The following is an 80,746-nucleotide window of genomic DNA, read 5'->3' as shown; positions in this document are numbered from 1 at the left end:
TCGGCGGAAAGTCTATCAGAACTTGCCTACAAGTAAGAGATATTTGAGCTGAACTAAGTTTCAGCAATGCCTGCAAATTTCTCACGCAATTTATCTAGAGCACGTTTGTAACGCATTTTTGTCGCACTCAAACCCATGTGCATTATGTCTGCGATCTCCTGAAATTCCAGTTCTGCGACAAATCGTAGCACCAGAATTTCACGGTCAATCGGGTTCACATACACCAGCCAGCGATCGAGTCCGCCCTTCTCCTCGGGTTTTGGCATCTTTTCTTCAGACGCTTCTTCCAGGGGGTCAAGACTCAGAGCATCCATCAAGCGACGCTTTCGCCGTTCCTTCCGATACTGCGTGATGCATTCGTTGTAAGTGATGCTATATAGCCATGTCTTGAACTTCGATTTCCCCTCGAAGTTCTTCAGGCCATACAGCACCTTCAGCATCACTTCCTGACAGACATCGTCTGCGTCGCGATCGTTCCCAAGATATCTCGCACAGACGTTAAATAATGTTCGCTGGTAACGCCGCATCAGTTCTTCATAAGCGCGCGTCACGTGAAAAAGCTCGGTGTGCGAGCGCGCGACCAACTCCTCATCAGAGAGCTCGCGGGGGTCGTAGCGCGTGGATAGCGTTTGGGCTTTATTCAAAACAAGTCGTGCCGACAGTCAGGTCAATGTCCGCCGCAGCCAGCATCAGCTGGCATTTAGCGGCGGCATACATTAGCAGGGTTTGCCGGATTAGCGGCTACTCACATGCTGTTCCAGCAGGATCCGATTGGAAAGAGAGACTAGCTCACCCTCATCGGTCAGCAATGTGGTTTTAACCGTGCCGATCTCTTCGATCTGCCCTTCGACCTCGCCAACACGCACTTGTTGCCCAACCTGATACAACTCACGCACATAGATTCCCGCAAGAATCTGACCGGCAATTTCCCGGCTTCCCAAACCCATGGCCAGCGCAACCGCCAGACCAACGGTAATCAACACAATGACAATCACATGGTTCAGCAGGTCGGTCTTGACCTCAAGCTGACTGATCGCCACCGAGATACTGATAATGATCACCAGCCCCTGCGCAATCCGCCCCAGCCCCGAAGCGTAGTCGAGGCCTACGCCTTCTGCCGCCCCGCGCACCAGGCCATTGGCCAATTGTGCGAGCAAAACACCGACCAGCAACACCAGCGCGGCACCGAAGACCTTTGGCAAATACAGCGCCAGCATGTCCAGCGTAGCTGAAACTCGCTCAAGTCCAAGGGATTCTGCTGCAGAAACCAAAAATATCAGCAGAACGAACCAGTAAACAATTTTTCCGATCAGGGTCGAGATCGGTACTTGCAGGCCGGCACGCGACATCAACTTGGTCAGACCGGTGCCGCCCATCAGGCGATCGAGGCCGAGTTTGGCCAGCAGTTTGGACAACAAGGTGTCGAGCAGTTTGGCCACGACGAAACCCAACAGCAGCACCACCAGTGCGCCGAACAGGTTCGGAATGAAGTTAGCGACTTTGGTCCACAACGCAGTCATTGCAGTGACGAGGCTCTGAGTCCAGAGATCAAGTTCCATATTCAATCAGCCTTATCAGCAGTGCGAGCGGTAGGTTTACGAAGACGGGAAACCGGCGAGACATGTGCCGATCCATTATTCAGGGCGATCATCAGCGCGGGCAGCCAGCGGCCCAGCAGGCTGAAAAGATCACCGGCACCGACCTGGCGGTTGGCGGTTTTGAGTACGCGGCCCAAGCACGCATCGTCGTCACGACCGGACGGTGAGGCGTTGAGCATGTCGCGCAATGACTGTTCAAACGGATCGTGCATACGCACCTCTCGTGATGTCTGTGAAAGACGCGGGCAGATTTGGTCGGGTCACATGTTGCATGGTCACACCCAGCGCAATCGGCGGAACAACCACCACTGACCGAAGGCCAGGGCGAGCACCGTCAAACAGGCAATCAGGAAGCCATAAGGGCTGCTGGAGAACGGAATTCCGCCGACATTGATACCCAGCAAACCGGTGATAAAACTCATCGGCAAAAAGATGCAGGTGATGATGCCGAAGCGGTACATCGTGCGATTCATGCGCTCGCTCAAACGCCGGTCTTCAGCCTCCAGCACCAGCCCCACGCGCTCCCGGGTCAATTCGAGCTCTTCGAGATATCGCGTCAGGCTGTTGTTCAATTCGTTCCAGTAGTCGGCATCATCTTCGACAAACCACGGCAGTTTTATCCGCGTGAGCTGTCCGAAAATATCCCGCTGCGGTGCAAGAAAACGCTTCAGTCCGGCAGCCCTGCGCCGGATGTGCAAAATCGCTCCGTGCTCGGGGGTATACCGTTCGTCGGCATCCATCTTTTCTTCTTCCTCATCGGCGATTTCCGAGAGGCAAGTGACCAGATCCTGCACCTTGTTGGTGAGGAATTGCGCCAGATAAAGGATGAGTTCAGAAGCGGTTTTCGGGCCTTTGCCGTCGGCTAATTGCGCCAGCAACTCATCCGTGGCGCGCAGTGGACGCAAACGCAGGGAAATCACGCGCTGAGCTGAGGCAAAAATCCGCACCGAAACCATGTCTTCCGGCTCGGCACCCGGATTGAGGTTGACCCCGCGCAAGAACAGCAGCAGCTCGGAATCCGGCAGTGGCAACAAACGCGGCCGGGTGTTTTCTTCCAGCAGCAGGTCGCAGGTGAATTCGTTGAGACCGCTGGATTTGCGCAACCAGGTCTGGGTTTGCGGATGGCTGCGATCCCAATGCAGCCACAGGCTTTCATGCGCCTGCAGCTGCAAATCGTCGAGCTCAGTCCGGGCTATCGAACGCGCGCCGCCTTTACCGTCCAGCACGAGGGCATGCACCAGCCCCCATTGCGCGTTTTCTTCCTCGAACATCCGCATCCCTTTGTCGAAGCCTTATTCAGGCATTTGCAGCGGGCTCGGCGAGATGATCACGCCGTTGTTGTCCGCATAAATGTAGTGGCCCGGGTGGAACGTCACACCGGCGAAAGTCACCGGGACGTTGAGGTCGCCGAGGCCACGTTTTTCGGTTTTCATCGGGTGGCTGGCCAGCGCCTGCACGCCCAGATCGGTCTGCGCAATGACGTCGACGTCACGGATGCAACCGTAGATCACCAGCCCTTCCCAACCGTTCTTCGCAGCTTTCTCGGCAATCATGTCACCGAGCAATGCACGGCGCAGCGAACCGCCGCCATCCACGACCAATACTTTACCGTTGCCCTTGAGTTCGGCTTGTTCCTTGACCAGCGAGTTGTCTTCGAAGCATTTGATGGTCACGATTTCGCCGCCGAACGAATCACGGCCACCGAAATTGCTGAACATCGGTTCCAGTACCTGCACCAGCTCCGGATAGGCGTCGCACAGGTCAGGCGTAAGGTAATGGTTCATCGAAAAACTCCTGTAAAAAGGAAGACGATCAAGGATGACGCACGCTATAGAGACGAGTTTCGGCGGCCGCTGTTTACCTTAGTCCATGCCATGGTCGCTGACTGAACCTGAACATACGCTGAAACGTAATAGCTAAACAGCCGCTAAAAATGACCAGAACCGCACAATGCGTCATATCTTAGCCGCAAGCCGATCCGAACGAAATGCCCTTTTCAGAGCCTCTGATTCAGACCGCAGCGGCCAGATCCGCCTTCTCGCCGAGCAACGGCGTCTGCTGATCCTTCAACCAACGCGCCACCAGCGGCCACACTTCAGCTTGCGCAGCTTTGCTCACCAACATTTCGACATGACCGAAATTGTCGTTGAAACCCTGCTCGCGACCGAGATTGATGAATTGCTTGTGCTCGGAGCCGAGCTGCTCGAACAGCTTGCGACACGCCCACGCCGGATCCTGATGGTCACCAGCGGCTGTCACGGCGAGCACCGGCACCTGAACCTCGGCCAATCCTGCCCACCAATCCTTGTCCTTGTCGCCAAAGCGGCCGAACAAGCCGTACCAGCGCATGCTTTCAATGGCCAGACCGATCGGCTCGTCTTCCGGGCCGCGCTTGAGGCGTGAGCCGGACAACTGCGCGAAACGCTTGAGAATAAAGCGCCCGCTCCATTCCACCGGCGGAATTTTCAACGGCCAATACGTGCGACTGACCTGCGTGCCGAAAAACGCTGCCGAAGCAACTGCTGGCTCGCCAAGGTATTCACCCCCGAGCGCAGCGGCCAAGGTGATGCCGCCGAGTGAATGGCCGATCCAGTGCGGAACCTGACCGCTCTGCTCACGCACGAACGCGGCAATCGCCGGCAGATCGTATTTGGCATAGTCGGAAACGCGATTGCGCCGGTATTCCTCATTGCGCTGCGACAGGCCGTGACCGCGCATCTCTGGAATCCACACATCAAAACCCAGCCGCGTCAGATACGCGCCGAGTCCCAGGCCCTTCGGTGAAAACCAGAAGCGCCGATTGGAAAAGCTGCCGTGCAACAGAATCACCGGCACGCCACGGGGCGCCGTGTCGTCGGCCATGCCCAAACGGGTAACGGCGATCTCCACGGACCAGTCCGGGCTGTTGCCGGGTTTCAAACGATAAACATCTTCGCTCAGATCGCCGCGCCGCTCGGCGCTGATCAGGGCGACAGGAAATAGGTTGCTGCTGCTTTGCATAATGCTCTTGCACAAAAAAGGGCGGCATCTACAGGAGCCCGCCCTACTTCAATCTCAAAGCCGTGCCCTTAGTAGGAGTGAGCCTGCTCGCGAAAGCGGTGTATCCGTCGACATCGTTGTTGAATGTCAGTCCGTCTTCGCGAGCAAGCTCGGCTCCTACAAGGGGAGCGGGCCGTTCACGTATTGATTAAGCCTGCGCCTGGCCTTCGGCCAGGAAGAACCAGGTTTCCAGCACGGAGTCCGGGTTCAGCGACACGCTTTCGATGCCCTGCTCCATCAGCCATTTGGCCAGATCCGGGTGGTCGGACGGGCCCTGACCGCAGATACCGATGTACTTGCCGGCCTTGTTGCACGCGGCAATCGCATTGGCCAGCAGCTTCTTGACCGCCGGATTACGCTCGTCGAACAGGTGCGCGATGATGCCCGAGTCGCGATCCAGACCCAGCGTCAGCTGAGTGAGGTCGTTGGAGCCGATCGAGAAGCCGTCGAAGAATTCGAGGAATTCTTCAGCGAGGATCGCGTTGGATGGCAGTTCGCACATCATGATGATGCGCAGACCATTTTCACCGCGCTTCAAGCCGTTTTCAGCCAGCAGATCGACGACCTGGCTCGCTTCACCGAGGGTACGGACGAACGGCACCATGATTTCGACGTTGGTCAGGCCCATCTCGTTGCGCACACGTTTCAGCGCACGGCATTCGAGTTCGAAGCAATCGCGGAACGATTCGCTGATGTAACGCGACGCGCCACGGAAGCCCAGCATCGGGTTTTCTTCTTCCGGCTCGTAGAGCTTGCCGCCGATCAGGTTGGCGTATTCGTTGGACTTGAAGTCCGACAGGCGCACGATGACTTTTTTCGGCGTGAACGCTGCAGCGAGGGTGCTGATGCCTTCGACCAGTTTGTCGACGTAGAAGCCAACCGGATCGTCGTAACCGGCGATGCGCTTGTCGACGCTGTCTTTGATTTCCTGCGGCAGACCGTCGTAGTTCAACAGCGCTTTCGGGTGCACGCCGATCATGCGGTTGATGATGAACTCCAGACGGGCCAGGCCCACACCGGCGTTCGGCAGTTGCGCGAAGTCGAAGGCGCGATCCGGGTTGCCGACGTTCATCATGATTTTGAACGGCAGCTCCGGCATGGCATCCACGGAGTTTTTCTTGATGTCGAAGCCCAGTTCGCCTTCGAAGATGTAACCGGTGTCGCCTTCGGCGCACGAAACGGTCACGCCCTGGCCATCCTTCAGCAGTTGGGTGGCGTTGCCGCAACCAACCACTGCCGGAATGCCCAGTTCACGGGCGATGATCGCCGCGTGGCAAGTACGGCCGCCACGGTTGGTGACGATGGCGCTGGCGCGCTTCATCACCGGTTCCCAGTCCGGGTCGGTCATGTCGGAAACCAGCACGTCGCCCGGCTGGACTTTGTCCATTTCGGAAACGTCTTTGATGATGCGCACTTTACCGGCGCCGATGCGCTGGCCGATGGCGCGACCTTCCACCAGCACGGTGCCGGTTTCTTTCAACAGGTAACGTTCCATGACGTTGGCCTGGGTGCGGCTTTTCACGGTTTCCGGACGGGCCTGCACGATGTACAGCTTGCCGTCGTCACCGTCCTTGGCCCACTCGATGTCCATCGGGCACTGGTAGTGCTTTTCGATGATCATCGCTTGCTTGGCCAGTTCGCTGACTTCAGCGTCGGACAGGCAGAAACGCGCGCGGTCAGCCTTGTCGACGTCGATGGTCTTGACCGAACGACCGGCCTTGGCCTCGTCGCCGTAGATCATCTTGATCGCTTTGCTGCCCAGGTTGCGGCGCAGGATCGCCGGACGACCGGCCTCCAGCGTGCCCTTGTGTACGTAGAATTCGTCCGGGTTCACCGCGCCTTGTACGACGGTTTCACCGAGGCCGTAGGCGCCGGTGATGAACACGACGTCACGGAAACCGGATTCGGTGTCGAGGGTGAACATCACGCCGGCAGTACCGGTTTCCGAACGCACCATGCGCTGCACGCCAGCCGACAGGGCGACCAGTTTGTGGTCGAAGCCCTGGTGCACGCGGTAGGAAATCGCACGGTCGTTGAACAGCGACGCGAACACCTCTTTGGCGGCGCGGATAACGTTTTCCACACCGCGGATGTTCAGGAAGGTTTCCTGCTGACCGGCGAACGAAGCGTCCGGCAAGTCTTCGGCGGTGGCGGAAGAACGCACGGCCACGGCCACATCAGGGTTACCGGCCGACAGCGCGGCGAACGCGGTGCGGATTTCGGCATTCAGTTTTTCAGGGAATTCGGCTTCCATGATCCATTGACGGATCTGTGCGCCGGTTTTGGCCAGGGCGTTGACGTCGTCGACGTCGAGCGCGTCGAGGGCCGCGTGGATCTGGTCGTTGAGGCCGCTCAGTTCGAGGAAATCACGATAGGCCTGAGCCGTCGTGGCGAAGCCGCCGGGGACCGAAACACCGGCGCCTGCCAGGTTACTGATCATCTCGCCCAGGGATGCGTTCTTGCCCCCCACATGCTCAACATCGTGTTTGCCGAGCTTAGCGAGGGAAACTACGTACTCTACCAAGGTGATCTCTCCACTAACTGTGTTGGAAAAGCTCAGAAACCGGCTGCTCGGGGGAGCGTTGGCCGGTTGTATGGCCTGGACCTGGAAAATAAGTGAGAATGCTGGCCACTGGCGGCCAACAAATCGCGCCTATCATATCCAGAAATGCTCATTAGCTTAAGGCCCAAGGTGCAAATGAAACGATCTGCTTTCTTTATCTCCGATGGCACCGGCATCACCGCCGAAACCCTGGGTCAAAGCCTTCTGGCGCAGTTCGAAAACATTACCTTCAGCAAATTCACGCGACCGTACATCGACAGCGTTGAAAAAGCGCGGGCCATGGTACAACAAATCAACAAAGCCGCTGACACCGACGGCTTTCGCCCGATCATCTTTGACACCATCGTCAATCAGGACATTCGTGAGATTCTCGCGACGTCCAATGGTTTCATGATCGATATTTTCTCGACCTTCCTCGCCCCGCTTGAGCAGGAACTGACCGAGCATTCTTCCTACACCGTCGGCAAGTCGCATTCGATTGGCCACAACTCCAATTACATGGAGCGTATCGAGGCGGTGAACTTCGCCCTCGACAACGACGACGGTGCGCGCACGCACTATTACGACAAAGCCGACCTGATACTAGTGGGCGTGTCGCGCTGCGGTAAAACACCGACGTGTCTGTACATGGCCATGCAGTTCGGCATCCGCGCGGCCAATTACCCGCTGACCGAAGACGACATGGAGCGCTTGACCCTGCCCGCCGCCCTGCGTGCGCACCAGCACAAGCTGTTTGGCCTGACCATCGACCCGGATCGCCTCACCGCGATCCGCAACGAGCGCAAACCCAACAGCCGCTACTCGAGTTATGCGCAGTGCGAATTTGAAGTGCGCGAAGTGGAGAACCTGTTCCGCCGCGAGAACATTCCGCACATCAATTCGACGCATTTTTCGGTGGAAGAGATTTCGGCGAAGATCCTCGTGGAGAAAGGCGTCGAACGACGCTTCAAGTAACCCCACACATCACCTGTAGGAGCTGCCGCAGGCTGCGATCTTTTGATCTTGTTTTTAAACATCAACGTCAAAAGATCGCAGCCTGCGGCAGCCCCTACAGTGGGATGTATTGTGTGAGAGATTGGGCAAGAGCCTCAAACCCACTGAGCAACAACCGATCATCCCCCACCGAATTACACACACTCACCCGAATACACTGCGGCACCGCCGCATGCCCGACCGCAAACGCCTCTGCGGTCGCCACCAGATAATTATTCTCCTTCAACTCCGCCGCAATCTGCGACGCCCGCCAGCCTTCCGGCACCTCGACCCAAAAATGCGGACTGTGGCTGTGCGTCTTGTAATCCAAGCCCTCCAGCGCCCCGACCACCAACGCCTTACGCCGGCCAATCTCGTCAATCTGCTCATCCAGCAAGCGCTCGGCCAAGCCGTTTTCGATCCACAGACTCGCCACCTCCATCGCCAGCGGATTGGCCATCCAGCATGTACCGCGAATGGCTGAACTCAAACGGCCGATCAACGCTTGCGGCGCATGCAGATAACCCACGCGCAATCCCGCCGAAACAGCCTTGCTCAAACTGCCGATCAACACCGAACGCTCCGGCGCGAAATAACTCAGCGGTAAAGGACGTTGGCGATCCAGCACGGCGTGGGCTTCGTCTTCGAGGATCAGCAGATTGTGCTGACGGCAGACCTCGGTAATCGCCTCGCGCCGTGGGACGGACATCACCGCCGCCGTAGGATTCTGGATCGTCGGCGTGCAATACAGCGCCGAAACGCGATGCTGACGGCAGATTTCCTCCAGCACTGACGGTAAAAGCCCTTCGTCATCCATCGCCGCGCCGATCAGCTTTATCCCGAGCTGGCGAGCGACACTGAGCAATCCTGGGTAGGACAAATGCTCGGTCACTACCGTGTCGCCGGCCTTGAGCAAACCCATCAACGCACACAACAAACCATGTTGGCCGCCGTTGACGCACAACACCTGATCGGCGTGCGGCACAAACGCGCCGTGCTGCAACCACACCGCTCCCGCCTGCCGATGCCGCGCCATTCCTGCTTCAGCGGTGTACCCGGTCAATTGCTGCAGCACTCGCGGATCATTCGCTAACGCTTGAAGGCTCTGACTCATAAACGCCGCTTCCTGCCCTGGAATCGGCTGATTGCGGCTCATGTCGAAACAGGCGGGCGGCTCATCGCTGACATTGCGAAAGCCTTTGTCCTGCGGCCGTTCCATCCCTCTCTGACGCACGTAAGTGCCATCGCCTACACGGGCGACGACCAATCCCACTCGCTCCAGCTCACCGTAGGCGCGGCTGATCGTACCGATGGTGACGCCGAGGCTATCAGCCAACAATCGGTGCGGCGGTAATTTGCAGCCAGCGTCAATCACGCCTTCAGCGATAGCCTTTTCCACTGCATCGGCGAGGCGCTGGTACTTCACGCCGACGCCATGAGTGAGGCCATCACGGAGGATTGACACCATGGCAATACTTACTTTGACAGTCATTCGCGCCCCGAATAGCGTGCTGAAAACAGGTTCAATCAGGGATAGACCTTTTCTGTGACCAGGTCAATTCAGCCGCTCGGAGCACACCGCATGTCGACCGCCGTCAGCACACCGATAAGCATCAGCAAACCCTGGCTTGCCGGGTTAATTACCAGCACGTTGTTTCTGATCGTCTGCCTGAGTTGGGGCACGACGTGGCTGGGGATCAAGATTGCTGTAGAAAGTGTGCCGCCACTGACTGCCGCCGGGTTGCGTTTTCTCATCGCGTTTCCGCTGTTTTTGAGTTTCGCGTTGCTGCGCAAAGAACCGTTGCTGTTCCCTCGGCAGAGCCGCTGGTTTTTTGTGTTCGTCACGCTGTCGTATTTCAGCCTGCCCTACTATTTGCTCAACTACGGCGAAATGCATGTCTCATCGGGCCTGACAGCGTTGCTGTTCAGCTGCATGCCGGTATTTATCCTGCTGTTTTCCGCGCTGTTTCTGCGCGAGAAAATCTACCCGTCGCAGATGCTCGGCATTGCCATCGGTTTTGGCAGTCTTTTCATGATTATTCGCAGCCAAGGTCTGCATCTGGATCAGGCGGAATGGCTGGGGGTGCTGGCGATTCTCTGCGCCGCCGTGATGCATGCGCTGTGCTACGTGGTGACGAAAAAACACGGCAGCGCGATCAGCGTGATCACCTACAACACGCTGCCGATCGGCATTGCCGGGGCGATGTTATTTATTGTCGGATTGAACGTCGAAACACCGGTATTCGAAAACATCACAGCACGCTCGTGGGGCGCGCTGTTCTACCTCGGGCTGGTGGCCTCGGTGGGCGGGTTTATCGTTTATTTTCTGCTGCTGAAACGCCTGAGCCCGATCATCCTGTCGTTCGTGTTTATCATTTTCCCGGTGTTCGCCGTGATCATCGGCGCCTGGTACGAGGGGCAAACCCTGTCCCGGGAGCTGATGATCTATTCGGCGATTTTGTTGAGCGGTTTTGCCATCACCAAATTGCCCATCGAAAAATGGCGAAAATCGTCCGTGTAGGAGCTGCCGCAGGCTGCGATCTTTTGATCTTGTTTTTAAACATCAACGTCAAAAGATCGCAGCCTGCGGCAGCTCCTACAGGGAGCGGGTTTGTACCTTCAGATCACGAACAGGTCGACGAAGCGGTTTACCGGGGTGGACTCGAGTCGGGTTTGATCCTTGCACAGTGCGAAGATCTCGCCGCTGCGCTGACCGGTAAAACGCGTGGCCAGATTGGCTTTGAATTTGTCCTCCAACAAAGGAATACCCTCAGCACGGCGGCGACGATGCCCGATCGGGTATTCCACCACGACGTTTTCGCTGCTGCTGCCATCCTTGAAAAATACCTGCACGGCGTTGGCAATCGAGCGTTTGTCAGGCTCCAAGTATTCGCGGGTGAAACGCGGGTCTTCGATGATGACCATTTTCTCGCGCAGCACATCGATGATCGAGTGCGCGTTGTGGAAATCGTCTTCGTATTGCTCGGCGACCAGATTGCCGAAGGCCAGCGGCACGGCGGTCATGTACTGGATGCAGTGGTCACGGTCAGCGGCGTTGGCCAGCGGCCCGACTTTGGAAATGATGCGGATCGCCGATTCGTGAGTGGTGATGACGATGCGGTCAATTTCGTGCAGACGATTGCGCACTTGCGGGTGCAAGGTCACCGCCGCTTCGCAGGCCGTTTGCGCATGGAATTCGGCGGGGAAGCTGATCTTGAACAGGACGTTTTCCATCACGTAACTGCCGAACGCGCGCGAGAAACTGAAAGCGCGTTTTTCTTCCGGTTTCAGCGCCAGATCGTTGTTGCTGTGGCTGAACAGCACGTCATAAAAGCCCCACTGTTTTGCCGTCAGCACGCCGGGAATGCCCATCTCGCCGCGCATGGCGATGTCGGCCAGGCGCACGCCACGACTCGACGCATCCCCCGCCGCCCAGGATTTTCGCGAGCCGGCGTTTGGCGCATGACGATAAGTGCGCAGCGCTTGGCCGTCGGCGAAAGCGTGGGACAACGCCGACAACAGTTGTTCGCGATTGGCGCCCATCAGTTTGGCGGTGACGGCGGTGGAGGCGACTTTCACCAGAATGACGTGATCAAGTCCTACGCGGTTGAAGGAGTTTTCCAGGGCGATCACGCCTTGAATCTCGTGGGCCATGATCATCGCTTCGAGCACATCGCGGATCGTCAGCGGCGCTTCAGCATTGGCCACGCGTTTTTGCGAGAGATGATCGGCCACCGCGAGAATCGCGCCGAGGTTGTCGGATGGATGGCCCCACTCGGCGGCGAGCCAGGTGTCGTTGTAGTCGAGCCAGCGAACGATGCAACCGATGTCCCACGCGGCTTTGACCGGGTCGAGACGATAGGAAGTGCCGGGGACGCGCGCGCCAAACGGCACAACGGTGCCTTCGACGATCGGGCCGAGGTGTTTGGTGCATTCAGGGAAACGCAGTGCGAGCAGGCCGCAGCCTAACGTGTCCATCAGGCAGTTGCGGGCGGTGTCGAGGGCTTCGGTGGATTCGGCTTTGAAGGTGAGGACGTAGTCGGCGATGTCCTGCAGGACACGGTCGTAGTCGGGGCGGTTGTTCAGGTCGACGTTGGCGCTCATGTTCGATTCACTCATTAAGTGGTTCGTTGATGGGACCTCGGTTCAGGGCTAACAATTTCTTATTGTTGAAATGCGATCCCTGTAGGAGCTGCCGAAGGCTGCGATCTTTTGATCTTGACCTTCAAAAACAAGATCAAAAGATCGCAGCCTTCGGCAGCTCCTACAGGGCGAAGCAATCCAGGGTGGCGTCCGGTGTTGGGTCAGAAGGAATCGCCCGGGACGCGGACGTAGCCTTCCATCAGCACCCGCGCACTGCGGCTCATGATGGCTTTTTTGACGATCCACTCGCCGTTTTCCAGACTGGCTTCAGCACCAACCCGCAACGTCCCGGACGGATGCCCGAAGCGCACGGCATTGCGTTCAACGCCACCCGCCGCAAGGTTCACCAAGGTGCCGGAAATAGCCGCCGCCGTACCAATCGCCACTGCCGCCGTGCCCATCATCGCGTGGTGCAACTTGCCCATCGACAACGCGCGCACCAGCAAATCGACATCTCCGGCGCCAATCGCTTTACCACTCGACGCCACATAATCTGCAGGCTTGGCAACAAACGCGACTTTCGGCGTGTGCTGCCGTTTCGCCGCTTCATCCAGATTGGCAATCAGGCCCATGCGCAGCGCGCCATACGCACGAATCGTCTCGAACATTTGCAGCGCTTTCGGATCGCTATTGATCGCGCCTTGTAGCTCGGTGCCGGTGTAACCGATGTCTTCGGCGTTGACGAAAATCGTCGGGATGCCGGCGTTGATCATCGTCGCTTTAAACGTGCCGACACCCGGCACTTCCAGCTCATCGATCAGGTTGCCGGTGGGGAACATCGAGCCACCACCGCCCTCTTCTTCCGCCGCCGGATCCATGAATTCGACTTGCACTTCAGCGGCCGGAAAGGTCACGCCGTCGAGTTCGAAATCACCGGTTTCCTGCACTTCGCCGTTGGTGATCGGCACGTGGGCAATAATGGTTTTGCCGATGTTGGCCTGCCACACGCGCACCACCGCAACACCGTTGTGCGGAATGCGGCTGGCGTCGACCAAGCCATTGCTGATGGCGAACGAACCGACCGCTGCCGAGAGGTTACCGCAGTTGCCGCTCCAGTCGACGAATGGCTTGTCGATGGAGACCTGGCCGAACAGGTAATCGACGTCGTGATCAGCCTTGAGGCTTTTCGACAGGATCACGGTTTTGCTGGTGCTTGAAGTGGCGCCGCCCATGCCGTCGATTTGCTTGTCGTACGGGTCGGGGCTGCCGATCACGCGCAGCAATAAAGCGTCGCGAACCGGCCCGGGAATCTGCGCTGCTTCGGGCAAATCCTTGAGGCTGAAAAACACGCCTTTGCTGGTGCCGCCGCGCATGTAGGTGGCGGGGATTTTGATCTGCGGTGCGAAAGTAGCTGCGTGAGCCATGGTGCTCCTTATCCACAGGCGTGAGACCGAGATCTCACGCCTGCATCAGTAGATTTAAACGGCAACCGCCGACTCTTCAAGGAAGTCCTGAGCGAAACGTTGCAACACGCCGCCGGCCTCGTAGATCGACACTTCTTCAGCGGTATCCAGACGGCAAGTCACCGGCACATCAACACGCTCGCCGTTCTTGCGATGGATCACCAGCGTCAGATCCGCGCGCGGCTTGCGCTCGCCGATCACGTCGTAGGTTTCGCTGCCGTCGATGGCCAGGGTGTGACGGTCGGTGCCTGCTTTGAACTCCAGCGGCAGCACGCCCATGCCCACCAGGTTAGTGCGGTGAATGCGTTCGAAACCTTCAGCGGCAATCGCCTCGACACCGGCCAGACGCACACCTTTCGCCGCCCAGTCGCGGGATGAACCCTGACCGTAATCGGCGCCGGCGATGATGATCAGTGGCTGTTTGCGCTCCATGTAAGTTTCGATGGCTTCCCACATGCGCATGACCTTGCCTTCCGGCTCGACCCGCGCCAGCGAACCCTGTTTGACCTTGCCGTTTTCCACGACCATTTCGTTGAACAGTTTCGGGTTGGCGAAGGTCGCGCGCTGCGCGGTCAGGTGGTCGCCACGGTGCGTTGCGTAGGAGTTGAAGTCCTCTTCCGGCAGGCCCATTTTCGCCAGGTATTCGCCAGCGGCGCTGTCGAGCATGATCGCGTTCGATGGCGACAGGTGATCGGTGGTGATGTTGTCCGGCAGCACCGCCAGCGGGCGCATGCCCTTCAGCGGACGTGCGCCGGCCAGCGCGCCTTCCCAGTACGGCGGACGGCGAATGTAGGTACTCATCTCGCGCCAGTCGTACAGCGGCGTGACTTTCGGGCCGGTGTCTTCGTGGACGGCGAACATCGGAATGTAGACCTGACGGAACTGCTCAGGCTTGACCGAAGACTTCACCACGGCGTCGATTTCTTCGTCGCTTGGCCAGATGTCTTTCAGGCGGATTTCCTTGCCGTCGACCACGCCCAACACATCTTTTTCGATGTCGAAACGGATGGTGCCGGCGATGGCGTACGCCACCACCAGCGGCGGCGACGCGAGGAACGCTTGCTTGGCGTACGGATGGATGCGGCCGTCGAAGTTGCGGTTGCCCGAGAGCACCGCAGTCGCATACAGATCGCGGTCGATAATCTCCTGCTGGATCACCGGATCGAGCGCGCCGGACATGCCATTGCACGTGGTGCAGGCGAAGGCGACGACGCCGAAACCGAGCTGCTCCAGTTCAGTGGTGAGCCCCGCTTCGTCGAGGTACAGCGCGACGGTTTTCGAACCCGGCGCCAGCGAAGATTTCACCCACGGTTTGCGGGTCAGGCCGAGCTTGTTGGCGTTGCGCGCGATCAGGCCAGCGGCGATGACGTTGCGCGGGTTGCTAGTGTTGGTGCAACTGGTGATGGCGGCGATGATCACCGCGCCGTCAGGCATTTGCCCGGGGACTTCTTCCCACTGACCGGAGATGCCTTTGGCCGCCAGATCCGAGGTCGCGACGCGGGCGTGCGGGTTGCTCGGGCCGGCCATGTTGCGCACCACCGAAGACAGATCGAAAGTCAGACCGCGCTCGTATTGCGCGCCTTTCAGGCTGTCTGCCCACAGGCCGGTCAGCTTGGCGTATTGCTCGACCAACTGCACTTGCTGGTCTTCACGACCGGTGAGTTTCAGGTAATCGATGGTCTGCTGATCGATGTAGAACATCGCTGCCGTGGCGCCGTATTCCGGGGCCATGTTGGAGATGGTTGCGCGGTCGCCGAGGGTCAGCGCAGCGGCGCCTTCGCCGAAGAACTCCAGCCAGGCGCCGACGACTTTCTGTTTGCGCAGGTATTCGGTCAGCGCCAGCACCATGTCGGTGGCGGTGATGCCCGGTTGCAGCTTGCCGGTCAGTTCAACACCGACGCTTTCCGGCAGGCGCATCCACGATGCGCGACCGAGCATCACGCTCTCGGCTTCGAGGCCGCCGACACCGATGGCGATCACGCCCAAGGCATCAACGTGCGGCGTGTGGCTGTCGGTGCCAACGCAAGTGTCGGGGAACGCCACGCCTTCACGCACCTGGATCACCGGAGACATTTTCTCCAGGTTGATCTGGTGCATGATGCCGTTGCCCGGCGGGATCACATCGACGTTCTTGAAGGCCTTTTTCGTCCAGTTGATGAAGTGGAAGCGGTCTTCGTTGCGCCGGTCTTCGATGGCGCGATTTTTCTCGAACGCCTGAGCGTCGAAACCACCGGCTTCGACAGCCAGCGAATGGTCAACGATCAGTTGCGTCGGCACTACCGGGTTGACTTGCGCCGGGTCGCCACCCTGCAACGCGATCGCGTCGCGCAGGCCAGCGAGGTCGACCAGCGCGGTCTGGCCGAGAATGTCGTGGCAGACCACACGCGCCGGAAACCACGGGAAATCGAGGTCGCGTTTGCGTTCGATCAGTTGCTTGAGGGAATCGGTGAGCGTGGCCGGGTCGCAGCGACGCACCAGGTTTTCCGCCAGCACGCGGGAGGTGTACGGCAGGGTGTCGTAACTGCCGGGCTGAATCGCTTCGACCGCCGCGCGGGCGTCGAAATAATCCAGAGGGCTGCCGGGCAGGGTTTTGCGGAATGCTGTGTTCATCGGGTCAGGACTCGGGTCACGGTGGTTGCAAAGGGTGATGCCTTCTCGCCGATCCCCCCTGTAGGAGCTGCCGAAGGCTGCGATCTTTTGATCTTTGTTTTCAAGATCAAGATCAACAGATCGCAGCCTTCGGCAGCTCCTACAGGGTTTGCGCTCAGGAGTTGGCACTCACCATTTCAGCGACGTTCGATTGGCACGAACTTGCGCTGTTCGACGCCGATGTATTCGGCGCTTGGGCGGATGATGCGGTTGTTGGCGCGCTGTTCGAAGACGTGCGCGGCCCAGCCGGTCAGGCGCGAGCAGACGAAGATCGGCGTGAACAGCTTGGTCGGAATACCCATGAAGTGGTACGCCGAGGCATGGTAGAAATCGGCGTTCGGGAAGAGTTTTTTCTGTTCCCACATGGTCTTGTCGATCGCTTCGGAAACCGGGAACAACACCTTGTCGCCGACTTCATCAGCCAGCTGTTTCGCCCAGCCTTTAATCACTTCGTTGCGCGGGTCGCTGTCCTTATAGATCGCATGGCCGAAGCCCATGATCTTGTCTTTGCGCTCGAGCATGCCGAGGGTGCCTTTGATCGCGTCTTCCGGCGACGAGAAGCGCTCGATCATTTCCATCGCCGCTTCGTTGGCGCCGCCATGCAACGGACCGCGCAGCGAACCGATGGCTGCAGTGACGCAGGAATACAGATCGGACAGCGTCGAGGCGCAAACGCGGGCGGTGAAGGTCGAGGCGTTGAATTCGTGCTCGGCGTAAAGGATCAGCGACACGTTCATCACTTTGACGTGCAGTTCGCTTGGCTTCTTGTCGTGCAGCAGGTGCAGGAAGTGGCCGCCGATGGTTGGCTCGCTGCTCACGCAGTTGATGCGCTTGCCGTCGTGGCTGAAGCGATACCAGTAGCACATGATCGCCGGGAATGCGGCGAGCAAACGGTCGGTCTTGTCGCGCTGCTCGGAGAAATCTTTCTCCGGTTCGAGGTTGCCAAGGAACGAGCAGCCGGTGCGCATCACGTCCATCGGGTGGGCGTCGGCGGGGATGCGTTCGAGCACTTCTTTCAGCGCTTGCGGCAGGTCGCGCAGCTTGCTCAGCTTGCCTTGGTATTCGTCGAGTTGCGCCTGGGTTGGCAGCTCGCCGTAGAGCAGCAGGTAGGCGACTTCTTCAAATTGCGCATCGGCGGCCAGTTCGCGCACGTCGTAGCCGCGATAGGTCAGCCCGGCACCGGCCTGGCCCACGGTGGACAGTGCGGTTTGCCCGGCAACCTGGCCACGGAGCCCGGCGCCACTGAGTACTTTTGCTTCGGCCATTTCTATCTCCAATCTTGAATTTGTTAGGGAGTGTGGCGAAAAGATCGCAGCCTCGTTGCACTCGTCAGCTCCTACAGGGATCTATGTAGGAGCTGCCGCAGGCTGCGATCTTTTGATCTTCATTTTTTCGCGGCAAACAACGCATCGAGCTTCTGCTCGAACGTGTGGTAATCAATACGATCGTAAAGCTCCATGCGAGTCTGCATGGTGTCGATGACATTCTGTTGCGTGCCGTCGCGGCGGATCGCCGTGTAGACGTTTTCCGCAGCCTTGTTCATTGCGCGGAACGCCGATAGCGGATACAGCACCAGCGACACATCGGCGCCGGCCAGTTGCTCGGTGGTGTACAGCGGCGTCGAGCCGAATTCGGTGATGTTGGCCAGGATCGGCGCTTTCACACGGTTGGCGAACAGCTTGTACATCTCCAGTTCAGTGATGGCTTCCGGGAAGATCATGTCAGCGCCAGCCTCGATGCACGCGGCGGCGCGATCGAGTGCCGATTCCAGACCTTCCACCGCCAGCGCATCGGTACGCGCCATGATCACAAAGCTGTCATCGGTGCGCGCATCGACGGCGGCTTTGATGCGGTCGACCATTTCCTGCTGACTGACGATCTCTTTATTAGGACGGTGGCCACAGCGCTTGGCGCCAACCTGATCTTCGATATGAATCGCCGCCGCGCCGAACTTGATCATCGACTTCACCGTGCGCGCCACGTTGAACGCCGATGAGCCGAAACCGGTGTCGACATCGACCAACAGCGGCAGATCGCAAACGTCGGTGATGCGGCGCACGTCGGTGAGCACGTCATCCAGACCGGTGATGCCCAGATCCGGCACGCCGAGCGAGCCGGCGGCCACCCCGCCACCGGACAGGTAGATCGCCTTGAAACCGGCGCGCTTGGCCAGCAGCGCGTGGTTGGCGTTGATCGCGCCGACCACTTGCAATGGATGCTCGCTGGCGACCGCATCGCGGAAACGCTGGCCTGGAGTGCTGTGCTTGGAACTCATGACTCACCTCGTTCAGTGGCTGTCTTATTGTGGGCGCCGTCCTGGTAATGACGGGCGATGTTGCGTTTCGAGGCGCCGATGTGGCGGCGCATCAACAATTCCGCGAGCTCGCCGTCACGGTCGGCGATGGCATCGAGAATCCGGTGGTGTTCGGCAAAGGCCTGGCGTGGGCGGTTCGGCGTGGTGGAAAACTGGATGCGGTACATGCGCACCAGTTGATACAGCTCGCCGCAGAGCATCTGCGTCAGCGTGCGGTTGCCGCTGCCCTGAATGATCCGGTAGTGAAAGTCGAAATCGCCTTCCTGCTGGTAGTAGCCGACGCCGGCCTGAAACGCGGCGTCGCGCTCGTGGGTTTCCAGCACCCGGCGCAGTTCGTCGATTTCTTCGACGCTCATGCGCTCGGCCGCCAGACGGCAGGCCATGCCTTCGAGGGATTCGCGGATTTCGTAGAGTTCGATCAGCTCGGCATGATTGAGCGAGACCACGCGCGCGCCGACGTGCGGGACGCGCACCAACAGGCGCTGGCCTTCGAGACGGTGAATCGCCTCACGTAACGGTCCACGGCTGATGCCGTAAGTGCGCGCCAGTTCCGGCTCGGAGATTTTGCTGCCCGGGGCGATCTCGCCTTTGACGATGGCCGCCTGAATACGCCGGAAGACGTTTTCCGAGAGCGTCTCGGAATCGTCACCGTTGATGACCGGGGGATCAAGTTGATCCAGCATGATTGTCGACACCTTTAAATCCAATGCGGCAAAAACTAGCTAATTCAGCCGAATCAGTCAAAGGATAAATGGGTATTGTCGACAATCGTCTAATAACCTTAAAAGATCGCAGCCTTCGGCAGCTCCTACAGGGATCAGTGTAGGAGCTGCCGAAGGCTGCGATCTTTGGATCTTGTATAGACCGCCCCCAGCGCTGGCGCCATAAAACCACCGTGCTAGAATGCCGCCCGCATTTGCTGGCCATTTGTACGGCTTGTCATAAAAAGCTGCCAGGCACACGCAGGCGCTTGCGCAAGTCTTGCCAGGCACCTGAACCGACCACGGAACGCTGCGCACCAGGATTTATGAGACTCAAGCCTTTTCCCACATTCTTTGCCCTGTTTTGCCTGCCCGGCCTCGCCGCCGCGGGGGAAAAAACCGTGTACGGCCTCAACGAATACGCTTCGCTTGACGGCATCAATCTCGAAGTCGCGGCCAAACTCGACACCGGCGCGAAAACCGCCTCGCTGAGCGCCCGCGACATCAAACGCTTTAAACGCAACGGTGAGTCCTGGGTACGTTTCTACCTGGCGATCGACGCGGCGCATTCGCACCCGATCGAACGGCCACTGGCCCGCGTCAGCAAAATCAAACGCCGCGCCGGCGACTACGACCCGGAAGAAGGCAAGAAGTACACCGCCCGTCCGGTAATCGAGCTGGATATCTGCATGGGCACGGCGATGCGCAGCATCGAAGTGAACCTGACCGACCGAAGTGCGTTCCAATATCCGCTTTTGATCGGCTCCGAAGCGTTGAAACGCTTCGACGCGCTGGTCGACCCCAGTCTTAAATACGCTGCCGGCAAACCCGCCTGCACCATCGCCGCTCATACCGCCGAGTAATTTCCATGCGTTCTCTAACCTTCCACCTGAAAATCCTGATCACCATTTTGGTGTTACTGGGCGTTTCGGTTACGGCCTATCAGATTTTCGTACTCGGCATCCCGGTGACCGAAGATGCGACCGACGACTTGTGGAACATCGACGCCAAAGTCGAGTTCGTCGCCAGCACCAAGGATCCGGTAAAGATCCAGATGTTCGTACCGCCGCTGAGCCGCGATTACGTCAGCCTCAATGAAAGTTTCATTTCCAATAACTACGGCGTCGCGGTGAACCGTGTCGACGGCAACCGCAAGGTCACCTGGTCGGCACGTCGCGCCAAGGGCAACCAGACCCTTTATTACCGTTTGGTGCTGACCAAGCGTTACACCGCGGAAAAATCCAAGGTCAAAGGCCCGACCTTCCGCGACAGCATCGCCATCGAAGGCCCGGAAAAAATCGCTGCCGAGGCCCTGCTCGCACCGATCCGCCAACACTCCGCCGACGTCGAGACCTTCATCGGCGAAGCGATCAAACGCGTCAACAACCTCAACGACGACAATGTGAAATTGCTGCTGGCCGGCGATCCGTCGACTGCGCACAAAGCCAAAATCGTCGAATTGCTGCTGTCCATCGCCCACGTACCGGTGGAAAAAGTCCACACCATCCGCCTCGTCGCCGATCAACCGCAAATGCCCGAACTGTGGCTGCGCAGCTTCAACGGCAACGATTGGCTGTATTTCAACCCGGAAACCGGCGAGCAAGGCCTGCCGACCGACCGCCTGCTGTGGTGGACCGGCGATGAAAACCTGATCACCGTCGACGGCGGCAAGAAAGCCAACGTGACCTTCAGCCTGAACAACAGCGAGATGAACGCGATTCGTCTGGCCAAGCTGACCGACGAGAATACCGACGCCAACTTCCTCGAATACTCGTTGTACGGCTTGCCGCTGCAGACCCAGCAGACCTTCATGATCATGGTGATGATCCCGATCGGCGTGCTGGTGATTCTGATCCTGCGCAACCTGATCGGCCTGCAGACCCTCGGTACGTTCACCCCGGTACTGATCGCCCTCGCCTTCCGCGAGACGCAACTGGGCTTCGGTATATTGCTGTTTACCGTGATCACGGCGCTGGGGCTGTCATTACGTTCCTATCTGGAACACCTGAAGCTGCAAATGCTGCCGCGACTGTCGGTGGTGCTGACCTTTGTCGTGGTGTTGATCGCGGCGATCAGTCTGTTCAGCCATAAGCTCGGCCTGGAGCGCGGCTTGTCCGTGGCGCTGTTCCCGATGGTGATTCTGACCATGACCATCGAACGTCTGTCGATCACCTGGGAAGAACGCGGCGCCAGCCATGCGATGAAAGTCGCCATTGGCACGCTGTTCGCGGCGTCCCTGGCGCACCTGATCATGACCGTGCCTGAGCTGGTGTACTTCGTGTTCACCTTCCCGGCGATCCTGCTGATTCTGGTCGGCTTCATGCTGGCGATGGGTCGTTATCGCGGCTACCGCCTGACCGAACTGGTGCGTTTCAAGGCTTTCCTGAAGAAGGCTGACGCCTGATGTTCGGTTTCTGGAAGACCTGGAAGGCGCTGGAAGCGCGGGGGATCATGGGCATCAATCGGCGTAACGCCGACTACGTGCTCAAGTACAACAAGCGCAGCCTGTACCCGATCGTCGATGACAAGATCATCACAAAGGAACGCGCGATCGAGGCCGGCATTCACGTGCCGGAATTGTATGGCGTGATTTCCACCGAGAAGGAAATCGACAAGCTCGGCGAGATCATCGGCGGGCGCAGCGACTTCGTGATCAAACCGGCGCAGGGCGCCGGCGGTGACGGCATCATCGTCGTCGCCGACCGTTTCGAGGGCCGCTATCGCACGGTCTCGGGCAAGATCGTTGACCACGAAGAACTTGAACACCACATCTCGAGCATTCTTACTGGCCTGTATTCGCTGGGTGGCCACCGCGACCGTGCGCTGATCGAATACCGCGTGACCCCGGATCAGATCTTCAAAAGCATCAGTTATGAAGGCGTGCCGGATATTCGCATCATCGTGTTGATGGGCTATCCAGTGATGGCGATGTTGCGTTTGCCGACCCGGCAATCCGGCGGTAAGGCCAACCTGCACCAGGGCGCGATTGGCGTCGGTGTCGATCTGGCGACTGGTCTGACCCTGCGCGGCACCTGGCTGAACAACATCATCACCAAACACCCCGACACCACCAACGCGGTGGACGGCGTGCAACTGCCCTACTGGGACGGTTTCATGAAACTCGCGGCGGGCTGTTATGAGCTGTGCGGGTTGGGGTATATCGGCGTTGATATGGTGCTGGATCAGGAGAAAGGTCCGCTGATTCTCGAGCTGAATGCGCGGCCGGGGTTGAATATTCAGATTGCTAACGACTGTGGGCTGACGTTGCGTACCCATGCGGTTGAGGCGCGGCTGGAAGAGCTGAAGGCGCGTGGGGTGGTCGAGACGGCTGAAGAGCGAGTGGCGTTTACTCAGGAAATGTTTGGGCATATTCCCGCCGTCGAAGGCTGATCTCCCCCGATGATCGTTCCCACGCTCTGCGTGGGAATGCATCCCGTGACGCTCCGCGTCACAGTGGACGCAGAGCGTCCATGGCGGCGTTACCACGCAGAGCGTGGAAACGATCAGTAAAACCCCAATCTGCTCCCTTTCCCCTCGCCCCCTTGGGGGCGGTCCGACGTTTCGGGAGGGCTGGGGTGAGGGGGTGGCTTTTGACTTTGATCTGGCATCGGAGAGGACTACAATCCCCACCCCGCCTCAACGGCCGATCTGCCCCGCCCATGTTGACCTGTTCCGTACACCCGCTGCCCTACCGTGCCAATCCTGCCGACTATTTCGCGGCCATCCGCCACGCGCCCGGCGCCGTGCTGCTCGACAGCGGCCGGCCGAGTGCCGACCGCGGTCGTTACGACCTGCTCAGCGCCTGGCCGCTGGAACAACTGGCGGTGTTGCCGGATGAGAGTGGCAGTCATTTCCTCCAGCGGTTGCGCGACAATTTGCAGCACTTGGGCGAGGCGGATTTACCGTTGGGTTTCGAGTTGCCATTCGCCGGCGGCTTGATCGGTTACCTCAGCTACGACTTCGGTCGGCATCTGGAAAACCTGCCAAGCCAGGCCCGCGATGATCTGCAATTGCCTGACGCACGTTTCGGCCTGTACGACTGGGCGCTGATCAGCGATCACCAGACGTCAACCAGCCAATTGGTCTTTCACCCGTCCGTGATTGACAGCGAGCAACAGCGGCTGATTTTGTTGTTCACGCAGCCGGTCGTTAGTGCTTTAACCCCGTTCAAGCTCAACAACCCGATGGCCGCCGATCTCTCGGCTGACGATTACCGTCAGGCTTTCGAACGCATTCAACATTACATCCAGGCCGGCGATTGCTATCAGGTCAACTTCGCTCAACGCTTCCGCGCTGAGTGCCAAGGCGATCCGTGGCTGGCCTATTGCGCATTGCGCGAAGCCTGCCCGACGCCGTTCTCCGGTTTCCAGAGCCTGCCTGACGGTGGCGCGGTGTTGAGCCTGTCGCCCGAGCGCTTCGTCAAAGTCAGCCAGCGCCAAGTGGAAACCCGGCCAATCAAAGGCACCCGCCCTCGCGGCCTGACCCCAGCCGAAGATGCCGCCAACGCCGCCGAACTGCTGGCCAGCCCCAAGGATCGCGCGGAAAACCTGATGATCGTTGACCTGCTGCGCAACGACCTCGGCCGCACTTGCCGCATCGGCTCGGTGCGGGTACCGGAGTTATTCAGTCTGGAAAGCTATCCGAACGTGCATCACCTGGTCAGCAGCATCACCGGCGAACTGGCGGATGATCGCGACGCACTGGATTTGATCGCCGGCAGCTTCCCCGGCGGCTCAATCACCGGCGCACCGAAGATTCGTGCGATGCAGATCATTGATGAGTTGGAACCGACCCGGCGCGGATTGTATTGCGGTTCGTTGCTGTACCTCGACGTGCGCGGCGAGATGGACAGCTCCATCGCGATTCGCAGTCTGTTGGTCAAGGATGGGCAGGTGTGCTGCTGGGGCGGTGGCGGGATTGTTGCCGATTCGGACTGGCAGGCTGAGTATCAGGAGTCGATCACCAAAGTCAGAATCCTCCTCGAAACCCTGCAAAATCTCTGAGTAATGATCGTTCCCACGCTCTGCGTGGGAATGCAGCCCGGGACGCTCGGCGTCCCATCCAAAGCCGAACGCGGAGCGTCCGTTGAGGTATTCCCACGCAGAGCGTGGGAACGATCATCAACCCTGTAGGAGCTGCCGAAGGCTGCGATCTTTTGATCTTTAAAAGCAAAGATCGCAGCCTTCGGCAGCTCCTACAGGGGTATTCATTACAAACTCAAATCCCGGTTGGAGGCTTTTAGGAATTCCTGCTTCAACTCAGCAAAGGTATGCACCGCCGGAAACTGCGGAAACTCGCGAATCACATTCTCCGGCGCATGAAACAGAATCCCCGCATCCGCCTCGCCCAGCATCGTCGTATCGTTATACGAATCCCCCGCCGCAATCACCTGGTAATACAGGCTCTTGAACGCCAGCACCGACTGACGCTTGGGATCTTTCTGACGCAACTGATAGCTGGTCACCCGCCCGGTTTCGTCAGTAATCAGACGATGGCACAGCAACGTCGGGAAGCCCAACTGACGCATCAGCGGCTGCGAGAACTCATAAAACGTGTCCGACAGAATCACCACCTGAAAGCGCTCGCGCAGCCAGTTGACGAACTCCACCGCGCCGTCCAGCGGCTTCAGCGTGGCGATCACTTCCTGAATGTCGGCGAGCTTCAAGCCGTGCTCGTCGAGGATGCGCAGACGCTGCTTCATCAGCACGTCGTAATCGGGAATGTCCCGGGTGGTGGCCTTGAGGGAGTCGATTCCGGTTTTTTCGGCGAAAGCGATCCAGATTTCCGGCACCAACACCCCTTCAAGATCCAGGCAAGCAATTTCCACAAGACACTCCCGTTTGTATTGATTATTTGAGTCGAGCGAGGCCGAACTCTAGCGACTCAAATCCACTCGCGCAACGCACAGCGCGCCCCGAGCCGCGCAGCTTTTTGTTACCATCGGCCCCATATAGAGCGCCCAGCGCCACCGACCTGTAGGAAGCCGCCCTGATGAGTGCAACGTTCGACGTCGTGGAACTCGCCACGACCTATGCCAACAAATCCGCGCAAGACATTCTCAAACTCGCCTTTGCCGAGTTCGGTGATGACCTGTGGATATCTTTCAGCGGCGCCGAGGATGTGGTGCTGGTGGACATGGCCTGGAAGCTCAACAAGAACGTCAAGGTGTTCAGCCTCGACACCGGCCGCCTGCACCCGGAGACCTACCGCTTCATCGATCAAGTGCGCGAGCACTACAAGATCGACATCGAACTGGTGTCGCCGGACTACACGAAACTGGAGCCGTTCGTGAAGGAAAAAGGCCTGTTCAGTTTCTACAAGGACGGCCACGGCGAATGCTGCGGCATCCGTAAGATCGAACCGCTGCGCCGCAAACTGTCCGGCGTCAAAGCCTGGGCCACCGGCCAGCGCCGCGACCAGAGCCCGGGCACGCGCAGTGCCGTGGCAGTGTTGGAAATCGACACCGCGTTCTCTACTCCGGAACGCACCCTGTACAAGTTCAACCCGCTGGCGCAGATGACCAGCGAAGAGATCTGGGGCTACATCCGCATGCTCGAGCTGCCGTACAACAGCCTGCATGAACGCGGTTTCATCAGCATCGGCTGCGAACCGTGCACCCGCCCTGTCCTGCCAAATCAGCACGAGCGCGAAGGCCGCTGGTGGTGGGAAGAAGCGACGCAGAAAGAATGCGGGCTGCATGCGGGGAATATCATCAGTAAGTCCAACAGCTAAAAGATCGCAGCCTGCGGCAGCTCCTACAGGTGACCGCATTCCCATGTAGGAGCTGCCGCAGGCTGCGATCTTTTGATCTTGAAAAAATGTGTACACACGAATGTCACCATCGGTGCCATTTGTGTGTGCACTTTTTTGTTTCCGCGCCCTGAAAGGTTACATCCCCTCCGAAATCTTCACGCTTTTGCTCCCCGCCCAAATCCCCCACCGAAAATAAATACCTGTTCAATCGGTCAATTTTTAATCACCACATTTCAGTCACTTAGCGCTCCTCGATAACTTTTCGAAATGAGCAACGCCGTCCATAGATCAGTAACTGGCACAAATCTGGCTTTAGTGCATACATGTTTTGTATACAAAACTGCAAAACATAAACACACTTTCGATCCGCAAGCCTGAAGCGCCCTATCCCGTACAGGCTGCAGATGCCCCGTAACCAGTGATGTTTCACTGCCACGACGAAGATTTGTCGAGCCTGACGGCTTAAGCACAGTCATCGCGGCGCTGAACATCAGGAGCCTGCCGGAATGCGTACAAGTCTCTCCAATAACATCGCGCTGAATCTGCCCGCCTCTGCCCTCGATCAACCATCGTCTTACGACGGTCTGGCCGAACCGTTACAACTGAGCCCCCGCTTGCACAACAGCGACCTCGCGCCGACCAAGGCCGAAGGTCGACGCTGGGGCAAATACAGCATCTTCGCTTTGTGGACGAACGACGTGCACAACATCGCCAACTATTCCTTCGCCATCGGCTTGTACGCGTTGGGCCTGGGTGGCTGGCAGATTTTGTTGTCACTGGGGATCGGCGCGGCGCTGGTGTACTTCTTCATGAACCTGTCCGGTTACATGGGGCAGAAAACCGGGGTGCCGTTTCCGGTGATCAGCCGGATCAGTTTCGGCATTCACGGTGCGCAAATTCCTGCATTGATCCGGGCGGTTATCGCCATCGCCTGGTTCGGGATTCAGACGTATCTGGCGTCAGTAGTCCTACGAGTGCTGCTCACGGCAGTGCATCCTGGTTTCGCCGAATACGACCACAACTCGATCCTCGGTCTGTCGACGCTGGGCTGGGCATCGTTCGTGGCGATTTGGTTCGTGCAACTGGCGATTCTCGCCTACGGCATGGAAATGGTGCGTCGTTACGAGGCGTTCGCCGGGCCGGTGATTCTGCTGACCGTTGCCGCGCTTGCCGCATGGATGTACTTCCAGGCCAACGCGACCATCGCCTGGTCGACCCGCGATCCGCTGACCGGTGGCGAGATGTGGCGCAACATCTTTGCTGGCGGCGCATTGTGGCTGGCGATCTACGGCACGTTGATCCTCAATTTCTGTGACTTCGCCCGCTCTTCGCCATGCCGCAAGACCATCAAGGTAGGAAACTTCTGGGGCTTGCCGGTGAATATTCTGGTGTTCGCCGCGATTACCGTCCTGCTCTGTGGCGCGCAATTTCAGATCAATGGCCGAATCATCGAAAGCCCGACTGAAATCATCGCGTCGATTCCCAATACGTTCTTTTTGGTACTGGGTTGCCTGGCCTTCCTGATCGTCACCGTGGCGGTGAACATCATGGCCAACTTCGTCGCCCCGGCTTTCGTGCTCAGTAACCTGGCGCCGAAATACCTGACCTTCCGCCGCGCCGGGCTGATCAGCGCAACCATCGCCGTGCTGATTCTGCCGTGGAATCTCTACAACAGCCCGCTGGTGATCGTGTATTTCCTGTCCGGCCTCGGCGCCCTGCTCGGCCCGTTGTACGGGGTGATCATGGTCGACTACTGGCTGATCCGCAAAGGCCGGATCAACGTGCCGCAACTCTACAGCGAAGACCCGAACGGCGCTTATTACTACAGCCGTGGCATCAACCTGCGCGCGGTTGCCGCGTTCATTCCAGCGGCGCTGATCGCCATCGTGCTGGCGCTGGTGCCGGGTTTCCACAGCGTCTCGCCGTTCTCCTGGCTGATCGGTGCCGGCATCGCCGGAATGCTCTACCTGATCATCGCCAAACGCGAAGCGCACTACGCCGACGTCAGCGGCGAGTCGATCGCGGTCGACAACGTCTGCCATTAATTTCCCTCGCGGCCCGGATGTCGGGCCGCAGAACTGCCCGCTATAAGGATTTCCCATGCGTATTCTCGTGGTCAACGTCAACACCACCGAGTCCATCACCCAAGCCATCGCCCGCTCGGCGCAGGCCGTCGCGTCACCGGGTACGGAGATCGTTGGCTTGACGCCGTTTTTCGGCGCCGACTCGATTGAAGGCAACTTCGAAAGCTACCTCGCCGCGATTGCCGTGATGGATCGGGTGATGGCCTACGACCAACCGTTCGACGCGGTGATTCAGGCCGGTTACGGCGAACATGGTCGCGAAGGTTTGCAGGAATTGCTCAACGTGCCGGTGGTGGACATCACCGATGCGGCGGCGAGTACGGCAATGTTTCTCGGCCACGCGTACTCGGTGGTGACGACGCTGGATCGCACCGTGCCGCTGATCGAGGATCGGCTGAAATTGTCGGGGCTGTGGGATCGTTGCGCTTCGGTGCGAGCCAGTGGTTTGGCGGTTCTGGAGCTGGAACACGAACCGCAGCGTGCGCTGGAAGCGATCGTGCATCAGGCCGAACTGGCGGTGACGCAGGATAAGGCCGAGGTGATTTGCCTGGGTTGCGGCGGCATGGCCGGGCTGGATGAGCAGATTCGTCGTCGTACCGGCGTGCCGGTGGTGGATGGCGTGACGGCGGCGGTGACGATTGCGGAATCGCTAGTGCGGTTGGGCTTATCGACGTCGAAGGTGCGGACTTACGCGACGCCGCGGCCGAAGAACATTATTGGCTGGCCGGGGCGGTTTGCCCGGTAGACCGCGTTATCGTTCATCGCGAGCAAGCTCGGCTCCTACAGGTTTTGTGTCGAATCACCATTTTGCATTCAACACAAAACCTGTAGGAGCCAAGCTTGCTCGCGAACGGGACAACTCGGTTTAATGCCTTACTCAAATAGCACTAAACCGCCGCACCAACCCCCGCTCCGCAAACTGCTCAATCAAAAAATCCACAAACGCCCGTGTCTTCCCCGGCAACAATTTATGCTCGGCGTAGTAGACCGAAATATTGCCATCATCAACAAACCACTCCGGCAACACCCGCTGCAACCTTCCCGACTCCAGATACCCCACCGCAAACGGCATGCTCACCAACGCGATCCCCAACCCTTGCGCCGCCGTTGCGCACGCGGCTTCGGAATCGCTCAGGGTCATGCGCGCCTTGAGCATCAATGGCCGACAGTTCTGCGGATCGCGTCCGGTCAGCTGCCAGGAACGCACGCGCCCGGTTTGCGGCGAACGGATCAGAATCCCGTCGTGATGGCTGAGATCGTCCGGCTCGGTGATTTCGGGATTGGCCTGTAGATAGTCGGCAGACGCCACCAAAATCCGGTGCGCCGGGCTCAACTTGCGTGCGATCACCCCCTGCGGCAGATCGAAGCCGCCACCAATGGCCGCATCAAACCCCTGCCCGATCAGATCGACCTGGCGATTATCGAAATGCCAGTCCGGACTGATCGCTGGATATCGCTGCAAAAACTCACCGAGCATCGGCACGATGTGCAAACAACCAAACGCGGCGCCCATGCTGACTTTCAGCGTTCCCGCCGGCAGCCCTTCGACACTGGACAGATTGGCCACGGCATTCTGAATGGTGGTCAGGCTGCCACTGACCTGATTCAAAAACAGCTGCCCGGCCTCGGTCAGCGTCAGGCTGCGTGTACTACGCTGGAACAGCCGCACACCGAGCCGCACCTCAAGTTTGGCAACACTTTTGCCAACGGCCGCCGGGGTCAGACTCAAGCGCCGTGCAGCCTCGGCAAAGCTGCCGACCTCGGCACTGCGCACGAAGCATTCGATGCTGCTGAAGGTTTCCATGATCACCACTATAAACTTCTGGTTTACACAGACTATAGCAATCATGGTCTACACAGTTGTCGATACCAAGTCGATACTCGCCACCAATAGCAAGGCATTCCCGCCTTGAACACTCTGGAGATCGAACATGACCATTCAACACCTCAGCGGTAAAGTCGCTCTGATTCAAGGCGGTTCCCGCGGTATCGGCGCTGCCATCGTCAAACGTCTGGCCGCTGAAGGCGCTGCAGTAGCCTTCACCTACGTCAGCTCCACCGCCAAAGCTGAAGAGTTGCAAAACAGCATCATCGCCAACGGTGGCAAAGCCTTGGCGATCAAGGCCGACAGCGCTGACGCCGCCGCCATCCGCCACGCCGTTAACGCCACCGTCGAAGCGTTTGGCCGAGTGGATATTCTGGTCAACAACGCTGGTGTGCTGGCGGTCGCACCGCTGGAAGACTTCAAACTGGAAGACTTCGACCAGACCGTGGCGATCAACATTCGCAGCGTGTTCATCGCTTCGCAAGAAGCCGCCAAACACATGGGCGAAGGTGCGCGCATTATCAACATCGGCAGCACCAACGCCGACCGCATGCCCTTCGCCGGTGGCGGCGTGTATGCAATGAGCAAATCGGCGCTGGTCGGCCTGACCAAAGGCCTGGCCCGCGATCTCGGCCCACGCGGCATCACCGTCAACAACGTGCAACCCGGCCCGGTCGACACCGACATGAACCCGGCGCACGGCGACTTCGCCGAAAGCCTGATCCCGCTGATGGCCGTCGGCCGCTACGGTAAAGCCGAAGAAATCGCCAGCTTCGTCGCCTACCTGGCAGGCCCGGAAGCCGGTTACATCACCGGTGCCAGCCTGACCATCGACGGTGGTTTTGGCGCCTGATATTTCCAAATCGCCGTAACGAAAAACGCCGCCGCTCTTTTCACAGAGCGGCGGCGTTTTTTTGTCTCAAGCGTTTACGCCCATTCCAGCGCCGGCAAACCGCAAGCACTCGGGGTGAAGGCTTTCAACGTACGAAGAATCCCGTCCGCGTGTGCGTATTTTTCATCAGCCATGGCGGCGTCCGGAATCGCAATCGCGGTCATGCCGGCGGCTTTCGCTGCGGTCACGCCAAACGGCGAATCCTCGAACACCAGACAATCCTCAGGCGCGACGCCCAGACGTCGCGCTGCGGTGAGGAAGATATCCGGCGCCGGTTTCGCCGCACCGACTTCCGGATCGTCGGCGGTAACAATGAAGTCGAACAGCGCAAACCAGTCTTGGTGCAGCGTGGTTTTCTGACCAAACGACTGACGCGACGAACTGGTGCCCACCGCGATCGGAATGTTGTGCGCCTTGAGGTGACGAATCAGCTCCTCGGCGCCCGGCATCGCCTGCGCTTTCGGGAAACGCTCACGCATCAACGGCTCGCGGATCTCCAAGAACTCATCGGCAGTGATCGGCAGATCCAGCGCCTGCACCACGTAATTGGCCAGATCGTTGGCACCGCGACCGATGATGTTCTGTTTGACGCTCCAGTCGAAGGTGCGCCCGTAGCGCTGGGCAATCAGCGAAGTGACCTCGGTGTAAATGCCTTCGGTGTCGAGCAACAAACCGTCCATATCGAAAATCACGGCCTTGATCGGGCCGAACGCCTTCAGCGGTGCATTCATCATCGGATCCGTTTTCAAAGACATCCCAGGCGGCATCGCGCCGCTGCTCGGATCTGATTAAAGGGTTCAGCAGCATAACGAGCGCGACAGACATTGAGCAACGGGCAATGTCTGTTGCGCCGATGAACTACTCGCGAATATTTAGCGAAACGTCCTACAGGCATCACCTACTTGGCCGACTTCTTTCCTCACTGATCCCCCGCAAAGTCCGTGCTCCTCCTTGATGTGCGCGAGCGACTGCGAATGTTTCAACCCGATCGGCTACTGGCCCTGAACAACAGCATTGGCCTGCTGATAGTTGCCGCACTGAATCCGGATCACCCGGATTTCGAAACCCTGATCGGCGAATTTCGCCTGTGCCTCAATAACTACGAAGCCTGGGCCGAACAATACTGGACGGGCACGGCGCTGGATGTCGAGCAGGTGTTTACCGTCGGCAACGACGTACGCCTCAGCGCCCCGATCAAGTCCCGCAAACCGATCAGCTCATCCGTAGTCATGTGCCCCGCCAGCGGATCTTTGACCCTGGTGCACATGTTCGAAGCCGCCCGCTTCGTACCGATCGGCAACACCCCGGTGACGCTCGAACCGGTGATTGGCGACGTCGGCGGTGTCCTGACCTTCGGCGAAGCGCTGCGCCATACGATCGGCCCGAGCGGGATATTGCAGGTGACCGATTGCGATCGGGGCCAGCGTTATCGCATCACCTTCTTTCCCGATGTTTCCACTGCGCATGTTCGTGAGTTGTATGACTCCTACGAAAGCATTCTCGGTGACCTCGAGCGCTGGTTGCGTGCCGAGTGGACAGGTTTTCAGCCGTTGTGGGCGGAGTTTTCCAACGCCGGATTTTCTGACCGTTACCGGCAGTTGCAACAGGCGGATTGGCGCGGTTTCGAGAAAGCGCTGAACGGTGTCTGGGATGACATCAAGCAACTGTTCGCCCTCCTCGCCGATCTGCAGGCCAACAGCGAAAAGCTCCTGGAATACCTCAGCGCCGCCGAGCTTGAAGCCCTGCTGCAAACCTCCAGCGACGCGATTGCCAATGCGTTGCTGATGCTCAGCGATGAGCCGCTGATGTTCATTCATCTGGCCGCGTTCACCAGTTGGCTGAAGATGCTGCCGCCGCAGTACCTGGCCGAAGTCGTGGCTGAGGTGCGCGTCGAACTGTTGATCAGTTTCCTGCTGATGCGGGTGTCGGGTGGCGTCGGCGTGCCGCTGCGCCTGAGCAGCAAAGTGCTGGCAAAGATCAAATCGCCACGGGCGCGGGAATGGCTGGCGGCCTCGGCGTTGCGCCTGGCTGAACTGACCTCTGCGCCGGAGCTGACCCAGCATGCGGGCGCGCTGAGACCGTTGATGTTGAGTGCGCGTGAAGTGCCGTTGAAACCGACGCCGTCGATTCCGCTGAACATTCGGCAGGCAGATGAAGTGGTGTTGACGGTGCCAAACCCGGCGCCGATTGCGCGGGACAAGTCGCAGGGCGCCACGCGAATGGAGCGTCATGAGCCTCACGATGACGCTTCGGATCAGGCGAAAAATCCAAATGGGGATAGCGCTGATTGTGTACCGCGTACCTGCACCAACGGCTGTCCGGTATCGATGGTCACTGGCGAGGAACTGCTGACGCTGACTGATGGCGTGCTTGATGGCGTGTTGCCGTTTGAGTTCACCCGGTTGTATCGCACCAGTGCGGTGGAAATCGATGTCGGCCTGGGGTTTGGCTGGAGCCATTCGCTGGCGCATCGGCTGGAATTTGATGGCGACTCGGTTGTTTGGGTCGATCACGAGAATAAGCGCACACGGTTTCCGCTGCCGAATGTTGAGCGGCCTTCTATTCACAACAGTTTGTCGCGGGCAGCAATTTTTCTCGGGGATGAGCCGGAGGAGCTGATTCTTGCGCTGGCCGGGGAAACGGCGCGATTTTATCACTTTCGCGCCGGGCGTCTGACGTCGATTAGCGATGCCTATGGCAATCGCCTGACCGTGCATCGCGATCGGTCTGACAGGGTTCAGCGACTGGATAACGGTGCCGGTCGCTCGTTGTTGCTGCGTTACGACCGCGCGCAATTGATCGCGATCGATTACCAAAGTTTGCAAAACGCTGAATGGGCGACGGAGCAAATCCTCGTTCGCTATTGCCACGACGCGCGCCAGCGCTTGTTGGCGGCAACCAATGCTTTAGATGAAAGCGAGCGCTACGACTACGACGACGCGCACGTCATCCTGCAGCGACAGCTGACCGGTGGTGCGAGTTTTTTCTGGGAGTGGGAACGGGCTGGCAAGGCTGCGCGTTGTGTACGGCACTGGGCGTCGTTTTCGCAGATGGACACGCGTTACGTCTGGAGCGACGACGGCAGTGTGGCGGTGCATTACGTCGATGGCACCGAAGAGGTTTACGTCCACGACGACCGCGCGCGACTGGTGCGCAAGGTTGAGGCCGATGGCGGTGAGCAACTCAAGGCGTACGACGATCAGGGACGGTTGATCGCTGAACAGGATGCGCTGGGTTCTATCACCGAGTACCGCTATGACGATGTCGGACGACTGATCGCGCTGATTCCTGCGGCGGATACGCCAACGTCCTACGAGTATCGCAACGGTTTCCTGCATCGGCGTTCGCGTGGCGATGCGGTGTGGATTTATCGGCGCAATGCCGAGGGCGACATCACCGAGGCTGTCGATCCTGACGGACAGGTCACTCATTACTACTACAGCGTTCGCGGGCAACTGGTGTCGATCCGGTATCCGGACACCAGTCGGCATTTGCTGGCCTGGAATGACCTGGGCCAACTGGTTGAAGAGACGTTGCCCCAGGGCGGCGTACGGCGTTTTTCCTACGATGCTTTGGGACGGCGGACGACCACGGTTGATCAACATGGCGCCGTTACGCGTCAGCAGTGGGACGACGTTGGACGACTGGTTCAGACGACTTTTCCTACGGGTGCCACGCGTGCATATAGCTACGGCGCTTACGGGCAAGTCACCGCCGAGCGTGATGAGCTGGGGCACGTCACCCGGTATGAATACGACGATGACCTGCATCTGGTCTCCCGTCGCATTAACCACGACGGAACGCGGATTCAATACCGCTACGACCATGCACAACTACTGCTCACGGAAATTGAGAACGAGTCGGGTGAGAAATATCGGCTGGACTACACGCCGACCGGATTAATCCGACAGGAAACTGGTTTCGATGGGCGCCGAACTGCTTACGTGTATGACCTCAACGGTCACCTGCTGGAAAAGACCGAGTTCGGTGATGACGACTCTCGGCTAGTCACCGCTTATAAGCGCGATGGCGCCGGACGCCTGCTGGTCAAAACCCTGCCCGACGGCGTCAAAGTCAGCTACCAGTACGACCCACTCGGTCGCCTGACCGGCGTCGATGACGGTCAGAACCATCCGCTGGCCTTCGAATACGACCGCCAGGATCGGCTGATCACCGAGCATCAGAGCTGGGGCACTCTGCGCTATGCCTACGACGCCTGCGGTCAGCTCAAAAGCATGCGTTTGCCGGACAACAGCAAACTCGACTATCAACACGCCAAGGGTGGCGCCCTCGCCGGCATCGACCTCAACGGCGCCCCACTCACCCGCCACGTCTACCAGTCCGGTCGCGAACAACAACGCGAGCAAGGCCTGCTGCTCAGCGAATACTCCTACGACGAACAGGGCCGACTGCTCGCCCATGCCGTAGGCCATAAACGCGATTCGATGTATCGCCGCGATTATGCCTACAGCGCCAACGGCAACCTTTCGTACATCGCCGACACTCGCCACGGCCAACGCACCTACGGCTACGACACCCTCGACCGCTTGATCCGCGTCCGCCACTCCCGCGACGAACTCCCGGAAACCTACGCCCACGACCCGGCTGGCAACCTGCTCATGCAGGATCGCCCCGGCCCGAGCCAGATCAAAGGCAACCGCCTGCTGATGCAGGGCGATCGCCACTACGACTACGACGCCTTCGGCAACCTGATCCGCGAGCGTCGCGGCACAGCGCACAAACTTGTCACCGAATACCTTTACGACTGCCAGCACCGACTGATCGGCCTGACCCGCCCTGACGGTAAAACCGCGTCTTACCGTTACGACGCCTTCGGCAGACGCATCAGCAAAACCGTCGACGGCACCACCACGGAATTCTTCTGGCAAGGCGACAACCTCGTCGCCGAAAGCAGCGATACCGAATACCGCAGCTACGTCTACGAACCCGGCACCTTCCGCCCGCTAGCGCTGCTCGATGGCAAAGGCCCGAAAAAGGCCTGCCCGTTTTACTACCAGAACGACCACCTCGGCACGCCGCTGGAACTGACCGATTACAGCGGGGAAATCGTCTGGTCGGCGCAGTACGACGCCTACGGGAAAGTCGCGGCGGTGACGTTGGCGGCTGAAGAGTATCTGGATCAGCCACTGCGATTTCAGGGGCAGTATTTCGATGCGGAAAGTGGGCTGCATTACAACCGGCATCGGTATTACGACCCGCGGCTGGGGCGGTATTTGACGCCGGATCCGGTGAAGCTGGCGGGTGGGATTAATCAGTACCAGTACACGCCGAACCCGATTGGGTGGGTGGATCCGTTGGGGTTGAACTCCAATTGTCCGCCGCCGAATAGGCCTGGGTGTGAGGTGCCGGGGGGGATTGGTGAGGCTAAGGTAGGCGAAGGCGACCCGCAATTACCAAGTTTGATCCATGGTGTTGACCCAAAACCATTGAAGCGTACACATGCAATCTCGGGAAAAGGATCAACTAAACGGGTCGAAGATTTAGGAAAAAAAATGCGAGCTGATGGATACGACAGTAGCTTTCCCATAGACGTAGCGGAATATCAAGGCACCCTTTATATTCTGGATGGACACCACCGTGCAGCAGCTGCAAGACAAACAGCAACGCCGATAACTATGCAATTGATCACCAACATCAGAGAACACAAGGGCACCCTTAACACTATCGAAGAAGTAATCGAATCTGCTGAAAATGTAGGGCACGACCGACTGGAGCATCACAGAAGAAGATGAAAAATACCGACACGTCGCTTGAAGAGCTAATTACCGACTTTCTTTCGAAAGTAGACTACGGCACGGAGCTATTACGTAAAAAATTTGGCACCCGCAATATTTTAAGACTTTGGCGGAGCAAACAAATCGAACGCTGTGGAGAAATAACAAATGGAGTTGAATACGAGCTCCACGGTATCGGATGCGCTATTCACTTCCCTTCGGAATCAGTGGATTTCGATTACGGATCAAATGATAGAATCGACGGCTTCGATGTGTGGCGGCTATACATTTACGCTAGTGATAGACCATTGAAATATAAAAAATACTGTGACCAAAAAATAGTTGAGAACGAATTTAACGAATACATCGCACTTGGTCGAATAGAGAAGATGTCAGCCTCGGACAATCTTTACATCCTCAGTAAATCTGAATCAACTGAGCACAGATAAAAATCTGTTCGTCAACGTCCATTCATCCTTCTACAAGCCTTAGCTGCTATCAACCTTATGGTCGTTAACTAGTTTCCAGAACCAAAGGGCCTAAAATCCTAGGCCCTATAGAGCTCAACGCAATATCAAGTTCGACTCGCAGAACAGTCACTGCTCATCCTCATCCTCTTCATACTCCATATCCGCCTCATCCGAATCATTCAGCGGCACCGTCGCATCATCCATCAGCGACCCCGGATCTTCGTTCCCCGGATCATTGATAAACGGCAGCCCGCTCGGGCCCTTCTCTTCCTTGCCTTCAGTTTCAGGAGTCATGGCGAACCTCATCATTTCCGGGGAGTGTAGACGTTCGAAAAGTCCTGCAGCCAATCGTTCCAGCGCCTGACCGGCAAATACGAAAAACCCGGCAAAACGCCGGGTTTCCGTTAAACCATTACATCAATCAATGATGGCGGTTCTTGTGTTTGTTCTTGTGCTTGTGACCCCCACCGGAGTGAGATCCGCCGTCGTCACCCAGGTTATTACCGACCGCACCACCCGCCGCGCCGCCCAATCCTGCGCCGACAGCCGAACCGGTTGATCCGCCGAGGCTATTGCCGACAACCGAACCACCCGCCGCGCCGAGGCCACCGCCGATGGCAGCTTCGGTGCGATTGTTTTTATTCGCCCCAACCGCACCGCCGGCCGCGCCGCCGACACCTGCGCCGACCGCTGCGCCAGTGCTGCCGCCGAGTTGTCCACCGACCACGTTGCCCAGCACGCCACCGAGCCCACCGCCCACGGCGGCTGAACCATCGCCGGCGGCCATTGCGCCTTGCGCCACGAGCAATCCGAAAAACAGTGCAGATAATGACAATCGCATGTGTACCTCACAGTTCCCGAATCGGGACAGTTCGCCCCAGCGGGGGCCTATGTGAGATTGGAGAGGTTTGCGGGAAAAACGTTCAGCCATGAAAAAGCCCGGCATCGAGCCGGGCTTTGTCTGCAAGCGATCAATCTCAGTGACGCTTGTGGCCTTTGGCCAAGTTGCTGCCGACGGCACCGCCCGCCGCGCCGCCCAGACCTGCACCGATGGTGGCGCCATTTCGGCCGCCCAGGCTGTTACCGATCACCGAACCGCCCGCCGCGCCAACACCGCCACCAATGGCCGCTTTCGTCCGGCTGCCTTTGCGTGCGGCCACTGCGCTACCGGCCGCGCCCGCTACACCTGCACCAATCGCTGCACCGGTGCTGCCGCCCATTTTCTGACCGACGACATTACCCAGCGCGCCACCCAGACCGCCGCCCAATGCAGCGGTGCCGTCGCCGGCAGCCATTGCTCCTTGAGCGAACAGAAGGCCGAGAACCAGAGCGGGCAGTGTTAAACGCATGACGAAAACCTCAAAGACAGAGAAACAAAAAAGGGGCGCGATTGAATGCCGTCACAGCGGCAAAGTCCAGACAAAAGCGGACGCATCCGCGCAATGGGCGCCGATTGGACAGTGATTCTGGAAAAGGTTTTATGACGGGCAAAAAAAAGCCCGCTGGGGAGACGGGCTGGAGACTTGCTTTCTAACGGATGGCTTCACCCTACTTAAGCGAACGTGAAAAGTTTGTGAAAGAAACACAGATCCTGACGACCGTCTGTAGGTCTAGTCCGAAATCAAATCTCAGAGCATAAAAAACCCCGTTCTTAGACGGGGTTGGTTGGCGGAGAATCATTTTCGGGCGCGTGCCGTGACCTTGGGTAAAAACTTCGCTTTCGGCCCTTTCGGCACCGTGGACTTGATCTTGCCGGTGTGAACCGGATCCTCGCCGAAACCAGACTGATACTCGGTCTGGCCACAACGAACGCAGTTGTTAAACGGAAACTCGGCGCCATCGTCTTCGATATACGGTTCTGTCATACCTTCGCCCCTGCGATGCGGATCGACACCGGCAAAACTTTTTTGCCTGAAAAAATATCGACCTCCAAGGCTTTTGAGACTAGCCGGTCATTACTGGACTTGTGGTTCAGATCGACCGATGCCCGACGAATGGCCTACCCCAATCAAACACGCTAATCTGGCACCCTCATCTCATTGCCAAGGATTGCGAGCATGACAATAAAAACCATCGCCTTGCTGCTTTCAACGCTAGCCGTTACTGGCTGCGGCACGATTAGCAGTGTCGTACAGGAAGACACCGTCGCCGGAAATGATCTAAAAAAACGCCAAACCTACTGTGATTCGATTTCCCGAATTTACAGCGGCGTCGGCTACGACTTCTGCATCCTGCACGCACCCGATCTGCCGATAAAATCCTGGAAGGGTCGCCCTTCAGCCCCGCTGGTTTTGATAGATCTGGCAGTCTCCGGTGTGACAGATACGTTGGTATTGCCATACACCGTGTATCAACAGGTCAAACACGGCAATATCGAAATCTACCAGGCACAAACGTCCGATCAGTGATCAGCGCAACTTCACGGCGGTGCCGGCCGGCCTACTGATCTCGAAATCAAAACCGCTGTCCGATAAATTCCAGACGCCAGAAACCACAAAACCCCTGACTTCTTTCGAAATCAGGGGTTTTGTGTACTGAATGTGGCGGTGAAGGAGAGATTCGAACTCTCGATACAGTTTCCTGTATACACACTTTCCAGGCGTGCTCCTTAAGCCACTCGGACACTTCACCGTATCTCTTCAAACATGTTCTGTCTGTCGAGGCGCGCTAATGTAGTCGAAAGCTTTTCCGATGGCAAACTTTTTTTTAAGATTTTCATGCGCTTAAGAGAAAAAGCCGTTTGCCCTGCCGACGGCCCATGGCAAACCGGCCAATCTTCGGTGGGCGCGGCCCTTCTATATAGAAGCAGAATGGCGTGCGGCGCTGGATCAGCCGGGATTCGGTGACCGGCGGGTCAGTCACGGCGCTTTACCTGGCCTGCGGTGGTGGGTAACGTCTGCTCATCTTTCTTACAAGGAATCGCGTCATGAGTGAGTTGATTGCCTACCACCTCGAAGACGGCATCGCGACCCTGACCTTGAGCAACGGCAAGGTCAATGCCATTTCCCCGGACGTGATTGCGGCGTTTAACGCGGCGCTGGATCAGGCGGTGACTGATCGTGCCATCGTGATCATTACCGGTCAGCCGGGGATTCTGTCGGGCGGCTACGATCTGAAAGTGATGACCGCCGGCCCTAAAGAAGCCGTGGCGCTGGTGACCGCTGGTTCCACCCTCGCCCGTCGTCTGCTTTCTCACCCGTTCCCGGTGATCGTCGCTTGCCCGGGTCACGCCGTGGCCAAGGGAGCATTCCTGCTGTTGTCGGCCGACTACCGCATCGGTGTCGACGGCCCGTTCAGCATTGGTCTGAACGAAGTGCAAATTGGCATGACCATGCATCACGCCGGTATCGAGCTGGCGCGTGATCGTCTGCGTCGCTCGGCATTCCACCGGTCGGTGATCAATGGCGAGATGTTCGACCCGAAAAGCGCGGTGGACGCCGGTTTTCTCGACAAGGTGGTTTCTGCCGAAGAGTTGCAAGGTGCCGCCCTCGCCGCCGCGCGCCAGTTGAAGAAGATCAACATGCTGGCGCACAAGAACACCAAACTGAAGGTGCGCAAAGCGCTGCTGGAAACCCTCGACAACGCGATTGTTCAGGATCAGGAGCATCTGGGTTAATCCCCGATTCCTGCGTCGAAGAAAAGCCCGACCCGCGTGTCGGGCTTTTTCTTGCGCGCTCGGTTGAAAACGCCGTGGCTGCTCTAGGACGGGTCTGACAAGCAATTCGGAAACATGCGCTTAAACATCGCCTATCTCCGGACTCTATAGTGGCAATTGCCGAAAACAGTGCACATCCGTACACTGCGCCACCTTTTGCGCCGGTGGGGCCTGAAAATGCTGTTCGTGTTTCGTATGTTATTGATGAGCCTGCACTTTATTCTGGCTGGCGTGCTTGGAGTGATCCTCGGCATATGCCGTCCGTTCAATCCGGACAACAGCCGTCTGTGCGCGCGCCTCTATGCATTGCCGGCCATGTGCATTCTGCGTCTGCGGGTGAAAACCGACGTCAGCGGTTTGATGAACAAACCTGCCAGTTGCGTGATCGTCGCCAACCATCAATCCAACTACGACTTGTTTGTGTTCGGTAACGTTGTGCCCTACCGCACGGTGTGCATTGGCAAGAAGAGCCTGAAGTGGGTGCCGCTGTTCGGGCAGTTGTTCTGGCTCGCCGGCAATGTGTTGATCGACCGTGGTAATGCGCACAAGGCGCGCCAGTCGATGCTCACCACCACCAACACGCTGCAAAACGAAAACACCTCGATCTGGGTATTCCCGGAAGGCACGCGCAACCTCGGCGAAGAGTTGCTGCCGTTCAAAAAAGGCGCGTTTCAGATGGCGATTGCCGCTGGTGTGCCGATCGTGCCGGTGTGTGTCAGCAGCTACATCAAGCACATGCGTCTGAACCGCTGGAACAGTGGGGAAATTCTCATACGCTCGCTGCCGGCGATTCCTACAGCCGGATTGACCATGGACGACATGCCTAAGCTCATAGAGCAATGCCGCGAGCAGATGCGCGAATGCATCGAATCAATGGATCGGCAGTTGCAAGCCGCCTGAAACCGAACCCGCCTTGTGCGGGTTTTCTTTTGCCGAATGAACGGTGCAGATTTCACTGACTCTCAAGTAGCGACACGGCTAAGCTGAAGCCTTGTATTCCTGCCACCTGCCAAGAAGAAGTGAATCACCACCATGGGTCGAGTTGTTGCTGCTGCTGTGTACAGCGCCGGTAAGAAAGTCACCAATATTTCCCTAGACGAAGGCGCCGCCTGGGCCGCGAAAACCGGCCACTTTGTCTGGATCGGTCTGGAAGAGCCGGACGCTCAGGAGCTGTCCAACCTGCAACGCCAGTTCAATCTGCACGAGCTGGCTATTGAAGATGCGCTGGAAAAACACAGCCGGCCGAAGCTGGAAACCTTTGGCGACGCTTTGTTTATCGTCACCTACTCGCCGATCCGTGAAAACGGCGTGCTGCAATTCATCGAAACGCACATCTTCGCCGGCAAGGGCTACATCATCACCGCGCGTAACGGTCACTCGGCGTCCTACGCACATGTGCGCCAACGCTGTGAGGCGCGTCCGCTGTTGCTGGAGCATGGGGAAGATTTCGTACTCTATGCGCTCCTCGATTTCGTCATCGAGAACTACCAGCCGGTCGGTGAAGCGATCCATGCCGAGATCGATGAGCTGGAGCGCAACGTGCTGTGCAGCGCATTGAATGAGCGTGATATCCAGAAGCTGCATGGCTTGCGTCGTGATGTCGTGCGTCTGCGTCGCTATGCGGCGCCGATGGTGGAGATCGGCGAGGAACTGCAGAAGCTCAGCTTCCCGTTTATCGACAAGAACATGCGCCCGTACTTCCGTGATGTGCAGATTCACGTGACGCGGCAGATGGAAGACCTCAGCACGCTGGCCGACATTGCCAGCCAGACCATCGAGATCGGTGTGTTGCTGGAGGCGTCACGGCAGAGCGTGGTGCAGCGCAAGTTCGCTGCGTGGGCGGCGATTCTGGCGTTCCCGACGGCGGTGGCGGGGATTTACGGGATGAACTTCCAGAACATGCCGGAGCTGAGCTGGCATTACGGTTACTTCGGGGTGCTGGGGTTTATTGCGGTGGGGTGTGTGAGTTTGTGGGCGAGTTTCAAGAAGTCTGGGTGGTTGTAAAAAAGCAAAAGATCGCAGCCTTCGGCAGCTCCTACAGGGATTCAGTGTAGGAGCTGCCGGAGGCTGCGATCTTTTGATCTGCTGTTAAGCGACCTCAGGCTTGTGCGCCACAAACCGCATCATCCATTCCGCAACCGTCGCGCCGTGGTGTTCTTGCTCCAGGCTCGCCACGCCTTTGCTATAGATCTGCGAACCCAGCGCTTCCTGACGCAAATCCAGCAGCGCCCGCGAGTAATCGTGGATGAACTCTGGATGGCCCTGGAAGCACAGCACTTGATCGTTGATGTGGTACGCGGCAAACGGGCAGAAATCGCTCGAGGCGATGACGGTGGCGTTTTCCGGTAGCGAGGTCACTTGATCCTGGTGGCTGATCAGCAACGTCAGTTCTTCACGCACCGGGCTCATCCACGGCGCCTTGGCCGCGAGTTTGTAGTTGTGGGTGCCAACGCCCCAGCCCTGCGTCGCACGCTCGCTCTTGCCGCCCAGCAGCAGCGCCAACAGTTGATGGCCGAAGCACACGCCGAGCAGTTTGTCGCCACGCTCGTAACGGCTCAGCAGGTATTCCCTCAGCGTTTCAATCCACGGGTCGGTACCGAATGAATCGGCCTTGCTGCCGGTGACCAGATACGCGTCAAAGGTCTGCTCGTCGCTTGGGTATTCGCCCTGCATCACGTTGTAGACGGTGAACTCGGCGGCAATCGGTTGCTGCGAGAACAGGCGCTGAAACATCTGCCCGTAACCCTGATATTGATCGACCAGTTCGGGACGCAGGATGTCGGTTTCCAGAATGCAGATGCGTAGCGACATAAAAAATACCTGACACGTGATGGGAATAATGAACACCCCAGAGCCTGCCTTGAAACACCCTGACAAGGCAAGCCCCGGAATGCTCGCCCCGTTAGAACATTTCACCTTTCGCCGCTTTATCCAGCAGCAACGCCGGCGGGGCGAAACGCTCGCCGTATTGCTCAGCGAGATACTGCGTGCGAGCGACGAAATCCTTCACCCCGTACTGATTGATGAACTGCAATGCGCCGCCCGTCCACGCCGCAAAACCGATGCCGAAGATCGAGCCGACGTTGGCGTCCGCCGTCGAGGTCAGCACGCCCTCCTCCACGCAACGCACGGTTTCAATGGCTTGCACGAACAGCAAGCGATCACGCACATCCTTCGGGGAAATCTGCCCGTCGGCTTTCTCGAAGCGCGTTTTCAGTTCCGACCACAAATGCTTCTGGCCACCGGCCGGGTATTCATAAAAACCACCGCCAGCAGCCTTGCCCGGACGTTTGTATTCGTTGAGCAGCAAGTCAATCACGGCGAAGGCCGGGTGCTCAATCAGCGGTTTCCCTTCTGCCTGTAGGTCTTTGGCCGTTTGCTTGCGGATATGGCTCATCAGGCTGAGGGAAACTTCGTCGGAGATTGCCAGAGGCCCGACCGGCATCCCGGCCTTGCGTGCTTCGGTCTCGATCATCGGCGCACTGACGCCCTCGCCGAGCATGGCGATGCCTTCGTTGGTGAAGGTGCCGAAAACCCGCGAGGTGAAGAAACCGCGACTGTCGTTGACCACGATCGGGGTTTTCTTGATTTGCAGCACGAAATCGAAGCCGCGCGCGAGGGTTTCATCGCTGGTTTGCGCGCCTTTGATGATTTCCACCAGGGGCATTTTTTCCACCGGACTGAAGAAATGCAGGCCGATGAATTTGCTTTGATCCGGTACGGCACTGGCAAGGCCAGTAATTGGCAAGGTCGACGTGTTGGAGGCAATAACCGCGTCGGCGCCCACGACCTTTTGCGCAGCCACAGAAACCTTGGCCTTGAGCTCACGATCCTCAAACACCGCTTCGATGATCAGGTCGCAACCGGCCAGATCAGCATCGCTTTCGGACGGTTTAATCCGCGCCAGCACTTCATCGCGCTGGGCTGCATTCATCTGGCCACGGGCAACTTTTTTGTCGAGCAACGCGGCCGAGTGCGCTTTGCCTTTCTCGGCAGCTGCGAGGTTGATGTCCTTGAGCACCACCTCGATACCCGCCGAAGCACTGACAAACGCGATCCCCGCGCCCATCATCCCGGCACCGAGCACGCCGACCTTTTGCGTCTTGTAAGGTGCAAAACCCTGCGGCCGCGAACCGCCGGCATTGATCTCGTTGAGCTGAAACCAGAACGTGCCGATCAGGTTTTTCGAAATCTGCCCGGTGGTGAGTTCGGTGAAGTAGCGGGTTTCGATCAGGTGCGCGGTGTCGAAATCGACCTGAGCGCCTTCCACCGCCGCACACAGAATCTTCTCCGGCGCCGGCAGTGTGCCTTGGGTTTTCGTGCGCAGGATCGACGGTGCAATCGCCAGCATCTGCGCGACTTTCGGGTTCGACGGCGTACCGCCGGGAATCTGATAACCCTTCACATCCCAACGCTGCACCGCCGTGGGATTAGCGACGATCCACGCGCGCGCCTTGGCCAACAGTTCATCGCGATCCGCCGCCAGCTCATCGATCAAACCGGCCTGCAACGCTTGTTGCGGACGTACTTTTTTGCCTTCGAGCAGATACGGCAGCGCCTTCTCGATCCCGAGCATGCGCACCATGCGCACCACCCCGCCGCCGCCCGGCAGCAGGCCCAGCGTCACTTCCGGCAGGCCGAGTTGCACCGAGGCGTCGTCCAGCGCCACGCGATGATGGCAGGCGAGACAGATTTCCCAGCCGCCGCCCAACGCCGCGCCGTTGATCGCTGCGACCACCGGTTTGCCGAGGGTTTCCAGGGTGCGCAATTGGCCTTTGAGGGTCAGTACCATGTCGTAGAAAGCTTTGGCTTCAGGCTTGCCGACTTTGATCAGTTCGTTGAGGTCGCCGCCGGCAAAGAAGGTTTTCTTCGCCGAGGTAATGATCACGCCGGCAAGGCTGTCTTTTTCTGCCACCAGACGGGCCACGCACGCGGCCATTGCCTCGCGGTACACGGCGTTCATGGTGTTGGCGCTCTGGCCCGGCATGTCGATGGTCAGCACGACGATGCCGTCCTGGCCTTTTTCGTAACGAATGGCTTCGCTCATAACAAGGTTCCTTGAATTCGGGGGCTCAGAGACGTTCGATGATGGTGGCAATGCCCATGCCGCCGCCGACGCACAGCGTCGCCAGGCCATAGCGCAGGTGCCGCGCTTCCAGTTCATCGAGCAAGGTGCCGAGGATCGCGCAACCGGTGGCGCCCAGCGGGTGGCCCATGGCGATGGAGCCGCCGTTGACGTTGACCTTGTCCGGGTCGACGGCCATGTCCTTGATGAACTTCAGCACCACCGAAGCAAACGCTTCGTTGACCTCGAACAGGTCGATGTCTTCCACGCGCAGTCCGGCCTTGGCCAGAGCCTTGCGCGTGGCCGGTGCCGGGCCGGTGAGCATGATGGTCGGGTCGGTGCTGGTGACCGCCGTGGCGACAATTCGCGCCCGCGGTTGCAGGCCCAACGCGCGGCCCTTGGCTTCGGAGCCAATGAGCATCAACGCCGCACCGTCGACGATCCCGGAACTGTTGCCGGGTGTGTGCACATGATTGATCCGTTCAACGTGGCTGTAGACCCGCAGCGCCGTCGCGTCGAAACCCATTTGCCCGATCATTTCAAAACTCGGCTTGAGCTTGCCGAGCCCTTCCAGCGTCGATTCAGCACGAATGAATTCATCGTGATCGAGCAGGATGATGCCGTTCTGATCCTGCACCGGCACCAGCGACTTGTTGAACGAGCCATCGGCCCGGGCCCGCGCGGCTTTCTGTTGCGAGTGCAGCGCGTAGGCATCGACGTCGTGACGGCTGAAACCTTCGAGCGTGGCGATCAAATCGGCACCGACGCCTTGGGGGGTGAAGTGGCTGTGCAAGTTGGTCTGCGGGTCGAGTGCCCAGGCGCCGCCATCGCTGCCCATCGGCACGCGCGACATCGACTCGACGCCACCGACCACCACCAGGTCTTCAAAACCCGAGCGCACTTTCATCGCGCCGAGGTTCACCGCCTCAAGCCCGGACGCGCAGAAGCGGTTGATCTGCACCCCCGCCACGCTGACGTCCCAATCAGCCACTTGCACCGCGGTTTTGGCGATGTCCGAGCCTTGATCGCCAATCGGCGTGACACAACCGAGCACCACGTCATCGACCTGGCTGGTGTCCAGCGCAGTGCGTTGTTGCAGCGCGGTCAGCAGCCCGGCCACCAGATTCACCGGTTTGACGCTGTGCAAAGCGCCGTCGGCCTTACCTTTGCCGCGTGGCGTGCGTAGCGCATCGAAAATCAAAGCTTGGGTCATGACGTCCTCGAACCTGTGCGGTGAGTGATTTCTTGTGCTTGCACTCTTGTCCCGGACGGCCACGGATTCAATGACCACAGTGCTCAATGCGGTTGACGCACACGCTCAGACGGACGGTCATTGGCCGTCGGGTGAACCGGTTCAGGTCACGGAGTTGTCTAGCAAGCGGGCGGCGCAGAAGCTGGCAATACGCCTCATGCCTTTTTAATCGCCGTTGGCAGCAACTCCATATGAAATGGATCTAAGCCAAGCGTGACGCGGGCCCTAAGGTAGTACATGTACGTCAGAGTCGTCGGGTTTTGCCGAGGCCGGCGTCCTTCAACAGGAAGTGCAGCGCTTGCCGTCATGGATATGCAGGCAGGCATCAGGAAATAACAATAAAGGCGGTCAAGCCATGTTCAAACAACCGAAAGTTCGTCAAGCAGGGCTCATTCTTTTCGCCACGACGCTGTTGTTGATTTTGCCGAATCTGACCAAGGTCATCGGCTGAATCGAGCGGCGGGTTTATCTATCGCCACTGAAAATGTGACTGGCCCGCTACCCGGGCCAGCGTGGCTGTGCCAACCTTTGCGCACTTCCACGACATGGACGGCGATCATTTGAAAACGCTCTTCGTACTCGGGGCCATGCTGCTGAGCATGCCTCTGTCTGCCGCCCAGTTGGATTTGCAACTGGGCGAGCACAGCCGCACCTGGCAGACCGAGGAATTGCTCAAGCATCCTCAGGTGCAAAACATCACCATCAAAAACGATGTGTCCTATAAGAAGGACATGGTCTATCGCGCTGTGCCGATGGCGGCGTTGTTGACCGGGATAAACGCTGAAGATCATCTGCAAGCGGTGGCGCTGGACGGCTTTGCCGCAGAGTTGGCGGCGGCGCCGTTGCTCAACCGTGAAGGCGCGCGCGCGTGGCTGGCGATTGAAGACCCGGCCCATCCGTGGCCGCCGTTGTCGAAGGATAAACACAGCGCCGGGCCGTTTTACCTGGTGTGGACGGATCCGCAGGCCGGCAATATCAGCCCGGAGCAATGGCCGTTTGAAGTGGCGAGCATCAAGCGCATGGCGCCGGTGGCCGAACGCTTCCCTGCTCTGCTACCGGATCCGGCGTTGAAGAAATATGATCCGGTGAATCTGGGTTTTGCGTTGTTTCAGAAGAATTGCTTGGCGTGTCACCGATTGAACGGTGCCGGGGATGCGCAGTTCGGGCCGGATCTGAATATTCCGTACAGTCCGACGGAGTATTTCGGGGCAGATTTCTTGAAGCGCTACATTCGCGATCCGCAGAGTTTGCGCCAGTGGCCGCAGGCGAAGATGCCGGGGTTTTCGGCGGAGGTGTTGCCGGAGGGGGATCTGGAATTGCTGGTGGGGTATCTGAAACACATGGCGGGGCGCAAGGTTAAGCCCTGACGCTTGCGCCCCACTCTGTAGGAGCTGTCGAGTGCAACGAGGCTGCGATCTTTTGATCTGCGGAATCAAGATCAAAAGATCGCAGCGTGCCGCAGCTCCTACGAGGGATCGTGTTTATTGTTGTTGCACGGAAATGACCGGGGTCGGTGAGACGAACACTTTCGCGTGCATCTGCTCGCAGCCGCCGCCCCGGCGCATGCCGCGTACCGGGCAGGCGTCGAGGTAATCGAGGCCCACCGCCAGTTTCAAATGCCGTTCCGGCCGTGCCAGTTCGTTGGTCACGTCAAAGCTGTACCACGCGTCATCCAGCCATGCTTCCGCCCAGGCATGGCTGGCCAGATGTTCGCAATCCTCGCTGTACAAATATCCCGACACGTAACGCGACGGCACGCCCAGGCTGCGCGCGCACGCCAGAAACGCGTGGGTATGATCCTGACAAACCCCGGCGCGTCCGGCGAAGGCTTCGGCGGCGCTGGTGTCGACTTCGGTGGAGCCCGGCGTGTAGGTCATGTGCTGATTCAAACCGTGCATCAAATCGATCAGCGCGGTGCGATCGCGTCGCTGCTTGCAGGATCTTTCGGCGAACGCTCGCAGCGCTTCATCGGCCTCGGTCAACCGGGTAAAGCGCAGAAACGGCAGCGCCGACTGGCTCTCATGCTCAGCCTCGCGCAATTCATCAATATCGACCTGCCCGCGCGCGCCAATGATGATCGCTTCGTGCGGCTCGTCCATGGTCAGCACGTGGAGGATGTTGCCGAACGGATCGAGTTGCGCGCGCACCGGGCGCGGCAGGTCGAGTTGCCAGCTCAGCACATGTTGACGCTCGCTGTCGTGGGGGGTCAGCCGCAGGTACTGGATGCTCGCCCGCACCTTATCTTCGTAGTGATAGGTGGTCTCGTGGCTTATGGAAAGTCTCATGCAGCCTCCAGGTAGGAACTGTGAATGGCGTTGCCCAACTGGCGCACCAGCGGGATGAATTCGGTCAGCCAGGCGTGCAGGCCTTCCTCGAGGATTTCGTTGATGCCGGTGTAGCGCAGGCGCGCGTCCATCTCGGCGGCCAAGCGTTGCGCGGGACGACCGTTGGCACCGGGCAGTTGCGCAAGAATCTGGTCGATCTCTTCGGTGCAGGCGCGCAGTGAGCGCGGCACGTCGGCGCGCAACAGCAGCAACTCGGCGACATGCCGAGCGCCGGGCGCGTCGCGATAGATTTCGGTGTAGGCCTCAAAGGACGACAGCGCACGCAGCAATGCACTCCACTGGTAATAGGCGTGGGCCGTGCCGTCGCTGACCGCTTCGGCCTGATCGCCGGCCATTTCGTAGCGGGCATCAAGCAAGCGCAGCGTGTTGTCCGCGCGCTCGATAAAGGTGCCGAGACGAATAAACCGAAACGCATCGTTGCGCATGATCGTGCCGTAGGACGCGCCACGAAACAGGTGCGAACGCTCCTTGATCCACTCGCAGAAGCGACTCATGCCATAGCGACTGAGGCCCTGCTCGGCGATCCCGCGAATCTCCAGCCACGTCGAGTTGATGTTCTCCCACATGTCCGCGGTGATGCGTCCGCGTACCGCATGGGCACTGGCCCGCGCCGCACCGAGGCAGCTGTAAATGCTTGCCGGGTTGGCCGCATCGAGGGCGAAAAAGTGCAGCAGCCGTTCGGCATGCAATGCGCCGTGACGCTCCAGATAATCCTCAAGCGTGCCGGTGATCAACAGCGGCATCGCCAGTTCATGCAAACCATCACCGCGACCGTCCTGCGGCATCAGCGACAGCGAATAACTGATGTCGAGCATCCGCGCGAGGTTTTCCGCCCGCTCCAGGTAACGCGACATCCAATACAGATCCGAGGCAGTTCTACTTAACATGGCAAGCTTCCTTCAATCCTCGACCACCCAGGTGTCCTTGGTTCCGCCGCCCTGTGATGAATTCACCACCAGCGAGCCTTCGCGCAGCGCCACACGGGTCAAACCGCCGGGCACCACGCGGGTTTCACGACCGGACAAGACAAATGGGCGCAAATCGATATGGCGCGGCGCAATGCCGTTTTCGACAAAGGTCGGACAGGTCGACAGCGATAGCGTCGGTTGCGCGATGTACGCGTGGGGTTTGGCCTTGATGCGTTCGCGGAAAGCATCGATTTCCGCCTTCGTCGACGCCGGCCCGACCAGCATTCCGTAACCGCCGGAGCCTTGAGTTTCCTTGACCACCAGATCTGGAAGATTGGCCAGCACGTGGGAAAGTTCAGACGGGTTGCGGCATTGCCAGGTCGGCACGTTTTTCAGGATCGGTTCTTCATCGAGGTAGAAACGAATCATGTCGGTGACAAACGGGTACACCGATTTGTCATCCGCCACGCCGGTGCCGATGGCGTTGGCCAACACGACGTTGCCAGAGCGATAGGACGACAGCAGCCCCGGCACGCCGAGCATTGAGTCCGGGTTGAACGCCAATGGATCGAGGAAGGCGTCGTCGAGGCGACGGTAAATCACGTCCACTGCTTTCGGGCCGTCGGTGGTGCGCATGAAGACTTTGTCGTCACGCACGAACAGATCCGCGCCTTCGACCAATTCAACGCCCATTTCCCGCGCAAGAAACGCGTGTTCGAAGAACGCACTGTTGAAGCGCCCCGGCGTCAGCACCACCACACTCGGGTCATCAATCGGGCTAGAGCTTTTCAGCGTGTCGAGCAGCAGGTTCGGGTAGTGATCGATCGGCGCGATGCGCTGCGCGGCGAACAACTCCGGGAACAATCGCATCATCATTTTGCGGTCTTCGAGCATGTAGCTGACGCCGCTCGGCGTACGCAGATTGTCTTCGAGCACGTAATACGTGCCGTCGCCATCGCGCACCAGATCGACGCCGGAAATGTGCGAATAGATATCGCGGTGCAGATCCAGGCCCTGCATCGCCAACTGATATTGCTCGTTGGCCAGCACCTGTTCGGCGGGAATGATCCCGGCCTTGATGATGCGCTGCTCGTGATAGAGGTCGGCGAGGAACATGTTCAGCGCCTTGACCCGCTGGATGCAGCCGCGCTCGACGATCCGCCACTCGCTGGCGGGGATGCTGCGCGGAATGGTGTCGAAAGGAATCAGCCGCTCGGTGCCCTGCTCGTCACCGTAGAGCGTGAATGTAATCCCGGCGCGATGGAACAGCAGATCGGCCTCGCGTCGCCGTTGGGCCAGCAGCTCGTCAGGCGTGTCGGCCAGCCATCGGGCGAACTCCCGATAATGCGGGCGAACCTGGCCGCCGGCATCGTACATCTCATCAAAATAGGTGCGGATCATGCCGTACTCCTTGTCACCCGGACATACAGGCCTTCGCAAGGCCCGTGCCATCGGCATAAACGCTTTGATTTCAATCGGTTGGATATTCAAGCCGCAGGCGCCGCACCATTCCTGTGCGGCAAATGCCCCAACCTGATTGCCCCCGCTTCATTGCGACGCACTGCATCGCCTATTAGCAGCATAGTCAGAGTTGATTTCACTGCCCGGGATCGGCTGCGGATAATCCGCGCATTCGCTGCCAAACTTCGCGGCTCCCCGCACCGTGAAGTGGTCAGCTCAATTGATTGGGATTGCCCCGGCAGCCCGCCCAGCCTTAACCCTGACCGGTTTCCTCTCCTTATCGGTCTTCCCTTTTAGCCACCCTCTCCGGTGGCTTTTTTTTGCCTTTTGGAAATGTTTTGAAAGCAAAAGCAAAAGATCGCAGCCTTCGGCAGTTCCTACATGAATCTGTGTAGGAGCTGCCGAAGGCTGCGATCTTTTGATCTTCTATCTATAAATATTCAATTCAACCGGTGGCGGCTACGCACCTCCTGTTTCACGCCCCACCCTTCGATTATTCCGCCCAAAGGCTCGACCACCGCCGAAAATCCCTGCTCGAAATCGCCGATATCGTCATACGTCGCGTACATCACTTTGCTTAATTCCAGCGCCCACGCACCGTCATCACGCACACTGACCTGGGCATTGATGGATTCACCGCGAAATTTGCCTGCTGCCCTGCGCGCCCGCTCCTCGTCCGGGAAAATCGCGTAGAACTCGATGGGATGGAATCGGGAAAAATCGAAACCGCCTTCTTTCATGCGGCGCAGAACATTGCTGCTGATGTCTTCTTGATAGGCTGTGCTCATGAATCGTCCCCCTCGCATAGATGGATAGACTTTCCGTATTCCCGCCCCGGGCCTTTGGCCAAAGTACTGCGACAACGTCGTTGAACGCGGGAAACAAGCATGTAGCTGACAAGACCAGACCTTAGCGATCCGTTCGCTGATCTCGCTTGCAGAGTAGCCCCAAGATAGAGCTGCTGCCAAGGCCTGGTGGTGAAGGTGACAAGAAGAATGTCAGATAGGGGTGATGCTGCGGATTTCGATGCTGTTCTGGGTTTTCAGACTTTTCACGCCAGCATCGGCGGTGCGCCCTTCCAGATCATTGAGATCCAGCTCGGCGGCCACGGGCAGGAGCCGTGCCTTGATCAGTTGTGCGGCCTCATCGTCACTGGGGCATTCCGCACGTTCGAACACCTCATCGACAATTTCACCATGATCGTCCACGAAAGTGACTTTCCACTTTTGCATCGGTGCCTCCTCGATCAAACCCGCAAATGGGCTTACAACTATCTCGACTGTTTACGCAGAAAGTTGGTTCAAAAGGATTACAGCGGACGAAGATGAAAAAAACGACATGTATCACTGTAGGAGCTGCCGCAGGCTGCGATCTTTTGATCCTGATTTAAAAACAAGATCAAAAGATCGCAGCCTGCGGCAGCTCCTACAGGTTCAATATCAGTCGTTGCTTGGCTTGTTGATCGCCTGCAGCACGTACTGCGGCAAGGCAAACGCGCCGATGTGGATTTCCGGGTTGTAGTAGCGGGTGACGATGCCGCTGCCGATGAAGCGCTGTTGCAGGGTTTCACGGCTGAGCTTGCGGTAGGCCGGGTTGGTCGAGCCCCAAGCGAAGGTCATCGAACCGCCGATGTAGGTCGGTACGGCCGCTTGATAGAAGTGCCAGTCCGGGAACAGGCTCTTCAGGCGACCGGCGGTGGTTTTCACTTCGTCGATCTGCATGAACGGCGTGCCGTTCTGGGTCACGAGGATGCCGCCCTCGTTCAGGCAGCGGTGGCACGCCTGGTAGAAGTTCTCCGAGAACAGCACTTCGCCCGGGCCGATCGGGTCGGTGGAGTCGGAGATGATCACGTCGAATTTTTCCGTGGTGGTGGCGACGAAACGCATGCCGTCGTCGATCACCAGGTTCAGACGTGGATCGTCGTAAGCGCCGCTGGAGTGGTTCGGCAGGAATTCTTTGCACATGTCGACCACGGTGCCGTCGATCTCGACCATGGTGATGTGTTCAACGCCAGCGTGTTTGGTCACTTCGCGCAACATGCCGCCGTCACCGCCGCCGATGATCAGCACGCGCTTGGCGCTGCCGTGGGCGAGGATCGGCACGTGGGTGAGCATTTCGTGGTAGATGAATTCGTCGGCTTCGGTGGTCTGGATCACGCCGTCCAGCGCCATCACGCGGCCCATGCGCGGGTTCTGGAAGATCACCAGATGCTGGTGTTCGGTGCGCACTTCGTGCAGCAGTTTTTCCATGCGAAAACGCTGGCCGTAGCCTTCGTAGAGGGTTTCCAGGTACTCGCTGGTTTTGGTGACGGTCATGGTCAAGTGCTCCGATGAATGCGCGGGCGTCAATCGTGGGGACGATTGCCCGGGAAAGGCGCGCATTCTACGTTGCCGAAGATGACAGGTCGAACCTCACAACCACAATCCCTGTAGGAGCTGCCGCAGGCTGCGATCTTTTGATGTTGATTTTTAAAAGCAAGATCAAAAGATCGCAGCCTTCGGCAGCTCCTACAGGGGTATTGCGGTGTTAGCTGATTCAGATCCGGACGTTACCGCGTGGCCCGGCGATTGCCCAGATGATCAGGCCCAGTACCGGCAGGAGGATGATCAGCAGCACCCAGACGATTTTCATCCCGGTGGTTGCGCCGCTTTTCAGCACATTGATGATGGCCCAGATGTCGAGGGCGAGGATGATCAGGCCAATCAGACCGTTGAACGTGGAACCCATGGTGTCGCTCCAGAATAGTGGCATGCACTTTTAGGATAGACGGTCGCGCGCAGGGTTCCCTTTTATTGCACTCAGACGTGAACGGCGATCTTCAAGGCTTCCAGCGCGGGTGCAGCGGTGATGCCGACTTCGGCGCACAACTCCAGCACGCGCGGCACGTCGTTGCCGAAGACCAGCACCATTTGCAGCTCGTCGTCGAGCAACTGACTGAAGTTCATCAGCGTGTAACCGCCGTTTTCCTTGTTCATGCTGCTCATCTGCACCTGAATGCGGTTGAGCGCGGTCAGGGCTTCGGTTTTCGCTAGTTGCTTGGGCTTGAGATTGAAATCCACGCCCGGGCCGAACGAGGCGACGATCTGCGCGAACAGGTCAACGTAGGTGTCGGCCTGGAACAACACGGTTTCCGGCAGGCTGCCGACGACGACCCACTCGCCCAACGGGATCGGGAAGGTGTCGTCGTAGTTGATGTCTGGGTTGGCTGTCAGAAAAGCATCGGCATCGGCGTAGGCTTGCGCCGCTTCATCGGCCACTTTCAGGATCTCGTCCTCGGCCATGCAGCCGGAGCTGATTTTGCTGATGAGTTCGACGAGTGCGGCTTTCATGAGGGCGGATCCTGTGGAAGGTGAAATTTGAGGGCGCGGAGGATAGCGCACAACGCAAAAGATCGCAGCCTACGGTGGGATCAGTGTAGGAGCTGCCGCAGGCTGCGATCTTTTGACTTTATCAACCCAACAGTTTTTCCAGCTGCGCCGTGGTATCGACCGCACCCATGGTGCGCGCCGCGTCCAGCGCCGTTGCACCGTTGGCGTCCTTGGCCTGCGCGTCGGCGCCTTTGCCGAGCAAGTAATCGACGATCTCTACACGGTTAAACATCGCCGCCATCATCAACGCCGTGCGGCCGTCAAACGACGAACCTTCGATCTCGGCACCCGCCTCGACCAACGCCTTGACCACCGCCAGATCACCTTTGAATGCCGCACCGGCAATCGGGCTCTGGCCGTTGCCATTGCGCATTTCCGGGTCGGCTTTGTGTTTAAGCAGCACATTCACCGCGTCGATATGGCCGTAGTAGCTGGCGAGCATCAGCAGCGTGTCGCCCTTGCTGTTCTTCAAGTTGACCGGCAAACCGGCGCTGACCAGACGATCAAGCATCTCGGCATCACCGTCGCGCGCCTTGTTGAAAACCTGCTCGGTAAATTCGGCGGCTTCTTCAGGGGTCATCTGGCGGCTTTGTTCGGACATGGGCAACTCCACTTTCGGTCAATCGGAAAGCCGACAGTTTCCCGAGCGCGAGGAAAACTGTCACCCCCTTTTTCTCAAGTCGGCCTATAGCCAGATTCAATAACGATGCTTGCCCTGATAAATGCCCGCCAATATTTCATCGGTCACGCGAACGTATGTCTGCGTACCGGGCAGCCATGCGTAAATCGGGTCATCGCCCGTCTGGCCGGGGTCGAAGCCTTCATTCTTCAGGCGGGTTTTCTGGTATTTGAACGTCCCCGTGGTTTCCATCTTCACCTTCACCCGCAGGAACAACGGCACCGCGTACGCCGGCATGCGCTCCCGAGCAAAAGTCAGTAACTCGGCGAAATCCAAGGTCGCGAGGGATTCCGCCGGCGTAATCGCCGCCATGCCGGCGCGGCCGTTGGTGTTGCGGATTTCCACGCCATAGGCCACCGCTTCAGAGATGTGGGGATGTTGCAGCAGCAGGTTTTCAACCTCGGTGGTCGAGACGTTTTCGCCCTTCCAGCGATAGGTGTCACCGAGTCGATCAACAAATTGCGCATGACCGAAACCGATGTTGCGCAGCAGATCGCCGGTATTGAAGAATCGGTCACCTTTGGCGAACACATCCTGTAGCACCACTTTCGCGGTTTTCTGTGGATCGGTGTAACCGTCCAGCGGCGCTTTCTCGTCGATCCGCGCCAGCAACAGGCCCTGTTCGCCTTTGTCGACCTTGCGCATAAAGCCGTCGTCGCTGCGCAGAGGCTCGCCGCTGTCGTGGTTGTAAGCCACCAACTCCCAAGCCATCAGCGAGAAACCGATGGTGTTGTCGAAGTTGAGAATATTGGTGAAGCCGATGTTGCCGTCGCTGGCCGCGTACAGCTCACAGATGTGATCCACCGCAAAGCGCGTTTTGAACTCGGCCCAGGCGCCGGGGCGCAAACCGTTGCCGATCATCTTGCGCACCTCGTGTCGGTTGTCGTCGGCGCTGGCCGGTTGATCGACCAGATAACGGCACAATTCGCCGACGTATCCGATGGTGGTCGCGCGATAGCGGCGCACGTCGTTCCAGAACTGACTGGCGCTGAATTTACGCCGGATCGCGAAGCCTGAAGCGCCGTTGACCGCCGAGCCCCAGCACACGCAGAGGCCGGTGGCGTGGTACAGCGGCAAGGTGCAATAGACGACGTCGTCGGGGCCCATGTTGAGGGCGATCATGCCGAAGCTGGCGGAGCTGCGCATCCAGCGCCCGTGCTTGAACACCCCGGCCTTGGGCAGCCCGGTGGTGCCGGAGGTGTAGATGTAGAAACACGGGTCGTCGAAGAAGATCCGCTGGCTGCTCGGCGGATTTTCGCTGGAGGCGTCGGCACTGGCGCTGATCAAGTTGACGAAGCCGTCGGGCGCAATGCCCGGATGGCTGTAGGTGTCCTGATCGGCGACAAACCAGGTGCGCGGCGCAGTGATTGCCACTTGCTCGCGCACCGCTGAATAAGCCGCAACCAGCTCTTCGCCAACGACAATCGCTACCGGCGCTACCAGATTAATGCTGTGGATCAGCGTGTCGCGGGTCTGCGACGTGTTCAGCAGCGCGCTGACGGCGCCGACCTTGGCCAACGCCAAAATCGTCACCAGCAACTCCGGACGGTTCTCGATAAACACCGCGACCACGTCGCCCTTGCCGATGCCCTGCCCGCTCAGATAGTGAGCGATGCGGTTCGCCCACTGGTTGACTTGTGAGTACGTCAGCGCCACGTCGCCGTGCAGTAACGCCAGGCCGTCGGGGTTGCGCAGGGTTGCTTGTTCGAACGTCCAGCCAAGGCCACAGCTTTGGGTCGGATCCGTGACATTGGCCACCTTCATGCCTTTGACCACCCGCGGGATGGCTTTGGCAATCATCGGCAGTTTGCGGAGCATCATGCTCCAGGTAATCGTGTCGCTTGGCGCGTGACGCATGGAAGCTCCCCGTTCGACCTTGGCGTGCAGGTCGATGTTTTTATTTTTCGGGCTGTGCCTTGAAGCAACCGGCGCATTCGAGCGCGGGTCGAGATCGAAAATACGTCAGCGCTTCTCAGGCTGTACACGCGGTTTTTGCAATGTTTTGTATCCGCTGACGTGGCGGGCGCGGAGCTGATCTCCGGGTCAGCGTTTGGTTCCGTAGAAATGATCACGATCCCGCAAAATGCAGGATGCACGATGGCCACTCATGCAGATTGCACGACGCCTTCAAAAATCATAATTTTCAAGCTATTGATTTATATGGATATTTTTTTATTCAAATGCTGGCACAAACTCTGCAACCTCCTCTGCATGCTTGCCATTCAAGTGCATACGGAGCTGAAAGACATGAGCCTGATCCAAGAGAAATTTACCTCCCTGTTCTCCAACTTCGACGTCACCACTGCGCCACGTCCTGATGGCGGGATCCTGCTGACCCTGCGCAGCAGCGACGGCAAAGTGTTCAAACGCGCACTGACTTATCAACAACTGCATGCTGGCGACCAACTGTCGTGGGCGATCAGCGCGATCCGTCGTGACTTGGCTGAACAAGCCAGTGAGCTGCCACAAATCGGCATGCTGCAAAGCCAACAGCGTTTTGCCCTGCCGACGTATCACTCGCTGTAATTTGTAAAACGCTTTAAACAAAACAGGCCGTGGAGCTCTCGCTTCACGGCCTGTTTTTTTTGTGCGCGATCTCTACTGCGATCGCGCACTCTATTGCGATCGCGATCTCAACTACGATCGCTAACTCTTTGTAGGAGCTGCGGAACGCTGCGATCTTTTGATCCTGATTCTAAAAACAAGATCAAAAGATCGCAGCGTTCCGCAGCTCCTACAGGGGTTTTGTGTGGGTTAGAAGGCTTCGGGTTCTATTCCGGTGAAGGTGTCGACGGTGATGTGGTTGCCCAGCTCGCCGCCTTCGCGGGCCAGGCCGCAGGTTTGCAGGCCGGCGGCTTGTGCGGCGTCGAGTTCTTCGACGATGTCCGAGAGGAATAAAATTTCCTCGGGCGCGACGCCGATGGCTTGCTGAATGTTGGTGTAAGACTGCGCCTCACGCTTGGGCCCCGACGTGGTGTCGAAATACCCGCGGAACAGCGGCGTCAAATCCCCCGCCTCGGAACAACCGAAAATCAGCTTCTGCGCCTGAATCGACCCCGACGAATACACAAACAGTTGATAACCCGCCGCATGCCAGCGTTGCAGCGCTTCAACCGCGTCCGGGTAAACATGCCCTTTCAAGTGCCCGGCGTGATAACCCTGCGCCCAGACCATGCCTTGCAAGGCCTTGAGCGGCGTGGCTTTGCGATCTTCCTCGATCCAGCTCAACAGAATTTCAACGACCCGCTCAACATCGGCCTGCGGCGCATTGCTGTCACGGCGCACGGCGTCGAGTTGCTCAGCGACATCGGCACGTTCGGCGTTCTGCCGCACGAAGTCCGGCAGGTGTTTGGCCGCATACGGAAACAACACGTCGAAGACGAAACTCACCGCGCTGGTGGTGCCTTCGATGTCAGTGACAATGGCTTTGATCGACATCGAATCAGTCCTCCAGACGCGGGAAACGGCCAGCGATGTCTTCGCCGGTGAAGTTGGCAACCCAGCCTTCAGGGTTGTTGAACAGGCGGATCGCGACAAAGTGCGGATGCTCGCCCATATCAAACCAGTGCTTGGTGCCGGCCGGTACCGAGATCAGATCATTCTTCTCGCAGAGTACGGCGTAGACGTAATCGTCGATGTGCAGGGTAAACAGCCCACGGCCGGCGACGAAAAATCGTACTTCGTCTTCACCGTGGCGATGCTCTTCGAGAAACTTGGCACGCAGTTCGGCTTTCTGCGGGTGATCGCTGTTCAGGCTGATCACGTCGACGGTGATGTAACCGCGTTCGGTCATCAGCTTGTCGATCTGCTCTTTATAAGCGCTGATCACTTCTTCCTGGGTAGCGCCGGGCTGGATCTTGGCGGCGGCTTGCCAGCGGTCGAAGCGCACGCCCTGCTCGGCCAGGGTCGAGGCGATGTCTTCAAAGTGGGTCAGCACTTTGTTGGGAATGTCGGGGCTGGAGACGTGATAGACGGACAGGCTGCTCATTGGGGCAATTCCTCGGTATCGGCCTTGCCGTCCGGTTCTTGCAGACCGGTCGGGCACAGCATTTCATCAGGCAAATGGGCTACTTCTGGTGAAGTCAGCCTTGGCGGTTCATGACGCTGCGGGTTTTCAACTCGCATTCAAACAGAAATTCAAAGGCCTCGATCTGGCGCAGCGCGTCGTTCATCTGCGCGCCCCAGGTGTAGAGGCCGTGGCCGCGAATCAGATAGCCGACGCAATCAGGGTGGGCGTCGAGCCAAGGCTGCACCTTGGCGGCGAGGCGCGCAATGTCCTGATCGTTGTCGAAAATCGGCACGCGCACCCGCGATTCATGGGTCGAAACACCGCTGAAGGCTTTTTGCAGTTCGTAATCTTCGAACTCGATAAAGTCTTCCGGGGTCAGGCGCGACAGCACCGTGGCGTTGACCGAATGGGTGTGCAGCACCGCGCCGATCTCCGGACGCCAGCTATACAGCTGAGTGTGCAGCAGGGTTTCGGCGGACGGTTTTTTGCCCGGCTCCAGGCTATTGCCGGAAAGGTCGGTGGCGAGCACATCGTCCAGACCCAACTGGCCCTTGTGCTTGCCCGACACCGTCAGCAGCGCTTCACTCGGCGACAGACGCGTCGAGTAATTGCTGCTGGTGGCCGGCGACCAGCCGCGACCATAAAGAAAACGCCCTGCGTCGACGATTTGCTGGGCGAGCTGTTCACGCGTAAGGCTCATGGCCTGTCCTCTTGCATACGTGTGGCAATGATAACGGCAGCAGCGAGCGCCGCGAGACTGGCAATACTAAAGGTCAATGTCGCGCCGAGGGCATTCCAGCTGTAACCGGAATACAACGCGCCGAGCGCACCGCCGGTGCCGGCCAGTGCCGCATACAGCGCCTGGCCCTGCCCTTGCTGGCGCGCGCCGAAGCTACGTTGCACGAACGCGATGGCCGCGGCGTGAAAACTGCCGAAGGTCGCCGCGTGCAGAACCTGCGCGAACAACAGCACCCAGAGAAACTCGGCGAACGAACCTAGCAGCAACCAGCGCAGCGCCGCCAGCAGAAAACTCGCCAGCAATACGCGGCGCAGGGAAAACCGCGCAAGAATCCGGCTCATCGCCATGAACATCAGCACTTCGGCGACCACGCCCACGGCCCAGAGCATGCCGATGGTGCCGCGCGTGTAACCAAGTCGTTCGAGGTGCAAGGTCAGAAAGGTGTAATACGGGCCGTGGCTCATCTGCATCAGCGCCACGCAGCCATAAAACGCCAGCACGCCGGGATTGCGCAGCTGCTTGAGGAAACCCTCGCCGCTCGGCCGATTGCCTTGCGGCGGTTGCGCGTTCGGCACCCACAAACTGCTGAGGACGATGCCGGCCATGATCAACACCAGCGCCGCCGGGTAGATGTCGAGGCTGAGCCATTCGAACAGACGACCGAGCACCACCACAGTGATGATGAAACCGATCGAGCCCCACAGGCGAATCTGGCTGTACCGCGAGGTCTGCCCCTGCAAATGCGCGAGGGTGATGACTTCGAACTGCGGCAGCACCGCGTGCCAGAAGAATGCGTGCAGCGCCATGACCATTGCCAGCCAGGCGTAGGTTTTGCTGACGAAAATCAACGAGAAGGTCAGCAGCGTACACACGGCGCCGAAGCGCACGATCGCCAGGCGTTTGCCTGTGTAGTCGCCGAGCCAGCCCCAGATGTTTGGCGCCACGCAGCGCATCAACATAGGGATCGCAACCAGTTCACCGATCCGCGCCGGACTGAAGCCGAGGTGATCGAAGTACAGCGCCAGAAACGGCGCTGTCGAACCGAGCAAGGCGAAATAGAACAGGTAGAAACTGGACAACCGCCAGTAAGGGAGCGCCGCCACGCCAGTTATGCCGCGACGGCTTTAGAGCCTGCCATCAAAGCTGACCCAGCACCGGCGTGCTCACGCGCACATCGGCGTTCTGGCCACGGTGACGCAGCAGATGATCCATCAACACGATGGCCATCATCGCTTCGGCAATCGGTGTGGCGCGGATGCCGACGCACGGGTCGTGACGGCCCTTGGTGATGACGTCGACCGGGTTGCCGTGGATATCGATCGAACGGCCCGGGGTGGTGATGCTCGACGTCGGTTTCAACGCCAGATGGGCAACGATCGGCTGACCGGAGGAAATGCCGCCGAGAATGCCGCCGGCATTGTTGCTGAGGAAACCTTGCGGGGTCATTTCATCGCGATGCTCAGTGCCGCGTTGGGCGACCGAGGCGAAACCGGCGCCAATTTCCACGCCTTTGACCGCGTTGATGCTCATCAGCGCATGGGCCAGTTCAGCGTCGAGACGGTCGAAAATCGGCTCGCCGAGACCCGGCATCACGCCTTCGGCAACGACGGTGATCTTCGCCCCGACCGAGTCCTGGTCGCGGCGCAACTGATCCATGTAGGCCTCCAGCTCCGGGACTTTGTCCGGATCGGGGCTGAAGAAGGCGTTCTCTTCCACCGAATCCCAGGTCTTGAACGGGATTTCGATCGGGCCGAGCTGGCTCATGTAGCCACGGATGACGATGCCTTGGCTGGCCAGGTATTTCTTCGCGATTGCACCCGCTGCCACGCGCATCGCAGTTTCGCGCGCCGAGCTGCGGCCACCGCCACGGTAATCACGTTCACCGTATTTGTGGTGGTAGGTGTAGTCGGCGTGGGCCGGGCGGAACAGATCCTTGATCGCCGAGTAGTCCTTGGACTTCTGGTCGGTGTTGCGGATCAGCAGGCCGATCGAGCAACCGGTGGTGCGCCCTTCGAACACGCCGGAAAGGATTTCGACTTCGTCGGCTTCCTGGCGCTGGGTGGTGTGGCGGCTGGTGCCGGGCTTGCGGCGATCAAGGTCGCGCTGAAGGTCTTCGAGGGAGATCTCCAGGCCCGGCGGGCAGCCGTCGACAATGGCGACCAACGCCGGACCATGGCTTTCGCCAGCGGTGGTGACAGTGAACAACTTGCCGTAGGTATTGCCGGACATGCAGGACGCTCCGTGAAATCAAACCCAAATTCGTGATGCGCGCCAGTATACGCAGGCTAACCGAGTAGTTCATCCTCGAACCTTAGCGGTGTTGGCGAGTCCAACCGGCACCTTGACCAATGATGGCGTGATGATGCTGCGAGTTTTGCTCTTGAGTCTTACCTTGTTTACGGGCTTTGCCCAAGCGACGGTCTTACAACGCCCGGTCACTCTGGATACCGGCAGCGGCGAACTTTTCGGCTCGCTGTTGCTGCCAAAGTCCGACAAGCCTGTGCCGGTTGTCCTGATCATTTCCGGCTCCGGCCCTACAGACCGCGACGGAAACAACCCCGACGGCGGGCGCAACGACAGCCTTAAACGGCTGGCGTGGGTGCTGGCCAAACACAACATCGCCAGCGTGCGTTACGACAAACGTGGAGTGGCCGCGAGCCTGCCGGCGACGCCCGATGAGCGCAATTTATCGATCGAATCTTATGCCGCCGATGCCGTGGCGTGGGGGCAGAAGCTCAAGGCTGATCCGCGCTTCGGCCCGCTGATTCTGCTCGGTCACAGTGAAGGCGCGTTGATCGCCAGTCTCGCCGCGCCGAAAGTCGATGCGGCGGCGGTGATTTCTCTGTCGGGGAGTGCCCGACCGGTCGATCAAGTGATTCGTGAACAACTGGCACGCAGCCTGCCGCCCGCGTTGATGCTGCGCAGTAACGAACTGCTCGACAGCCTCAAGGCCGGTCGCACCGATGACAACGTGCCGCAGCCGTTGCAGGTGATCTTCCGCCCGAGCGTGCAGCCGTATCTGATTTCGCTTTTCCGTCAAGATCCAGCGCAAGACTTCGCGCAATTGAAAATGCCGGCGCTGATCATTCAGGGCACGAACGATATTCAGGTCAGCGTTGACGACGCCAAGCGGCTCAAGGCTGCCAAACCGGATGCCGAACTGGTGGTGATCGAGGGCATGAACCACGTGTTGCGCATTGTGCATAACGACATGAAGCGGCAATTGGCCTCCTACAAGGATCCAAACTTGCCACTCGCGGCCGAGTTAGGCGCGACAATCCTCAGTTTTATTGACGGACTTCGCACCCGTTAAACGCTTTTGCCCTCCAGTACCGCAAAAAACGGCCGATAAGCCTTTGTCGCCAGCGCAACGGCTGGCGACAAGCAGGGCTTGGACAGGATCTCGCCGTTATGACTGATACCCAGACTTCACCCGACACCGCCGCTGAAAAAGACGCACCGCCAGCGGCCGAGCTGCCGTGGGCGGACGTCCACGTCGAGCACCACAAGATGCTCCGCCTGGCCCCGCTGCAGACCGACCGCAACACCGGCGGGCGGCCACTGCGCTTTGTCGAATTCGGTTACGCCGAGCGCAACAGCAAAGAAACCAGCCTGATGCGCATGGCGATCAAACTGCCGGGCCAGCGGGTGCGCAAAGAGCAGAACCAACTGGACGTGTGGGTTGATCACGCGACCAAGCGTGTGCATTTCGGCCCGGACAGCGGTTTGCAGATCGAACCGTTGAACCGTGGCATCGGCCGCTATATGGCCGCGCAAGGCATCAATTGGGCGAAGAAGCGCTGGCCGACCTACACCGTCGACGGCATGGATTTGAACAACAAAGACGCGCTGAACGAAGACACGCGCCTGCGTCGCGATCATTTCCTGCGCGTGCACGGCTTTGATGTGGTCTACGCCGATGCCCAGCATTTGAAGGGCAGCGTCAAGGAAGTGCAGGTCGGCGATTTGCTCGGCGACTGGAACAGCGAAAAGCTGCAGATCGTCGAGATTCTTGAAGCGGCGCAGATGCTCCAGCAGGCTGAGCAGAATCTGGCTGAGCAGGAAGTGAAGCTGAAGAAGCAGGAAGAGAAAGTCGGCAAGTTCAAGCGTGAAGACGCCGGGTTGCGCTTTACCATTACTTGTCTGGTGGCGTTTGCGGTGTTCCAGGCGGGGTTGTTGATCTGGATTGCGACGCACCGGTAGATCAAAAGATCGCAGCCTGCGGCAGCTCCTACACTGGGATCGGTGTACACCCTTTTGGATCGTTCCCACGCTTTGCGTGGGAATGCAGCCCGGGACGCTCCGCATTCCAAAAGCGGACGCAGAGCGTCGATTGAGACGTTCCCACGCAGAGCGTGGGAACGATCGGTCTCGATTAGACGCGGGAGGCGAACAGGGCCTGGTGGTTGCGGCACTGTTCTGCGGTCAACATGAACACGCCATGCCCGCCGCGCTGGAAGTCCAGCCAGGCGAAATCGACTTCCGGGTACAACGCGTCCACGTGCACCTGGCTGTTGCCTACTTCAACGATCAGCAAGCCCTTCTCGGTCAGGTGATCCGCCGCTTCAGCCAGCATCCGCCGAACCAGATTCAAACCATCATCGCCGCACGCCAGACCCAGTTCAGGCTCATGCTGATATTCATCCGGCATGTCGGCGAAATCTTCCGCATCGACATAAGGCGGGTTCGACACGATCAGGTCGAAACGCTGACCCGGCAAGCCATCAAAACCATCGCCCTGCACCGTGTACACGCGCTCATCGACGCCGTGGCGCTCGATGTTCTGATTGGCCACTTCCAGCGCTTCGAACGACAGATCGGCCAACACCACTTCGGCGTTCTGGAACTCGTAGGCGCAGGCGATGCCGATGCAACCGGAGCCGGTGCACAGGTCGAGAATGCGCGCAGGCTCGGTGCCGATCCACGGCGCGAAGCGGTTTTCGATCAGTTCGCCAATCGGTGAACGCGGAATCAACACACGCTCGTCGACAATGAACGACATGCCGCAGAACCACGCTTCACCCAACAGGTAAGCGGTGGGAATGCGTTCTTCGATGCGGCGCTTGAGCAGGCGTTGCAGGTTGACCAGTTCGTCGTCTTCCAGCGCGCAATCGAGGTAGCTGTCGGCGATTTCCCATGGCAGGTGCAAGGCACCGAGCACCAACTGCCGGGCTTCGTCCCAGGCATTGTCGGTGCCATGGCCGAAAAACAGATCCTCCCCATGGAAGCGGCTGACGGCCCAACGGATGTGGTCGCGCAGGGTACGAAGTCGGGAAGTGATCACGGGGCAGAACTCCAGAAAAAACGACTGGCGATTCTACCAGCCAAAACGCGTAACGACGACGCAGGAAAAACTTCGAGCGACGGTAGGAGTTTTCTTTTTTTTGCATCAGCCATTGAACAGAACGTGTAACGTGACGGGGCTGCAGGCCACAATCGACGGTGCCTACGATGGTAGCGATTCACAGAATCGCTCAGCCAGAGGACAATGCCGCAAAAGCCCCACCCCAAGGAGCCCCAGAATGTCCGTTCCAAAAACGATGTTTCAACTCAGCGGCCGCGGTTACGCAGCGGCCACTCTGAGCCATGCCACCGTGGTCATCATCGATGCCCAGAAGGAATACCTCAGTGGCCCGCTGGCCCTGAGCGGCATGGACGCGGCCGTCGCGAACATCAAACAAGTGGTTGCCGCAGCCCGTGCAGCCGGTCGGCCGATCGTGCACGTGCGTCACCTCGGCACCGTTGGTGGTCTGTTCGACCCGCAAGGCGAGCGCGGTGAGTTCATCCCGGGCCTCGAACCGCAGGGCGACGAAACCATCATCGGCAAGCTGCTGCCGAGCGCGTTCCACGGCACCGAGTTGCTCGATCGTCTGCAAAACCTTGGTTCGCTGGATCTGATCGTTTGCGGTTTCATGAGCCACTCCAGCGTCAGCACCACGGTGCGCGCCGCGAAGAACCTGGGTTTCCGCTGCACTTTGGTTGAAGACGCCTGCGCCACCCGTGACCTGCCGTTCAAGGGCCGTGTGCTCAGTGCCGAACTGGTACAGGAAGCCGAAATGGCGATCATGGCCGACAACTTCGCCACCCTCGCCTTGACTCAGGATCTGATCTGATTCGAGCTCAGATGAGCGGCGCGCATGGCCGCTCATCCGCAAAACCCTCTCATTTGCCGCAATTGCCTTAGCCTCAGGAACAACATCGTCAACTCCCGGTCGAAGGGCCGATACCATTGAGGAAGGTCGGAATGAAGTTATCCGATGGATTTGACGCTCGCCGCTTGCGGCCCAAAGGCCAAAGTAACTGGCGTTTTCGATTCGGCGCTGCGATCGCCGCCATTCTGGCGACGTTCGGGGTGCTGCTGGCGATGGCCGGTGCCGCCAGCCTGCTGGGGCGCCCGCCGGCGCTCGGTGATTTGAATGCCACGCCGATGGGTTCGGCAATCATTCTGGCGGTCGGTTTGCTGTTTCTGTATTTCGGTGTCGCCCTGTGGCGACGCTGCCGCCGTCGCGCACGGCAATCGCGGGAACTGAACATGTCCCCGCACCTGATGAAAAAACACGATTGAACAATGGCCTGGCTTTTTGCCGGGCCGTTTTGTTTCGACTTGGGTAAACTGGCCGCCCTTCGCGGAGGCTGACATGCAAGACGACGATTTTTCCCTGTTCAAAAACGAGCTGCGCGGCGTCAAGCCGATCAAGCACGACCGCGCCGACACCGGCAAGCCCAAGACTGACCGCGCGCAAATCGCCAAGCTGCGCCAGTCCGCCACCGTGCGCACCGATGCCACCACCGTTGATGGTCTGTCCGACCAGTTCGTGATCGATGTCGGCCCGGAAGACGAGCTGATGTGGTCGCGCGACGGCGTGCAGGAAAGCCAGATGCGCAAGCTCAAGGTCGGTCAGATTCCGTTCGAAGGCAGCCTCGATCTGCATGGCATGAGCGTCGAAAAGGCCCGCGAAACCCTTTGGGCGTTTCTTGCCGAAGCAACCAAATTTGAAATCCGCTGCGTGCGTGTCACCCATGGCAAAGCCGTGCGACTGGACGGCAAGCGCCCGATGATCAAAAGCCACGTCAACACCTGGCTGCGTCAGCATGCACAGGTGCTCGGGTTCTGCTCGTGTCAGGCCAAACATGGCGGCGCGGGTGCGGTGTACGTGATGCTCAAACGCACGATGATGGAAGGTCGCGACGAGTAACGCGAACCGCGCATCACGCCGTTTATTGATAGGCAATGTTGACCAGCACCGAAGCCTCGACCGTTCCCGAGGTGATCGGCGCAGCGCTTTGTACATACTCGACGGCCAAAGGCAGGTTAATGACCTGGCTCGCGCCGGGCTCGGAATCGAGGGTCAAATGCGTTCCGCCGACCGAGAACAATTCATTCGGCGTCATTTCGATGGGTACGCCATCGGATAGTAACTGCACGCCAATGCCCTTCGCTGTTGAACCGGTGTTCAGCGTAACGACAGACCCGATGGTACCCGGTGTGGAACCATCCGTGAGTGCCACAACCGCATGGGCATTTGGATCGCATTGGAAGCCCAGGTTGAAGGCCGTACGTCGCGCAACACTGCCTACACCATTGAAACTGGTGCGCGAAACGGCAGGCAATATGACGGATGTATTAGAAACCACTGGAACGCAGGTGCTGGTCACTCGCGTTATATTGGCACCGTAGGAAATATAACTACTGGTCTCATTGTTGTTTGCCCACTCCGCATGCTGACAACCCACGGAGAAGTTTGGGGTCACTGTAGTGCCTTCAGCTACTACAGGCTTTATTTTGATCAAACGGTAACGAAGCGTTACTGCTTGTAAGCCGTCGACAGGTGTATCCGGACTGATGATAAATACTGCAGTGGCGCCTTGATAGAGTATGGGCACTGGTGTGCCATCGCTTCCTAAAAATTGGAAGCCGATTCCATCGTTCAAACCGGCATAGGTATAGGTATTGGCGAACTGAGTAGCGGTTAGCGAAAAGCCTCTGCCCGCCAACGACCAGCCACCACCACCTTCACAGCCAGTGTCGGCATCTGATTTACTGCTGCATTGAATATGCAACGAAGTAGAGTTATCAGACCCGGGAATGACTGATCCGATGGGCAGAGCGCTCCAGCTTTTTGCCTGAAACCCCAGTCTTGTTGGAAGCTCCGCCGTAGAACAGTTGTCATGTGGCTGATCCCATGCATTGGCAGAAACCGAAAATAGCGACATCAAACAAGAAAAAATCCATGCGATTAAATGTTGATTATTTTTTCTATCCAGCATGATTAAGGGCTCTCTGATAATTCGAATGGAAGAGCAACTTCAGCCAACGACTCAGCCATGAACACACGTGGCGTCGACCTGCTGATACAACTGATCCTCTGCCCCGGTTGCCGGGTCAAAACGCAACAGGCATGACTGCCCTGAATCCTCTCCCCAGACCGCTTTCAAACCTTGGTGCTCACCGCGCACGAAGATCAAACCGCCCTGCCCGACCAACGCAATCTGTTTACCGTCCGCGTCCACTACCTGCGCCCCGAAAGGCACGTCCGCGTTATTGTCCAGTTGCAGCAACAGCGGTTTGCCGATGATCGTCGGGTAATCCAGCCGCACGATCGCACCCCGGCGCGGCGCGACTTGTTGCTGGGTGTTCTCCAGTTCAACGTCGACGGGTAAGCCTTTCGGGTTGATTCCGACATTGTTGTTGCGATACGGCACCAGCCCTGCTGTCAGTGCCTGGCCATCGTCATCGAGCGCGTTGCCCTGACCGTTGGCCACACTCGCCCCGCCGGCGCCTCTGGCTTCAATCAATGCCATGGTCTCGCCCTGTTCGGGACTGAAAACGATGCCGCCGGAGTGGGCAACAACGGTACCGCTGGCCGAACCGGTGTATTGGGTAAAGTCTTCGCCGCGACTGACGCTCGCCCCGACCTGCGCTATCGAGGAGCGGTACTGCACGTTGCCGCCGTAACTGTGCGTGGAATCGTCATCGCTGCTGGAGCGACTGGCGTACACGCCATAGTTGGCCTGATTGCGCTCGCCGGCCGTGCCAGTGACGTTGGTACGCACCGTGCTGTTGTTGTCGCCGTCATAAGAGGCAGTTGTGCTCAAGGTCGGACGTCGTGAGCCGGAACCCAGCGGAACACTCAAGCTGAGCAGATAGGTGTCGTTGCTTTCGTCGTCCTGGAACTCGCGACCGGCCGACACGCTCAGGCTGCCCCAGTTGAAACTCTTGCTGTAGCCCACCTGATACGTGGTGGAGTCGGCGCGGCCATCCCAATAACTGCTCGACACACCGTTCACATAGAAGTCACCGACTTCGCCCATCGGCTGGCTGACGCTGACCTGGAAACGGTTGCGCTCGAGATAGGCCTGGGTTGGATCGCCTTCGTGCAAGTGAGCAAACGTGCTGAGCCCCAGATACCCCTCACTGGAAAATCGGTAGGCAGCCAAGGCGAAATTGGTGCGGGTTTCATCGATCAGTTTGCTGTAACTGATGCGGTAACTGCGCCCGCTCGAATCACCGGAGCCTTCATCGGTGGTAATTTGCGGCAAACCTGAGGCCCTCGAGAACGAGGCATCAAACGCGATCGCACCAATCGGCGTACCGACTGCGGCACCGGTGATCAGCGAGCCGTAGTCTTCGGCCAGAATTCCGCCGCCGTACAAGGTCAGCAGGTTGGATATGCCTCGGCGGTAGGTGCCTTGGGTGAAACGCAACTGGTCGTCGAGGTTGTCATCGCGATAACGCCCGACGGTCAGGCTGAAACGCGATGAGCCGGGACGCAGCATTTGCACCACAGAGGCAAACGCAACCGTGAAGGTTTTCTGCCGGCCATCGGCCTCGGTGACGGTTACGTCGAGATCACCGGCATACCCGGTGGCGTACAAATCGTCGATGACGAAGGCGCCGGGAGCCACGGTGACTTCGTGGATGATCCGCCCGGCTTGGCGAATGGTGACTTTGGCGTTGGTGTCGGCGATACCACGGACAATGGGTGCGAACCCGCGTTCGCTTTCCGGCAGCATGCTGTCGTCGCTGGCCAGTTGCACACCGGTGAAAGGCACACTGTCGAAGCTGTCGCCGGGGGTGAAATATTCGCCCAAAGTGAACTGCGCTTTCATCGACGAGACATCGTGCTGTGCATAGCTGTTGGTGGCGCTGTACGTGCTGCCGGCATCGTCGTCGTAGTTGAAATTGCCGTTATGGCGCAATCGCCAGTCGGCAACGTTGAAACCGCTGTTCACACCGAGACTGAAACTGCTGCTGTCGTCGCCGACGCTGTTCTGGTTTTCGAAGGCGTTGGCGTTGTAAGTGACAAAACCGGCGGTGACGCCCGAATCCCATTCCGAAGGATCGACGTAACCGCGCCTCACTCGCCCGGCGTAGGCCTGCGGGATACTCAGATCGCCTTGCAGACTGGCCATGTCCATACGAAAGGAAGCACCGGGAATCAACGCCTGTACTTCTACGCAATCGCTGGCGAGGGTCTTGGCGACCTGCTCCTGATCCGGCAGTTTGTTCACTCTTACGCCCCAACGCTCGACGTCAGCAGCGCGAAAGCAAAAGCGTGATGCATTCTTCCCGGCGGCGACCACGCGCACGGTCTGACTCATTTGATCTTTGCCATTGACCGTCACCTGCAGTCGATATTCACCGGCGGGCACCAGGCCGGCCCGGGCGTAGCGCGACAGATCGAGATTCTGGCCATAGCCTTGCAAAAACGTACTGTCAAAGGTGACGTCAGCCGGCTCGGTGCCTGCGAAAACCGCGCCACTTGCGCCGCCTATCAACAACGTCAACGCTTGTAGAACAGCCGTCTGCAAACGCTTCTTGCGCACAGCAAAATGCTTCCCGACTGCCGAATGCAGTCGATACAAATCAGTCATGGCGAACTCAATGCTTTTCGATCAAGTCAGCGTTCAGGCAGATCCGTTTTGCCGGCGCTCACGTGATGTAGAAAATTTTCCTCGATAACCGCGCACAGCGGTCACTGGCCGAGGCTGTACCGTTGGGCGTTGGCATTGCCGTAGTCACTGATCCATCGACTGTCGACTTCGCCACTCGCCACGTTTGAGCTCAGGCCCTTCAAGGGGAAATCGAAGGTGCCACTCGGTCCGACCATGCCGCCGTCGGTATTGGCGTAACGCTGGCCGCCGGCGTTGAGCGCCACTTCACTGAAGCTGATGTTGTAACGAGCCTTGTTGTGCGCGCGCAGCACGTAACCTTGCGCCGCGTGCACCACTTCCCAGGTCACTTGCTCGGCGGCTTTTTCCGGACTGCCCGGTAAGTCCGAAGGTCGCAGGAATAATTTCAGGCGTGAGCGAAAGGCGATCTGCATGACGTTTTGCCCTGGCGCGCTCGCCGATTTTGGTGGCACTTCGAGCACATTGAGCCAATACACCGACTCACGATCCGTGGGTACATCACCGCCGATGTAAGCAATGCGCAATGTCTGGCCCTTGCCCGGCTCAATACGCATGAGCGGCGGCACGATCACAAATGGCAGCTTTTGCGCGCCCGGAGTCGACGCGGGATCGCCCTTGTCCAGCCAGGTTTGCACCAGCGCCGGCTGGCTGCCGCTGTTGGTCAGGCCAACAGTGATTTCACGCTCTGCCGTCGGGTAGACAAAACGGGTGCCGGCGACCTGTACGCTTGCCAGCGCGACATTCGATCCCAGTAGCGCGCTGAGCAAAAGGCCTTTGAGCAGGTGTGTCGAGAGGGTCTTCATGGTTTTTTCCACAGGCGCCGGGCAGGCAGTTGCGCGGATAACCGCGGCTGGCTGCCCACGTGTCTTTACTGGTAGTCCAGGGTGTAAACCAACTGGGTATCGACCTGGCCCGCCGTCGCAATGCCCGTTGCCACGTAACGCGCGGCATAGTTGAGATCAGCCACACCGGCACCGCCCTGATCCACGAACGGCACGTAGCTGTTGCCGGTGTTATCGCGCAGGTCGATGGGGGTTGCCGCGCCATCAAGCACTTGCACCTGGACGTTTGTGGCAGCACTCACCGAGGCGGTGTTTTGCAGATAGCCAGTGGCCGGATCCACGTTCAGTGGCGCAAATGCGGCGCGAACGCTGCCAGTGGTAGGGCAACCACTGAGTTGCATGGTGAAACCTTTGGCACCGGCGGTGTCGCCCGGAGTCGCGAGAGCGCTTTTGGAAACCGCCGGCAAGGTGATTGTGGAGTCGCCGGTGCCACCGTCCACGGCGATCAAGCAGGAAGCATCCGTTACCTGACCTTGAATGGTGATGGTGCCGTCCGCCGCAGAGGCGCCCGACGCGGCTAAAAGACCAGCACCAGCCAGTAAACCGACCATGTAGATTTTCGCGCTCATTGCAGTGTTTTTCATTGGGTTGAATTCCTGTCAGTCAGTCCCCTCTGCCGTCAAAACTTGCTAGCGGCAGACATCTCGATGTTTTCGAGGGGAGAAACTTTGCCGAGGAACGCCCAAGAACACTGTAGGAAATTTCCTATTCCCAGAAAGAAAATGTGGAATTGAGAAAACTTCCAGCATGCGCATACGCGGCCAGAATTGGCCCTTCGCGCCCACCGGCCATACAACTGCCGACACACTTACGCTACCATGTGCGCCATGGCGGGTATGAACCCTGCGTTTATTGTCATTCAGCCTGAAACAGCTGCTTGGCACACAATTGGTACAGACACAAAACAGTACCCCTCTGAAACCCTTATGGAATCAGCCTCTGTGACACTGGAACAGAACTACACCGCGATTCTCGGCCAACTGGGCGAGGACGTCTCCCGCGAGGGCCTGCTCGACACGCCGAAGCGTGCCGCCAAAGCCATGCAGTACCTCTGCCGCGGTTATGAACAAACGCTTGAAGAGGTCACCAATGGCGCCCTGTTCAGCTCCGACAACAGCGAAATGGTGCTGGTCAAGGACATCGAGCTGTACTCGTTGTGCGAACACCACATGCTGCCGTTCATCGGCAAGGCGCACGTTGCGTACATCCCGAGCGGCAAAGTGCTGGGCCTGTCGAAGGTTGCGCGCATCGTCGACATGTACGCGCGTCGTCTGCAGATTCAGGAAAACCTCAGCCGCCAGATCGCCGACGCCATCATGCAAGTGACCGGCGCACTGGGCGTTGCCGTAGTGATCGAGGCCAAGCACATGTGCATGATGATGCGCGGTGTCGAGAAGCAGAATTCGTCGATGATCACTTCGGTGATGCTCGGTGAGTTCCGTGAGAACGCTGCCACCCGCAGCGAATTTCTCAGCCTGATCAAGTAACGCGCAGCACGAAAAAAACCGGCATTCATCGCCGGTTTTTTTTCGCCCGTGAAAAATCGGGTAAGCTGCGCGCCTTTCTCAATCTGCACCGTGAGGCTTTCAACGTGTTCGTCAAAGCGCTTCGTGTCGGCCTCGGCCAACTGGTTATCTTCATCGACTTCCTCACCCGTCCGGGCAAGAAAAAGCGCACCGCCGCTGCTCAGGCTCAAGTGGACGCTGCCGCGAAAGATCTGACCCTGTATCAGTTTCACGCCTGCCCGTTCTGCGTGAAAACCCGCCGTACGTTGCGTCGTCTGAATGTGCCGGTGGCGCTGAAGGATGCGAAGAACAATGAGCAGGATCGTCAAGCGCTGCTGGAACAGGGCGGCCGGATCAAGGTGCCTTGCCTGCGGATTGAAGAGAATGGGCAGACGACGTGGATGTATGAGTCGAAGGTGATTATTGATTATCTGGATAAGCGATTTGCTGCGGTCTGATGGTTATGTGGTGGGCTGATTGACGCCTTCGCGAGCAAGCTTTGCTCCTACAGGTGAACGCATTCCAATTGTAGGAGTGAGCTTGCTCGCGAAGAGGCCCGCACAGACACAGCAAATCCCAGACAAAAATAAACCGGCCCTTGAGCCGGTTTATTTGTTTTTATCAGGCCGCTTTATTTATCTGCGCCTGCCGAACCACCGCCGCCAGCCGCTTCAACCCTTCATCCAGCCGCGCCGGATCAATATGGCTAAAATTCAAACGCAAGTGCCCATGATGATTATCCGGCTCCGGGAAGAACGGCTCGCCCGGCATAAACGCCACATCATTGGCCAACGCCTCATTCAATAGCGTTCGCGTATCCAGCGGTTGCTTCAACGTCAGCCAGAAAAACAGCCCGCCCTGCGGCATGTTCCAATCCGCCAGATCCGCAAAGTGCGTTTCCAGTGCCGATTGGAACGCATCGCGCCGCTGCCGGTAGAACCCACGCAACTCACTCAAATGCCGCTGATATTTCTCTGTGCCGATCCATTGCAGCGCCTGCCACTGGCCGATGCGGTTGGTGTGCAGATCCGCCGATTGCTTGAGTTTAAGCAGGTGCGGAAACAGATCCGGGCTGGCGATCAAGTAGCCAACGCGCAAACCCGGCAGCAGGGTTTTCGACACGGTGCCGGTGTAGATCCAGCTGGATTTCTGCAAGCGTCCGGCAATCGGTTTGGCGCTGCCGCCGTCGAAGGTCAGTTCGCGGTAGGGCTCGTCTTCGATCAAGGTCACGCCGAATTCATCGAGCAATGCGGCGACTGCTGCGCGTTTGGCTTCGCTGTAGCGCACGGCTGATGGATTCTGAAAAGTCGGGATCAGGTAGATGAACGCCGGACGATGCTGCTCCAGTCGATTGCGCAATTGCACCAGGTTCGGGCCGTCGGACTCTTGCGGCACGGTCAGGCAATCGGCGCCGAACAGCTGGAAGATTTGCAGCGCGGCCAGATAGGTCGGCGCTTCGAGCAGGATTTCCGTGCCCTTGTCGATGTACAGCTTGGCCGCCAGATCGAGGGTTTGCTGGGAGCCGCTGACCACCAATACCTGACTCGCCTCGCATTGCAGGCCTAGCGCCCTCGCCTCCGCCGCCAACGCTTCGCGCAACGCCGGCTCGCCTTCGCACATGCCGTATTGACCGAGCGCCAGCGGCATGTCGGCCCATTCGACTTTCGGCAGCATGGCTTCGGCCGGCAAGCCGCCGGCAAACGACATCACCTCGGGGCGCTGGGCAGCGGCGAGGATTTCACGGATCAAAGAACTTTTAAGGCGCGAGACACGTTCGGAAAAAGCCATGGGGGTCACCGGTAGCGAGGCGGACGAAAAATAAGTCAAACTGATTGACTGAAATTACGACAGCTTGAGCGAGTACGTCAACATGCTTGACCTTAAAAACCCTGCAAGCCAACAACAGGCGATGGAAGCGTTTTTCTTCGGCTATCAGGCCTTCACCGCCAAGGCTGACGAAATGCTCGAGCGACGCGGGTTGTCGCGGGTGCATCAGCGCATTGTGTTTTTCATCGCGCGGTACCCGAATTTGAATGTGAAGGAATTGCTGGGATTGCTCGGCGTGAGTAAACAGGCGCTGAACATGCCGTTGCGGCAGTTGCAGGAAATGCACCTGGTGGACAGCGTGGCCTCGGAGACGGACAAGCGAAAGCGGCTGCTGGCATTGACGGCCGAAGGCGCGAAGTTCGAGCAGGCGTTGCGGCGTGAACAGGTGAAGTTGCTGGAGCGGGTGTTTGCCGAGGCTGGGGAGGCGGCGGTGAATGGGTGGTTGGCGGTGAATCTGGCGTTGGGGAACAGTCAGGCAGTTCTCGATTGACTGTTCGGGCCTCATCGCTGGCAAGCCAGCGATGGGGCCCTCAAGGGCGATATATCACTAACGACGGAACTTTCGTAAACAAAACCAAAAACAATATTTGCTTTATTTGTACACAAAAGCATAATCCACAGCGTGCGAGTTCCTGACCGCATGGTCAACAAATTCGCAAGTGCCTCAAAGGGCCGCTGCCACCCCTCATGGGTCCGGCCCTGGAAATAACAATAAAACTCTTGAGGAGTACTCGCTGTGGAAAGCCGCAAATCCGAAGCATCGACGCTGGATCTCTCGCCGCCATTACGCACTGGCCTGCTGGAGCGCTTGTTTAAACTCAGCTTGCATGGCACCACGGTGAAGACCGAGCTGATTGCCGGTCTGACAACCTTTATCACCATGGCTTACATCATCTTCGTCAACCCGAACATCATGGCCGATGCCGGGATTGACCACGGTGCGGCGTTCGTCGCCACCTGTATCGCCGCCGCACTGGGCTGCCTGTTGATGGGCCTGTACGCCAACTGGCCAGTCGGCCTGGCACCGGGCATGGGCCTCAACGCGTTCTTCACTTACACCGTGGTCGGCACCATGGGCTACAACTGGGAAACCGCGCTGGGTGCGGTGTTTGTTTCCGGCGTGTTGTTCATGATCCTGACCTTCTCGCGGATTCGTGAGTGGCTGCTCAACAGTATTCCGGTCAGCCTGCGCTTTGCGATGGGTGCCGGTGTGGGCTTGTTCCTCGGTCTGATCGGCCTGAAAACCGCTGGCATTGTCGTCGACAGCCCGGCGACGCTGATCAAGCTCGGCTCCCTGCGTGAGCCCGGCCCGCTGCTCGCCGCCATCTGCTTCCTGATGATTGCGATCCTCAGCTACCACAAAATCTTCGGCGCGATCCTCATCAGCATTATCACCGTAACCCTCGCCGGTTGGGGTCTGGGCATCGTGCATTACGAAGGGATCATGTCGACGCCGCCGAGCCTGGCGCCGACCTTCATGGCGATGAACGTGGCCGGCGTATTCAACGTCAGCATGATCAGCGTGGTGTTGGCCTTCCTCTTTGTACACATGTTTGACACCGCCGGTACGCTGATGGGCGTTGCCCAACGCGCCAATCTGGTCGGCGCTGACGGTCGCATCGAAAACCTTTCCCGCGCGATGAAAGCCGACAGTGCTTCCAGCGTATTCGGTGCGGTAGTCGGCGTTCCGCCCGTCACCAGTTATGTAGAAAGTGCTGCCGGTGTGGCCGCTGGTGGTCGGACTGGTCTTACCGCAGTGACCGTAGGTGTGCTATTTATAGCGGCAATGTTTTTCGCACCGCTGGCCGGCATGATTCCCGCTTACGCCACCGCCGGTGCATTGATCTACGTAGCAATGCTGATGATGGGCGGCATGGCCCACATCGAGTGGGACGAAGCCACTGATGCGATCCCGGCGATCGTCACCGCCATCATGATGCCGCTGACCTTCTCGGTCGCCGACGGTATCGCGCTGGGCTTCATCACCTATGTGGCGCTGAAGGCCGGTACCGGCAAGTACAAGGAAATTTCCGTGAGCCTGTGGGTGCTCTGCGCGATCTTCATCGCCAAGTTCATCTTCCTGTAAGCGCTACGCGGTTCAGGCTTCAAAACGGCCTCACCCTCACGGGTGGGGCTTTTGTGCATTTTTCAATACAACAAAAAAGGAGGAAAGTGATGAGTCTGGAAACCTGGCTGCTGTTCAGCGGCGCTGCGTTGGTGGTGATCCTGATTCCGGGGCCACTGTCATTGCTGATGATCAGCAACAGTCTGAATTACGGTCTGCGCCGTTCTTACCCGGCGTTTTTGGGTGGCGTGATTGCGTCGATCTGTTTGCTCAGTGCTTCGGCGCTGGGACTGGGCGCCCTGCTGTTGGCGTCGGAGCAGTTGTTCAGTGCGCTGAAAATCGTCGGTGCGCTGTATCTGTTCTACCTCGCCTGGCAGAGCTGGCAGCAATCGCGTCAGCCGTCGGTAGGCGCGGAAGTGCCTCAGGCTGCACCGACTCCGCGCTTTCGCACCTTGTTCGGGCGCGCGTTTGTGCTGGGCGCGAGCAATCCGAAGGACATCCTGTTCTTCGCCGCGTTTCTGCCGCAGTTCCTCAGCGCGCAGCAGCCGTTCCTGCCGCAATTGCTGATCATGATTGCCACCTGGGTGGTGCTCGATCTGTGCTGCAAACTGGCTTACGGGCTGGGTGCGCATGGGGCGGCGCGGTATCTGCGCAGTGGCAAGGGGCAGAGCTGGTTTAACCGGATCAGTGCCGGGTTGTTTAGTGGTGCGGGTGCCGCGTCCCTGTTGAGCCGTTAAGAGCAAAAGATCGCAGCCTGCGGCAGCTCCTACATGGGATTGCACTTCAATCTGTAGGAGCTGCCGCAGGCTGCGATCTTTTGACTTTAGGACAGACGAAAAAAAGCCCGCAGTGTGGGCGGGCGAAAGACCAAAGAAGCTATATGCGCAGTCGCTTCCCGGTGGGGGCAGCTGCTTGGGGGTCAGCTGCCCCGGTACGTGGAATAGCTGTACGGCGAAATCAGCAACGGAACATGGTAGTGATCCTGTTCGGCAGAGATGCCGAAGCGCAGCACAACCACGTCCAGAAAGGCCGGTTCCGGCAACTGAACACCACGGGCGCGGTAGTAATCGCCCGCGTGAAACTGAACCTGATAAACGCCGGTACGATAATCATCGCCTTGCAGCAGCGGTGCATCGACCCGGCCATCGCTGTTGGTAATCGCACTGGCGACCAATTCCAGTTGCGAACCTTCAACGCGGTACAGCTCGACCTTGATCGAACTGCCCGGGCAACCGTGTGCAGCGTCCAAAACGTGTGTTGTCAAACGTCCCATTGATTCTGCGCGCCTGCCTGCGTGGAAGCAGTCAGACTTCGCGCCTCCCGAAGTCAGTTGAAAAGGAGACCGCACCGATTCGGAGCACGAAAAGCTGCGGCGAGCGACTGATTAAGACACTTTTCAAAAAAATTGTACACAATAAAAACGACATTTTTCACATCACCCCCGCCATTCGGGCGTTTCCCCTTGATCTGCCAGCAACGTGCCTATTCATTGAACCTCCTATCCATAAGCTGACGGGTCAGGCAGGTTTCTTGCAGGCTCACGCCAATAGCAGTAAAAGATGACAGTCGGTGAAAAATGCGAAAATTCAGGCTTACAAATTGCGATTAAAGTTGTATACAATCAGCCCATCGCTGTGACGCCAGCCTGTTCACTCACCGCCAGGCCGCCACAAAATCCCGACTTTGAACAAGTCATGAATAAGAAGGAAGACTGCAGTGAGCGCTGACTACCCACGCGACCTGATCGGTTACGGCAGTAACCCTCCTCACCCACACTGGCCGGGCAATGCCCGCATCGCCCTGTCCTTCGTACTCAATTACGAAGAAGGCGGCGAGCGCAACATTCTGCACGGCGACAAAGAATCCGAAGCGTTCCTGTCTGAAATGGTTGCTGCTCAGCCGCTGCAAGGCGCGCGCAACATGAGCATGGAATCGCTTTACGAGTATGGCAGCCGTGCCGGCGTCTGGCGGATCTTGAAACTGTTCAAGGAATTCGACATTCCGTTGACCATCTTCGCCGTGGCCATGGCCGCTCAGCGCCACCCGGATGTGATCCGCGCGATGGTCGATGCCGGCCACGAGATCTGCAGCCACGGCTATCGCTGGATCGACTACCAGTACATGGACGAAGCGCAGGAACGCGAGCACATGCTCGAAGCGATCCGCATCCTCACCGAAATCACCGGTGAGCGCCCACTGGGCTGGTACACCGGCCGCACTGGCCCGAACACCCGTCGTCTGGTGATGGAAGAAGGCGGTTTCCTCTACGACTGCGACACTTACGACGATGACCTGCCCTACTGGGAACCGAACAACCCGACCGGCAAACCTCATCTGGTGATCCCGTACACCCTCGACACCAACGACATGCGCTTCACGCAAGTGCAGGGTTTCAACAAGGGTGACGACTTCTTCGAATACCTCAAAGACGCGTTCGACGTGCTCTACGCCGAAGGCGCTGAAGCACCGAAAATGCTCTCGATCGGTCTGCACTGCCGCTTGATCGGCCGTCCGGGTCGCATCGCTTCGCTCAAACGCTTTATCGAATACGCCAAAAGTCATGAACAGGTGTGGTTCAGCCGTCGCGTCGACATCGCGCGTCACTGGCACGAAACCCAGCCGTACCAAGGGGCCGCCAAATGAGCCGCTTTCAAACCCTGCAACCGTCGACCCTGAGCCGCGACGCTTTCGTCAAAGCTTTCGCCGACATCTACGAACATTCGCCATGGGTGGCCGAGAAGGCCTACGACCTGGGCGTGGACGCTTCGATCGACGAGATCGAAACCCTGCACCAGCGCATGAGCGACATCCTGTTGAGCGCCGATCACGCCAGTCAACTGGCGCTGATCAACGCTCACCCGGACCTGGCCGGCAAAGCTGCCGTCCAGGGCCAACTGACCGAAGCCAGCACCAATGAACAAGCTGGCGCCGGTATTCACCAATGCACGGCCGAAGAGTTCCAGCGCTTCAG

Annotated in this window: 77 protein-coding genes and 1 tRNA gene; 30 read left to right on the top strand and 48 right to left on the bottom strand. The window is 58.6% G+C overall.

Annotation, left to right across the window (positions count from 1 at the left end; all coding sequences use genetic code 11):
* Nucleotides 1-53 precede the first annotated feature (53 nt).
* The 7 genes from sigX to ppsA form a co-directional block, all read right to left on the bottom strand.
* A complete protein-coding gene (gene sigX / locus ACIP66_RS13215; protein WP_053118714.1) occupies nucleotides 54-644 on the bottom strand; it encodes an RNA polymerase sigma factor SigX in 591 nt (196 codons plus the stop codon).
* Between the two features lie 90 nt (nucleotides 645-734).
* Nucleotides 735-1,559 (bottom strand): mechanosensitive ion channel family protein, encoded by an 825-nt coding sequence (locus tag ACIP66_RS13210; RefSeq protein WP_007916401.1) that lies wholly within the window; start codon nucleotides 1,557-1,559, stop codon nucleotides 735-737.
* A gap of 2 nt (nucleotides 1,560-1,561) precedes the next feature.
* Entirely contained in the window at nucleotides 1,562-1,810 is a 249-nt protein-coding gene (locus ACIP66_RS13205) for a hypothetical protein (RefSeq protein WP_053118712.1), read from the bottom strand.
* 63 nt (nucleotides 1,811-1,873) lie between these two features.
* Nucleotides 1,874-2,869 carry a zinc transporter ZntB gene (locus ACIP66_RS13200; protein ID WP_053118710.1) on the bottom strand — a complete coding sequence of 332 codons (996 nt, stop codon included), beginning with the start codon at nucleotides 2,867-2,869 and terminating at the stop codon, nucleotides 1,874-1,876.
* A gap of 21 nt (nucleotides 2,870-2,890) precedes the next feature.
* Nucleotides 2,891-3,382, bottom strand: coding sequence for a ribonuclease E activity regulator RraA (gene rraA, locus ACIP66_RS13195; protein ID WP_053118708.1), 492 nt, complete (start codon nucleotides 3,380-3,382; stop codon nucleotides 2,891-2,893).
* Between the two features lie 226 nt (nucleotides 3,383-3,608).
* Entirely contained in the window at nucleotides 3,609-4,598 is a 990-nt protein-coding gene (locus ACIP66_RS13190; RefSeq protein ID WP_212544333.1) for an alpha/beta fold hydrolase, read from the bottom strand.
* Between the two features lie 187 nt (nucleotides 4,599-4,785).
* Complete coding sequence (ppsA, locus tag ACIP66_RS13185; RefSeq protein ID WP_400648606.1) at nucleotides 4,786-7,161, bottom strand: phosphoenolpyruvate synthase; 2,376 nt, start codon at nucleotides 7,159-7,161, stop codon at nucleotides 4,786-4,788.
* 174 nt (nucleotides 7,162-7,335) lie between these two features.
* Between ppsA and ACIP66_RS13180 the strand changes: the two genes are divergently transcribed.
* Entirely contained in the window at nucleotides 7,336-8,154 is an 819-nt protein-coding gene (locus tag ACIP66_RS13180) for a pyruvate, water dikinase regulatory protein (RefSeq protein ID WP_053118702.1), read from the top strand.
* A gap of 94 nt (nucleotides 8,155-8,248) precedes the next feature.
* Here ACIP66_RS13180 and ACIP66_RS13175 read toward each other — a convergent pair whose 3' ends face one another.
* Complete coding sequence (locus tag ACIP66_RS13175; protein WP_400648604.1) at nucleotides 8,249-9,664, bottom strand: PLP-dependent aminotransferase family protein; 1,416 nt, start codon at nucleotides 9,662-9,664, stop codon at nucleotides 8,249-8,251.
* Nucleotides 9,665-9,754: 90 nt separating this feature from the next.
* Between ACIP66_RS13175 and ACIP66_RS13170 the strand changes: the two genes are divergently transcribed.
* Nucleotides 9,755-10,693 (top strand): DMT family transporter, encoded by a 939-nt coding sequence (locus tag ACIP66_RS13170; protein ID WP_400648603.1) that lies wholly within the window; start codon nucleotides 9,755-9,757, stop codon nucleotides 10,691-10,693.
* 98 nt (nucleotides 10,694-10,791) lie between these two features.
* Here ACIP66_RS13170 and prpD read toward each other — a convergent pair whose 3' ends face one another.
* The 6 genes from prpD to ACIP66_RS13140 form a co-directional block, all read right to left on the bottom strand.
* Nucleotides 10,792-12,276: a 2-methylcitrate dehydratase gene (gene prpD, locus ACIP66_RS13165; RefSeq protein WP_400648611.1), complete on the bottom strand. Its 1,485-nt coding sequence runs from the start codon at nucleotides 12,274-12,276 to the stop codon at nucleotides 10,792-10,794.
* A 200-nt stretch (nucleotides 12,277-12,476) separates the two neighbouring features.
* Nucleotides 12,477-13,679 carry a 2-methylaconitate cis-trans isomerase PrpF gene (gene prpF / locus ACIP66_RS13160; RefSeq protein ID WP_400648601.1) on the bottom strand — a complete coding sequence of 401 codons (1,203 nt, stop codon included), beginning with the start codon at nucleotides 13,677-13,679 and terminating at the stop codon, nucleotides 12,477-12,479.
* 54 nt (nucleotides 13,680-13,733) lie between these two features.
* Nucleotides 13,734-16,328: a Fe/S-dependent 2-methylisocitrate dehydratase AcnD gene (gene acnD, locus ACIP66_RS13155; RefSeq protein ID WP_400648599.1), complete on the bottom strand. Its 2,595-nt coding sequence runs from the start codon at nucleotides 16,326-16,328 to the stop codon at nucleotides 13,734-13,736.
* Between the two features lie 176 nt (nucleotides 16,329-16,504).
* Nucleotides 16,505-17,632 (bottom strand): 2-methylcitrate synthase, encoded by a 1,128-nt coding sequence (prpC, locus tag ACIP66_RS13150; protein WP_212544327.1) that lies wholly within the window; start codon nucleotides 17,630-17,632, stop codon nucleotides 16,505-16,507.
* A gap of 119 nt (nucleotides 17,633-17,751) precedes the next feature.
* Nucleotides 17,752-18,642 carry a methylisocitrate lyase gene (prpB, locus tag ACIP66_RS13145; protein WP_007916432.1) on the bottom strand — a complete coding sequence of 297 codons (891 nt, stop codon included), beginning with the start codon at nucleotides 18,640-18,642 and terminating at the stop codon, nucleotides 17,752-17,754.
* Nucleotides 18,639-19,361 carry a GntR family transcriptional regulator gene (locus ACIP66_RS13140; RefSeq protein ID WP_172680069.1) on the bottom strand — a complete coding sequence of 241 codons (723 nt, stop codon included), beginning with the start codon at nucleotides 19,359-19,361 and terminating at the stop codon, nucleotides 18,639-18,641. Before ACIP66_RS13140 ends, prpB begins: the two co-directional genes overlap by 4 nt.
* Before the next feature lie 347 nt (nucleotides 19,362-19,708).
* Between ACIP66_RS13140 and ACIP66_RS13135 the strand changes: the two genes are divergently transcribed.
* The 4 genes from ACIP66_RS13135 to pabB all read left to right on the top strand — a co-directional run bounded on the left by ACIP66_RS13135 (nucleotide 19,709) and on the right by pabB (nucleotide 24,385).
* A complete protein-coding gene (locus ACIP66_RS13135; protein ID WP_053116866.1) occupies nucleotides 19,709-20,245 on the top strand; it encodes an ATP-dependent zinc protease in 537 nt (178 codons plus the stop codon).
* Between the two features lie 5 nt (nucleotides 20,246-20,250).
* Nucleotides 20,251-21,786, top strand: coding sequence for an inactive transglutaminase family protein (locus tag ACIP66_RS13130; RefSeq protein ID WP_159815415.1), 1,536 nt, complete (start codon nucleotides 20,251-20,253; stop codon nucleotides 21,784-21,786).
* Nucleotides 21,786-22,772 (top strand): alpha-L-glutamate ligase-like protein, encoded by a 987-nt coding sequence (locus tag ACIP66_RS13125; RefSeq protein ID WP_053116864.1) that lies wholly within the window; start codon nucleotides 21,786-21,788, stop codon nucleotides 22,770-22,772. The genes ACIP66_RS13130 and ACIP66_RS13125 overlap by 1 nt, the downstream gene beginning before the upstream one ends.
* Before the next feature lie 269 nt (nucleotides 22,773-23,041).
* Nucleotides 23,042-24,385 (top strand): aminodeoxychorismate synthase component I, encoded by a 1,344-nt coding sequence (pabB, locus tag ACIP66_RS13120; RefSeq protein ID WP_400648597.1) that lies wholly within the window; start codon nucleotides 23,042-23,044, stop codon nucleotides 24,383-24,385.
* Nucleotides 24,386-24,591: 206 nt separating this feature from the next.
* Here pabB and thrH read toward each other — a convergent pair whose 3' ends face one another.
* Nucleotides 24,592-25,209, bottom strand: coding sequence for a bifunctional phosphoserine phosphatase/homoserine phosphotransferase ThrH (gene thrH / locus ACIP66_RS13115; protein ID WP_400648596.1), 618 nt, complete (start codon nucleotides 25,207-25,209; stop codon nucleotides 24,592-24,594).
* A gap of 164 nt (nucleotides 25,210-25,373) precedes the next feature.
* On the opposite strand from thrH, the gene ACIP66_RS13110 reads away from it, so the two are divergent.
* From ACIP66_RS13110 to ACIP66_RS13100, 3 genes are all read left to right on the top strand, one after another.
* Entirely contained in the window at nucleotides 25,374-26,114 is a 741-nt protein-coding gene (locus ACIP66_RS13110; protein ID WP_400648594.1) for a phosphoadenylyl-sulfate reductase, read from the top strand.
* 527 nt (nucleotides 26,115-26,641) lie between these two features.
* Entirely contained in the window at nucleotides 26,642-28,180 is a 1,539-nt protein-coding gene (locus ACIP66_RS13105) for an NCS1 family nucleobase:cation symporter-1 (RefSeq protein WP_400648593.1), read from the top strand.
* Nucleotides 28,181-28,235: 55 nt separating this feature from the next.
* The gene (locus ACIP66_RS13100; RefSeq protein WP_159815281.1) at nucleotides 28,236-28,964 is read left to right on the top strand and encodes an aspartate/glutamate racemase family protein; all 729 of its coding nucleotides are present in this window, start codon (nucleotides 28,236-28,238) and stop codon (nucleotides 28,962-28,964) included.
* A gap of 132 nt (nucleotides 28,965-29,096) precedes the next feature.
* Here the strand turns inward: ACIP66_RS13100 and ACIP66_RS13095 are convergent, their stop codons facing one another.
* Complete coding sequence (locus tag ACIP66_RS13095; RefSeq protein WP_400648591.1) at nucleotides 29,097-30,023, bottom strand: LysR family transcriptional regulator; 927 nt, start codon at nucleotides 30,021-30,023, stop codon at nucleotides 29,097-29,099.
* Nucleotides 30,024-30,150: 127 nt separating this feature from the next.
* Between ACIP66_RS13095 and ACIP66_RS13090 the strand changes: the two genes are divergently transcribed.
* Nucleotides 30,151-30,897: a 3-oxoacyl-ACP reductase family protein gene (locus ACIP66_RS13090; protein ID WP_400648590.1), complete on the top strand. Its 747-nt coding sequence runs from the start codon at nucleotides 30,151-30,153 to the stop codon at nucleotides 30,895-30,897.
* Between the two features lie 74 nt (nucleotides 30,898-30,971).
* On the opposite strand, the gene ACIP66_RS13085 is transcribed toward ACIP66_RS13090, so the two are convergent.
* Entirely contained in the window at nucleotides 30,972-31,667 is a 696-nt protein-coding gene (locus tag ACIP66_RS13085; RefSeq protein WP_400648588.1) for an HAD-IA family hydrolase, read from the bottom strand.
* Nucleotides 31,668-31,910: 243 nt separating this feature from the next.
* Between ACIP66_RS13085 and ACIP66_RS13080 the strand changes: the two genes are divergently transcribed.
* Together ACIP66_RS13080 and ACIP66_RS13075 are read left to right on the top strand one after the other, a co-directional pair.
* Complete coding sequence (locus ACIP66_RS13080; protein WP_400648587.1) at nucleotides 31,911-36,689, top strand: RHS repeat-associated core domain-containing protein; 4,779 nt, start codon at nucleotides 31,911-31,913, stop codon at nucleotides 36,687-36,689.
* Nucleotides 36,686-37,120: a DUF6896 domain-containing protein gene (locus tag ACIP66_RS13075; RefSeq protein ID WP_053116855.1), complete on the top strand. Its 435-nt coding sequence runs from the start codon at nucleotides 36,686-36,688 to the stop codon at nucleotides 37,118-37,120. Before ACIP66_RS13080 ends, ACIP66_RS13075 begins: the two co-directional genes overlap by 4 nt.
* A 147-nt stretch (nucleotides 37,121-37,267) precedes the next feature.
* On the opposite strand, the gene ACIP66_RS13070 is transcribed toward ACIP66_RS13075, so the two are convergent.
* The 4 genes from ACIP66_RS13070 to ACIP66_RS13055 all read right to left on the bottom strand — a co-directional run bounded on the left by ACIP66_RS13070 (nucleotide 37,268) and on the right by ACIP66_RS13055 (nucleotide 39,006).
* Nucleotides 37,268-37,435: a hypothetical protein gene (locus ACIP66_RS13070; protein ID WP_163005296.1), complete on the bottom strand. Its 168-nt coding sequence runs from the start codon at nucleotides 37,433-37,435 to the stop codon at nucleotides 37,268-37,270.
* 127 nt (nucleotides 37,436-37,562) lie between these two features.
* On the bottom strand, nucleotides 37,563-37,982 hold the full coding sequence (locus ACIP66_RS13065) for a YMGG-like glycine zipper-containing protein (protein WP_159815287.1): 420 nt from the start codon (nucleotides 37,980-37,982) through the stop codon (nucleotides 37,563-37,565).
* Between the two features lie 136 nt (nucleotides 37,983-38,118).
* Nucleotides 38,119-38,490 (bottom strand): hypothetical protein, encoded by a 372-nt coding sequence (locus ACIP66_RS13060; RefSeq protein WP_053116852.1) that lies wholly within the window; start codon nucleotides 38,488-38,490, stop codon nucleotides 38,119-38,121.
* A 327-nt stretch (nucleotides 38,491-38,817) separates the two neighbouring features.
* Nucleotides 38,818-39,006, bottom strand: a complete 189-nt coding sequence (locus tag ACIP66_RS13055; RefSeq protein WP_053116851.1) for a hypothetical protein — start codon at nucleotides 39,004-39,006, stop codon at nucleotides 38,818-38,820.
* A 192-nt stretch (nucleotides 39,007-39,198) separates the two neighbouring features.
* Here ACIP66_RS13055 and ACIP66_RS13050 point away from each other — a divergent pair, with 192 nt between their 5' ends.
* A complete protein-coding gene (locus tag ACIP66_RS13050; protein ID WP_400648584.1) occupies nucleotides 39,199-39,549 on the top strand; it encodes a YceK/YidQ family lipoprotein in 351 nt (116 codons plus the stop codon).
* 133 nt (nucleotides 39,550-39,682) lie between these two features.
* Here the strand turns inward: ACIP66_RS13050 and ACIP66_RS13045 are convergent.
* Nucleotides 39,683-39,772, bottom strand: a tRNA-Ser gene (locus ACIP66_RS13045).
* A gap of 84 nt (nucleotides 39,773-39,856) precedes the next feature.
* On the bottom strand, nucleotides 39,857-40,003 hold the full coding sequence (locus tag ACIP66_RS13040; protein WP_156316123.1) for a hypothetical protein: 147 nt from the start codon (nucleotides 40,001-40,003) through the stop codon (nucleotides 39,857-39,859).
* 64 nt (nucleotides 40,004-40,067) lie between these two features.
* Here ACIP66_RS13040 and ACIP66_RS13035 point away from each other — a divergent pair, with 64 nt between their 5' ends.
* The 3 genes from ACIP66_RS13035 to ACIP66_RS13025 all read left to right on the top strand — a co-directional run bounded on the left by ACIP66_RS13035 (nucleotide 40,068) and on the right by ACIP66_RS13025 (nucleotide 42,800).
* A complete protein-coding gene (locus tag ACIP66_RS13035) occupies nucleotides 40,068-40,757 on the top strand; it encodes a crotonase/enoyl-CoA hydratase family protein (RefSeq protein ID WP_053116849.1) in 690 nt (229 codons plus the stop codon).
* Between the two features lie 216 nt (nucleotides 40,758-40,973).
* Nucleotides 40,974-41,696, top strand: a complete 723-nt coding sequence (locus ACIP66_RS13030) for a 1-acylglycerol-3-phosphate O-acyltransferase (RefSeq protein WP_400648581.1) — start codon at nucleotides 40,974-40,976, stop codon at nucleotides 41,694-41,696.
* Between the two features lie 132 nt (nucleotides 41,697-41,828).
* Nucleotides 41,829-42,800 (top strand): magnesium and cobalt transport protein CorA, encoded by a 972-nt coding sequence (locus ACIP66_RS13025; RefSeq protein WP_053116847.1) that lies wholly within the window; start codon nucleotides 41,829-41,831, stop codon nucleotides 42,798-42,800.
* 84 nt (nucleotides 42,801-42,884) lie between these two features.
* Here the strand turns inward: ACIP66_RS13025 and ACIP66_RS13020 are convergent, their stop codons facing one another.
* The 3 genes from ACIP66_RS13020 to ACIP66_RS13010 all read right to left on the bottom strand — a co-directional run bounded on the left by ACIP66_RS13020 (nucleotide 42,885) and on the right by ACIP66_RS13010 (nucleotide 47,074).
* Nucleotides 42,885-43,607 carry an amidotransferase gene (locus ACIP66_RS13020; protein ID WP_053116846.1) on the bottom strand — a complete coding sequence of 241 codons (723 nt, stop codon included), beginning with the start codon at nucleotides 43,605-43,607 and terminating at the stop codon, nucleotides 42,885-42,887.
* Between the two features lie 91 nt (nucleotides 43,608-43,698).
* Nucleotides 43,699-45,843: a 3-hydroxyacyl-CoA dehydrogenase NAD-binding domain-containing protein gene (locus ACIP66_RS13015; RefSeq protein ID WP_400648577.1), complete on the bottom strand. Its 2,145-nt coding sequence runs from the start codon at nucleotides 45,841-45,843 to the stop codon at nucleotides 43,699-43,701.
* Nucleotides 45,844-45,868: 25 nt separating this feature from the next.
* The gene (locus ACIP66_RS13010) at nucleotides 45,869-47,074 is read right to left on the bottom strand and encodes an acetyl-CoA C-acetyltransferase (protein WP_212544317.1); all 1,206 of its coding nucleotides are present in this window, start codon (nucleotides 47,072-47,074) and stop codon (nucleotides 45,869-45,871) included.
* Nucleotides 47,075-47,658: 584 nt separating this feature from the next.
* Here ACIP66_RS13010 and ACIP66_RS13005 point away from each other — a divergent pair.
* Nucleotides 47,659-48,480: a c-type cytochrome gene (locus tag ACIP66_RS13005; RefSeq protein WP_400648610.1), complete on the top strand. Its 822-nt coding sequence runs from the start codon at nucleotides 47,659-47,661 to the stop codon at nucleotides 48,478-48,480.
* Between the two features lie 114 nt (nucleotides 48,481-48,594).
* Here ACIP66_RS13005 and ACIP66_RS13000 read toward each other — a convergent pair whose 3' ends face one another.
* The 10 genes from ACIP66_RS13000 to ACIP66_RS12955 all read right to left on the bottom strand — a co-directional run bounded on the left by ACIP66_RS13000 (nucleotide 48,595) and on the right by ACIP66_RS12955 (nucleotide 57,731).
* The gene (locus tag ACIP66_RS13000) at nucleotides 48,595-49,398 is read right to left on the bottom strand and encodes a transglutaminase family protein (RefSeq protein WP_053116842.1); all 804 of its coding nucleotides are present in this window, start codon (nucleotides 49,396-49,398) and stop codon (nucleotides 48,595-48,597) included.
* A complete protein-coding gene (locus ACIP66_RS12995; protein WP_053116841.1) occupies nucleotides 49,395-50,345 on the bottom strand; it encodes an alpha-E domain-containing protein in 951 nt (316 codons plus the stop codon). The genes ACIP66_RS13000 and ACIP66_RS12995 overlap by 4 nt, the downstream gene beginning before the upstream one ends.
* A gap of 12 nt (nucleotides 50,346-50,357) precedes the next feature.
* Nucleotides 50,358-51,767 (bottom strand): circularly permuted type 2 ATP-grasp protein, encoded by a 1,410-nt coding sequence (locus tag ACIP66_RS12990; RefSeq protein WP_007914061.1) that lies wholly within the window; start codon nucleotides 51,765-51,767, stop codon nucleotides 50,358-50,360.
* Between the two features lie 500 nt (nucleotides 51,768-52,267).
* Nucleotides 52,268-52,615: a ribonuclease E inhibitor RraB gene (locus ACIP66_RS12985; protein WP_008080948.1), complete on the bottom strand. Its 348-nt coding sequence runs from the start codon at nucleotides 52,613-52,615 to the stop codon at nucleotides 52,268-52,270.
* A gap of 210 nt (nucleotides 52,616-52,825) precedes the next feature.
* Nucleotides 52,826-53,059: a hypothetical protein gene (locus tag ACIP66_RS12980; RefSeq protein ID WP_053118693.1), complete on the bottom strand. Its 234-nt coding sequence runs from the start codon at nucleotides 53,057-53,059 to the stop codon at nucleotides 52,826-52,828.
* Between the two features lie 207 nt (nucleotides 53,060-53,266).
* Nucleotides 53,267-54,142, bottom strand: coding sequence for a polyamine aminopropyltransferase (gene speE, locus ACIP66_RS12975; protein WP_008080944.1), 876 nt, complete (start codon nucleotides 54,140-54,142; stop codon nucleotides 53,267-53,269).
* A 220-nt stretch (nucleotides 54,143-54,362) separates the two neighbouring features.
* Nucleotides 54,363-54,554: a PLDc N-terminal domain-containing protein gene (locus ACIP66_RS12970; protein WP_007914053.1), complete on the bottom strand. Its 192-nt coding sequence runs from the start codon at nucleotides 54,552-54,554 to the stop codon at nucleotides 54,363-54,365.
* Nucleotides 54,555-54,625: 71 nt separating this feature from the next.
* Nucleotides 54,626-55,156: a hypothetical protein gene (locus ACIP66_RS12965; RefSeq protein ID WP_400648572.1), complete on the bottom strand. Its 531-nt coding sequence runs from the start codon at nucleotides 55,154-55,156 to the stop codon at nucleotides 54,626-54,628.
* A 121-nt stretch (nucleotides 55,157-55,277) separates the two neighbouring features.
* Nucleotides 55,278-55,796: an ankyrin repeat domain-containing protein gene (locus ACIP66_RS12960; RefSeq protein WP_400648569.1), complete on the bottom strand. Its 519-nt coding sequence runs from the start codon at nucleotides 55,794-55,796 to the stop codon at nucleotides 55,278-55,280.
* 96 nt (nucleotides 55,797-55,892) lie between these two features.
* Nucleotides 55,893-57,731, bottom strand: a complete 1,839-nt coding sequence (locus ACIP66_RS12955; RefSeq protein WP_400648567.1) for a long-chain-acyl-CoA synthetase — start codon at nucleotides 57,729-57,731, stop codon at nucleotides 55,893-55,895.
* A 390-nt stretch (nucleotides 57,732-58,121) separates the two neighbouring features.
* Between ACIP66_RS12955 and ACIP66_RS12950 the strand changes: the two genes are divergently transcribed.
* The gene (locus ACIP66_RS12950; protein ID WP_053118700.1) at nucleotides 58,122-58,400 is read left to right on the top strand and encodes a DUF3509 domain-containing protein; all 279 of its coding nucleotides are present in this window, start codon (nucleotides 58,122-58,124) and stop codon (nucleotides 58,398-58,400) included.
* A gap of 228 nt (nucleotides 58,401-58,628) precedes the next feature.
* Here the strand turns inward: ACIP66_RS12950 and mtnC are convergent, their stop codons facing one another.
* The 5 genes from mtnC to aroC form a co-directional block, all read right to left on the bottom strand.
* Nucleotides 58,629-59,312, bottom strand: coding sequence for an acireductone synthase (gene mtnC, locus ACIP66_RS12945; protein WP_400648564.1), 684 nt, complete (start codon nucleotides 59,310-59,312; stop codon nucleotides 58,629-58,631).
* A 4-nt stretch (nucleotides 59,313-59,316) separates the two neighbouring features.
* Nucleotides 59,317-59,862 carry an acireductone dioxygenase gene (locus ACIP66_RS12940; protein ID WP_007914042.1) on the bottom strand — a complete coding sequence of 182 codons (546 nt, stop codon included), beginning with the start codon at nucleotides 59,860-59,862 and terminating at the stop codon, nucleotides 59,317-59,319.
* Nucleotides 59,863-59,956: 94 nt separating this feature from the next.
* Nucleotides 59,957-60,583 (bottom strand): methylthioribulose 1-phosphate dehydratase, encoded by a 627-nt coding sequence (locus tag ACIP66_RS12935; RefSeq protein WP_008080933.1) that lies wholly within the window; start codon nucleotides 60,581-60,583, stop codon nucleotides 59,957-59,959.
* Nucleotides 60,580-61,725: an MFS transporter gene (locus ACIP66_RS12930; RefSeq protein WP_400648562.1), complete on the bottom strand. Its 1,146-nt coding sequence runs from the start codon at nucleotides 61,723-61,725 to the stop codon at nucleotides 60,580-60,582. The genes ACIP66_RS12935 and ACIP66_RS12930 overlap by 4 nt, the downstream gene beginning before the upstream one ends.
* Before the next feature lie 34 nt (nucleotides 61,726-61,759).
* The gene (aroC, locus tag ACIP66_RS12925; protein WP_008080929.1) at nucleotides 61,760-62,851 is read right to left on the bottom strand and encodes a chorismate synthase; all 1,092 of its coding nucleotides are present in this window, start codon (nucleotides 62,849-62,851) and stop codon (nucleotides 61,760-61,762) included.
* Nucleotides 62,852-62,981: 130 nt separating this feature from the next.
* Between aroC and ACIP66_RS12920 the strand changes: the two genes are divergently transcribed.
* Nucleotides 62,982-63,935 (top strand): alpha/beta hydrolase, encoded by a 954-nt coding sequence (locus ACIP66_RS12920; protein ID WP_212544437.1) that lies wholly within the window; start codon nucleotides 62,982-62,984, stop codon nucleotides 63,933-63,935.
* Nucleotides 63,936-64,033: 98 nt separating this feature from the next.
* Nucleotides 64,034-64,825 (top strand): hypothetical protein, encoded by a 792-nt coding sequence (locus tag ACIP66_RS12915; protein ID WP_053118679.1) that lies wholly within the window; start codon nucleotides 64,034-64,036, stop codon nucleotides 64,823-64,825.
* 172 nt (nucleotides 64,826-64,997) lie between these two features.
* Here ACIP66_RS12915 and prmB read toward each other — a convergent pair whose 3' ends face one another.
* Nucleotides 64,998-65,906, bottom strand: a complete 909-nt coding sequence (gene prmB / locus ACIP66_RS12910; RefSeq protein ID WP_053118677.1) for a 50S ribosomal protein L3 N(5)-glutamine methyltransferase — start codon at nucleotides 65,904-65,906, stop codon at nucleotides 64,998-65,000.
* A 238-nt stretch (nucleotides 65,907-66,144) separates the two neighbouring features.
* On the opposite strand from prmB, the gene ACIP66_RS12905 reads away from it, so the two are divergent.
* The 3 genes from ACIP66_RS12905 to ACIP66_RS12895 all read left to right on the top strand — a co-directional run bounded on the left by ACIP66_RS12905 (nucleotide 66,145) and on the right by ACIP66_RS12895 (nucleotide 67,818).
* Complete coding sequence (locus ACIP66_RS12905) at nucleotides 66,145-66,735, top strand: cysteine hydrolase family protein (protein WP_053118675.1); 591 nt, start codon at nucleotides 66,145-66,147, stop codon at nucleotides 66,733-66,735.
* 131 nt (nucleotides 66,736-66,866) lie between these two features.
* Nucleotides 66,867-67,187 carry a hypothetical protein gene (locus tag ACIP66_RS12900; protein ID WP_007914024.1) on the top strand — a complete coding sequence of 107 codons (321 nt, stop codon included), beginning with the start codon at nucleotides 66,867-66,869 and terminating at the stop codon, nucleotides 67,185-67,187.
* Between the two features lie 73 nt (nucleotides 67,188-67,260).
* Nucleotides 67,261-67,818 carry a Smr/MutS family protein gene (locus ACIP66_RS12895; RefSeq protein ID WP_159815712.1) on the top strand — a complete coding sequence of 186 codons (558 nt, stop codon included), beginning with the start codon at nucleotides 67,261-67,263 and terminating at the stop codon, nucleotides 67,816-67,818.
* A gap of 22 nt (nucleotides 67,819-67,840) precedes the next feature.
* On the opposite strand, the gene ACIP66_RS12890 is transcribed toward ACIP66_RS12895, so the two are convergent.
* The 4 genes from ACIP66_RS12890 to ACIP66_RS12875 all read right to left on the bottom strand — a co-directional run bounded on the left by ACIP66_RS12890 (nucleotide 67,841) and on the right by ACIP66_RS12875 (nucleotide 72,962).
* Nucleotides 67,841-68,890 carry a fimbrial protein gene (locus ACIP66_RS12890; protein WP_400648555.1) on the bottom strand — a complete coding sequence of 350 codons (1,050 nt, stop codon included), beginning with the start codon at nucleotides 68,888-68,890 and terminating at the stop codon, nucleotides 67,841-67,843.
* Nucleotides 68,891-68,941: 51 nt separating this feature from the next.
* A complete protein-coding gene (locus ACIP66_RS12885) occupies nucleotides 68,942-71,497 on the bottom strand; it encodes a fimbria/pilus outer membrane usher protein (protein WP_400648552.1) in 2,556 nt (851 codons plus the stop codon).
* A gap of 101 nt (nucleotides 71,498-71,598) precedes the next feature.
* Nucleotides 71,599-72,339 (bottom strand): fimbria/pilus periplasmic chaperone, encoded by a 741-nt coding sequence (locus ACIP66_RS12880; protein ID WP_400648550.1) that lies wholly within the window; start codon nucleotides 72,337-72,339, stop codon nucleotides 71,599-71,601.
* Nucleotides 72,340-72,404: 65 nt separating this feature from the next.
* Nucleotides 72,405-72,962 carry a fimbrial protein gene (locus ACIP66_RS12875; RefSeq protein ID WP_212544305.1) on the bottom strand — a complete coding sequence of 186 codons (558 nt, stop codon included), beginning with the start codon at nucleotides 72,960-72,962 and terminating at the stop codon, nucleotides 72,405-72,407.
* 357 nt (nucleotides 72,963-73,319) lie between these two features.
* Here ACIP66_RS12875 and folE point away from each other — a divergent pair, with 357 nt between their 5' ends.
* Nucleotides 73,320-73,865, top strand: coding sequence for a GTP cyclohydrolase I FolE (gene folE, locus ACIP66_RS12870; RefSeq protein ID WP_053118666.1), 546 nt, complete (start codon nucleotides 73,320-73,322; stop codon nucleotides 73,863-73,865).
* 104 nt (nucleotides 73,866-73,969) lie between these two features.
* Nucleotides 73,970-74,341, top strand: coding sequence for a glutaredoxin family protein (locus ACIP66_RS12865; RefSeq protein WP_400648542.1), 372 nt, complete (start codon nucleotides 73,970-73,972; stop codon nucleotides 74,339-74,341).
* A gap of 163 nt (nucleotides 74,342-74,504) precedes the next feature.
* Here ACIP66_RS12865 and ACIP66_RS12860 read toward each other — a convergent pair whose 3' ends face one another.
* Nucleotides 74,505-75,671: a PLP-dependent aminotransferase family protein gene (locus tag ACIP66_RS12860; protein ID WP_400648536.1), complete on the bottom strand. Its 1,167-nt coding sequence runs from the start codon at nucleotides 75,669-75,671 to the stop codon at nucleotides 74,505-74,507.
* 82 nt (nucleotides 75,672-75,753) lie between these two features.
* Between ACIP66_RS12860 and ACIP66_RS12855 the strand changes: the two genes are divergently transcribed.
* The 3 genes from ACIP66_RS12855 (at nucleotide 75,754) to ACIP66_RS12845 (ending at nucleotide 78,512) form a co-directional block, all read left to right on the top strand.
* Nucleotides 75,754-76,200, top strand: coding sequence for a MarR family winged helix-turn-helix transcriptional regulator (locus tag ACIP66_RS12855; protein ID WP_400648532.1), 447 nt, complete (start codon nucleotides 75,754-75,756; stop codon nucleotides 76,198-76,200).
* A 246-nt stretch (nucleotides 76,201-76,446) separates the two neighbouring features.
* The gene (locus tag ACIP66_RS12850) at nucleotides 76,447-77,796 is read left to right on the top strand and encodes an NCS2 family permease (RefSeq protein WP_159815647.1); all 1,350 of its coding nucleotides are present in this window, start codon (nucleotides 76,447-76,449) and stop codon (nucleotides 77,794-77,796) included.
* An 89-nt stretch (nucleotides 77,797-77,885) separates the two neighbouring features.
* Entirely contained in the window at nucleotides 77,886-78,512 is a 627-nt protein-coding gene (locus ACIP66_RS12845; RefSeq protein ID WP_008080903.1) for a LysE family translocator, read from the top strand.
* Between the two features lie 182 nt (nucleotides 78,513-78,694).
* Here ACIP66_RS12845 and uraH read toward each other — a convergent pair whose 3' ends face one another.
* A complete protein-coding gene (gene uraH / locus ACIP66_RS12840) occupies nucleotides 78,695-79,048 on the bottom strand; it encodes a hydroxyisourate hydrolase (protein ID WP_008031462.1) in 354 nt (117 codons plus the stop codon).
* A 443-nt stretch (nucleotides 79,049-79,491) separates the two neighbouring features.
* Here uraH and puuE point away from each other — a divergent pair, with 443 nt between their 5' ends.
* Complete coding sequence (puuE, locus tag ACIP66_RS12835; RefSeq protein ID WP_034151757.1) at nucleotides 79,492-80,418, top strand: allantoinase PuuE; 927 nt, start codon at nucleotides 79,492-79,494, stop codon at nucleotides 80,416-80,418.
* On the top strand, nucleotides 80,415-80,746 hold a 332-nt coding region (gene uraD / locus ACIP66_RS12830), incomplete at its 3' end, for a 2-oxo-4-hydroxy-4-carboxy-5-ureidoimidazoline decarboxylase (RefSeq protein ID WP_400648526.1). The genes puuE and uraD, both read left to right, overlap by 4 nt.

It is taken from the genome of Pseudomonas sp. NPDC088429, assembly GCF_044753305.1.
In the GTDB taxonomy this organism is placed as follows: Bacteria; Pseudomonadota; Gammaproteobacteria; order Pseudomonadales; family Pseudomonadaceae; genus Aquipseudomonas; species Aquipseudomonas rustica.
The sequence above is the reverse complement of the archived record's forward strand: the minus strand, read 5'-3'. Positions and strand labels throughout refer to the sequence as shown.

Bases quoted from the DNA above. Each gene is read 5' to 3' on its own strand.
- ACIP66_RS13210 (WP_007916401.1), bottom strand. From the start codon at position 1,559: ATGGAACTTGATCTCTGGACTCAGAGCCTCGTCACTGCAATGACTGCG.
- ACIP66_RS13205 (WP_053118712.1), bottom strand. From the start codon at position 1,810: ATGCACGATCCGTTTGAACAGTCATTGCGCGACATGCTCAACGCCTCA.
- ACIP66_RS13200 (WP_053118710.1), bottom strand. From the start codon at position 2,869: ATGTTCGAGGAAGAAAACGCGCAATGGGGGCTGGTGCATGCCCTCGTG.
- rraA (WP_053118708.1), bottom strand. From the start codon at position 3,382: ATGAACCATTACCTTACGCCTGACCTGTGCGACGCCTATCCGGAGCTG.
- ACIP66_RS13190 (WP_212544333.1), bottom strand. From the start codon at position 4,598: ATGCAAAGCAGCAGCAACCTATTTCCTGTCGCCCTGATCAGCGCCGAG.
- ACIP66_RS13180 (WP_053118702.1), top strand. From the start codon at position 7,336: ATGAAACGATCTGCTTTCTTTATCTCCGATGGCACCGGCATCACCGCC.
- ACIP66_RS13175 (WP_400648604.1), bottom strand. From the start codon at position 9,664: ATGACTGTCAAAGTAAGTATTGCCATGGTGTCAATCCTCCGTGATGGC.
- ACIP66_RS13170 (WP_400648603.1), top strand. From the start codon at position 9,755: ATGTCGACCGCCGTCAGCACACCGATAAGCATCAGCAAACCCTGGCTT.
- prpD (WP_400648611.1), bottom strand. From the start codon at position 12,276: ATGAGCGCCAACGTCGACCTGAACAACCGCCCCGACTACGACCGTGTC.
- prpF (WP_400648601.1), bottom strand. From the start codon at position 13,679: ATGGCTCACGCAGCTACTTTCGCACCGCAGATCAAAATCCCCGCCACC.
- acnD (WP_400648599.1), bottom strand. From the start codon at position 16,328: ATGAACACAGCATTCCGCAAAACCCTGCCCGGCAGCCCTCTGGATTAT.
- prpC (WP_212544327.1), bottom strand. From the start codon at position 17,632: ATGGCCGAAGCAAAAGTACTCAGTGGCGCCGGGCTCCGTGGCCAGGTT.
- prpB (WP_007916432.1), bottom strand. From the start codon at position 18,642: ATGAGTTCCAAGCACAGCACTCCAGGCCAGCGTTTCCGCGATGCGGTC.
- ACIP66_RS13135 (WP_053116866.1), top strand. From the start codon at position 19,709: ATGAGACTCAAGCCTTTTCCCACATTCTTTGCCCTGTTTTGCCTGCCC.
- ACIP66_RS13130 (WP_159815415.1), top strand. From the start codon at position 20,251: ATGCGTTCTCTAACCTTCCACCTGAAAATCCTGATCACCATTTTGGTG.
- ACIP66_RS13125 (WP_053116864.1), top strand. From the start codon at position 21,786: ATGTTCGGTTTCTGGAAGACCTGGAAGGCGCTGGAAGCGCGGGGGATC.
- pabB (WP_400648597.1), top strand. From the start codon at position 23,042: ATGTTGACCTGTTCCGTACACCCGCTGCCCTACCGTGCCAATCCTGCC.
- ACIP66_RS13110 (WP_400648594.1), top strand. From the start codon at position 25,374: ATGAGTGCAACGTTCGACGTCGTGGAACTCGCCACGACCTATGCCAAC.
- ACIP66_RS13105 (WP_400648593.1), top strand. From the start codon at position 26,642: ATGCGTACAAGTCTCTCCAATAACATCGCGCTGAATCTGCCCGCCTCT.
- ACIP66_RS13100 (WP_159815281.1), top strand. From the start codon at position 28,236: ATGCGTATTCTCGTGGTCAACGTCAACACCACCGAGTCCATCACCCAA.
- ACIP66_RS13095 (WP_400648591.1), bottom strand. From the start codon at position 30,023: ATGGAAACCTTCAGCAGCATCGAATGCTTCGTGCGCAGTGCCGAGGTC.
- ACIP66_RS13090 (WP_400648590.1), top strand. From the start codon at position 30,151: ATGACCATTCAACACCTCAGCGGTAAAGTCGCTCTGATTCAAGGCGGT.
- ACIP66_RS13085 (WP_400648588.1), bottom strand. From the start codon at position 31,667: ATGAATGCACCGCTGAAGGCGTTCGGCCCGATCAAGGCCGTGATTTTC.
- ACIP66_RS13080 (WP_400648587.1), top strand. From the start codon at position 31,911: ATGTTTCAACCCGATCGGCTACTGGCCCTGAACAACAGCATTGGCCTG.
- ACIP66_RS13075 (WP_053116855.1), top strand. From the start codon at position 36,686: ATGAAAAATACCGACACGTCGCTTGAAGAGCTAATTACCGACTTTCTT.
- ACIP66_RS13070 (WP_163005296.1), bottom strand. From the start codon at position 37,435: ATGACTCCTGAAACTGAAGGCAAGGAAGAGAAGGGCCCGAGCGGGCTG.
- ACIP66_RS13065 (WP_159815287.1), bottom strand. From the start codon at position 37,982: ATGCGATTGTCATTATCTGCACTGTTTTTCGGATTGCTCGTGGCGCAA.
- ACIP66_RS13060 (WP_053116852.1), bottom strand. From the start codon at position 38,490: ATGCGTTTAACACTGCCCGCTCTGGTTCTCGGCCTTCTGTTCGCTCAA.
- ACIP66_RS13055 (WP_053116851.1), bottom strand. From the start codon at position 39,006: ATGACAGAACCGTATATCGAAGACGATGGCGCCGAGTTTCCGTTTAAC.
- ACIP66_RS13050 (WP_400648584.1), top strand. From the start codon at position 39,199: ATGACAATAAAAACCATCGCCTTGCTGCTTTCAACGCTAGCCGTTACT.
- ACIP66_RS13035 (WP_053116849.1), top strand. From the start codon at position 40,068: ATGAGTGAGTTGATTGCCTACCACCTCGAAGACGGCATCGCGACCCTG.
- ACIP66_RS13030 (WP_400648581.1), top strand. From the start codon at position 40,974: ATGCTGTTCGTGTTTCGTATGTTATTGATGAGCCTGCACTTTATTCTG.
- ACIP66_RS13025 (WP_053116847.1), top strand. From the start codon at position 41,829: ATGGGTCGAGTTGTTGCTGCTGCTGTGTACAGCGCCGGTAAGAAAGTC.
- ACIP66_RS13020 (WP_053116846.1), bottom strand. From the start codon at position 43,607: ATGTCGCTACGCATCTGCATTCTGGAAACCGACATCCTGCGTCCCGAA.
- ACIP66_RS13015 (WP_400648577.1), bottom strand. From the start codon at position 45,843: ATGAGCGAAGCCATTCGTTACGAAAAAGGCCAGGACGGCATCGTCGTG.
- ACIP66_RS13010 (WP_212544317.1), bottom strand. From the start codon at position 47,074: ATGACCCAAGCTTTGATTTTCGATGCGCTACGCACGCCACGCGGCAAA.
- ACIP66_RS13005 (WP_400648610.1), top strand. From the start codon at position 47,659: ATGGACGGCGATCATTTGAAAACGCTCTTCGTACTCGGGGCCATGCTG.
- ACIP66_RS13000 (WP_053116842.1), bottom strand. From the start codon at position 49,398: ATGAGACTTTCCATAAGCCACGAGACCACCTATCACTACGAAGATAAG.
- ACIP66_RS12995 (WP_053116841.1), bottom strand. From the start codon at position 50,345: ATGTTAAGTAGAACTGCCTCGGATCTGTATTGGATGTCGCGTTACCTG.
- ACIP66_RS12990 (WP_007914061.1), bottom strand. From the start codon at position 51,767: ATGATCCGCACCTATTTTGATGAGATGTACGATGCCGGCGGCCAGGTT.
- ACIP66_RS12985 (WP_008080948.1), bottom strand. From the start codon at position 52,615: ATGAGCACAGCCTATCAAGAAGACATCAGCAGCAATGTTCTGCGCCGC.
- ACIP66_RS12980 (WP_053118693.1), bottom strand. From the start codon at position 53,059: ATGCAAAAGTGGAAAGTCACTTTCGTGGACGATCATGGTGAAATTGTC.
- speE (WP_008080944.1), bottom strand. From the start codon at position 54,142: ATGACCGTCACCAAAACCAGCGAGTACCTGGAAACCCTCTACGAAGGC.
- ACIP66_RS12970 (WP_007914053.1), bottom strand. From the start codon at position 54,554: ATGGGTTCCACGTTCAACGGTCTGATTGGCCTGATCATCCTCGCCCTC.
- ACIP66_RS12965 (WP_400648572.1), bottom strand. From the start codon at position 55,156: ATGAAAGCCGCACTCGTCGAACTCATCAGCAAAATCAGCTCCGGCTGC.
- ACIP66_RS12960 (WP_400648569.1), bottom strand. From the start codon at position 55,796: ATGTCCGAACAAAGCCGCCAGATGACCCCTGAAGAAGCCGCCGAATTT.
- ACIP66_RS12955 (WP_400648567.1), bottom strand. From the start codon at position 57,731: ATGCGTCACGCGCCAAGCGACACGATTACCTGGAGCATGATGCTCCGC.
- ACIP66_RS12950 (WP_053118700.1), top strand. From the start codon at position 58,122: ATGAGCCTGATCCAAGAGAAATTTACCTCCCTGTTCTCCAACTTCGAC.
- mtnC (WP_400648564.1), bottom strand. From the start codon at position 59,312: ATGTCGATCAAAGCCATTGTCACTGACATCGAAGGCACCACCAGCGCG.
- ACIP66_RS12940 (WP_007914042.1), bottom strand. From the start codon at position 59,862: ATGAGCAGCCTGTCCGTCTATCACGTCTCCAGCCCCGACATTCCCAAC.
- ACIP66_RS12935 (WP_008080933.1), bottom strand. From the start codon at position 60,583: ATGAGCCTTACGCGTGAACAGCTCGCCCAGCAAATCGTCGACGCAGGG.
- aroC (WP_008080929.1), bottom strand. From the start codon at position 62,851: ATGTCCGGCAATACCTACGGCAAGTTGTTCACTGTCACCACCGCTGGC.
- ACIP66_RS12920 (WP_212544437.1), top strand. From the start codon at position 62,982: ATGATGCTGCGAGTTTTGCTCTTGAGTCTTACCTTGTTTACGGGCTTT.
- ACIP66_RS12915 (WP_053118679.1), top strand. From the start codon at position 64,034: ATGACTGATACCCAGACTTCACCCGACACCGCCGCTGAAAAAGACGCA.
- ACIP66_RS12905 (WP_053118675.1), top strand. From the start codon at position 66,145: ATGTCCGTTCCAAAAACGATGTTTCAACTCAGCGGCCGCGGTTACGCA.
- ACIP66_RS12900 (WP_007914024.1), top strand. From the start codon at position 66,867: ATGAAGTTATCCGATGGATTTGACGCTCGCCGCTTGCGGCCCAAAGGC.
- ACIP66_RS12895 (WP_159815712.1), top strand. From the start codon at position 67,261: ATGCAAGACGACGATTTTTCCCTGTTCAAAAACGAGCTGCGCGGCGTC.
- ACIP66_RS12890 (WP_400648555.1), bottom strand. From the start codon at position 68,890: ATGCTGGATAGAAAAAATAATCAACATTTAATCGCATGGATTTTTTCT.
- ACIP66_RS12885 (WP_400648552.1), bottom strand. From the start codon at position 71,497: ATGACTGATTTGTATCGACTGCATTCGGCAGTCGGGAAGCATTTTGCT.
- ACIP66_RS12880 (WP_400648550.1), bottom strand. From the start codon at position 72,339: ATGAAGACCCTCTCGACACACCTGCTCAAAGGCCTTTTGCTCAGCGCG.
- ACIP66_RS12875 (WP_212544305.1), bottom strand. From the start codon at position 72,962: ATGAAAAACACTGCAATGAGCGCGAAAATCTACATGGTCGGTTTACTG.
- ACIP66_RS12860 (WP_400648536.1), bottom strand. From the start codon at position 75,671: ATGGCTTTTTCCGAACGTGTCTCGCGCCTTAAAAGTTCTTTGATCCGT.
- ACIP66_RS12855 (WP_400648532.1), top strand. From the start codon at position 75,754: ATGCTTGACCTTAAAAACCCTGCAAGCCAACAACAGGCGATGGAAGCG.
- ACIP66_RS12845 (WP_008080903.1), top strand. From the start codon at position 77,886: ATGAGTCTGGAAACCTGGCTGCTGTTCAGCGGCGCTGCGTTGGTGGTG.
- uraH (WP_008031462.1), bottom strand. From the start codon at position 79,048: ATGGGACGTTTGACAACACACGTTTTGGACGCTGCACACGGTTGCCCG.